The sequence below is a fragment of the Micromonospora mangrovicola genome (assembly GCF_047200535.1).
Classification (GTDB): domain Bacteria; phylum Actinomycetota; class Actinomycetes; order Mycobacteriales; family Micromonosporaceae; genus Micromonospora.
The window spans coordinates 1-83,523 of record NZ_JBJZOG010000018.1; the positions used below are offsets into that span (position 1 = coordinate 1).

General features: G+C 73.4%; 66 protein-coding genes, 2 pseudogenes and 1 riboswitch. Of the genes and pseudogenes, 36 read left to right on the forward strand and 32 right to left on the reverse strand.

The annotated features are described in order from the left end of the window. The first annotated feature begins 877 nt into the window (after positions 1-877). On the forward strand, positions 878-2,020 hold the full coding sequence (locus ACL02O_RS10190; protein ID WP_412817751.1) for an MBL fold metallo-hydrolase: 1,143 nt from the start codon (positions 878-880) through the stop codon (positions 2,018-2,020). A 21-nt stretch (positions 2,021-2,041) separates the two neighbouring features. Here ACL02O_RS10190 and ACL02O_RS10195 read toward each other — a convergent pair whose 3' ends face one another. Beyond that, positions 2,042-3,553 carry a deoxyguanosinetriphosphate triphosphohydrolase family protein gene (locus ACL02O_RS10195; protein WP_412817752.1) on the reverse strand — a complete coding sequence of 504 codons (1,512 nt, stop codon included), beginning with the start codon at positions 3,551-3,553 and terminating at the stop codon, positions 2,042-2,044. Positions 3,554-3,642: 89 nt separating this feature from the next. Between ACL02O_RS10195 and ACL02O_RS10200 the strand changes: the two genes are divergently transcribed. Together ACL02O_RS10200 and ACL02O_RS10205 are read left to right on the forward strand one after the other, a co-directional pair. Then, positions 3,643-6,147: a Tex family protein gene (locus ACL02O_RS10200; protein WP_412817753.1), complete on the forward strand. Its 2,505-nt coding sequence runs from the start codon at positions 3,643-3,645 to the stop codon at positions 6,145-6,147. A gap of 100 nt (positions 6,148-6,247) precedes the next feature. Beyond that, positions 6,248-6,679, forward strand: a complete 432-nt coding sequence (locus tag ACL02O_RS10205; protein WP_412817754.1) for a hypothetical protein — start codon at positions 6,248-6,250, stop codon at positions 6,677-6,679. On the opposite strand, the gene ACL02O_RS10210 is transcribed toward ACL02O_RS10205, so the two are convergent. Continuing rightward, on the reverse strand, positions 6,642-7,652 hold the full coding sequence (locus tag ACL02O_RS10210; RefSeq protein WP_412817755.1) for a DUF389 domain-containing protein: 1,011 nt from the start codon (positions 7,650-7,652) through the stop codon (positions 6,642-6,644). The two genes, ACL02O_RS10205 and ACL02O_RS10210, sit on opposite strands and share 38 nt — an antisense overlap. Positions 7,653-8,192: 540 nt before the next feature. Between ACL02O_RS10210 and ACL02O_RS10215 the strand changes: the two genes are divergently transcribed. After that, positions 8,193-8,885 (forward strand): HAD family hydrolase, encoded by a 693-nt coding sequence (locus tag ACL02O_RS10215; RefSeq protein ID WP_412817756.1) that lies wholly within the window; start codon positions 8,193-8,195, stop codon positions 8,883-8,885. A gap of 540 nt (positions 8,886-9,425) precedes the next feature. Here ACL02O_RS10215 and ACL02O_RS10220 read toward each other — a convergent pair. Beyond that, positions 9,426-9,728 (reverse strand): hypothetical protein, encoded by a 303-nt coding sequence (locus tag ACL02O_RS10220; protein WP_412817757.1) that lies wholly within the window; start codon positions 9,726-9,728, stop codon positions 9,426-9,428. A gap of 335 nt (positions 9,729-10,063) precedes the next feature. Here ACL02O_RS10220 and ACL02O_RS10225 point away from each other — a divergent pair, with 335 nt between their 5' ends. The 3 genes from ACL02O_RS10225 to ACL02O_RS10235 all read left to right on the forward strand — a co-directional run bounded on the left by ACL02O_RS10225 (position 10,064) and on the right by ACL02O_RS10235 (position 14,711). After that, positions 10,064-10,495, forward strand: coding sequence for a hypothetical protein (locus ACL02O_RS10225; protein ID WP_412817758.1), 432 nt, complete (start codon positions 10,064-10,066; stop codon positions 10,493-10,495). Positions 10,496-10,589: 94 nt separating this feature from the next. Continuing rightward, a complete protein-coding gene (locus tag ACL02O_RS10230; RefSeq protein WP_412817759.1) occupies positions 10,590-13,694 on the forward strand; it encodes a M14 family metallopeptidase in 3,105 nt (1,034 codons plus the stop codon). 87 nt (positions 13,695-13,781) lie between these two features. Then, the gene (locus tag ACL02O_RS10235; RefSeq protein ID WP_412817760.1) at positions 13,782-14,711 is read left to right on the forward strand and encodes an NAD(+)/NADH kinase; all 930 of its coding nucleotides are present in this window, start codon (positions 13,782-13,784) and stop codon (positions 14,709-14,711) included. A 383-nt stretch (positions 14,712-15,094) separates the two neighbouring features. Here the strand turns inward: ACL02O_RS10235 and pgm are convergent, their stop codons facing one another. Continuing rightward, positions 15,095-16,738, reverse strand: coding sequence for a phosphoglucomutase (alpha-D-glucose-1,6-bisphosphate-dependent) (gene pgm / locus ACL02O_RS10240; RefSeq protein WP_412817761.1), 1,644 nt, complete (start codon positions 16,736-16,738; stop codon positions 15,095-15,097). A gap of 31 nt (positions 16,739-16,769) precedes the next feature. Beyond that, on the reverse strand, positions 16,770-18,002 hold the full coding sequence (gene glgC / locus ACL02O_RS10245) for a glucose-1-phosphate adenylyltransferase (protein WP_412817762.1): 1,233 nt from the start codon (positions 18,000-18,002) through the stop codon (positions 16,770-16,772). Between the two features lie 95 nt (positions 18,003-18,097). On the opposite strand from glgC, the gene glgA reads away from it, so the two are divergent. Beyond that, a complete protein-coding gene (gene glgA, locus ACL02O_RS10250) occupies positions 18,098-19,306 on the forward strand; it encodes a glycogen synthase (protein ID WP_412817763.1) in 1,209 nt (402 codons plus the stop codon). A gap of 4 nt (positions 19,307-19,310) precedes the next feature. Here the strand turns inward: glgA and ACL02O_RS10255 are convergent, their stop codons facing one another. Then, positions 19,311-20,252: a LysR family transcriptional regulator gene (locus ACL02O_RS10255; protein ID WP_412817764.1), complete on the reverse strand. Its 942-nt coding sequence runs from the start codon at positions 20,250-20,252 to the stop codon at positions 19,311-19,313. Between the two features lie 71 nt (positions 20,253-20,323). Here ACL02O_RS10255 and ACL02O_RS10260 point away from each other — a divergent pair, with 71 nt between their 5' ends. The 5 genes from ACL02O_RS10260 to ACL02O_RS10280 all read left to right on the forward strand — a co-directional run bounded on the left by ACL02O_RS10260 (position 20,324) and on the right by ACL02O_RS10280 (position 27,234). After that, positions 20,324-21,268 carry an NAD-dependent epimerase/dehydratase family protein gene (locus ACL02O_RS10260; RefSeq protein WP_412817813.1) on the forward strand — a complete coding sequence of 315 codons (945 nt, stop codon included), beginning with the start codon at positions 20,324-20,326 and terminating at the stop codon, positions 21,266-21,268. Further along, positions 21,261-22,145 (forward strand): aldo/keto reductase, encoded by an 885-nt coding sequence (locus ACL02O_RS10265; RefSeq protein WP_412817765.1) that lies wholly within the window; start codon positions 21,261-21,263, stop codon positions 22,143-22,145. Before ACL02O_RS10260 ends, ACL02O_RS10265 begins: the two co-directional genes overlap by 8 nt. Positions 22,146-22,276: 131 nt before the next feature. Beyond that, entirely contained in the window at positions 22,277-24,367 is a 2,091-nt protein-coding gene (locus ACL02O_RS10270) for an alpha-1,4-glucan--maltose-1-phosphate maltosyltransferase (protein WP_412817766.1), read from the forward strand. After that, a complete protein-coding gene (gene glgB / locus ACL02O_RS10275) occupies positions 24,355-26,457 on the forward strand; it encodes a 1,4-alpha-glucan branching protein GlgB (protein WP_412817767.1) in 2,103 nt (700 codons plus the stop codon). The genes ACL02O_RS10270 and glgB overlap by 13 nt, the downstream gene beginning before the upstream one ends. Before the next feature lie 195 nt (positions 26,458-26,652). Further along, complete coding sequence (locus ACL02O_RS10280; RefSeq protein WP_412817768.1) at positions 26,653-27,234, forward strand: hypothetical protein; 582 nt, start codon at positions 26,653-26,655, stop codon at positions 27,232-27,234. A 30-nt stretch (positions 27,235-27,264) separates the two neighbouring features. Here the strand turns inward: ACL02O_RS10280 and ACL02O_RS10285 are convergent, their stop codons facing one another. Continuing rightward, positions 27,265-28,341, reverse strand: coding sequence for an App1 family protein (locus ACL02O_RS10285; protein ID WP_412817769.1), 1,077 nt, complete (start codon positions 28,339-28,341; stop codon positions 27,265-27,267). A gap of 82 nt (positions 28,342-28,423) precedes the next feature. Between ACL02O_RS10285 and ACL02O_RS10290 the strand changes: the two genes are divergently transcribed. From ACL02O_RS10290 to ACL02O_RS10305, 4 genes are all read left to right on the forward strand, one after another. Further along, positions 28,424-30,034: an ArnT family glycosyltransferase gene (locus ACL02O_RS10290; RefSeq protein ID WP_412817770.1), complete on the forward strand. Its 1,611-nt coding sequence runs from the start codon at positions 28,424-28,426 to the stop codon at positions 30,032-30,034. A 22-nt stretch (positions 30,035-30,056) separates the two neighbouring features. Then, entirely contained in the window at positions 30,057-30,854 is a 798-nt protein-coding gene (gene yaaA, locus ACL02O_RS10295) for a peroxide stress protein YaaA (RefSeq protein WP_412817771.1), read from the forward strand. A 103-nt stretch (positions 30,855-30,957) separates the two neighbouring features. Further along, positions 30,958-31,629: a hypothetical protein gene (locus tag ACL02O_RS10300; protein ID WP_412817772.1), complete on the forward strand. Its 672-nt coding sequence runs from the start codon at positions 30,958-30,960 to the stop codon at positions 31,627-31,629. A gap of 117 nt (positions 31,630-31,746) precedes the next feature. Beyond that, entirely contained in the window at positions 31,747-32,709 is a 963-nt protein-coding gene (locus ACL02O_RS10305) for a TAXI family TRAP transporter solute-binding subunit (protein ID WP_412817773.1), read from the forward strand. 18 nt (positions 32,710-32,727) lie between these two features. Here ACL02O_RS10305 and ACL02O_RS10310 read toward each other — a convergent pair whose 3' ends face one another. The 3 genes from ACL02O_RS10310 to ACL02O_RS10320 form a co-directional block, all read right to left on the reverse strand. Then, entirely contained in the window at positions 32,728-34,179 is a 1,452-nt protein-coding gene (locus ACL02O_RS10310) for a sensor histidine kinase (RefSeq protein ID WP_412817774.1), read from the reverse strand. Between the two features lie 10 nt (positions 34,180-34,189). Then, on the reverse strand, positions 34,190-34,858 hold the full coding sequence (locus tag ACL02O_RS10315) for a response regulator transcription factor (RefSeq protein WP_412817775.1): 669 nt from the start codon (positions 34,856-34,858) through the stop codon (positions 34,190-34,192). A 65-nt stretch (positions 34,859-34,923) separates the two neighbouring features. Next, positions 34,924-35,235: a hypothetical protein gene (locus ACL02O_RS10320; protein WP_412817776.1), complete on the reverse strand. Its 312-nt coding sequence runs from the start codon at positions 35,233-35,235 to the stop codon at positions 34,924-34,926. A 98-nt stretch (positions 35,236-35,333) separates the two neighbouring features. Between ACL02O_RS10320 and ACL02O_RS10325 the strand changes: the two genes are divergently transcribed. After that, positions 35,334-35,672, forward strand: coding sequence for a DUF952 domain-containing protein (locus ACL02O_RS10325; protein ID WP_412817777.1), 339 nt, complete (start codon positions 35,334-35,336; stop codon positions 35,670-35,672). A gap of 106 nt (positions 35,673-35,778) precedes the next feature. Here the strand turns inward: ACL02O_RS10325 and ACL02O_RS10330 are convergent, their stop codons facing one another. From ACL02O_RS10330 to ACL02O_RS10340, 3 genes are all read right to left on the reverse strand, one after another. Beyond that, positions 35,779-37,533 (reverse strand): CDP-glycerol glycerophosphotransferase family protein, encoded by a 1,755-nt coding sequence (locus ACL02O_RS10330; RefSeq protein WP_412817778.1) that lies wholly within the window; start codon positions 37,531-37,533, stop codon positions 35,779-35,781. A 214-nt stretch (positions 37,534-37,747) separates the two neighbouring features. Continuing rightward, a complete protein-coding gene (locus ACL02O_RS10335) occupies positions 37,748-39,829 on the reverse strand; it encodes a DUF6077 domain-containing protein (protein ID WP_412817779.1) in 2,082 nt (693 codons plus the stop codon). A gap of 155 nt (positions 39,830-39,984) precedes the next feature. Beyond that, complete coding sequence (locus ACL02O_RS10340; RefSeq protein ID WP_412817814.1) at positions 39,985-40,584, reverse strand: TetR/AcrR family transcriptional regulator; 600 nt, start codon at positions 40,582-40,584, stop codon at positions 39,985-39,987. A gap of 222 nt (positions 40,585-40,806) precedes the next feature. Here ACL02O_RS10340 and ACL02O_RS10345 point away from each other — a divergent pair, with 222 nt between their 5' ends. The 4 genes from ACL02O_RS10345 (at position 40,807) to ACL02O_RS10360 (ending at position 45,910) form a co-directional block, all read left to right on the forward strand. Beyond that, on the forward strand, positions 40,807-41,700 hold the full coding sequence (locus ACL02O_RS10345; RefSeq protein ID WP_412817780.1) for an ABC transporter permease: 894 nt from the start codon (positions 40,807-40,809) through the stop codon (positions 41,698-41,700). Continuing rightward, on the forward strand, positions 41,693-42,511 hold the full coding sequence (locus ACL02O_RS10350; protein ID WP_412817781.1) for an ABC transporter ATP-binding protein: 819 nt from the start codon (positions 41,693-41,695) through the stop codon (positions 42,509-42,511). The genes ACL02O_RS10345 and ACL02O_RS10350 overlap by 8 nt, the downstream gene beginning before the upstream one ends. A gap of 143 nt (positions 42,512-42,654) precedes the next feature. Next, the gene (locus ACL02O_RS10355; protein WP_412817782.1) at positions 42,655-44,169 is read left to right on the forward strand and encodes a D-ribitol-5-phosphate cytidylyltransferase; all 1,515 of its coding nucleotides are present in this window, start codon (positions 42,655-42,657) and stop codon (positions 44,167-44,169) included. Positions 44,170-44,194: 25 nt separating this feature from the next. Next, positions 44,195-45,910 (forward strand): CDP-glycerol glycerophosphotransferase family protein, encoded by a 1,716-nt coding sequence (locus tag ACL02O_RS10360; protein ID WP_412817783.1) that lies wholly within the window; start codon positions 44,195-44,197, stop codon positions 45,908-45,910. Positions 45,911-45,917: 7 nt separating this feature from the next. Here the strand turns inward: ACL02O_RS10360 and ACL02O_RS10365 are convergent, their stop codons facing one another. From ACL02O_RS10365 to ACL02O_RS10385, 5 genes are all read right to left on the reverse strand, one after another. After that, positions 45,918-46,670 (reverse strand): alpha/beta fold hydrolase, encoded by a 753-nt coding sequence (locus tag ACL02O_RS10365; RefSeq protein WP_412817784.1) that lies wholly within the window; start codon positions 46,668-46,670, stop codon positions 45,918-45,920. Positions 46,671-46,789: 119 nt separating this feature from the next. Then, positions 46,790-47,629, reverse strand: a complete 840-nt coding sequence (locus tag ACL02O_RS10370) for a C39 family peptidase (RefSeq protein ID WP_412817785.1) — start codon at positions 47,627-47,629, stop codon at positions 46,790-46,792. Between the two features lie 191 nt (positions 47,630-47,820). Continuing rightward, positions 47,821-47,963: riboswitch (cyclic di-AMP (ydaO/yuaA leader) on the reverse strand. Positions 47,964-48,251: 288 nt separating this feature from the next. After that, the gene (locus tag ACL02O_RS10375) at positions 48,252-49,028 is read right to left on the reverse strand and encodes a hypothetical protein (RefSeq protein ID WP_412817786.1); all 777 of its coding nucleotides are present in this window, start codon (positions 49,026-49,028) and stop codon (positions 48,252-48,254) included. 154 nt (positions 49,029-49,182) lie between these two features. Then, positions 49,183-49,701, reverse strand: a complete 519-nt coding sequence (locus ACL02O_RS10380) for a hypothetical protein (RefSeq protein WP_412817787.1) — start codon at positions 49,699-49,701, stop codon at positions 49,183-49,185. 303 nt (positions 49,702-50,004) lie between these two features. Continuing rightward, the gene (locus ACL02O_RS10385; RefSeq protein ID WP_412817788.1) at positions 50,005-51,189 is read right to left on the reverse strand and encodes an acyltransferase family protein; all 1,185 of its coding nucleotides are present in this window, start codon (positions 51,187-51,189) and stop codon (positions 50,005-50,007) included. Positions 51,190-51,367: 178 nt separating this feature from the next. Here ACL02O_RS10385 and ACL02O_RS10390 point away from each other — a divergent pair, with 178 nt between their 5' ends. From ACL02O_RS10390 to pseI, 4 genes are all read left to right on the forward strand, one after another. Further along, on the forward strand, positions 51,368-52,693 hold the full coding sequence (locus ACL02O_RS10390) for a polysaccharide pyruvyl transferase family protein (RefSeq protein WP_412817789.1): 1,326 nt from the start codon (positions 51,368-51,370) through the stop codon (positions 52,691-52,693). A gap of 89 nt (positions 52,694-52,782) precedes the next feature. Further along, positions 52,783-53,892, forward strand: a complete 1,110-nt coding sequence (locus ACL02O_RS10395; protein ID WP_412817790.1) for a glycosyltransferase family 2 protein — start codon at positions 52,783-52,785, stop codon at positions 53,890-53,892. After that, positions 53,889-54,392 carry a GNAT family N-acetyltransferase gene (locus ACL02O_RS10400; RefSeq protein WP_412817791.1) on the forward strand — a complete coding sequence of 168 codons (504 nt, stop codon included), beginning with the start codon at positions 53,889-53,891 and terminating at the stop codon, positions 54,390-54,392. Before ACL02O_RS10395 ends, ACL02O_RS10400 begins: the two co-directional genes overlap by 4 nt. Continuing rightward, positions 54,389-55,441 carry a pseudaminic acid synthase gene (pseI, locus tag ACL02O_RS10405; RefSeq protein ID WP_412817792.1) on the forward strand — a complete coding sequence of 351 codons (1,053 nt, stop codon included), beginning with the start codon at positions 54,389-54,391 and terminating at the stop codon, positions 55,439-55,441. The genes ACL02O_RS10400 and pseI overlap by 4 nt, the downstream gene beginning before the upstream one ends. A gap of 5 nt (positions 55,442-55,446) precedes the next feature. Here the strand turns inward: pseI and ACL02O_RS10410 are convergent, their stop codons facing one another. The 7 genes from ACL02O_RS10410 to ACL02O_RS10440 form a co-directional block, all read right to left on the reverse strand. Further along, a complete protein-coding gene (locus ACL02O_RS10410; RefSeq protein WP_412817793.1) occupies positions 55,447-56,667 on the reverse strand; it encodes an RNA polymerase sigma factor in 1,221 nt (406 codons plus the stop codon). Beyond that, positions 56,664-56,996 (reverse strand): YciI family protein, encoded by a 333-nt coding sequence (locus tag ACL02O_RS10415; protein ID WP_412817794.1) that lies wholly within the window; start codon positions 56,994-56,996, stop codon positions 56,664-56,666. The genes ACL02O_RS10410 and ACL02O_RS10415 overlap by 4 nt, the downstream gene beginning before the upstream one ends. A gap of 313 nt (positions 56,997-57,309) precedes the next feature. Continuing rightward, positions 57,310-58,533, reverse strand: coding sequence for an acyl-CoA reductase (locus tag ACL02O_RS10420; protein ID WP_412817795.1), 1,224 nt, complete (start codon positions 58,531-58,533; stop codon positions 57,310-57,312). Then, positions 58,530-59,579 carry a LuxE/PaaK family acyltransferase gene (locus ACL02O_RS10425; protein WP_412817796.1) on the reverse strand — a complete coding sequence of 350 codons (1,050 nt, stop codon included), beginning with the start codon at positions 59,577-59,579 and terminating at the stop codon, positions 58,530-58,532. The genes ACL02O_RS10420 and ACL02O_RS10425 overlap by 4 nt, the downstream gene beginning before the upstream one ends. After that, positions 59,573-60,970, reverse strand: a complete 1,398-nt coding sequence (locus tag ACL02O_RS10430; protein ID WP_412817797.1) for an AMP-binding protein — start codon at positions 60,968-60,970, stop codon at positions 59,573-59,575. Before ACL02O_RS10430 ends, ACL02O_RS10425 begins: the two co-directional genes overlap by 7 nt. After that, entirely contained in the window at positions 60,967-61,719 is a 753-nt protein-coding gene (locus ACL02O_RS10435) for an SDR family NAD(P)-dependent oxidoreductase (protein WP_412817798.1), read from the reverse strand. The genes ACL02O_RS10430 and ACL02O_RS10435 overlap by 4 nt, the downstream gene beginning before the upstream one ends. Continuing rightward, a complete protein-coding gene (locus ACL02O_RS10440; RefSeq protein WP_412817799.1) occupies positions 61,700-61,942 on the reverse strand; it encodes an acyl carrier protein in 243 nt (80 codons plus the stop codon). The genes ACL02O_RS10435 and ACL02O_RS10440 overlap by 20 nt, the downstream gene beginning before the upstream one ends. Before the next feature lie 246 nt (positions 61,943-62,188). On the opposite strand from ACL02O_RS10440, the gene pseB reads away from it, so the two are divergent. The 6 genes from pseB to ACL02O_RS10470 are packed head-to-tail and all read left to right on the forward strand — an operon-like array spanning position 62,189 to position 68,824. Next, positions 62,189-63,172: a UDP-N-acetylglucosamine 4,6-dehydratase (inverting) gene (pseB, locus tag ACL02O_RS10445; protein ID WP_412817800.1), complete on the forward strand. Its 984-nt coding sequence runs from the start codon at positions 62,189-62,191 to the stop codon at positions 63,170-63,172. Then, positions 63,169-64,326, forward strand: a complete 1,158-nt coding sequence (locus tag ACL02O_RS10450; protein ID WP_412817801.1) for a DegT/DnrJ/EryC1/StrS family aminotransferase — start codon at positions 63,169-63,171, stop codon at positions 64,324-64,326. The genes pseB and ACL02O_RS10450 overlap by 4 nt, the downstream gene beginning before the upstream one ends. Before the next feature lie 11 nt (positions 64,327-64,337). Further along, positions 64,338-65,228 carry a hypothetical protein gene (locus ACL02O_RS10455; protein ID WP_412817802.1) on the forward strand — a complete coding sequence of 297 codons (891 nt, stop codon included), beginning with the start codon at positions 64,338-64,340 and terminating at the stop codon, positions 65,226-65,228. Beyond that, positions 65,218-67,044, forward strand: coding sequence for a class I SAM-dependent methyltransferase (locus tag ACL02O_RS10460; RefSeq protein ID WP_412817803.1), 1,827 nt, complete (start codon positions 65,218-65,220; stop codon positions 67,042-67,044). The genes ACL02O_RS10455 and ACL02O_RS10460 overlap by 11 nt, the downstream gene beginning before the upstream one ends. Continuing rightward, positions 67,041-67,772 (forward strand): cytidylyltransferase domain-containing protein, encoded by a 732-nt coding sequence (locus tag ACL02O_RS10465; RefSeq protein WP_412817804.1) that lies wholly within the window; start codon positions 67,041-67,043, stop codon positions 67,770-67,772. Before ACL02O_RS10460 ends, ACL02O_RS10465 begins: the two co-directional genes overlap by 4 nt. After that, a complete protein-coding gene (locus tag ACL02O_RS10470) occupies positions 67,769-68,824 on the forward strand; it encodes a PseG/SpsG family protein (RefSeq protein WP_412817805.1) in 1,056 nt (351 codons plus the stop codon). Before ACL02O_RS10465 ends, ACL02O_RS10470 begins: the two co-directional genes overlap by 4 nt. A gap of 249 nt (positions 68,825-69,073) precedes the next feature. Here the strand turns inward: ACL02O_RS10470 and ACL02O_RS10475 are convergent, their stop codons facing one another. Beyond that, positions 69,074-71,047 (reverse strand): hypothetical protein, encoded by a 1,974-nt coding sequence (locus ACL02O_RS10475; RefSeq protein ID WP_412817806.1) that lies wholly within the window; start codon positions 71,045-71,047, stop codon positions 69,074-69,076. Between the two features lie 168 nt (positions 71,048-71,215). Here ACL02O_RS10475 and ACL02O_RS10480 point away from each other — a divergent pair, with 168 nt between their 5' ends. Both ACL02O_RS10480 and ACL02O_RS10485 read left to right on the forward strand, forming a co-directional pair. Beyond that, positions 71,216-71,848, forward strand: a complete 633-nt coding sequence (locus ACL02O_RS10480) for an alpha-ketoglutarate-dependent dioxygenase AlkB (protein ID WP_412817807.1) — start codon at positions 71,216-71,218, stop codon at positions 71,846-71,848. Positions 71,849-71,971: 123 nt separating this feature from the next. Next, positions 71,972-73,318: a uracil-xanthine permease family protein gene (locus ACL02O_RS10485; RefSeq protein ID WP_412817808.1), complete on the forward strand. Its 1,347-nt coding sequence runs from the start codon at positions 71,972-71,974 to the stop codon at positions 73,316-73,318. A 91-nt stretch (positions 73,319-73,409) separates the two neighbouring features. Here ACL02O_RS10485 and ACL02O_RS10490 read toward each other — a convergent pair whose 3' ends face one another. The 4 genes and pseudogenes from ACL02O_RS10490 to ACL02O_RS10505 all read right to left on the reverse strand — a co-directional run bounded on the left by ACL02O_RS10490 (position 73,410) and on the right by ACL02O_RS10505 (position 79,400). Then, on the reverse strand, positions 73,410-75,989 hold the full coding sequence (locus ACL02O_RS10490; RefSeq protein ID WP_412817815.1) for a DNA topoisomerase (ATP-hydrolyzing): 2,580 nt from the start codon (positions 75,987-75,989) through the stop codon (positions 73,410-73,412). A gap of 183 nt (positions 75,990-76,172) precedes the next feature. Further along, a pseudogene (locus ACL02O_RS10495) lies at positions 76,173-76,931 on the reverse strand (LAGLIDADG family homing endonuclease); the annotation flags it as partial. A gap of 3 nt (positions 76,932-76,934) precedes the next feature. Beyond that, positions 76,935-77,198, reverse strand: a pseudogene (locus ACL02O_RS10500) (DNA gyrase subunit A); the annotation flags it as partial. A 33-nt stretch (positions 77,199-77,231) separates the two neighbouring features. Further along, a complete protein-coding gene (locus tag ACL02O_RS10505) occupies positions 77,232-79,400 on the reverse strand; it encodes a DNA gyrase/topoisomerase IV subunit B (RefSeq protein ID WP_412817816.1) in 2,169 nt (722 codons plus the stop codon). 302 nt (positions 79,401-79,702) lie between these two features. On the opposite strand from ACL02O_RS10505, the gene ACL02O_RS10510 reads away from it, so the two are divergent. Further along, entirely contained in the window at positions 79,703-80,959 is a 1,257-nt protein-coding gene (locus ACL02O_RS10510; protein WP_412817809.1) for an SGNH/GDSL hydrolase family protein, read from the forward strand. Positions 80,960-81,032: 73 nt separating this feature from the next. Here ACL02O_RS10510 and ACL02O_RS10515 read toward each other — a convergent pair whose 3' ends face one another. Both ACL02O_RS10515 and ACL02O_RS10520 read right to left on the reverse strand, forming a co-directional pair. Next, positions 81,033-81,665, reverse strand: a complete 633-nt coding sequence (locus ACL02O_RS10515; protein WP_412817810.1) for a class I SAM-dependent methyltransferase — start codon at positions 81,663-81,665, stop codon at positions 81,033-81,035. Continuing rightward, positions 81,665-82,102, reverse strand: a complete 438-nt coding sequence (locus tag ACL02O_RS10520) for an RrF2 family transcriptional regulator (protein WP_412817811.1) — start codon at positions 82,100-82,102, stop codon at positions 81,665-81,667. The genes ACL02O_RS10515 and ACL02O_RS10520 overlap by 1 nt, the downstream gene beginning before the upstream one ends. Positions 82,103-82,265: 163 nt before the next feature. On the opposite strand from ACL02O_RS10520, the gene ACL02O_RS10525 reads away from it, so the two are divergent. Then, entirely contained in the window at positions 82,266-83,474 is a 1,209-nt protein-coding gene (locus ACL02O_RS10525; protein WP_412817812.1) for a globin domain-containing protein, read from the forward strand. Positions 83,475-83,523: the final 49 nt, after the last annotated feature.

Below are 83,523 nucleotides of genomic sequence, written 5' to 3' on the forward strand. Positions count from 1 at the left end.
GACTGACCAGGTGGTTCCGGATGGATCTGGACCACCTCCTGAAGCGTCGGGAGGCGCACGCCGACCGACCGCACGCCGACCGGCCGCGCCGGCGACCGACGGCCGAGGGGTCGGGCGGCGGCCGAGGGGTCGGGCGGCGGCCGAGGGGTCGGGCGGCGGCCCGGGCGGCGTTGAACGCATCGAGGCAGCCGTTCCCGGCGGTCCGACGGTGACCGGGGCAGTCGGGGGCGGCCCGGACGGCATTGAACGCATCGAGGCAGCCGATCACGACGATCCGACGGCGGCCGGGGCGGCTGCGGGCGGCCCAGGCAGCGATGAACACATCGAGGCCGCCGATCACCACGACCCGGCAGCGGCCGGGGCGGCCGGACGGCGTACAGGCGGTACGGCCGGTCCAGGTGCAGGGGTCGGCGGGGCGCGCGGGCCCTGGTGCTGAGTCGTTCGCGTCATCAAGTTCGTAGCGACACGAACAGCCACGCGCCAGTGCCCGCGCCAGCACCAGCACCAGCACCGGCCGGTTCGAGTCCTCTCACGCGGGTAGCAGCCCCCATGGCGGCACCGGTGAGGGGAACTCGGGCATGCGGGACCGACCTGGCGCGGCCGGCGTCAAGGTCGCGCGGCGCGCGGCCGGTGGTGTCGCCGGAGCTGTGGTCTTCGACACCATCGCGGCGCCGGCGCCCACGTGCGTCCGGTTCGCCCACGCGCGTGTCGCGCCGGACAACGTCGGACTTTCACCCCTGGTGGGGGCGGGGGTACGGGCGCGGCCAAGCGGCCCGGTACGGCGGGCACCGAGGTGCCGGGCGGAGCTCCCTTCGGTGGGGCGAGGCAGCGGCCGGGTGGATACCGTGTACTGCGGGACACGGCGGAGGGACGGATCATGCGGGCACCGGCGGATCGAGAACTGGACCGGGCACTCGGCAGGCGGATGTGGCGGATGACGGGACTGGCCGCGGTGGCCGGCCTGGCGTGGGCGGCCCGGGACGTGCCCGCCCAGCTCGGCGGCCGGCTCACCGGCGCCCGGGCGGAACGCGCCGCCCGCTCCCCGCAGTACCGCGACGGCACCTTCCACAACGCGGCGAGCACCCGCACCATGGTCGCCGACCCGGGCCGCAACCTGCTCAAGGAGCTGATCTTCGGCAAGCAGAAGCGGCGGCCCACCGCGGCCGTCCCGCTGCTGCGCCCGGCCGACCCGGCCCCGACCGACACCGAGCGGGAGCTGAGCGTGGTCTGGTACGGCCACGCCTCCACGCTGATCGAGATCGAGGGGCACCGGGTGCTGCTCGACCCGGTCTGGAGCGACCGCTGCTCCCCCTCGGTCGTGGTCGGTCCGCGCCGCATCCACCAGCCGCCGGTACGCCTCGACGAGCTGCCCCGCGTCGACGCCGTGCTCATCTCGCACGACCACTACGACCACCTCGACATGGCGACCGTGCGCGGGCTGCTCACCCACCAGTCCGCGCCGTTCCTGGTTCCGCTCGGCGTCGGCGCGCACCTGGAGCGGTGGGGCGTGCCGGAGGAGCGGATCGTCGAGCTGGACTGGTCGGAGCAGCACCGGATCGGCGGGCTGACCATCACCGCCACCGCCGCACAACACTTCTCCGGGCGCGGGCTGCGCCGCGACGGCACGTTGTGGAGCTCCTGGGTGGTCGCCGGGGCGCACCGGAAGGTCTTCTACACCGGCGACTCCGGCTACTTCGACGGCTACGCGGCGATCGGCGCCCAGCACGGTCCGTTCGATGTCACGCTGATGCAGATCGGCGCGTACGACCGGGCCTGGCCGAGCATCCACATGTTCCCCGAGGAGGCCGTCGCCGCCCACCTCGAGCTGCGCGGCGGGCTGTTCATCCCGGTGCACTGGGCCACCTTCAACCTCGCGCTGCACGACTGGTCCGAGCCGGTGGACCGGCTCTGGGCCGAGGCCAAGGCCCGCGACGTCCGGCTGGCGGTGCCCCGGCCCGGCGAGCGGGTGGCGGTGGACGACCCGCCGGCGGTGGACGGCTGGTGGCAGGCGGTCGCCTGACGCCTCGGCGGGACGGGCGGCTCAGAGCACGAAGGCGTCCGTCCAGAGCGCGCCGGAGCGGCCGGAGAGCGCGTCCAGCATCGCGACCGCCTGACCGTCGGTGAGCTGCGCGACGAAGTCGACGATGGCCCGGCCCCGGGCCCGGCCGATCCGGTCCGGCGTACGCGGATGCAGTTCGGCCTCGGCCAGCTCGACCAGGTCGTGCAGCCGGCGGGGCAGCCGGGACTCCTCCTCCGGGTCGAGCAGCCACTCCCAGAGCGCCTCCACCAGGGTGCCCAGCAGCCGGGCCTGCCCGCGCTGGTGCAGGGCCAGGTCGGGCCGGGCCAGCACGAACCGGTGGTGGACGAACTTGAGCACCTGCACCTCGTGCCACTGCGCCTCGGCCAGCAGCACGTACCCGGAGCGCACGCCCGGGTCGGCGGTCACCGTGATGGCGTCGACGAAGCGGGTGGACCAGCGGGCGGAGAACCGGGCCACATACTGCTCCGCCTCGATCGAGCCGTCGAAGGGCAGCGCCAGCAGCCCCTCCACCAGTTCCTCGCGGACGTGCTCCACGGCGGCGGCGAACGCCTCGTCGTCGGCGATCCAGGCGTCCTTGCGGTGCAACTGCCGGCGCAGCCGCTCGATCGCCGCGCCGGGCCGCCGGCCGGCCGCGACCAACGCCGGCTCGGTGATCGAGCGGAAGTGCCCGCACTCCCGCTGCCAGGCCATCAGCTCGGCGGCCACCGCGCCCTGCTGGAGCACCCCGACCCGGTAGAAGTCCTCCACGTCGTGGATGGCGTACGCGATGTCGTCGGCGGTGTCCATGACGGACGCCTCCAGGGTCTGCTGCCAGTCCGGGATCCGCCCGACGACGGGCTCCCGGGCCTGCCGCAGGTCGTCCAGCTCGGTCCGGTACGCGCCGAACTTCACCGATCCGCTCTCCGGGTCGTCCGGCGGGGCGGCGGCGCCGCGCGGCGCCGGGTTTAGGTGCCGCGGATGCGGGTCCGGATGGTCGAGCCGGGTCCACGGGTACTTGAGCATCGCCGCCCGCACCGCCGCCGTCAGGTCGAGGCCGGTGGTGGCCGCGCCGCGGATCTCGGTGCTGGTGACGATCCGGTACGACTGGGCGTTGCCCTCGAAGCCGTCGGGCAGCCCGAGGCGCTGCCGGGCCAGCCGATCGAGGACCCGCTCCCCCAGGTGACCGAAGGGCGGGTGGCCGAGGTCGTGGGCGAGGGCGGCGGCCTCCACCACGTCCGGGTCGCAGCCGCCCAGCTTCTCCAGCAGGTCCCGGTGCGCCGGGTCGGCGGTCAGCCGCTCGGCGATCGCCCGCGCCACCTGGGCGACCTTCAGGCTGTGGGTGAGCCGGTTGTGCACCAGCAGGCCCGACAGGCCCGGGCTGATCACCTGGGTGACCCCGCCCAGCCGGGCGAAGAACGGCGACGCCACGATCCGGTCCCGGTCGGCCCGGAACGGGCTGGCGGCCAGGTCGCCCAGCGCCCGGGCGCTGCCGCCGAAGAGCCGCCGGGCCCGCGGATCCGCAGGTACGTCCATGATCGCCACGCTAGCGCAGCCGACCGGCCGGCAGCGACGGGTCCGCTGCCCGGCGGGTGCGGCGTGCGGCGTCGGGGGCGGGCGGCACAATGCAGGGCGGAACCCACCCGAGAAGGCGGATCAAGATCGTGACCCAGTCTGTTCATCAGCGGATCGCCGGCGAGCTCGGCGTCGCCGAAGGTCAGGTGCGGGCGGCCGTGGAGCTGCTCGACGGCGGCGCCACCGTGCCGTTCATCGCCCGTTACCGCAAGGAGGCCACCGGCCTGCTCGACGACGCGCAACTGCGCACCCTCGAGGAGCGGCTGCGTTACCTGCGCGAGCTGGACGAGCGACGCGCCGCGGTGCTGGAGTCCATCCGCGGCCAGGGCAAGCTCGACGAGGCCCTGGAAGCGCAGATCATGGCCGCCGACTCGAAGTCCCGGCTGGAGGACATCTACCTGCCGTACAAGCCGAAGCGGCGCACCCGGGCGCAGATCGCCCGCGAGGCCGGGCTGGAGCCCCTCGCCGAGACGCTGCTCGCCGACCCCACCCAGGACCCGCGTGGCACTGCCGCCGGCTTCGTGGACGCCGACAAGGGGGTGGCCGACGCCGCCGCCGCCCTGGAGGGCGCCCGGGCCATCCTCATCGAGCGCTTCGCCGAGGACGCGGACCTCATCGGCACCCTGCGCGAGCAGATGTGGTCGCGGGGCCGGCTGGTCTCCCGGGTACGCGAGGGCCAGGAGAGCGCCGGCGCCAAGTTCGCCGACTACTTCGACTTCGCCGAGCCGTACCCGAAGCTGCCCTCGCACCGGATCCTCGCCATGTTCCGGGGCGAGAAGGAGGGCGCGCTGGAGTTGACCATGGACCCGGAGGCCGAAGGCGACTCCGACGCCGTGGTCACCGGCCCGACCCGCTACGAGGCCGCGATCGCCGGCCGGTTCGGTGTCCACGACCAGGGCCGCCCCGCCGACAAGTGGCTGACCGACACGGTGCGCTGGGCCTGGCGTACCCGGATCCTCATCCACCTCGGCGCCGACCTGCGGATGCGGCTGTGGCAGGCGGCCGAGGAGGAGGCCGTGCGGGTCTTCGCCACCAACCTGCGCGACCTGCTGCTCGCCGCGCCCGCCGGCGCGCGGCCCACCATGGGCCTTGACCCGGGCCTGCGCACCGGCGTGAAGGTGGCCGTGGTCGACGCCACCGGCAAGGTGGTTGCCACCGACACCATCTACCCGCACGAGCCGCGCCGGCAGTGGGACGCCTCCGTCGCCACGCTGGCCGGCCTGGCCGCGGCGCACGGCGTCGAGCTGGTCGCCATCGGCAACGGCACCGCCAGCCGGGAGACCGACAAGCTCGCCGGCGACCTGATCAAGCAGCACCCGGAGCTGAAGCTGACCAAGGTGGTGGTCTCCGAGGCCGGCGCGTCGGTCTACTCCGCCTCCGCGTACGCCTCCCAGGAGTTGCCCGGGCTGGACGTGTCGCTGCGCGGCGCGGTCTCCATCGCCCGCCGCCTCCAGGACCCCCTGGCCGAGCTGGTGAAGATCGACCCGCGCTCGATCGGGGTCGGCCAGTACCAGCACGACCTGTCCGAGGTGAAGCTGTCCCGCTCGCTCGACGCGGTCGTCGAGGACTGCGTGAACGCCGTCGGGGTCGACGTCAACACCGCCTCCGCGCCGCTGCTCACCCGGGTCTCCGGCATCGGCGCCGGGCTCGCGGAGAACATCGTGCTGCACCGGGACGCCAACGGGCCGTTCCGCACCCGGGCCGAGCTGAGGAAGGTGCCCCGGCTCGGGCCGAAGGCGTTCGAGCAGTGCGCCGGCTTCCTGCGGATCCCCGGTGGGGACGACCCGCTGGACTCCTCCAGCGTGCACCCCGAGGCGTACCCGGTGGTGCGCCGGATCCTCGCCCACACCGGGCAGGACCTGCGGGCCCTGATCGGGCGCTCGGCGATCCTGCGCGGCCTGCGGGCCACCGACTTCGTCGACGACACGTTCGGCCTGCCCACCGTCACCGACATCCTCGGCGAGCTGGAGAAGCCCGGCCGCGACCCGCGCCCCGAGTTCCGGACGGCCACCTTCGTGGAGGGGGTGGAGAAGATCAGCGACCTGGTTCCGGGGATGGTGCTGGAGGGCGTGGTCACCAACGTGGCGGCGTTCGGTGCGTTCGTCGACGTCGGCGTGCACCAGGACGGCCTGGTGCACGTCTCCGCGATGTCGCACACCTTCGTGAAGGACCCCCGCGACGTGGTGAAGTCCGGCGACGTGGTCCGGGTCCGGGTGCTCGACGTCGACGTGCCGCGCAAGCGGATCTCGCTGACCCTGCGGCTGGACGACGAGGCGCCGGCCGGCGGCGGGCGCCCGCAGGGCGGTGACGGGCGCCGGGAGCGCGGCGGCCCGGGCGGCGGCGGCCAGCGCGGCGACCAGCGCGGCGGCGGTCAGCGCGGCGGCGGTCAGCGCGGTGGCGGCGAGGGTGGCGGCCCGAGGGGCGGCGGTCAGCGCGACGGCCGGGGTGGCGACCGTGGTTCGCGGGGCGGGCCGCAGCAGCGGCAGGGACGCGGGGCACCGGCCCCGGCCAACAGCGCGATGGCGGACGCGCTGCGCCGCGCCGGCCTGGCCTGAGGACGGGCCGGCCCGCTCCGTCCGCCGCGGTCGGGTCGACCCGCCGGTCGAGGTCGAGGCGGGCCGGGACGGCCGGCGCGGCTCCGCGTACCGTGGCGGCGTGACGGACGACGGGGGGGAGTGGCGGGAGCGGCAGCGCCACGCGGTGCGGGCGCACGCCGAGGCCGACGCGCGGCAACGCGCGGCCGAGCAGGCCGAGGCGGCGGAGCTGGTGGCCCGGTTCGCCGCCGAGGCGACCCGGCGCGGGCTGCGCACCGACCGGCTCACCGCGGCGTCCTACGACGGGCGTGGCCGCTACCGCACCCCGCTCACCGGCTGGTACGTCGACCGGGCCCGGAGCCGGGCGGTGGACACCGAGGGCCGCTTCTATCTGTTGACCGTGCCGGCCAGTCTCCGCTCGCGCCTGCTCGGCGCCCGGCCCGAGCCGTCGGCGCCGCCCCTGGTCGTCGGGCGGGGCGGGCGCGACGGCGAGTCGCTGCCCCTGGCGACGCTGCTCAGCCTCCGGCTCGAGGCGGGCGACGACTGGCGTTGACCCGGGCCGGCTCCCGGTCGGCCCGCTGCCGTGGCACGCTGCCGCCGGCGCGCCGTTCGACCCGCCGCCACCAGTACCGCTGCACGATGAGGGTGAGCAGACCGGCCAGCACGATCGCGGTCAGGTTGATCACCAACTGGAGGGCTGAGCCGGCCGCCTCGTGCCAGACGCCGTACGCCGCCCCGACCGCGACGTTCGCCGCCGCCGGCACGGTGGTCACCGAGATCAGCACCCCGACCAGGGAGCCGGACTTCTTCGAGGTCAGCGAGAGCATCCCGGCGATCCCGGCCAGGATGCCCACCACCCAGGAGAGCGCGTCCGGCCGCCAGATGAAGTCGGTCAGCGGCCGGTCGGCCAGCAGCATGTCCCGGCTGACCAGCCCGGCGGCCGTCAACCCCCAGGTGCTCAGCGCGGTCACCGCCATGGCGATCAGAAACCCGACGGCCAGGGCCTTGACCGACCGGCCGATGACGTGCGGCTGCCGGCGCAGCAGGGCGATGCAGAGCGCGGCGAGCGGCCCGAACTCCGGGCCGACCACCATCGCACCGACGATCAGGATCGGCTGGTCCAGCAGCACCCCGACACCGGCGATCATGGTGGCCACCATGATCAGCACCAGGAAGGTGCCGGTGAGCACCGTCTGCTCGCCGGTCTTTGCGGCGATCTCGTCCCAGACCACGGCGTCCTCGCCGTAGCCGGGGGCGTCCTCGGCGGCCCGGTCGGCGGCCTTCGAGAGGGTGAGTTCGACGTCGTCGGCGGAGATGCCGCCGTGCGCCTCGACGCCGAGCTCCTGGAGAGCCTGCAGCACCTGGTCGGCGCTTTCCCGGACCACGTCGCAGGTGATGTAGTCACCGGCCGGCCGGCGGGCGGCACCGGGGATGACGGCGAGGTGGGTCACCCCGGGTGCGTCGGCGAGCAGGTCCGCCACCGCCGCCGAGCGGTCGGTCGGCGCGATGATCCGCAGGTGCAGCACGTGTCTCCCCTTGCCGGGCCGAGTGGCCGCCGGGCAACTCTACTGGCCCGGCTCCCGGCGGGGTCCGACTGCGGGGGACGCCCCGAATAACGCGAAATGCCGACCCTGTCCATTCGGTAGCTGATACACCACCTTGGGGGATTAATACCTGGCCGAACCGTAGGGGGAAGTTTGTGAGTATTGGTCAGTTCCGGCGGTCGGTCCGGCGGCTCGGGCTCAGCGTGTTCGTCCGGGTCAATCCCGGCGACATCACCAACCGACACCGCCACGCGGGCGTACCGGATGTTCACCCCGGCGGGCCGGCCGCTCGACCACCTGCCGGAGGGCACGGCGAACGTCCTCCTCCTGCCGGCCGGCCAGCCGGTCCCCGACGCGTGGTCGGCGTCGTGACCGGTTCGCCGGCCGGGTGGGCCGAGACCCGACGCCGCGCCGCGGGCCGGCCCTGCGCACGGGCGCGCAACAGTCTGGCTCCGCCACGCCAGCCGCGGATCGCCCATGGGCTCATGATGCTGCGCTGGGACGAGGAGGTGTTCGTCGACCATGTTCCACAGTGACCTGCCCACCATGGTGGTCTTCGACGTGGACGACACGCTCTACCTGGAGCGGGACTACGTCGCAAGCGGCTTCGAGCACGCCGGGCAGGTGGCCCGGCAGCGCTGGGGCGTCCGCGGGCTCACGGGGGCGGCGTGGGGGCTGTTCGAGAGCGGCTGCCGCGGGGACGTCTTCGACCGGGCGCTGACCGCGCTCGGCGTCACGCCGACACCCGAGCGGATCGCCGTGCTGGTACGGGCCTACCGGACGCACCGGCCACGGATCACGCTGCTGCCGGACGTCCGGCCCGTACTGGAGGAGCTGTGGGGGCGCGGCGTGGCCATCGGCGTGCTGACCGACGGCCCGCCCGAGAGCCAGGCCGCCAAGGTGCTGGCCCTGCGGCTGCGCCGGTACGCCCGGCACACCGTGCTGACCGACCGCTACGGCCCGGGATACGGCAAGCCGCACCCCCGCGGCTTCCAGGAGCTCGCCGACGGTTGCGGCACCGGCCGGATCGCGTACGTCGCCGACAACCCGCACAAGGACTTCATCGCGCCCCGGCAACTGGGCTGGGTCACGGTACGGGTGCGCCGGCCCGGCGGGCAGCACGTCGCGGTCCCGCACGGCGACGACGTCGACCACGTGCTCACCGACTTCAGCGGGCTCACCGAGGCGCTCGCCGACCGACGCGTGCCGGCCTGACCGCTCAGGAACGAGCCGCTCACGAGTGTGGAGGTGACATCGGTGTCGGCGTCAGCCCTGCTGAACGCGCCCGCGCCCGTCGGGCGGCACAACCGGCCGGACCCGCTCAAACCCAGGACGGGTGAATCCCGCCTTGCTATCACACGGCCAGGTATTCGGGACACACCGAGCCGTCGCCGTCAGGCCCACGACGGCCGTCCGGCCGCGCCTTCGAAAGGAACGCATCGTGGCGACTGCTAGCGCCAGCTTCACCCGTTCCGACGCGCCACCGGCCCCCGCCGTCCGCTTCCGGTCGGCGGAGTTCAACCCGCTGAAGCTGGCGGTCGCGTACCTCGGCGGGACCTACCTCGTGTTCCTGCTCCTCGGGCAGTCGGCCCAGGTGCCCGACCTGACCGTGCTGACCGCGTACGTGTGCGCGGGAGTGGGCGCGCTCGCCCTCGGCTACGGACTCAACGTCCGGTACGGAGCCCGCCTTCGAACGGGCCGCGCCCCGCGCCCACCGACCTACCCGCGGCGGCTGATCGCCGCCTGCGCCACCTACTACCTGGCGTTCGGCCTGTTCCTGCTCAGCGTGCGGGGGTTCTCGGACCTCGACTCGGTGCTGGACGCGATCACCCGGCCCGGTGACTCCTCCTTCGACCGGATCCGCTCCACCACGGACGCGATGCCGCCGGCCGTGCACCTGTTCACGCTCACCTCGCTCCTGTACACGATGCCGGTGCCGCTGGTGGTGCTGTGGTGGCGGAGCATGGGCAACGTCCTGCGCCTGTACGTCATCGTCGGGCTGGCGACGTACGGCGCGTTCCTCCTGTCCGTCGGCACCCTGAAGGGCCTCGGCGACATGCTCGTCTTCTGGGGCGCGAGCTACCTCACCGTGCGCAGCTACCGCCGGTCCGGGCGCCAGGCGTCCCGGCGGCGGCGCTCGGGAATCCTGATCGCCGTGCTGGTGGGCGTGCTGTTCGCCGGCTACATGTCGGTCAACCTCAGCGACCGGCTGCGGCACGCCGGGGCGGCCGACCTGCTTTCGCCGAATCCGGCGGTCGCCCGGGTGGTGGGGGACGACCTCGCCTCCGGCATCTCCGCCACCGTCCTCTACCCGACGCACGGCTACCTCGGACTCGCCTACAACCTGGAGACCCCGTTCGAGTGGACCTACGGCCTGGCCGGCGCCAAAGGCGGTGAGCGACACGTACGAGCGGCTCACCGGGAACGACACGCCTGCCCGCAACCGGTACACCGCCCGCACCGCGGCGCTGACCGGCTGGCCCGACGGCGGCTACTGGTCGACCATCTACCCATGGCTGGCCTCCGACCTGACGTATCCGGGAGCGCTCGTCTTCATGGCGGTGGTCGGCTGGTTCCTGGCCAAGTTCTGGCGCGAGGCACGGCAGGGCCGCACCCTGTCGCTGATGCTGCTGGCGCAACTGGCGCTGCTGCTGGCGTTCGTCCCGGCCAACAACCAGATCGGCCAGCAGAGCTTCTCGCTCGTCGGATTCCTGTCCCTGGCGCTGCTGTCCGTGCTCGACCGGCTGCGGCAGCGGTCCGACGACACCGACCAGGACGAGCGGCTCGGCGGCCCGTCACCCCGCGTGCCCCGGCAACTGGCCTGAGTTCTCCAGCTTTCTTCCGCGGATCGACGCATTGACATGGGTTCCACTCGGCCGGAAGGCTCGCCGTACAGGTCCTTCCACCGAAGGGGGCGCGATGAGACCGACACGGCTGGCGATCGCCGGCGTGTTCACCCTGGTCGGCGCGATGGCGCTGACCGCTCCGGCCAGTGCGCGGCCACCGTCCGATCCGGGCGGCCGGGACGGGCTGGAGGTGTACGTCGGCACGGTCAACGCCGCACAGCTCGACCGGCTGCGGGCGGCCGGGGTCGACCTGGACGAGGACCACCGGTCCGCCGACGCGGCAGGTGGCACCACGATCGAGACCGTCCTCACCCCGCGCGAGGCGGCCCGGCTCACCAGCCAGGGGGTCCCGCTGACCGTCAAGAAGGTACGCGGCCGGCCCGCCTCGCAGTTGCTGCGCGAACAGGCTGCGGCCGGCTGGAAGGCGTTCCGCTCGTACAGCGAGCCGGGCGGCATCCGGGACGAGCTGACCGCCACCGCGGCCCGGTTCCCCACCCTCACCAAGATCGAGACGATCGGCCGCACCGTGCAGGGCCAGCCCATCCTCGCCGTCAAGGTCACGAAGAACGCCCGGTCACTGCCGGACGGGAAGCGCCCGTCGGTGCTCTACGCCAGCGCCCAGCACGCCCGAGAGTGGATCACCCCCGAGATGACCCGCCGGCTGCTGCACCACGTGCTCGACAACTACGGCAGCGACCGGGAGATCACCCGGCTGCTGGACACCACCGAGCTGTGGTTCCTGCCGGTGGCCAACCCGGACGGCTACGACCACACCTTCACCCCCGGCAACCGGCTGTGGCGCAAGAACCTGCGGGACAACGACGGCGACGGGCAGATCACCGGCACGGACGGCGTCGACCTCAACCGCAACTTCGACTTCAAGTGGGGGTACGACGACGAGGGCTCCTCACCGGAGCCCGCCAGCGAGACCTACCGGGGCACCGGGCCGAGCTCGGAGCCGGAGACGAGGGCGCTGGACGCGCTGTTCAAGCGGGTCGGCTTCGAGTTCTTCGTCAACTACCACTCCGCCGCGCAACTCCTGCTCTACGGCGTGGGCTGGCAGGTCAGCACCCCCACCCCGGACGACGTGATCTACCAGGCGATGGCCGGCGACGACGCCCACCCGGCGGTGCCCGGCTACGACCCGGACATCTCCGCCGAGCTGTACACCACCAACGGCGACACCGACGCGCACGCCCACGTCCGGTACGGCACGCTCGGCTTCACCCCGGAGATGTCCACCTGCCAGACGGCCGCCGCCGCCGACCCGGACGACCAGTGGGACCCGGCGGACTGCGTCAGCGGCTTCGTCTTCCCCGACGACGAGAAGCTGATCTCGGCGGAGGTGACGAAGAACCTGCCGTTCGCCCTGACGGTGGCGAAGTCGGCCGGCGACCCGGACGACCCGGTGTCGGTGGTCGGCCGGAGCACCCCCGACTTTGTGGTCGACTCGTTCGACACCTCGTACGGCCGCACCCAGCAGGTCGCCTCGGTCACCCGGCGGGCCCTGAAGGACGTGCGGATGCACTACGTCGTCAACGGCGGCCGGCCGCGGACCGCCCCGGTCCGCGAGTGGCGCGGCGGCGAGCGGTACGGCGACACCAACGACGACTACTACGCCGAACTGCGGGGCACCGTCACCGGCACGAAGCCGGGGGACCGGGTCGAGGTCTGGTTCACCGGGGTGAAGCCACGACGGGGTCCGGTGGCCAGCGAGCACTTCACCTACCGGGTGCACGACGACATCGGCGGGGACGTACTGGTCCTCGCGGTGGAGGACGTGACGGGGCTGAGCCCGGCGCAGAACGCCACCACGGCGAAGTACGCCGCCGGCATCGCCGCCGCCGTCGAACAGGCCGGCCACCACGCCGACGTGTACGACTTCGACGCGATGGGGCGCACCGCACCCCACCCGCTGGGCGTGCTGTCCCACTACCGGGCGGTGATCTGGGAGACCGGGGACGACGTGATCCTCCGCTCCCCCGGCCAGGTCCCCGGCACCACCGCCGAGGCGGCGCTCAGCACCGAACTGGCGGTCCGGGACTACCTGAACGAGGGCGGCAAGGTCCTGGTCAGCGGCAAGTACGCGCTGTTCGCCCAGGGCGTCAACGGCGGGTACGTCTACCGGCCCGGCGCGCCGCCGGAGTGCACCGACCCGGACGACGTCGCCTGCCTGCCGTTGCTCAACGACTTCCAGCAGTACTGGCTGGGCGCGTACACGTACGTCGGTGGTGGCGGCGACGACCCGGACGGGGCGCCGTACCCGGTGCGCGGGTCGGCCGGGGCGTTCACCGGCTTCGCCGGCCAGCTCAACGCTGCCGGGTCGGCGGGGAACCAGGACCACACGGCGGCGTTCCTCAGCACGTCGAGCTTCCTGCCACCGGAGCGGTTCCCCCAGTTCGCCAGCTCGGCGGCGGTGGACTGGGCGCGACCGGGCGCGGCGCCGTTCGACCCGCGAACCGGCGACTGGTACCTGTACAGCGGCCGGGCCGACGAGTCGTACAAGCGGCTGACCAGGACCGTCGACCTGACCGCGGCGAGCAGCGGCGAGCTGCGCTTCTTCACCTCGTACGACATCGAGCAGGATTGGGACTACCTGATCGTCGAGGCGCACGAGGTGGGCAGCGACCAGTGGACCACCCTGCCCGACCGGAACGGGCACACCGGGACCGGCACCGGTGACAGCTGCGCCTCCGGCTGGGTCGACGAGCTGCACCCCTTCCTCGCCCACTACCAGGGCGCCGACTGCTCCCCGGCGGGCAGCACCGGCACCTGGAACGCGGCGACCGGCCCCTCCGGCGGGTGGCAGGAATTCGCCGTCGACCTGTCCGGGTACGCCGGGAAGAAGGTGGAGGTCGCCATCTCGTACGTCTCCGACTGGGGCACTCAGGGACTCGGCGTGTTCCTCGACGACGCGCGGGTGATCGCCGACGGCGCGGTCGTCTCGGAGACCTCGTTCGAGACGCCCGACCTGGGCGGCTGGACGGTGGCCGGTCCGCCGGCCGGGTCCGGCGTCGGGGCGAACGACTGGGCGCGCAGCCAGCAGGCGTTCGAGGAGGGCGCGGCGGTGGTCACCGCCGACAGCGTCTACCTCGGCTTCGGTCTGGAAGGGCTGGCCCCGGCGGCCCGCGACGACCTGGTCGCCCGGTCGCTGACCCACCTGTTGCAGCGGCGGTGAGCGGCGCGGCGGCGGGAGGTCCGCCTCCCGCCGCCGCACCTTCCGGTACGCCCGCCAGGGTCCCCGCTCATGTGGTGAGCTGTACCGGTGGCGGGCTTTGTATTCGGGCTGGTCCTGCATCCCACCCGGGACGTCTCCGAGGTGGTGGGGATCATCGAAAGGTGGGCGGCCCAGCACGGCAAGACCCTGGCCGTGCGTACCGAGGACGGGCACCGGGTGCCGCCGTCGGTGCGGCTCCTCCCCGCCGCGGAGCTCACCGACCGGTCCGACGCGTTGATCAGCATCGGCGGCGACGGCACGATGCTGGGCGCGCTGCGCTCCGCGGTGCGGGACCCGAAGCCGGTGCTCGGGGTGCACCTGGGGCGGCTGGGCTTCCTCGTCGAGGTGGAACCGCCGGAGCTGCCGCGGGCGCTGGAGCGGCTGGTCGCACACGACTTCACCGTCGAGTCCCACGCCTGCCTGGCCTGTGACGTCTGCGGGGACGACGTGGTCGCGTTCAACGACATCGCCCTGGTCCGCCAGCCCGGCGCCGGCTTCGTCACCGCCACGCTGGCCGTCGACGGCCAGCGGTACGGCTACTACCGCTGCGACGCCCTGGTGGTGAGCACGCCGACGGGCTCCACGGCGTACAGCTACGCGGCGGGCGGCCCGTTGATCTCGCCGGCGGCGCAGGCCGTGGTGGTGACCCCGTCCGCCCCGATGGCCGGGATCTCCCGCTCGGTGGTGCTCTCCCCCGACGAGGCCGTCCACCTGGAGCTGCGCCCCGACTCGGCGCCGGTGGCGGTGGAGATGGACGGGCTGGTCATCCGGGAGGCCGCCACCGAGGGCGCGGTGCACGTCCGGTACGTCCGGGACGCCGGCCAGGTGGTCCGGCTCGACCCGCGCCGCCACCAGGAGCGCAATCAGCTCAAGCTGAGCCTGCTCGACCTGCCGCTGCTGCCCGACCAGCTCCGGGAACTGCTGCCGGAGGGGCTGCGCGACCAGCTCAGCCGGCGGGAACTGCCCCCGTCACGCTGACCCGGCCGCCGGCCCGTGCCGGCTCCCCACCTCACACCCGGGCCGGCACGCCGTCTCAGGCCGGCGGCGCGACGACCGCGCGCTGCCCGCGCAGCGCGGCGGTAGCCGTACAGCGCCGCCGGCAGCACGGTCAGCGCGTAGCACCCGACCGCGATGAAGGGCACGCCGGGCGCCACCGGGGGCGCGGGCGGCGCGGCCCAACTCATCAGCCGCCCTCCTCCCGACGCCTCCCCCACCCGGTCGGTCCCGGCGAGGGCGGAACGACGGGTCAGGCACGCTTGCACCGACCTGCCTGATCAACGACGGGACCGGGGCCGGGTTGCGGCGACCGTTCCGGGGGGCGGCAAGCCGCGGAAGCGCCGGACGGCGGCGGAAGAACCCCGTCACGCCTTGGCGAGCACGTCCGAGACCAGCGCCTTCGCCTCCTCCTGGATCCGGGTCAGATGCTCGGGTCCCTGGAACGACTCGGCGTAGATCTTGTAGACGTCCTCCGTGCCGGACGGCCGGGCGGCGAACCAGCCCGAGCCGGTGGTCACCTTGAGGCCGCCGATGGCGGCGCCGTTGCCCGGCGCGGTGGTGAGGATGGCGGTGATCGGCTCGCCGGCCAGTTCGGTCGCGGTCACCTGGTCGGGGGAGAGCTTGCCGAGCACCGCCTTCTCCTCCCGGCTGGCCGGGGCGTCGATCCGGGCGTACGCCGGGGCGCCGAAGCGCTCGGCCAGCGCGGCCCAGTGCTGGCTGGGCGTCTTCCCGGTGCTGGCGATGATCTCCGAGGCGAGCAGGCAGAGCAGGATGCCGTCCTTGTCGGTGGTCCAGGTGCTCCCGTCCCGGCGCAGGAAGGAGGCGCCGGCGCTCTCCTCGCCGCCGAAGCCGACCGCGCCGTCGAGCAGGCCGGGCACGAACCACTTGAAGCCGACCGGCACCTCCAGCAGCGGGCGGCCCAGGTCGGCGGCGACCCGGTCGATCATGGAGGAGGAGACCAGGGTCTTGCCGACGGCCGCCGCCGGGCCCCACTGGTCGCGGGTCCGGAACAGGTGGCCGATCGCCACCGCCAGGTAGTGGTTGGGGTTCATCAGGCCGCCGTCGGGGGTGACGATGCCGTGCCGATCGGCGTCGGCGTCGTTGCCGGTGGAGACCTGGTAGTCGGAGCGGGCGGCGATCAGCGAGGCCATCGCGTTCGGCGAGGAGCAGTCCATCCGGATCTTGCCGTCGCCGTCGAGGGTCATGAACCGCCACGTCGGGTCCACGGTGGGATTGATCACCGTGAGGTCGAGGCGGTGCCGCTCGGCGATCTCGCCCCAGTACGCCACGCTCGCCCCGCCCATCGGGTCGGCGCCGATGCGCACCCCGGCGTCGCGGATGGCGTCGACGTCCAGCACGGCGGGCAGGTCGTCGACGTACCGGGCGAGGAAGTCGTAGCTCCCGGTGGTGTCGGCGGCGCGGGCCCGCGCGTACGGGATCCGCTTCACCTCCTTGAGCCCGGCGGCGAGGATGGCGTTCGCGCGGTCCTGGATCCACTTCGTGACGTCGGTGTCGGCCGGCCCGCCGTTGGTCGGGTTGTACTTGAACCCGCCGTCGTCCGGAGGATTGTGCGAAGGAGTGATCACGATGCCGTCGGCGAGCCCGCTGGTCCGACCCCGGTTGTGGGTGAGGATGGCGTGCGACAGCGCCGGGGTGGGGGTGTAGCCGTCCCGGCTGTCGCGCAGCACCGCGACGCCGTTGGCGGCGAGCACCTCCAGCGCACTGGCCTCGGCGGGTGCGGAGAGCGCGTGGGTGTCCCGGGCGAGGAAGAGCGGACCGTCCAGGCCCCGCTCGCGGCGGTATTCGCAGAGCGCCTGGGTGACGGCGAGGATGTGGTCCTCGTTGAAGGCGTTCCGGAGGCTGGACCCGCGGTGCCCGGAGGTGCCGAAGGAGACCTGCTGCGCCGGGTCGGCCGGGTCCGGGTGCTCGGCGTAGTAGGCGGTCACCAGCCGGGGCACGTCGACCAGGTCGGCGGGCTCGGCGGGCTGTCCGGCGCGCGGGTGGGCCACTGCGGGATCCTCCTTGCGGTTGTACGGGCGGTCAGAGCTCGACGCGCTGACCCTTGCCGATCACGACGATGCCGTTGTCGGAGACGGTGTAACGCTGCCGGTCCCGCTCCAGGTCGACGCCGATCTCGGCGCCCTCCGGAACGTAGACGTTCTTGTCCAGGATGGCCCGCCGGATGACCGCGTGCCGCCCGACCTCGACACCCTCCATGAGCACCGCGCCGTCCACGTGCGCCCAGGAGTGCACCTTCACCTTCGGAGAGACGACCGAGTTCTCCACCAGCGATCCGGAGATCACCGACCCGGGCGAGACCATCGACCCGACCGCCCGGCCGACCCGCTCGCCCCAGTCGTGCACGAACTTCGCCGGCGGCCACGGCGGCTGTTCGGTGTAGATCGGCCAATCGAAGTTGTAGAGATTGAACACCGGATGGACGTTGATCAGGTCCATGTGGGCGTCGTAGAAGGAGTCGAGCGTCCCCACGTCCCGCCAGTAGCCGCGGTCCCGGTCGGTGCTACCGGGGACCTCGTTGTCCTTGAAGTCGTAGACGTTGGCCTCACCCTGCTCGACCAGCATCGGGATGATGCTGCCACCCATGTCGTGCTTGCTGGTCTTGTCCTCCGCGTCGCGCTCGACGGCGTCAACCAGCGCCTTGGCATTGAAGACGTAGTTGCCCATCGAGGCGTAGATCTGGTCGGGCGCGTCGGGCAGCCCGACCGCGTCGGTGGGCTTCTCGCGGAACGCCCGGATCCGCCGGCCGTCCTCGCCGACCTCGATCACGCCGAACTGGTCGGCCATCGACAGCGGCTGGCGGATGCCCGCCACGGTCACCGCGGCGCCGGAGGCGATGTGGTCCTCCACCATCTGCCGGGGGTCCATCCGGTAGATGTGGTCGGCACCGAAGACGATCACGTGTTCGGGCTGTTCGTCGTAGATCAGGTTGAAGCTCTGGTAGATCGCGTCGGCCGAGCCGGCGAACCACCAGGGGCCGCGGCGCTGCTGCGCCGGCACCGGGGTGACGTAGTTGCCGAGCAGGGTCGACATCCGCCAGGTCTTGGTGATGTGGCGGTCCAGCGAGTGGGACTTGTACTGGGTCAGCACGACGATCTTGAGATAACCGGCATTCGCCAGGTTGGAGAGGACGAAGTCGACCATGCGGTACATCCCGCCGAAGGGGACGGCCGGCTTCGCCCGGTCGGTGGTGAGGGGCATCAGGCGCTTGCCCTCCCCGCCGGCCAGGACGATCGCGAGCACCTTGGCAGCCATGCTCCGACGCTATCCATCCCGCCCCGACTTCACCACTCGTACGAGCACAGTTCCGCACCCGGTGCGGGCCGCGTTTCTGCACTAGGGTGCCGGGCATGAGCGATTCCGGCCGCCTGCGTGTCGACCTGCTCACCCGCGAGTACCCGCCGGAGGTCTACGGCGGGGCCGGGGTGCACGTCGAGTACCTGGCGCGCGAGCTGCGCCGCCTCGCCGACGTCCGGGTGCACTGCTTCGGCGCGGCCCGCACCGAGCCGGGGGTCACCGCGTACGTTGAGCCGGCCGGGCTGGCCGGCGCGAACGCCGCGCTGCGGACCATGGGCGTGGACCTGGAGATGGCGGCGGGCTGCGCCGGCACCGACGTGGTGCACAGCCACACCTGGTACGCCAACCTGGCCGGGCACACCGCGAAGCTGCTGCACGGGGTGCCACACGTGGTGACCGCGCACAGCCTGGAGCCGCTGCGCCCGTGGAAGGCCGAGCAGCTCGGCGGCGGGTACGCGCTCTCGTCCTGGTGCGAGCGGACCGCGTTCGAGGCCGCCGACGCGATCATCGCGGTGAGCGCGGGGATGCGGCGGGACGTGCTGACCGCGTACCCGGACGTGGACCCGGACCGGGTACGGGTGGTCTACAACGGCATCGACACCGGGCAGTACGCCCCGGATCCGGGCACCGACGTGGTGGACCGGCTCGGCATCGACCCGGGCCGCCCCAGCGTGGTCTACGTCGGGCGGATCACCCGGCAGAAGGGCCTGCCCTACCTGCTGCGCGCGGCCCGGGAGCTGCCCGCCGACACCCAGCTCGTGCTGCTGGCCGGCGCACCGGACACACCGGAGCTCGCCGCCGAGGTGGAGGAGCTGGTGGCCGAGCTGCGGGCCACCCGCTCCGGGGTGGTGTGGATCGCCGCGATGCTGCCCAAGCACGAGGTGATCCAGGTGCTCACCCACGCCACGATCTTCGTCTGCCCGTCCGTCTACGAACCGATGGGAATCGTCAACCTGGAGGCGATGGCCTGCGAGACGGCGGTGGTGGCCACCGCCACCGGCGGTATCCCCGAGGTGGTCGCCGACGGCGAGACCGGCCTGCTGGTGCCGATCGAGCAGGCCACCGACGGCAGCGGACGGCCGCTGGCCCCGGAGCGGTTCGTGGCCGACCTGGCGGACCGGATCAACGAGGTCCTCGCGGACCCGGCGCGGGCCGCCGAGCTGGGCCGGGCCGGCCGCCGCCGGGCCGTCGAGCACTTCTCCTGGGACACCATCGCGCAGCGGACGCTGGAGGTGTACCGGTCGGTGGGCGCCGCCGGCTGACCCACTATCCGATCGGGTGATCACCGACCACGACCGACGGCAGCCCGGGATCCGCACCAGCGCGCAGGGCATCGACCAGCGCGTCGACGTACCGCTGCGACCGGTCGTTCCGCCGCCGGGCGACCACCCCGATGTGCCGGGCCGGCCGGGGTGGTTCCAGGGGCACTACGGCCACCCCCTCGGGAGGGCGGTCGAGGGCGATCTGCGGGATGAGCGAGACACCCAGGCCGGCGCCGACGAGCGCCATCGCGAAGAAGTAGTCGGTGGCGCTGCAGGAGATCCGGGGCTGGAAGCCAGCGATCACGGCGTACCGCTGCAGCAGGTCCACGGTCTTCAGGCAGCCCAGCACCCACCGCTCGGGGGCGAGTTCCGTCAGTCGCAAACTCCGTGCGCCTGCGCGCTGATGGTGCGCGGGGAGGACGACCCAGAGCGGATCCTCCGTCAGCGGACTCCAGATCAGCCCGGACCGGTCGCCCTGCCCCACCGGCTGCGGCCCGTCGAAGTGGTACGCGATCGCGAGATCAGCCCGCCCGTCGCGGACCATGGGCAGGCTGTCCTCCGGTTCACGTTCGAGGATGGTCAGCTCGACTTCGGGGTGCTCGGCCGCGAACCGGGTGAGCACGGGCGGGAGCAGGCGGCGGCCACCGCTGGAGAACGTGGCGATCGCCAGCGTCGCGCGCCCCGCCGCCAAGCGGTCGATCTGCTCCTGGGCATACCGTAGTTCGGCCGAGATGACGTCCGCGGCGTCGACCAGCAGCCGACCCGGCTCGGTGAGCACGACGCCGCGGGTACTGCGCTCGACCACCGGCGTGCCGAGGGTCCGCTCCAGCGCGGCGATCTGCTGCGACACGGCCGACGGGGTGCAGCGAAGCGCCCCCGCGGCCTGGTTGAAGCTCCCGTACCGGGCCACCTCGCGGAGGATCCGGAGCCGCTGTGTGTCGATCATCAGTTCTCCTACATACCCGGTTAGCAGATCACCACTTCTGCTGACGACCGTACCGCCGCATGCTGGGGATCATGATCGAGGCATGTGTCATCGGCGGCAGCCGCTACTTCGGGCGGCTGCTGATCGCGAAGCTGCTCGCGTCCGAGGTTCGGGTCACCGTGCTCAACCGGGGCTCCACGCCGGCCCCGCCGGAGGTGACCCACCTGCGCGCCGACCGGGATGACGAAGACTCGCTGCGCGCGGCGTTGGGATCCCGCACGTTCGACGTCGTCGTCGACCAGGTCTGCTACACCCCCCGGCAGGCGGCTGTCGCGCGGCGGGTCTTCGCCGGCCGGATCCGCCGGTACGTGATGACCTCGACCATCGAGGTTTACGACCCGGCGGGCTCCGCGGCGGTACCGCCCGCGTCACCGGGCACGCCGGTCAGCGAGAGCACCATCGACCTGAGCAGTTGGTCAATCCGGCCGGACCTGCCGTGGCATGATCCCGACTTCCTCGACGCCAACTACGGGGAGGGCAAGCGGCAGGCCGAGGCCGAGTTCAGCCGAGAGACCGGGTTCACGTTCGCGAGCGTACGCAGCGGGCACGTGCTCGGCGGCGGGGCGAACGATTTCACCGGCCGCCTCGACCACTACATTCAGCGCGTCCGGTCCGGCCGGCCCGTCGCGGTGCACCGCACCAACCACCGTTCGTCGTTCATCAGCCGGGACGAGATTGCCGACGTGCTGTGTTGGGCCGCGCAGGCGGACTTCGCGGGCGCGGTGAACGCCCGCTCGCATGTCGAACTGAGTGTCACCGACATCTGCCAGGCCATCGCCGCGGCGGGGTTGGGTCACCCTGTCTTCGCCGCTGTCGAACCCGGCGCCGAAGCTTCCCCGTACGCCTTCGACCGCTACTACGGCATGGACAACGCGCGCGCCGAACGGCTGGGATTCAGGTTTTCCTGCACCACGGACTGGCTGCCACGAGTCGTCGCGGAAGCGGTCGCGGACGGGAGAGGACCACGGGATGCATGACCGGTTGATCGGCGAAGTCCCGGTCGGCGCGGTCGGCCTCGGCGCCATGCCGCTTTCCATCGAGGGCCGGCCCGACGAACGGCAGGCCGTCGCCACCGTCCACGCCGCGCTCGACGCCGGAGTCACGCTGATCGACACGGCGGACTCCTACCACTGGTACGCCGACGAGGTCGGCCACAACGAGCGGCTCGTGGCCAGGGCGCTGGCCACCTACGGTGGCGACACGAGCAGGGTCCTCGTCGCCACCAAGGGTGGTCGGGGCCGCCCCGGTGACGGATCATGGACCGTGAACGGGGACCCGCGACACCTGAGGCGGGCGTGCGAGAAGTCGCTGAAGCGGCTCGGAATCGACGCCGTTGGGCTGTACCAGTTGCACAAGCCGGACCCGGCCGTGCCGTACGCCGAGTCGGTCGGCGCCCTGAGGGAGCTGCTCGACTCCGGCATGATCCAAACGGCTGGTATCTCAAACGTGAACTCTGGCCAGATCCTCGAGGCGCGGCGGATCCTCGGCGACCGGCTGGTCTCCGTGCAGAACCAGTTCTCCCCAGGCCGCCGAGACAGCGAGGCCGAGCTGCGTCTCTGCGCCGAGCTGGGCATCGCGTTCCTGCCGTGGAGTCCCCTCGGTGGCATCTCCCGCAGCTCGCTCGACGGCCCGAGCGCCGCCCCGACCGACCAGGCGTATCCAGCTTTTCACGAGGTCGCCCGGGCCCACCGGGTGAGCCCGCAGCAGGTCTGTCTGGCCTGGCATCTCGCCAAGGCGCCCACGGTGATCGTCATCCCGGGCGCCAGGCGGCCCGAGACCATTCGTAGCTCGGCAGCGGCCGCCGACCTGGTCCTCAGCCGCGACGAGTGGGGTCTCCTGGATGGCGCGAGCTGAGCCGCATCAGGAACGGGGCTGGATCGTCACTCGGCAGGGCAAAGGGTTCGTTCGTGGCACCGGAACCGCCCGCCTGGCAGCGAAGGGAACTTGGCCGAGCGCGACGCGATCTCGCGCAGTAGGTTGAGGCGGTGACTGGACGGTTCCCGATCGAAGACGTCTCCCCCGTCGTCGCCTGCGGTCGCTACCCGGCCAAGGCGGTGGTCGGTGAGGTCGTGCCGGTGTCGGCCCGCGCGTACCGCGAGGGGCACGACGTGCTCGGCTGCAACGTGGTCTGGCTCGGCCCGGACGGCGCGGCCCGCCCGTTCACCCGGATGCGCCCCGGGGAACCCGGCCAGGACCGCTGGCACGCGACCATCCGACCAGACGCGGTCGGCGAGTGGCGGTTCACCGTCGAGGCGTTCCAGGACCCGTACCTCACCTGGCAGAACGCCGTCACCAAGAAGGTCGCCGCCGGTCAGGGCCCGGCCGAGCTGGCCAACGACCTGGCCGAGGGCGCCCGGGTGCTGGAGGCGGCCCTCGAACTGGTCCCGGCGGCCGACCGCGAGCGGGTCCGGGCGGCCGCCGGGACGCTGCGCGACGAGGACCTCGACCTGCCCCGCCGGGTCGGTCCCGCGCTGGAGCTGGCCCCGCTGCTCTGGGACCATCCGGTCCGCGAGCTGGTCACCACCGGCGACGAGTACCGGCTCTGGGCGGACCGCCCGCGGGCGCTCTTCTCCGCCTGGTACGAGTTCTTTCCCCGTTCCGAGGGCGCGGTCCCGGCCACCGTCGAGGCGCCGGCCCGCTCGGGCACCTTCGTCACCGCCGCGGACCGGCTGCCCGGCGTCGCGGCGATGGGCTTCGACGTGCTCTATTTGCCGCCCATCCACCCGATCGGGCGGGTCAACCGCAAGGGCCCCGACAACTCGCTCACCGCCGGCCCCGACGACGTCGGCTCGCCGTGGGCCATCGGCGCCGCCGAGGGCGGCCACGACGCCATCCACCCCGACCTGGGTACGCCGGCGGACTTCCGCGAGTTCATCGCCGCCGCCGCCGAGCAGGGCCTGGAGGTGGCGATGGACCTGGCGTTGCAGTGCGCCCCGGACCACCCGTGGGTGACCGAGCACCCGGAGTGGTTCACCACCCGGGCCGACGGCAGCATCGCCTACGCGGAGAACCCGCCGAAGAAGTACCAGGACATCTACCCGCTCAACTTCGACAACGATCCGGACGGTATCCGGGCCGAGATCCTGCGGGTGGTGCTGCACTGGGTCGGCGAGGGCATCCGGATCTTCCGGGTCGACAACCCGCACACCAAGCCGGTCGACTTCTGGCACTGGCTGATCGGGGAGGTGAAGAAGGTCGACCCGGACGTGCTCTTCCTCGCCGAGGCGTTCACCCGCCCGGCGATGATGCACGGGCTCGGCAAGATCGGTTTCACCCAGTCGTACACGTACTTCACCTGGCGGACGACGGCGGCCGAGATGCGGGCGTACTGCGCGGAGCTGGTCGCCGCGGCCGACTACATGCGGCCGAACTTCTGGCCCAACACCCCCGACATCCTGCACGAGTCGTTGCAGCACGGCGGCCCGCCGATGTTCAAGATCCGGGCGGTGCTGGCCGCGCTGCTCTCCCCCTCCTGGGGCATGTACGCCGGCTACGAACTCTTCGAGCACGTGGCCCGCCCCGGCGCCGAGGAGTACCTGGACAACGAGAAGTACGAGCTGCGCCCCCGGGACTGGGCCGGCGCGCAGCAGCAGGGCCGCTCGCTCGCCCCGTTCATCGCCACCCTGAACCGGGTCCGCCGGGACAACCCGGCCCTGCACCGGCTGCGCAACCTGCACTTCCACGACATCGACAACCCGGCACTGCTCTGCTGGTCCAAGCACGACCCGGACACCGGCAACACGGTGCTCGTGGTCTGCTCCTTCGACTCGCACTCGGTGCAGTGGGGAAACACCACCCTGGACATGCCGGCGCTCGGCCTCAACTGGCACGAGCGGTTCACCGTGCACGACGAGCTGACCGGGACCAGCTACGACTGGGGGCAGCGCAACGCGGTACGGCTCGACCCGTACCTGCAACCCGCGCACGTCTTCACCGTGCGCCGGCCCGCCCCGCCGGCCGAGCCCGAGCGTCCGGCGGTGCCCGACCTGACCGTCGAAGACGTACCCGCCGACCTCTCCGGCGGCACCGCCCCGACCGTACCGGCCGCGAAGGACGACCCACGATGGACCAGTTGATCGCCGGCGAGGCGTACGACCCGCACGCCGTCCTCGGCGCGCACCCCGCCGACGGGCGCACCACCGTCCGCACCCTGCGCCGGGGCGCGGACGACGTGGCCCTGCTCGTCGGCGACGAGCGGCACCCGATGAAGCGGGTGCACGACGTGGGCGTCTTCGAGGCCGTGCTGCCCGGCGAGGTGCTCGACTACCGGGTCGAGGTGGACGGCACCGTGCACGACGATCCGTACCGCTACCCGCCCACCCTCGGCGAGCTGGACCTGCACCTGATCGCCGAGGGGCGGCACGAGCGGCTCTGGGAGGCGCTCGGCGCCCGGGTCCTCGACGAGGGCGTGGCGTTCACCGTGTGGGCGCCCAGCGCGCGCGGCGTCCGGGTGATCGGCGACTTCACCGGCTGGGGGCCGGACGACGGCTGGCCGATGCGCTCGCTGGGCTCCAGCGGGGTGTGGGAGATCTTCGTGCCGGGCGCACCGGTCGGCGCCCGCTACAAGTACCGCCTCCTCGGCGCCGACGGGCACTGGCGGGACAAGGCCGACCCGCTCGCCACCCGCACCGAGGTGCCGCCGGCCACCGCGTCGGTGGTGCACGCCTCGACGTACGAGTGGGGGGACGCCGACTGGCTCGCGCGGCGGGCGACGCGGTGGCCGCACCAGGAGCCGATGAGCGTGTACGAGGTGCATCTGGGCTCCTGGCGACCCGGCCTCGGCTACCGGGAGCTCGCCGAGCAGCTCACCGCGTACGTGACCGAGCTGGGCTTCACCCACGTGGAGTTCCTGCCGGTGATGGAGCACCCGTTCGGCGGCTCCTGGGGCTACCAGGTCACCGGCTACTACTCCCCCACCGCCCGGTTCGGTGACCCGGACGAGTTCCGTCACCTGGTGGACCGGCTGCACTCCGCCGGCATCGGGGTGATCCTCGACTGGGTGCCGGCGCACTTCCCGAAGGACGAGTGGGCCCTGGCCCGCTTCGACGGCACCCCGCTCTACGAGCACCCCGACCCGCGCCGCGGCGAGCACCCCGACTGGGGCACGTACGTCTTCGACTTCGGCCGCCGCGAGGTGCGCAACTTCCTGGTCGCCAACGCGCTCTACTGGCTGGACCAGTTCCACGTCGACGGGCTGCGGGTCGACGCGGTCGCCTCGATGCTCTACCTGGACTACTCCCGGCAGGAGGGGCAGTGGGTGCCGAACGTGCACGGCGGCCGGGAGAACCTGGAGGCGATCGCCTTCCTTCAGGAGGTCAACGCCACCGTCTACAAGCACCACGCCGGGGTGGTGATGGTCGCCGAGGAGTCCACCGCGTGGCCCGGCGTCACCCGGCCCACCAACGAGGGCGGGCTGGGCTTCGGGTTCAAGTGGAACATGGGCTGGATGCACGACACCCTGCTCTACACCTCGAAGGACCCGGTCTACCGGCAGCACCACCACCATCAGCTGACCTTCTCCCTGGCGTACGCCTGGAGCGAGAACTACGTGTTGCCGATCAGCCACGACGAGGTGGTGCACGGCAAGGGCTCCCTGGTCGGCAAGATGCCCGGCGACACCTGGCAGCGGCTGGCCAACGTCCGGGCGCTGCTCGCCTACATGTGGGCGCACCCCGGCAAGCAGCTGCTCTTCATGGGCTGCGAGCTGGCCGACGACCGGGAGTGGAGCGAGGAACGCGGCCTCGACTGGTACCTCACCCACGACCCGGCCCGGGCCGGCGTGCAGCGCCTGGTCGGTGACCTGAACCGGGTCTACCGGGCCACCCCGGCGCTCTGGGCGCAGGACACCGAACCGGCCGGCTTCCGCTGGATCGCGGGCGACGACGTCGCCAACAACACCGTCTCGTTCATCCGGATCGCGCCGGACGGCGCGACGCTGGTCTGCGTGGCCAACTTCTCCGCCCTGCCGCTGGAGGGGTACCGGATCGGGCTGCCGGCCGGCGGGACCTGGACCGAAGTGATCAACACCGACGCGCACCACTACGGCGGGTCGGGGGTGGGGAACCTGGGCGCGGTGCACGCCGAGGACGTGCCGTGGCACGGGATGGTGGCGTCCGTGGCACTGCGAGTACCGCCGCTCGGCGTGCTCTGGCTCCGCCGGGACTGATGCCGCTCCGCCGCCCGGCACCCGGCGCCTGAGGACGCCCCACCACTACACGGACAGTAATTGCCGATGGCCGAATTGCCCTCTTGTGCGATGGTGTCTGGTGCGCGTCGTCGACCGCCGTGAACGAACCCGCACGCCCTTCCGTACCGCTGAACGGATGCCGGACACCGTGACGGACGAGGCGGAGGAGCTTCGATGGCGTGGAGCAGAGGCAGTAGGGACAGGCGGGGCGCGGTGGGCTCGTCCCGGAATCGGAAGATCGCCGGCGGGGTCGCGCTCGCGGTGACCGCGGGCGTGGCCTTCGCGGTGGCCACCGGGACCGGCCAGGCGGCGGAGAACTGTCAGGGTCTGGACACGGCCCTACGCAACAACCTGACCTTCATCGCGAACCAGCGGCAGAACCCGGACGCCAACTCGGCCGCCCGCATCGCCAACCGGCAGGCCGTGGTCGACCTCATCCAGCAACGCCGCGCCGCAGCCGGCTGCACCGCCGAGGTCCAGGCAGGGCAGCCTGGCCAGCCCGGCAACGCCGGTCAGAACGGTGCCGGCGGGCAGAACGGCAACGGTGGCCAGGGCAACGCCGGGGCGAAGGAGAACTGCCAGGGGCTCGACACCGCTCTACGCAACAACCTGACCTTCATCGCGAACCAGCGGCAGAACCCGGACGCCAACTCGGCCGCCCGCATCGCCAACCGGCAGGCCGTGGTCGACCTCATCCAGCAACGCCGCGCCGCAGCCGGCTGCACCGCCGACATCCAGGTGGCCGGTACCAACTGACGACGGGCGCGGGGCGGGCCGGGTCGTTCGTCAGACCAGGCCCGCTTCGCGGAGCAGCTTCCACAGGCCGGCGCCGTCCGGGGCGGAGAGCCACTTCTGCCCCACCGGGCCGGCGGACGGGCGGTCCGCCGGGGCGGGCAGGGTGCCGGCGAGCACCGCCTGGGTGGGCGACAGCCGGCGGATCGCCACCCCGGCGACGTTGTCCGGGTGCGCGGCGGTGAACTCGCGATAGATCTCCTGGTCGTGCTGCCCGTCGTCACCGATCAGCAGCCACCGCACGTCCGGGAACTCGCGGGCCAGCCGGGCCAGGGTGGCCCGCTTGTGCTCCCGGCCGCTGCGGAACCAGCGGTCGGCCGTCGGCCCCCAGTCGGTGAGCAGCAGCGGCCCGGCCGGGTAGAGGTGCCGGGAGAGGAAGCGGGTGAGCGTGGGCGCGACGTTCCAGGCGCCGGTGGAGAGGTAGAACACGGGTGCGCCCGGGTGGGCGGTGACCAGCCGCTCGTACAGCACGGCCATGCCGGGGACGGCGGCGCGGGCGTGCTCGTCGAGGACGAAGGTGTTCCAGGCGGCGAGCAGCGGCCGGGGCAGCGCGGTCACCATCACCGTGTCGTCGATGTCGGAGAGGATGCCGAACCGGACATCCGGGTCGAGGATCCGGACCAGCGCCTCGACCGGCTCGGCGTCGGGCACGCTGAGCCGTACGCAGCCCCAGCCCGGGGTGAAGTCGGCCTCGATGACGGTGTCGACGAATCCGCTGCGGTCCGCGGTCGCCTCCTGGCGCACCCCGTCGGCCTCGATGGTCACTGTGGCGTACTTGGCGGGCAGGGTGGCGAAGCTGCGCCAGCCACGGACCTTCTCCAGCCGCCCCCGCTGCCGGGTGTCGGGGCGGCCGAGCAGCACCCGGCAGAGCACCCGCGCCCATCCGGGGGCGCCGTACCCGGCGTACGCGATGATGTTGATCCGCCACCCGGTGCGCCGCAGTCGGCGTTCCACCAGGCCGTGCACGGCGTCCTCGATACGTGCGGCCCGGTGCAGCTGCGGTACGGCCAGTTGATCCGGTGGTGTGGGTGGCACGCTGCCACCCTGCCACAACGGGACGGGGCCGGCCACGCGAGTCGGCTGCGCCGATCCACCCCGCGGCCGGGCGCCACCGTGACAGACTGCGGTCGCAGGCGACGACGGGGGCGTGGTCGTGTCGACACCGGTAGGGGACCCGGGGCGCCGGCGTCCGGCGCTGGACCGGCCGGCGCTGGTCGCGCTGCTGCTGGGGGCGGCCGGGGTCGGCTACCGGCTGGTCCTGACCCTGTTCACGCTGCCCACCTCGAACAGCGACGAGGCGACCTTCGGGCTCGCCGCGCTGCACATCGCCACCGGCCACGAGCGGCCGGTCTTCCTGTACGGCCAGCGCTACATGGGCATGCTGGAGTCGTACCTGGCCGCCCCGTTGGTCGGGCTGGCCGGGCCGAGCTGGCCGGTGCTGCGGCTGCCCCTGCTGGCGCTCTACGCGGTCTTCCTGTGGTTGGCGTACCGGCTGACCCGCCGGCTCTTCTCCCCGTGGTTGGCCGCGTTCGTGGTCGGCCTGCTGGCGCTCGGCTCGGAGCGGGTGGTGCGGGACCAGCTCACCGTGGTCGGCGGCCGGCCGGAGGTGAAGCCGGCGGTGCTGGCGATGCTGCTGATCGCGGTGGCCCTCGGCGAGCGTCGGGTGCGGCACCGCTGGCTGGCCACGGGCGTGTTCGGGCTGCTCACCGGGGTGGCGCTCTGGTCCGACTGGCTGATCGTGCCGTACCTGGCGGTGGCCGGTCTGCTGCTGCTCTGGGCAGCGCCCAGGGATTTGGTGGGCTGGCCGGGGGTGCTGCTGGTGGTCGGGTTCCTGGTCGGCGTGACCCCGATGATCAAGGACAACGTCGTCGCCCCGGACGGGCAGGACTCGCTGTCGGTGTTTCGCGAGATCAGCACCAAGGACGGGGTGGCCCCGCCCTGGTCGGACCGACTGCACGGCGGGCTGCTGGAGGGGGTGCCGCTGGCGTCCGGGCTCTGCCCGATGGACGGCTGCGCCCGATGGCAGCAGTGGTTCGGCCTGCTCTACCCGCTGCTGCTGGTGGCCGCCGCCGGGCTCGCGCTGGTCGCGTACCGGCGGGCCGCGGAGGCCGCCGGGCGGGTCCGGGCGGTCGCGCAGCTCGCCCTGGTCGCCGGGGCGGCGCTGACCCTGATCGGGTACGCGCGCAGTCCGCTCGCCGCGACCGATCCGCTGGGCAACGCCCGGTACCTGTCGGTGCTGCAGATCTCGCTGCCGGCGGTGCTCTGGCCGCTCTGGCTGGCCGCCGCGCACGCGCTCCGGGCCGCGGCCGGGGCAGTGGCCCGGCTGGGCGGCGCGCTCGCGGGGCTGGTGCTGGCGGCGCTGACCGCCGGTGCGCTGGCCGCCACCGTGGCGTTCGTCGCGGACGCGCCGGCGCTGCGCGCCGAGGAACGGGGGGCCCGCGAGCTGGCCGACGCGGTCCGCCGGGTCGGGCTGCACGAGGTGTACGGGGACTACTGGACCTGCAACCGGCTGATCTTCAACACCGGCGAGGCGGTGGTCTGCGGGGTGCTGGACGGCACTCTGACGCCGGGGCAGAACCGCTATCCGGCGTACTGGAAGCGGGTGGGGCGGGCGGCCCGCCCGGGGTACGTGCTGGCGGTCGGCTCCCCGGCGGAGCGGGGGCTGCGCCGGCTGCTCGGCGACCGGGCGGACGCGGCCGTGGTGGCCGAGGTGGGCGGCTATCGCGTGTACCACCCGGAGAGCGCCGTGCGGCCGTGGCGCTGAGCCCGGGCCGTACGCTGATCCGATGCTCATCCTGCTGCCCCCGTCCGAGGGAAAGGCCGAGGCCGGCACGGGCCGGCGGCTGGACCTGTCCCGGCTCTCCCTGCCGGAGCTGACCCCGGCCCGCGAGGAGGTGCTGACCGCCCTGGTGGCGCTCTGCGCCGGCCCGGACGAGGCGGCGGCCCGGGCCGCGCTGGGCCTGAGCGAGGGGCAGCGCGGCGAGCTGCGCCGCAACGCGCGACTGCGGGCGGCGGCCACCGCGCCGGCCGGGCGGATCTACACCGGGGTGCTCTACGAGGCGCTCGACCTGGCCACGCTGCCGCCGGCGGCGGAACGGCTGGCCCGCCGCTCGGTGCTGATCAGCTCCGGGCTCTGGGGGGCGGTCCGCCTCACCGACCGGATCCCGCCCTACCGCTGCCCGGTCGGGGCGAAGCTGCCCGGCGTCGGCGCGCTGTCCGGGTACTGGCGGGCGGCGCTCGGGCCGGCGCTGGCGGCGGCGGCCGGCAGCGGGCCGGTGCTGGACCTGCGGTCCGGGGCGTACGCCGCCACCTGGGCGCCGCGCGGGGCGGTCGCGGAACGCACCGTCACGGTCCGGGTGCTGCACGAGCGCGAGGTCGACGGGGCGCCCACCCGCTCGGTGGTGAGCCACTTCAACAAGGCCACCAAGGGCCGGCTGGTCCGCGACCTGCTCACCGCCGGCGCCCGGCCGCGCACCGCCGCCGCCCTGATCGGGGCGCTGCGGGAGCTCAAGTACACGGTCGAGGAGCAGCCCGCCGCGGCCGGCCGGCCGCGCCAGGTCGACGTCGTGGTCACCGAGCTTTAGGGCCGCGCCAGCCGCAAATTTTGCTCAAGGCTCGGGCGGAGCGGTTTCGCCGCGCCCGCGCCGGGGGTCACGGTAGGGATCCCCGAGGCAAGGAGCACCCCCGATGGCCCCCGACTCCATCAGTCTGCTCGGCCGGCCCCGCCCGTCGCCCGCACGACCGCCGCTGGACTGGCTGACCCTCGCCGACGCGTTCGAGGTGGCCTGTCTGGTGCGCTGCACCCCGCCGCCGGCCAGCGACGCCCGCCGGCCCGAGATCGGGACCTACCGGGGCGGCGTCGCCGAGTTCAACCGGGAGGACGCGGCGCGCCGGATGCGGCAGCTGCTCGGCCGCCTGGACCTGCCGGTCGAGCACGAGCTGGCCACCGGCGGGCTGCGCCGGCGCTACGAGCTGCACCGGCTGTCCGTGCCCCGGGAGCACCGGTCGACGTACGCCGCCCTGCTGGAGACCGGCTGGCGGCAGGGCCGACGGGAGCTGCTGGGCGGCCCCGTCCCCGGCGCCTCCATGGCCCGGCGGGCGTGGCGACCCCGGCTGGCCGCCGCCGCGTGGCGGGCGGCGCTGCTGGCCGGTGGCCGCCACGTACGCCGGCACAGCCTCGGCATCCGGCTGGCCGACCGGGACCTGGCCGCGATGCTGGTGCGCGGCGCGGCGCTGCTGGAGGTCCCGGCGATGCTCCGGCCCGGTGCCGGATGCTTCCTGGTGAGCGTGCCCAACGGTCCGCACCGCGCGCGGATCGTGGAGAGCGCGACCCTGGTCCCCACGGCGACGGCCTGCTGAGCCGTACGCTCGGCGGCGTCCGCGGCCGCACCGGGCGGGGGCCGCGTCGCCCGGGTTCGCGCGTCGGGAACCTGTCGGGGTTGCGCGGCGGCCGGTGCACGGCGCACAGTGCTGCCCGTGAGCCGACACTGGTCTGTGCCCGGCCGGCGTCGGGTCGCCGCGCCGGTGGCGCTGCTGATGCTGCTGTTCCCGACCCTGGTCGGGGTGGCCGCCTGCCGGGACGAGCCGCGTGAGCCGGTGCGGATCCGGATCGCCACCGGCAGTCCGACCGCCGTCTACCACGCATTCGGCAAGTCCCTGGCGACAATCCTCAACCGCGAGCTGCCCGGGGTGCAGGCCAGGGTGGTGGTCACCGCCGCCTCGGCGCAGAACGTCCGGCTGGTCGGCTCCGGGCAGGCGGAGCTGGGCTTCACCCAGGCCGACGTGCTGCCGCCACGCTCCCCCGAGCACCCCACGGTGCTCGCCGTGGCCCGGGTCTACGACGATCTGCTGCACCTGGTCACCACGGCCGGTGGCCCGGTACGGACCCTCACGGACCTGCGCGGCCGGCGGGTGTCGGTGGGCGCCGACGGCTCCGGTACGGAGATCACCGCGACGCGGCTGCTCCAGGTGGCCCACCTCGACGGCGACCAGGTCCACCAGGAACACCTGGGCCTGGACGATTCGGTCGCGGCGCTGCGGGACGGCCGGATCGACGCGTTCTTCTTCTCCGGCGGCCTGCCGGTACGCGGCGTGGCGGAGCTGGCCGGGAGCACCGCCGTCCGGATGGTGGACCTGGCCGAGTGGGCGGAGCCGCTGCGCCGCCGGTACGGGCAGGTCTACGTGACCCGGGAAATTCCCCGCTCGGTGTACGGGACGGACCCGGTGAGCACGGTGGCGAACCCGAACTATCTGATCGTCCGCGCCGACCTCCCGGAGCCGCTGGTCCGGGCGGTGACCCAGCTGCTGATGGAACGCCGGGCGGAGCTGGCCGCCGCGCACCCGGCGGCCGGCCGGATGAGTCCCCGCTCGGCGATCGTCACCACCCCGCTGCCGCTGCACCCCGGGGCGGCGGACTGGTACCGCTCCAGCAAGCCCTGACGCCGGGCGTGGGCCGGGTCAGGCCGGAGCCGCCGCGGGGTCGACCGGGCCGGCGACGCCCACCGCGTCGTCCGGGACGTCCCCGCGGGCGGCGGGTTCGTCCGGGGCGGGGAACCACAGCTCGGCGACCAGTCCCCGCGGTTCGCCCCGGCGCATGGTGAGCCGGCCGTCGGACGAGTCGACCAGCACCGCCACGATGGTCAACCCCAGCCCGGCCCCGTCCACGTTCTGCACGTCGGGCGCCCGCCAGAACCGCTCGGTTGCCTGGTCGAGCTGGCTGACGGTCATGCCGGGGCCGGTGTCGCGCACCTGCAGCACGATCCCGCCGCCGTCGGCCGGGCGGACGGTCACCGTGACCTCTCCCCCGGCACCGCTGAACTTCACCGCGTTGTCGATCAGCGCGTCGAGGGCCTGGTCGATCGCGGTCGGCACGGTCCGGGCGTAGGCGGGGACCTCGGGGGCGTCCAGCCGGAGGCTGACCGACCGGTGCCGGGCCAGCGGCAGCCAGGCCGCCACCCGGGAGGCTGCGGTCCCGGCCGCGTCCACGGTGACCCGCTGGTTCTCCTCGCGTTCGGCCCGGGCCAGCGTGAGCAGCGCGTCGAGCACCGTGGCCAGCCGGTCGGTCTCCTCCAGCGCCAGCTGGTGCTCGGCGCGGCCGTCGGCGTCGGCGAGGCTCGGTCCCAGCTCCTCCACCCGCAGCCGCAGCGCGGTCAGTGGGTTGCGCAGCTGGTGGCTGGCGTGCGCCACGAAGGCCCGCTGCCGGTCCATCACGTCGGAGACCGCGTCGGCCATGTTGTTGAAGCTGGCCGCCAGCCGGCGCAGCTCCGGCGGGCCGAGCCGGGGGCGGACCCGGGCGGTCCGGTGTCCCTCGGCGATCTCGTGGGTGACCGCGTCCAGCTCGGTGACCGGCCGCAGCACCCAGCCGGCCAGCCCGAAGGCGGTGGAGACGCAGGCCAGCACGGCCAGCAGGCCGATCCCGGCGAGCAGCAGCCACCACACGGTGACGGTGCGCCGCACCTTCCCGGCCGAGGTGGTGGTGACCACCGCGCCGAGCACCTCGCCGCCGTCGTTGATCGGGACGGCCACCACCAGCGGGCCGTCGACCCAGGGCCACACCGAGTCCGGGCCGCTGGATTGCTGGCCGGCCAGCGCGGTGTCCAGGGCCGCGTCGGCGCGCGTGCCGGACGTCCACCGCGCCGAGGCGGCCACGGTGTGCCGGTCCCGGTCGACCACCGCCGCGCCGATGCCGTAAAGGTCGTCGTAGGCGGCCAGCTCGGCGTCGAGCGGATCGGGGCCGCCGCCGCGCAGCGCCGGGCCGGCCAGCGAGGCGAACCGGGTGGCGTCGGCGAGCCGGTCGGCGCGCACCCGGTCGGTCTCCCGGGTGGCGAGCGTGGCGGCCAGCGGGGTCTCCAGCGCCAGCAGCACGAGCACCATCAGGAGCAGGTAGCTGATCACGAGCCGGCGACGCACCCCGGCCTCCTCACTCGCCGCGGAGCCGGTAGCCGACCCCGCGTACGGTCTCCACCAGCGTCGGGTCGCCGAGCTTGCCGCGCAGCGAGCCGACGTGCACCTCGACTGTGTGCCGATCGGCCCAGACCGTGCCCCAGACGTCGAGCAGGATCCGCTCCCGGGGCACCGCCACGCCCGGCTGCCGCGCCAGCGAGAGCAGGATGTCGAACTCCTTGCGGGTGAGCGTGACGGCCCGGCCGGCGACGCTGACGGTGCGGCCACCCACGTCGATCTTGACGACGCCCGCCTCGATCAGGCTGCGCTCCGGCACGGTCTGCGCGGCCCGGCGCAGCACCGCCTCGATCCGCGCCTGGAGCTCCACCATGGAGAACGGTTTCACGACGTAGTCGTCGGCGCCCAGCCGCAGGCCGAGCACACGGTCCCGCTCCTCACCCCGGGCGGTCACCGCGATGATGCCGAGTTGGCTGCTGCGCCGGCGCAGCTCCCGGCAGAGATCGGTGCCGTCCCCGTCGGGCAGGGTCAGGTCGAGCAGCACCAGGTCGCAGGGGGCGGCGGAGAGCGCCGCCTCGACGGTGGCCGCGTGCTCCACCTGGTAGCCGCGCCGGGTCAGGGCGGACGAGAGGGCGGCCGCCACCCGCCGGTCGTCCTCGACCAGGAGGATTCGCACCCGTGTCTCCATCCGCTCGACGTGCTGCCCTGCGAATGGTGGCAGACGCGGCGGCGGGACGGGAGGGCGGCTGCCGGTCAGAGTCCGAAGACCTCGTCGGCGGTGGCGTCCCGCACCCCGTCCACGAACCCGCGGAAGCCGGGGTCGTCGTGGCTGGCCGGCACGCTGGTGATGTTCTCCCCGGTGGCCTGGGTGACGGCGTCGACCAGCGGCTGGTAGTCGGTCTCCGCGTCGGTGAAGCTGTCGTCGTCCGCCTGCCCGAGGTTGATCACGTGCTGGACGTCCTCGGTGGGGGTGTCCGGGTCGCCGGCCCACTCGGTGCCGTACCGGTAGCACTCGTCGTAGACGGCCCGTTCGCCGTCGGTCCAGTCGTCGTCGTAGCTCTGCATCGCCATCCCTCCGCGCGGCCTCCGTCCGAGCATGCCGGCTGACGGCGACCGAGCGCGGTAGTACGCGCGAACCGGGTCCGGCGATCTAGGCTGCGCTGGTGATCTACAAGATTCTCTCCAGCACCGAGTGGGAACAGGCGCAGGCGACCGGCGAGTTTTCCGGCACCGAGATGGACCGGCAGTCCGGGTTCATCCACCTCTCCGGCGCCGACCAGGTGGTGGAGACCGCCCGCCGGTTCTTCGCCGGGGTGACCGGCCTCACCGTGCTGGCCGTGGACCCGGACCGGCTCGGTGCCGCGCTGCGCTGGGAGGCGTCCCGGGGCGGTGCGCTCTTCCCGCACCTGTACGCCGCGCTGCCGGTCGGGGCGGTGGTGACGGCGCACCCGCTGCCGGCGGACCGGCCCGCCGCCGACGCGATCGCCGACCTGCTGCGCTGAGCCGTCCGCCGGGATCGGGCCGACGGGCGCCGGTCGAGCCGTGGGCGCCGACGGATACGGGCGGCGGGACGAGGTCGTCCCGCCGCCCGTGCGGCTCGCGTGCCGGTCAGGCGCAGAGTCGGGCGATCTCCGTCCGGAAGCGCTCCATCGAGTTCGGCTCGTCCGGTCCGAGCAGGTACGTCTTCAGCTCGCGCCGCGCCTCGGTCATCGGGTCGTCGCCGGCCCGGGTCAGCGCGACGATCTTCTCCAGCTCGCCGCAGTCGGCGGAGAGCAGGTACGCCGCCCGCGCGGTCGGGAAGTTGCGTCGGAACTCGTCCTCCGGCAGCCCGCTCGGGTTGGCCACGACGTACGGCCGCTGGCTCTGCACGAAGTCGGAGACCACACTGGACACGTCGCTGATCAGCAGGTCGGTCTGGTTGAAGCAGTCGAACAGCCCCGGCGTCCGGCCAGTGACCACCCGGTGCCCCGCACCGTCCAGCGAGGACGCGTCGGGGTCGCCGCCGGCCGCCCGGATCAGCCCCACCACGCGCTCGTGCACGGCCTTGGCCTCCTTCGAGCGGGAGCCGGTCAGCGGGTGCGGCTTGTAGATCAGCCGGACCTTGCTGCTCTCCAGCAGGCCCTTGACGATCCGCTCCCCCATCAGCACCAGCGAGGTGTGGTACGGGTCGTCGTCCAGCCAGCCCTCCCAGGTGGGGGCGTAGAGCACGGTGAACGGCCGGTCGACCGACTCCGCGCCGAAGGTGTGCACCCCGGCGAGCTGCGGCCGTCCGATCTCGACGATGTCCTCGTCGCGGACCCCGACTCCGGCCCGCGCGTAGCGCTCCCGCCCGGCCAGACCGGCCACCCAGACCTCGTCGTAGACCTTGCTGTACGGGTTGACGCTGGCCTGCTTGTCGCTGTCGCCGTGCCCGACGAAGACGTGCTTCATGCCGGGCTCGCGCAGCATGTGGATGTTCGCGCCGACGTTGGCGGCGTAGAGGGCGGCACGGATGCTGCCGAACTCCAGGTTCATGAAGTCCACCCCGGCCGGGGCGCAGATCACCGGCAGCCGGGTGTCGGCCATCTCCTGGAACGCCTCCCGACTGCGCATCAGCACCACCGCCGGGCGTTCCAGCGCCTCGACCGGGGCGAGCCACATGTTGGCCTGGTAGACGTCCTTCGCCGGGCCGGCGAAGTAGAGCGCCACCTCTGGCCGGTAGCTGTCCAGCCAGCGCTGCACGGCGGGCAGCAGGGGGCTCTGGCCCGTGCCGCGGCCACGCAGCCAGGTCAGCGCGACCACCAGGCCGACGATCGCGCTCAGCAGCGCGGCGACGGCCCCGGCGACCAGCACGGGGGCGGCGTCGTCGACCACCGCGGTGGCGACCGCACCGGGGATCAGCAACGCGTTCAGGAAGGGCAGCCGCTCACCGGCGACACCGGCCGCCCACCAGGGTGGCTGGGGCGCGGAGCGGATCGGCCCGAGGTCGATGTTGCGGACCAGCGCGGAGGTCGGGTTCCGCCGGTCGATCATGGTGTTCAGGGCGCCGGCGAAGATGGCGATCACCCAGACCGCGGCCACCAGCACGGTCAGGGCCAGGGCCTGCGGCGCGCCCGGGCGGACCGCGGCGAGCACCAGCAGCACCGCCCCGAGGTCCCGGGTGAGCTGCCGGTAGGCCCGGCCGAGACCCACCTTCTCCAGCAGCTTCAGCGAGGGCTCCGACCACCGGGTCACCGCGAACTCGCCGAGCACCGCCGCGATGCCGGCGACTGCGAACAACCAGACGACGCCGAACCCGCCCGCGACCAGCGCGACCAGGTAGCAGAGCACCAACAGGGCGCCGCGGGGGGCGGTGCCGATACGTCCTGTCAACGTGCCGAACAACGAGTACGCTCCCTCAGATCGATGACGGGCACGGCCCGACGGTCGTCGACGTCACGCCTGCGACACCGGGACCGGGCCGAGCGGTCCGGCGGTGACTGCGACCTTAACGCGAGTGGACATCCCGGCGTCGCCCGGGTATGCCAGACCATAACGGTCACGCCGTGCGAAGCCACCCGTACGGCGCTACATCGCCACACCGCTTGCTCGGGGTGGTTCAGCCGACCTTTCCGTAACAGGTCATGGCACCCGGGCCCTTGCGCGACGCGAGCTTGTGGAAGCCCAGCTCGACGGCTGTGTCGCGGGCGTAGTGGTTGCCGTTGTAGACGCAGATCGTGCCGACGCCGACCCGCTGCGCGGCGGCGGCCACCTCGGCCCGCGGCGGCTGCAGCTTTCCCTCGGCGAAGCGGGCCAACAGGAGCCGGTCCTTGGCGAAGTCCGAGTTGAGGTCGTACTCGACCAGGTACATGTCGCGGGGCAGGACCACCCGCACCTCGCTGGTGACGATCAGGGAGGTGCGCATGATCACCGGCGGGGCGAGCAGCAGCCCGTCCGGCCGGTCCTGCTTCTTGATCCAGAAGGCGATCCGCTGCCGCTGCTCGGGCAGCTTCCAGGTCGGCCGGTCGCTCATGGTGACCCAGCTCTTCGGCGACCACATCGGGGTGCCCCAGACCGCGAAGACGGCCACCATCGCCGCCGCCACCGCCCCGCCGACCGCGCCGCGCAGCAACCGTGACGGCGACCGCACCTCGACCGTGCACAGCAGACCGATCAGCGTCGGCAGCGCCAGCACCCAGGGCACCCGCCAGAGCACCACGGAGATCCCGGTGAGCGCGCCGAGGGTCTCCAGCACACCAGGGACCAGCAGGACGCTCAAGGTCAACGCCGCGCCCGCCGCGAGCACAGCCGGGGTGCGGCGCCGGGCCAGCAGCGGGCCGCACCACAGGGCGATCCCGCCGATCACCCCGATGATCCCGATCATGAGGGTCCGCCGGTAGGTGTACTGGGCGTCGAAGAAGGCACTGTCGGCGCCGACGGCGTTCATCCCGCCGAGCAGCAGCCGGGACGCCACGATCGCCCCGACCGGGTAGACGACCGCGGCCAGCCCTCCGATCACCGCGTCCTTCCAGCGGCCGACCAGCAGCATGGCCAGCCCGGCGGCGCCGGCCAGGATCGGCAGGATGATGGCCGAGGTGGTGGTGAGACCGGTGGCGGTGACCGAGAGCGCGAAGACCATCAGCAGCGCGCGGCGGCTGCGGGTGTCGAACCACTCGGTGAGGTAGAGCCACATCAGCGGGATGACCGCCGAGACGAACATGCCCTTGCCCTCGTAAAGCCGGGGCAGGTGGTAGGTGCCGAGCGCGGCGTCGCCACCGGCCACCAGGTAGAGAAAGGCGACGGCCACGCTGAACGCGAGCACCGGCCGGCGCGGGGCCCACCGGTGGGTCAGCCGCCACAGGGCCAGGACGGCCAGCACCGCCATCACCGGCAGCGCGACGTACCAGGTGGCCGAGGCGCCGTGGATGCCGAGGACGTGCCCGAGCGCGCCGTCGAAGACCTCGATGGAGGGCGTCGGCGGCTGCGAGCCCATCGCCCGGGCCACGTTCTCGGTGAAGAGGAAGTCGTTGAGCGGCACGGTGTCCCGCTCGGCGACCCAGACCGACCTGCCGACGTAGTAGACGTCGTCCGGGGTGTTCCGGGCGATGTAGAACGAGGAGATCGCCACCCCGATGGAGACGACCAGCGCGTACGCCGACTGGCCGGCGGTCGGGGCGGGGGTGGCCGGGGCCGGGCCGGCACGCCAGTCGCGCCGGGTGAACAGCATCACCCCGACCGCGGCCAGGGCCCCGGTGACGGCCGGGATCCACCACGACACCCCGGCGCCGGCCGGGGTGTTCGCCAGGCCGGCGGTGACCGCCGCGACCACCCCGGCCGCCAGCACCGGGAGCAGCCAGCGGCGTGGGTGCCGGGCGACGGCGGGGGCCTCGACCGCGCCGACGTCCGCCGCCGGCACCGCCGACCCGCGACGCCGGGACCGCGCCAGCGTCCAGCCGACGAGCACTAGGCAGCCGGCCACCCAGATCAGGAACGTGACCGACGGGCGGAGGTCGACGAAGAGGGCCGCATGGTAGAGCACCGTCCACAGGGCGAAGCCCAGCACGCCCGCGTCGGTGACGACGGCGGGCGCCGCCGCGACGGCTGCGCCGAGGCGGCTGCCGCGCGGGGACTGCGGGAGTTCGGGGGCGGCGTCCGCGATGGCGGGGCGCGGCGCCACGGCGACGTGGTCGGCGTTCGACACGGGTCGTCCTTGTCGTCGTACTGGTGGGTGGATCCCGTACGGTGGGCGGCGCCACCCGGCGGTCCCCCGGTCCGGTCTCGCAAGAGACTAGCCGGGCCCGCGCGATCACGTGGTCCGGCGTCGCGGTGGGTGACCGGGGCGGTGCGTGTGTCCGGTCATCCCGAGACGGGCGCCTCGCGCTGCCGGGGCACGGCGGTGACCGCGGCCAGCCCCGCGACGACGGACTCCACCAGGGTCTCCAGGTAAGGATCGGCGAGCGGGGTGCGGGCGATGGCGAGCCGCCAGTAGAGCGGCCCCACGATCAGGTCCACCGCGACGTCCGGATCGACGTCCGCCGGCAGCTCGCCCCGCTGCACCGCCCGCAGGATCAGCTGGCCGGCGATCTCCTGCTGCTTGCTGCGCAGCACCTGCTGCAGCGTCTGGTCGATGGTCGGGTTCCGAGCCGCCTCGGCGAGCAGGTCGGGGATGATCTGCGAGGCCAGCGGGTGGCGCAGCGCGTGGGTGACGACCTGGAACAGCAGATTGAGATCGCCACGCAGGCTGCCGGTGTCCAGCGACGGCAGCTTGCTGCCCGCGGCCGCCACGACCGTCTCCAGCACCAGCTCGAGCTTCGAACTCCAGCGGCGGTAGACCGCGGTCTTGCTCACCCCGGCCCGGCGGGCGACCGCCTCGATGGAGAGCCGGCCGTAGCCCACGGCGGCGAGTTCCTGCATCAGGGCCTTGCGGATGGCCGTGGTGATCTCGCCCCGCAGCACCGCCGCACCGGCGGGCGCGCGCCTCTTCCCGGTCGTCACGGGAGACTCTTCTCGGCTGTCACGTGGGACAATGTACCGCAACGACGGTACGGTTGCGTCCCGACGTGTTTTGGACTACCGTCCACCCCGCGACGAGCCCCCCTCCGGCCCGCGCGCGGACGCACCGGACCAGCTCATCGTCACACCCCGTCCCGTTGTACGAAAGATCGGAGCGCCCAGCTCATGGCCAACACCGCCCTGGCCGGCCCCGACGCGGGCCTGACCCAGGCGCAACTGGCCGCTCGGCACGGCCTGCGGGTCGCCGGCGAGCGCCCGTCGCTGGTCGAGTACAGCCGTCGACTCTGGGCCTACCGGCACTTCGTTGCCGCGTACGCCAACGCCAAGCTCCTCGCCTCGTACAGCAACGCGAAACTGGGCCAGGTCTGGCAGGTGCTGACCCCGCTGACCAATGCCGCGGTCTACTACCTGATCTTCGGCCTGGTGCTCGCCCAGAACTCCATCCCGAACTTCATCGCGTACCTGACCACCGGCCTGTTCATCTTCAACTTCACGCAGAGCGCGATCCTGGCCGGGACGCAGTCGATCAGCGGCAACCTCGGGCTGATCCGGGCCCTGCACTTCCCCCGGGCGAGCCTGCCGCTGGCCGCCACGCTCACCCAGTTCCAGCAGTTGCTGGCCTCGATGGTCGTGCTGATCGGCATCGTGCTGTTCACCGGCGAGCCGCTCACCCTCCAGTGGCTGCTGCTGCCGCCGGCACTGGTGCTCCAGGCGATCTTCAACGCCGGCGTGGTGCTGATGGTGGCTCGGATGGGTGCCAAGGCCAGCGACCTGAAGCAGGTCATGCCGTTCATCATGCGCACGTGGATGTACGGCTCCGGCGTGCTCTACAGCGTGCGCCTGTTCAGCCGGCTGCCGGAGTGGGCCAGCACCCTGATCGAGTTCAACCCCATGCTGGTCTACATCGAGCTGGCCCGGTACGCCCTGCTCGAGCAGGCGCCGATGCTCAACCAGTCGCTGACCCAGCTCTGGCTGGTCGCGGCCGGCTGGGCCGTGGTGGCCGGCATCGGCGGGTTCATCTACTTCTGGCGAGGCGAACAGGAGTACGGCCGTGGTTGAGCACTTCAACGGGTCCGACGAGGCCACCCTGACGCTGCCCGCCCTGCAGGCGCGGATCCCCACGGTGGTGGTGGACGAGGCACACATCGTCTACCGGGTGCACAAGGGCGCCAGCGGCGGCACCACCCCGGTCGCCGCGCTGCGCCGCCTGGTCAAGCGCACCTCCGCCCCCAACGTGCGGGAGGTACACGCGGTCAAGGGGGTCAGCTTCACCGCGTACCGGGGCGAGGCGATCGGCCTGATCGGCAGCAACGGCTCCGGCAAGTCCACCCTGCTGCGGGCGATCGCCGGGCTGCTCCCGGTCGACCGCGGCGCGATCTACACCCAGGGCCAGCCGTCCCTGCTCGGCGTCAACGCCGCGCTGCTCAACGACCTCTCCGGTGAGCGGAACGTCACCCTGGGCTGTCTGGCCATGGGGATGCCGCCCGAGGAGGTCGCCCGGCTCACCCCGGAGATCATCGACTTCTCCGGCATCAACCAGCGCGGCGACTTCGCCTCGCTGCCGATGCGCACCTACTCCTCCGGCATGGCCGCCCGGCTGCGTTTCTCCATCGCCGCCGCCAAGAAGCACGACGTGCTGCTCATCGACGAGGCGCTCGCCACCGGCGACAAGGGCTTCCGCAAGCGCAGCGAGCAGCGGGTCCGGGAGCTGCGGGAGAGCGCCGGCACGGTGTTCCTGGTCAGCCACCAGCTCTCCTCGATCCGGGACACCTGCGAACGGACGATCTGGCTGGAATCGGGCGACCTGCGCATGGACGGCCCCACCGACGAGGTCATCCGGGCGTACGAGGACTTCTCGAACGGCAGGTAACGTCGGGGGGTCCCCACGGTGACCAGCGGAGATCGACATGTCCCGTCACCGGTGTGAGTCACCCGAACGGACACGTTAGGGTTCATCCGGTCGCCCGGCGGCTGTAACCCATCGTTGGGAATCGTTGAGAGTGAGGATCGGCAATGACGCAGGACCACACCACCAGCCCGGACGCCGCAGCGCCGGCGGCGACACCGTGGCGGCCCTCGCGGACGGTGGCGGTGGTGCTGGCCGGTGGCACCGGGACCCGGCTTGGGCTGGGCATCCCCAAGCAGCTGCTGAAGATCGCCGGTAAGCCGATCATCGAACACACCCTGGCCGTCTTCGAGGCCGCCCCCGAGATCGACGAGATCATCGTGCTGATGGCCGTCGGCCACGTGGCCGACGCCCAGCAGATCGTCGACAAGGCCGGCTTCCGCAAGGTCAGCAAGGTGATCGAGGGTGGCGACACCCGCAACGCCACGACCCGCATCGCGCTGGACGCGGTCGGCGAGGGCGACGTCAACATCCTCTTCCACGACGCGGTCCGCCCGCTGGTCAGCGCCCGGATCGTCCGCGAGTGCGTCAACGCGCTCTGGACCTACTCGGCGGTCGACGTGGCGATCCCCTCGGCCGACACGATCATCCAGGTCGACCAGGAGGACTGCATCGTCGACATCCCGGTGCGGTCGACCCTGCGGCGCGGTCAGACCCCGCAGGCGTTCCGCTCCGGCACCATCCGCGAGGCGTACCGCCACGCCGAGGGCGACCCGAACTTCGCCGCCACCGACGACTGCGGCGTGGTGCTGCGCTACCTGCCCGGCACGCCGATCAAGGTGATCGACGGCTCGGACGAGAACATCAAAGTCACCCACCCGGTCGACGTGCACCTGGCGGACAAGCTCTTCCAGCTCGCCGCCGCCCAGGCACCGCGGCTGAGCGACCACCGCAGCTACAGCGAGGAGCTGACCGGCCGCACCGTGGTCATCTTCGGCGGCAGCTACGGCATCGGCCACGACCTGGCCGAACTGGCCCGCCGCTACGGCGCGCAGGTCTTTCCGTTCAGCCGGTCCAGCACCGGCACCCACGTCGAGCGGGCCCAGGACGTCGAGGCCGCGCTCAAGACGGCCTTCGAGGCGACCGGCCGGATCGACTACGTGGTGGTCACCGCCGGCATCCTGGAGAAGGGCGAGCTGGCCGAGATGGACCAGGACACCATGGACCGGGTCCTCCAGGTCAACTTCGTCGGCCCGGTCATCGCCGCCCGGCAGTCCCTGCCGTACCTCCAGCAGACCAAGGGGCAGCTGCTGCTCTACACCTCCAGCTCCTACACCCGGGGCCGGGCCCAGTACGCGCTCTACTCGGCCACCAAGGCCGCCCTGGTCAACCTGACCCAGGCCCTCGCCGACGAGTGGGCCGAGTTCGGCGTGCGGGTCAACTGCATCAACCCCGAGCGCACCGCCACCCCGATGCGCACCAAGGCGTTCGGCGAGGAGCCGGAGCACACCCTGCTGTCGGCCGAGGCCGTCGCCCAGGCCTCGCTGGACGTGCTGATCTCCGAGCTCACCGGCCAGGTGATCGACGTACGCCGGGCGCCGGGCGAGCCGGTGGTGGCGGTGCCGGCCCAGCCGATCGGCGGCGCGGACGACGAACTCCCCAGCGGCGTCGACGCCGGCTGACGGCGCAACGGAGGCGACCGGCGACATGCGTGGTGACCTGGTCCGTAAGCTGCTCGCCCGGGTGCTGACCGCCGGGCTGGCGGTACTGGCGTTCCTCGTCGTGGCGCTGACCGGGGCGACCGGCTGGGGCCTGGCGATCGCCGTCGCCGCCCTGGCCGCCGCCGCGGTCGAGCGCCGTGTCCGGCCGGGTGCCGACGCCGTCGCCGAGGCGGTCCTGGTGGCCGCCGGCATCCTGGTCGGGTACGCCCGCCGGGTCGACCACACCTTCGACCCGGCGCTGGCACTCGCCGCGCCCGTCCTGCTCGGCCTGGTGCTGCTGGCGAGGCCGCTGCGCGACGCCGGGGCGCTGGAGATCCGGGCGGCCAACCTCCCGGTCCGCTCCTGGTCCCCGCGGCTCGCCGCCCGGCTCGACGACGCGCTGCTCGGGTTGCTCGCCGTGGTGGCGGCGGCCGCCGCCCTCGACCTGCCGACCTGGGTGGCGCTGGTCGCCGTCCTGCTGGTCGCGGGCGGCTGCGGTGCGATCGGGCTGGACCTGGCGCGGCGCCGGTTCCGGCCGCCGGCCGGGGGCGGCCCGGTGGGCCGGGCGCTGCGCCGGCACCAGCCCGAGTTCCTGCTCTACTTCTCCGCCCCGCCCGGGTCGGAGTACCAGGTCACCATGTGGCTGCCGTACCTGGAGCGGATCGGCCGGCCGTTCATGGTGCTGGTGCGGGAGCCCGACCACCTGTCCACCATCGCGGCGGCGACCCGCGCGCCGGTGGTCTTCTGCCCGACGCTCAAGGCGATGGACGAGGCGCTGGTGTCGAGCCTGCGGGTGGCGTTCTACGTCAACCACGGGGCGAAGAACAGCCACTGCATCCGCTTCTCCCAGCTCACCCACGTGCAGCTGCACCACGGCGACAGCGACAAGGCGCCCAGCGCCAACCCGGTCTCCGGCATCTTCGACCGGATCTTCGTGGCCGGTCCGGCGGCGATCGAGCGGTACGCCCGGGCCGGCGTGGAGATCCCCGCCGAGAAGTTCGTCGTGGTCGGCCGGCCCCAGGTCGAGGCGATCGAGGTGCGCCGGGAACCGGCGCGCGGCCTGGCCGCCCCGACGGTCCTCTACACCCCGACCTGGACGGGGCACCACGCCGACGCCAACTACTGCTCACTGCCGGTGGCCGAGACGATGCTCCGCCGGCTGCTCGACCGGGGTGCCACGGTGATCCTGCGGGCCCACCCGTACACCGCGCAGAACCCCACCTCGGCGCGGCAGCTCGCCCGGCTCACCGAGCTGCTCGCCGCCGACCTGGCGAGGACCGGCCGGGCCCACCTGTGGGGCGCGGCGGCCGGCCGCGAGCTGACCCTCGCCGAGTGCGTGAACCGGTCCGACGCGCTGATCTCGGACGTCTCCGGGGTCATCTCCGACTGGCTGTACTCGGGCAAGCCGTACGCGGTGACCGACATGGGGGCCGAGGGCGCGGATTTCGTGGCGCGCTTCCCGCTCGCCGCCTCCGGCTACCTGCTGCGCCGGGACATGTCCAACGTGGACCAGGTGCTGACCGAGCTGCTCGACACCGACCCGAAGGCGGCGGACCGTTGGGCCACCCGGGCCCGTTACCTCGGCGACTTCCCCGACGACTCGTACGCGGAGGCGTTCCTCGACGCCGCCCGCCGGGAACTCGAACCGCGCTGGAATCCGCCTGCGCCCCGGGCCGCCGATCCGGTCGCCCCGGACGGCTCGCCGCTGTCCCCCACCGCCTGACCGGCGGTCACAGGTACGGGTCGAGCAGGGCGAGCACCGCCTCGGGGTCCTCGACGTGTGCGTTGTGGCCGAGCCCGGGCAGTGTGGCAACCGGCACGCCCAGCTCCTTGAGCTGCGCGTCGGACACCATCGGGTCCTGCTCACCCCGGGCCAGCAGCACCGGCACGTCGGTCGCGGCGAGCAGGGCGGGCAGCCGCGGCTCCCCCACCGCGAAGGCGGCCGGGTCCATGGCCAGCCGCCAGCGGCCGTCCTCCCGGCGCAGGCCGGCGTCCACCACGGGGTGGTCCGGGGCGAACAGTCCGGCCAGTCCGGAGACCCGCAGGTAACGGCGGGCGGCCTCGTCCCGGCTGGCGAACCAGGTCACCGGGCGGGCGGCCAGCTCGCCGGCCTTCGCCAGCTCGGTCGGGGACCACACCGCCTTGATGCCGAGCCCCACCACCGCGTCCACCGGCAGGCGCCGCGCCCGCGCGGCCAGGGCCAGGGCCACCACACCGCCGAGCGAGTGGCCCAGCATCACCAGGCGGTCCCGGGGGCCGAGCCGCTCGGCGACCGGGCCGAGCCCCTCCACCACCTGACGCGCGAGGGCCTCGAAGGAGTACCCGGGCAGCAGCGGCGACCAGCCGTGCCCGGCCAGGTCGGGGGCGAGCCAGCGGCCCGCCCAGCGGCGCTCGAGCAGCGGCGCCCAGGGCAGCCACACCTCGCCGGTGGCGCCCATGCCGTGCAACAGCAGCAGATGGCGGGTAGCGGTCGCGTCGCCCATAGGCCGCAGTGTGCCACCGGACGGACAGGACGCGCGAGAGCGGACGGCGGGCGGAAGGCCCGACGGACGACGCCGGGCCCCGGCTCAGCAAGCCGGGGCCCGGGCGGGGAAGGGTGCGATCAGGCGGAGTAGCCGCGGGTGGCCATCCAGTTCGCCAGGTCGATGGTGCTGATCCAGTACGCCGGCAGCGACGGGTCGGCCGAGTCGGCGATCCGGACCGTGCGGCCGTCGTTCTTGTAGCCGACCACCGCGATGTAGTGGCCGCCCGGGAAGGAGTGCCAGCCGCCGTCGGCGTCGGTCGCGGAGCCGACGATGTTGGCGACCACGCCCCGGCCGTCGGTGACGGCCTTGACCACGTCGGCCTGGAGCTGGTCCATCTGCGCCGGGGTGGCGGGGCCGGGGATCATGTGGGTCCGCCAGGGGCTCCCCTTGACCATCTGGTTGAGCCCGCGGGTGGTGTCCTCGGCCGAGTTGGTGCCGTTCTCGCCGGCGTTCAGCGGGGCGACCATCGCGTCCTGGGTGGTCTCGACGCCGCTCGCGCTGAGCGCGTTGCGCACCGCGGCCGGGCCGCAGTTCCAGTAGGCGGTCTGCGCCTGGTAGGTGTAGCGGAGGATCTTGGTCGACGGGGGCTTCGGCTTCGGCTTCGCCTTCTTCGTGACGTCCGGGTCCGCCTTGGCGGTGCTGGCCTTCGCCGACGGCGACGCGCTCGGCGAGGCGGACGGCGACGCCGGGGCGGCGAGCTTGGCCTCGGCGGCGGCGTCACCGAGCCGGGGGGCCAGCTCGGCGACGGAGGCGGTGTGCTGCTGACGGACCGGCGAGTCGTCGGTGGTGGTCAGTGCGGCGCCGGTGCCGCCGGCCAGCACGAGCGCGGCGGCCGAGCCGGCGATGATCTGGTACGGGCGCTCGGTCGCGAGGCGCCGCAGCTGACGCTTGAGGTGGTGCTTCACGTGTTCCTCCACGGGGGCCGGAGCGGCGCACGCCGGCCCGACGCGCGGAGGAGCTCACGCGCGTTCGCGAGGGGCGGGTGGCCGCGGGAAAGGGAGCGCCCGGGTGTGCCGGGCTGAGGGGTGCCGGACGCGTCAGGCGAGCGCCGGCGCCGGTGCGCCGTGGAGGCGGGGGGAGGATCGGGGGGAGGTCGGCACGAGGATGGAACTCCTTCCTTCACCGCCTACCGGGTTAGCTGACGGATTCGGGCGGGAAGTACGCCCTACCGCGGCCCGTAGGCTCGCGGATTCACCCCGGTGTTGCACTGGGTCCCCGGTTCGTGAGATCACGATTGAGCGGGTCGGCACGGCGTCGCCACTTGCGATCGAAAACCGCACCGGACGCGCCGACACTACCGGTGGGTACGCCTCATGCCAAGCGCCCCCACCTGCGTAAACCTTGAACTTCATTACTCTGACCGGAACAGCCGGTCACTGACGTCACTCAATGGGACACGCAGTTGAGTCGGAACCCTAGGGCGACAATCGGGCATCGGGTGGGCGACCGGCCCGCAATCGCGGGGTTCAATCACCCGACCTGATCCGGATGACCGTTTCCGGCGCACCGTGACGGGGCTCACCGAATTCGGGTAACGATTCAGCCGACCCGGGCCGGACGCCATTGCGCGCTCGCTACGGCGGCACCGGCCGGCGCCGGGCGCCGGCCGGCCGGCTCGGCCGGGCGCGGCGCGGCGTGTCCCGGGCGTACCGCCGTCGCGGCCGCGTACGCCTCGACGGCCAGGGCGCGGGCCGCGTCGGCGGCCAGTTCGGCGTCCCGCCACGCCTGCCGCTCCCGCTCGGCGGCGACCCGCCAGCCGCGCCGGCGGTGCTCACGTACCGCCCGGGCCAGGACGATCTCCTGCTCGGCCGGGTGCCGGCGGGGATCCCAGCCGTTGCGGTGGGCCAACACGTCGGCGAGCTGCCGGGCGGTCAGGTCACCCCGCCAGTGCGCCGCCATCGCGGCGTGGTGCAGCCACCGCTCCCGGGCCGCGTACTCGGCCGGGGTACGGGGCGTGTGTGGCTCGGGCAGCGCGGCGACGCCGGCGAGGCGACGGGCGGCCGCCTCTGCCTCGTCGTACGCCCGCCAGGCCCGGTCGGCCTCGCCCTGGGCGGCGAGCCACTGCTCCCGCCGGCGGCGAGCGTTCTGCGCGGCCCCGGCGGCGGCCACCGCGACCTCGTCGGCGTACCGGCCGAGGTCGGCGAGGCGGGCGGCCTCCTCGGCGGCCGGATCGGGGGTCGCGTCGGGCGGGCTGTCCCGCTCCGGACGGGCGACCAGCGCGGCGAGGAGGCCGAGGGCGAGCAGAAGCAGGGCGGACCAGATGGCGGCGGCCTCGGGAACAGCGGTGAGGAAGTGGTAGAGAACGGTCTTTTCCATGGTCGACACCTCACGGGGAGCGTCGTCGTGACGGAGGAGTCCGCAAAGCCCGGGCGCGGGGCGCCACCGTCGGGGGCGCCGCCGGGCCGCCGTCGGGCGGGTGCGGGGGTGAGGTTCTGTGGTGCGGTGCGGGCGGAGCGGCCGCCGCAGGAGGTCAGCGCGCGGGCGGGGCCCGGGAGCCGGCGGTTGCCGGGGGCGCCCCGGCCGGCGGGCGCTGCCGGCCGACCGGGACCACCCCGGTCGGCCGCGGTGGCGCCGCGGCCGGCACGACGCCCGGGAGGGCGCCCGCCGCGTCCCGATCCCACGCCCCCGACCGCGGGGCGGAGCGCGCCGCGGAGCCGGCGCGGGTGCCGGAGCCCGCGGGCGAGGTCGCCGTCCCCGCCGGGAGGCCGAGGGCACCGGACCGGGCCCGGCCGGCGGCGTCGGCCCGGTCGGACCAGCGGATCAGCAGCCGGGCGTGGGCGGAGTCGGACGCGGCGACGGATTTGCCCACCCGGGACGACCCCTCGACCGGGCCGGCGAGGCGGGCCGCCGCGGGTGCGCTCGCGGCCGTACCCACCGGCAGCGTGGTGGCGCCGAGCGAGCAGGCGACGACCACGGCCAGGCTGGCCAGCATGCGGGCCGTCCAGCGCGCCACCCACCACACGGGACAGGTGAGCGCGATCGGGAGCACGGTCCCAACCTACCGCCGTCACCGCCGGTCCGCACCGTCGCCGGGCGTGTCGCGGCGGCCCCGCGCACGGGCACCGACCAGCATGGACGATTTCCTCGTCCAGCCCGTTTCGTCACGCCGGCCATCGCCGATCATGATGAGTTGCCCGGTCGGCACGAACGGCGGGCTCTCCAAGGGCGCGGTCGAGCGGGCGGCCGGGCCGGGCCGGTGATCGGGACCGGTCAACGGCCGGCGCGGAGCGACGCACCTCGGCCTCGGAAGGGCCGGCGACGTCGGCGGCGGGCGGAGGGGCGGTCGCGCCGCTCAGGCCGGGTCGCGTGGCCCGGCGTACTCGACGGATCGCGGCAGGGTGGCGCGGGCTTCGACCGGCCCGGCGGGCGCCGGGACGGACGGCGCGGGGGTGGCCCGCGCGCCGGCTCGGCGGGGCGGTCCCAGCCGGCGCGTCATCGGCAGCTCCACCCAGCGGTGCAGGGCGGCGGCGAGCAGCAGGTTGACCAGCAGGAAACCGATCGCGGAGAGCGGTCCCCACCAGCCGTCCAGTCCCTTCCCCCAGTCGCCGGTGAGCCGCAGCACGGTCGTCATCACCAGGACGTGCACCAGGTAGAAGGCGAACGAGACCTCACCGAGCCAGACCATCGTGCGGGACCGCCACGGCGTCCGCCGGCCCCGCACGTCCGCGTCCGCCGCGGCGGTGATGACCAGGAGGTACGCCACCGCGAGCAGGGCCGCCCAGAACTCGGCGCGGATCCACTGGGCGGCGACCACCCAGGTGGCGACGAAGAGCAGGCTGGCCAGGGTCAGGCCCGGCCCCCGCCAGCGGCCCCGGCGCATCAGCTCGGCCGCGGCCACGCCCATCCAGAACTCCAGCGACCGGGCCACCGGGAAGATCTGGGTGAACCACCACCGGCTCTCCTCCGGCACCAGCAGCTGGCCGGGCCAGAGAGCCAGCACGAGCAGGGGTGCGGCGACCACCGCGGCCCACAGCAGGCCGGTCCGGGCCCGGCGCAGGTGGGGCAGCACGAACGGCAGGCACAGATAGAAGGCCAGTTCGCAGGAGAGCGACCAGCTCACGTTGTTGACGCTGTAGAAGTAGCCGTCGAGGGGGATCCAGGCCTGTACCAGGAGGAGGTTGCCGACGGCGGCCCACGGCGCGACCGGGTCGGCGAACCAGGACGCGACGGCGAGCGCGGCCACGAACGTCACCAGGTGGTTCGGGTAGATCTTGGCCAGCCGGCGGCGCAGGAAGGTCCGCCGCGGCTCGCCGTCCCGGTACGACCAGACCAGCACGAACCCGCTGAGGATGAAGAAGAACTCCACGCCCGAGAGGCCGAGGGAGAACAGCTTGTCCACCACCGCCTTGTAGTCGGGCTCGGCGACGATCCGCATGGTGCCGACGTGGAAGCCGAAGACCAGCAGGGCGGCGATCCAGCGCAGCCCGGTCAGCGAGGGCAGGCGGGCGGGGCGTGCCGGGATCGGGGCGGCGGTCATTTCGGCGACCCTACCGGGGTGTCCATCATCCCGGAAAACGTCGCCCGCGTGGGGGATCCGCCACGGCCGGTTGATGCACTACGATCCCTGTTTCTTGCGTTCTTCTTGCGTTCCAGCACGACACGAGGGCGGTCCGCCGGCCGCTCGCACGGTGCCCAGGATGAGAGGTGGACACCGCATGCACCAGCGGATCCTGCTGCGCGCCCGAAAGGGCCCGTTCGACGTGGTCAGCCCCGAGGAGACCTTCGAACGGAACTGGCTCGGCGACAACAACGGCAACCTGGTCTTCGGCCACGCGGCCCACAAGCTGCTCGCCACCTCGACCGCGGAGATCACCCCGACCGAGTTCCGGGCCGGCTCGTACGACCCGCGGGAGATCAACGAGCGGTACGACGTCTTCGTGGTGCCGTTGGCCAACGCGTTCCGGCGCAGCTACGTCGACCGGCTCCAGTCGATGACCCGGATGATCGAGAAGCTGAAGATCCCGGTGGTGGTGCTGGGCGTCGGCGCGCAGACCAACGTGCACGGCGACCGGGAGTACCTGCGCCCGATCGACGACGCGGTCAGCGCCTTCTGCCGGGCGGTGCTCGACCGCTCGCACACCATCGGGGTACGCGGCGAGGTCACCGAGGACTACCTGCGCACGCTCGGCTTCTCGGCGGTCGAGCAGATCGGCTGCCCGTCGATGTTCCTGCACGGCGACAGCCTGCGCATCGAGAAGGGCAAGGCGGCGCTGGGCCGGGAGGACCGGGTCGCCCTGACCATCTCGCCGTACGTCAAGTCGATGGCCAAGATCGTCAGCAGCCACCACGAGCGCTACCCCAACCTGCGCTACCTTCCGCAGGACCTGCGGACCCTGGGCACCCTGCTCTACGGGGACGCCGCGGAGCACCGGGGCAAGAGCAGCGCCATGCCGGTGCACAGCACCCATCCGCTCTTCGTCGAGGACAAGGTGCGGATGTTCGTCGACCCGTGGACCTGGATGGAGTACCTGTCCGGCTTCGACTTCGCGTTCGGCACCCGGATCCACGGCACCATCACCGCGCTGCTCGCCGGCACCCCCGGTTACCTCTTCGCCCACGACTCGCGCACCCTGGAGCTGGCCCGGTACTTCGACATCCCGCACCGGATCATGGGCGAGGTCCCGGCCGACGTCGACGCGGCCGAGCTCTACCAGGAGGCCGACTACTCCGCGCTCAACGAGGGACACAAGGCCCGTTTCGCGACGATGATCCGCTTCCTGGACCGGCACGACCTGGGCAACGCCTTCGCCGACGGGGACAGCGCGGCCCGCTTCGACCAGCAGGTCCGGGAGGTCTCGTTCCCGCCGGCGGTCCGGCCGCTGCACACGCTCGGTTGGGACGAGCTGGCGACCCGGATGCAGTGGCTGCGTGACCAGCACACCGAGCTTCAGCAGGAGCTGACGGAGGCCCGCGCGATCCGCCTGAGCGCCCGGGTCAAGGACGCGGTGAACGGCCGGGTGCGCCGGTTGCTTCACCGTTAACCCGCTGCTGGGACGCTGTTCAGCGAGCGCACCTCCGGGGGCAACGTCAGGTTTCGGGCCTGTCCACCCGAACCCTCGATCGTGTGCGGGTGGTCACCGAGACTCGACACCCGCTGCTGAGCGTCGTCGTGCCCGTGCACGGCGTGGAGGCCCACCTGCACCAGTGCCTCGACTCGATCCTCGGCGGCCTCGACACCGCCGACGCGGCCGACGTGGAACTGGTCGCGGTCGACGACGCCTCGCCGGACCGCTGCGGGGAGATGCTGCGGGCGTACAGCGCCCGCCGGCCGGCGGTGCGCATCGTGACCCTGCCGAGCAACGTGGGTCTCGGCCTGGCCCGCAACGCCGGGCTGGACGAGGCGACCGGCCGGTACGTCTGGTTCGTGGACAGCGACGACTGGCTCCCGCCCGGCTCGGTGGCCGCCGTGCTGGCGCGGCTACGCGCGGACCGGCCGGACGTGCTGCTGCTGGACCACCTCCGGGTGCACCACGACGGCCGGCTGGAGGAGGACGCGAGCAGCCCGCTGCTGCGCGGGGTCGACGGCTGCGTGGGCCTGGCCGAGCACCCTCCGCTGCTCCGGGTCCAGCACACCGCCTGGAACAAGGTGATCCGCCGCGCCTACCTGACCGAGCTGGGGCTGCGCTTCTTCCCCGGCTGGTACGAGGACATCCCGTTCAGCCACCCGCTGCTCATCGCGGCGGAGCGGATCGCCGTGCTCGACCGGATCTGCTACCGCTACCGGCAGGGCCGCCCCGGCGCGATCACCTCGACCCGCAGTGACCGGCACTTCGACGCGTTCGACCAGTACGACCGGCTCTTCGGCTGGCTCGCCGCCACCCGCCCGGACGACAACCGGCTGCGGGCCGAACTGTTCGGGCTGATGATCAGCCACCTGCTGGTCGTGGTCGGCAACGACCACCGGATGCCGGCGGAGCTGCGCCGCCCCTTCTTCCGGCGGGTGGCCGGGCACTACCGCCGCTACCGGCCGGCCGGCGGCTACCCGCGCCCGGGCGGAGTGGGCGGCCTCAAGCACCGCCTCGTCGCCGCGAACAGCTACCTGGCGTACTCGGCACTGCGTGCGGCGCACCGGATCGCCGGCCGGCTGCGCGCCGCCCGGCCGGCACCTGCCACGACCGTGTCCACCGAGCCGGAGGCGGCGGCCACCGGGCACTACGGCACGCTGGCGGCGCGGCGGTGAGCGCGACGCTGCGCCCGGCCGGAGCCGGGGACCTCGACCGGATGCGCCGCTGGCGCAACCACCCGCAGGTACGCGGGGTGAGCCTGACCCAGCACGAGATCGGCCCCGAGGAGCACCTCGCCTGGTGGGAGGGGGTCCGCACAGACCCGGACCGGCGGGTGCTCATCCACCTGCACCACGGGCGCCCGGCCGGCGTGGTGACCTTCGCCGGCGTGACGTCGCCGGAGAAGGCACTCGCGTGGGGCTTCTACCTCGACATCGACGGTCTTGAGGAGCGCGGCGAGCTGCTGCCCGCCTGGATGGGGCTGCAGCGGGCGGCGATCGCGCACGCCTTCGACATGCTCGGCGCCCGGACCCTCGGCGGGGAGACCCTCGCCGACAACAAGCCGGTGCTGGCGCTGCACCGGCGCTTCGGTTTCCGGATCGTCCGCCGTTACGAGCGGGAGATCGACGGTACGCCGCACCAGGTGGTGTGGACGGAATTGAGCAGGGGAACATGACCAGCACAGTGAAGATCGGGCCGCACCTGGTGGGTTCCGGCGAGCCGCCGCTCGTGGTCGCCGAGATGTCCGGCAACCACAACGGCAGCCTGGACCGGGCGCTGCGGATCGTGGACGCGGTGGCGGAGAGCGGCGCGCAGGCGCTCAAGCTGCAGACGTACACCCCGGACACGATCACCATCGACCACGACGGCCCGGCCTTCCGCATCTCTGACGGCCACGACCTGTGGGGCGGGGAGAACCTCTACCAGCTCTTCCAGCGCGCCCACACCCCGTACGAATGGCACGAGCCGATCTTCGAGCGGGCCCGCCGGCACGGGCTGACGGTCTTCTCCTCGCCGTTCGACCACACGGCCGTGGAGCTGCTGGAGGGGCTGGACGCGCCCGCGTACAAGATCGCCTCGTCGGAGCTGGTGGACCTGCCGCTGATCCGGCTGGTGGCGAGCACCGGCAAGCCGATGGTCATCTCCACCGGCATGGCCACGATGGCCGAGATCGACGCCGCCGTCCGGGCGGCCCGCGAGGGCGGCGCCGACGGCGTGGTGCTGCTCGCCTGCACCGCCGCCTACCCGGCCCCGCCGCAGGACAGCAACCTGCGCCGGGTGCCGGTGCTGGCCGACGTCTTCGACCTGCCGGTCGGGCTCTCCGACCACACGCCGGGCATCGGGGTGCCGGTGGCCTCGGTGGCGCTCGGCGCCTGCCTGATCGAGAAGCACGTCACCCTCGCCCGGGCCGACGGCGGCGTGGACTCGGACTTCTCCCTGGAGCCGGCGGAGCTGGCCGCGCTGCGGGTGGAGACCGAGCGCGCCTGGGCGGCGCTGGGCAGCGCGGTGGTCGGCCCCACCCCCACCGAGCGGGAGGGCCTGCGCTTCCGCCGCTCACTGCACGTGGCCGCCGACGTCCGCGCCGGTGAGCAGGTGACCAGCGCGAACGTCCGGTCCATCCGGCCGGCCGGGGGGCTGCACCCGGACGAGCTGGACCGGGTGCTGGGGCGGACCTTCACCCGCGACGTACCCCGCGGCACCCCGCTGGCCTGGGACCAGATCTGACCCGTTCACGGGCTGGCCAGCTGGTCGCGGCGGCGGATGAGGTAGGCCGTCTCGGCGGTGTTGCCGGCCAGCCCGACGGCCCGGTCGTACGCCGCCCGCGACTCCCCGCTGCGGCCCAGCCGGCGCAGCAGGTCGGCGCGGGTGGCGTGGAAGGCGTGGTAGCCCTCCAGCGGCAGATCGTCCACCTCGGCCAGGGCGACCTGAGGGCCGTCGAGTTCGGCGACCGCGATCGCCCGGTTGAGTCGCACGATCGGCGAGGGGTCGAGGCGGACCAGCTGGTCATAGAGCGCGACGACCTGCGACCAGTCGGTGTCACGGACGTCGCGGGCGTCGGTGTGGACGGCGTTGATCGCGGCGAGGATCTGATAGCGGCCCGGCGCCTGGCCGGAGGCGAGGCGCGCGCGGACCAGGGCGTGGCCCTCGGCGATCAGCTCACGGTCCCAGGCACCGCGGTCCTGCTCGTCGAGGGTGACGAGCTCGCCGCTCACCGACACCCGCGCGGCCCGGCGGGCCTCCGTCAGGAGCATCAGCGCCAGCAGCCCGGCGACCTCGCCGTCCGCCGGCATCAGGGCACGGACCAGCCGGGTCAGCCGGATCGCCTCGGCGGTCAGGTCGCCGCGGACCGCCTCCTTCCCCGGGTCCGAGGCCAGGTACCCCTCGTTGAAGATCAGGTAGAGGACGGCGAGCACCCCGGTGACCCGGGCCGGAAGGTCCTCACGCAGCGGCACGCCATAGGGGATCTTCGCCGCCTTGATCTTCGCCTTCGCGCGGGTGATCCGCCGGCCCATGGCGGTCTCCGGCACCAGGAACGCGTGGGCGATCTCGGGCACGGTGAGCCCGCCGACCATCCGCAGGGTCAACGCGACCCGCGCCTCCATGGCGAGAGCGGGATGGCAGCAGGTGAAGACGAGGCGGAGCCGGTCGTCGTCGATGGCGCCGAGCGGCTCAGGGACGTCGGACAGCATCAGCGCCTCCTTGTGCTTCTCCTCGCGCCTGGCCTCGCGCCGGATCCGGTCGATGCCCTTGCGGTGAGCGGCGGTGGTGAGCCACGCGCCGGGACTCGGCGGGACGCCGTCGACCGGCCAGCGCTCGACGGCGGTCGCGAACGCCTCGGCGGCCATCTCCTCGGCGATGTCGAGATCCCCGAAGCGCCTGGCCAGCGTCGCGACCACCCGGGCCCACTCCGCGCGGTGGACCCGGGTGATCACCTCGTCGACGTCGGTCACTCGCCCAGGAACGGCCGGAGCTCGACCCTCCGGTTACAGTGCTTCGACCCCAGGGCAGCGAGCCGGAGCGCCACATCGAGGTGCGGGGCCTCGATGATCCAGAAGCCGGCCAGGTACTCCTTCGACTCCAGGTAGGGCCCGTCGGTGAACACCGGCTCCCCGTCCCGGCCGTCAACGACGGTGGCCGTGCTGGGCGACCCGAGGCCGCCGGCGAAGACCCAGTGGCCCTCGGCCCTGAGCTGCTCGTTGAAGACGTCGATCGCGGCCATCTCCGCCGCCGTGGCGGAGCCGGCCGTTTCGTCGAGCACGGACATCAGGTACTGCGCCATCGGGATCATCTCCTGTCGTCGGGTGACCGCCCCCTCGGGCCGCCTTCCACCCCTGCTACGAACGCCGCCGCCCCGATCCGACACGCTCCGCTGAGATTCCTCCGAGAATTTTCGTACGCCGCGCGGCGCGGCGGCGATGAGCTGGACCGGGTGCCGGGGCGGACCTCCACCCGCGACGTGCCCCACTCGCCCCGGGGCCGGATCTGACCGACGTGACCCGAGGGCCCGAGGAGGTGGACGCCTCCCCGGGCCCTCGTCGTCCGTGCCGCGGCACCGGCCGGCACACCGCCCCGGCCGGGACCGCCGGGCCCGGTCAGCCGCTGACCGTCACCAGCCGGACGAACTCCCGCAGCAGGTCGTGACCGTCCCAGACCGGGGCGAAGGTCAGCGCGGCGCCGAACGGCACGATCCGGTCGACGCCCCGGCCGCCGAGGCAACGGGCCAGCTCGACCAGGTCCTCCCGGGCGAAGCCGAAGTGGGTGAGGGTCTGGTCGCGCCGCCGGACGAAGGGCACCAGCTCCGCCAGGTCGGGCACGGTGACGAAAGGGAAGGTGCCGGCGCCCAACCAGTGCCGGGGGGTGGCCGAGACCTCGGTCAGCTCCAGCGTGGCCAGGGCGTTGCGGTGGAACACCATCCGCCGCACTCCCCCGTCGGCGGCCAGCCCGTACGCGCCGACCCGCTTCTCCACCGCCATCGCCGCGTCCACGTCCCAGCCGCGTTCCCGGACCACCTCGTCGAGCAGCGCGACGAACTCGGCACGGACCTCCCCGGCCGGCTCGGCCCCGCCGACCAGGAACACCGTCCGCGGCGAGGCGCAGGCCGCCTGGTCGAACCAGTACGCGTCGTTGGCGAACGCCGTGGCCGCGTCGCGGCGCCGCTGCGGCGAGGCGGCCGCCCAACCGGGCACCGACAGCACGGCGAAGGAGGACCGGTCCGGAAAGGTGAGGTCCCGGGCCGCCGGCGCGAGCGGATGCCGCCGGAGGGTCTCCACCGCCCGGTCGCCGCCCCAGATGACGCGCAGGTCGCATCCGGCGCTGAGCCGGGCGGTCACCGCGTCGTCGTGGCCGTAGGTGACCATGAGCTGGGTCCGGGCGACCACCGGGTCGGCCTCGGCGAGGCCGGCGTTGAGCACCTCCAGCACCGCGTCGGCGGCGGCCGCCGAGCGCGGCGACACCCGGACCACGTTGGTGTTGCCGGCCAGCGCCGAGAGGGCCCACGAGTAGACGAAGATGGTGTCCACGTTGGCCGGTGGGACGTGGAACACCCGACCCCGCGGGAACGCCAGGGTGTCCGGCCCGAGCGTGCCGCGCAGCCGTTCGACCGCGCGCAGCAACTCCCGGCGGCGCAGGAAGAAGCCGAGCGACCCCAGCTCCGGGTGGCGCCGGGCCAGCGCCGGGGCGAGCAGCCGCCCGGAGACCGCGGCGAGGAAGTCCACCATCCGCGGGTCGCCGACGGTCAGCGGCTCCGGGTCGCCCGACGCCAGCAGGTCCGCCACCGGCACCGACCCGCCGGCGGGGAAACGCATCCGGACCGTCACGCCGCACCTCCCTGATAGGTGTCACTGCATCCGCGCGCCTCGGCCCGGGGCAGCCGGCCGAGCACGCTGAACCGCTTGCCGGGCCAGTGCCCGTCGTCGACGCCGTGCACCACGCCGAGGTCCTCGGTGAGCAGCACGTGCCCCGGGTACGAGGTGGGCAGCGTGCTCAGCACCTCGATGACGCCCGGCGTACCGACCGGCGCCTCCCGCCACGTCACCGGATCGCGAATGATCACGTCGGCGAAGTCCGGGCAGTAGAGCGAGCCGCCCTCCGGGCCCTCCAGGAAGACCGTGCCGATCTGCTCGACCATCCCGTAGAAGTTGTGAATCCGGGTCAGGCCGGTGTCCGCGCCGAGCCGGCGACGGAACTCGGCGTTGTCGACCGCCCGGTCGACGAGCTTCTTCCAGCCACCGGAGTGCACCAGGATGCCCTGGGACAGGTCGAGGCCGTGCTCGCGCGCCACCTCGTAGAGGTACGTCCAGACCATGAAAGTGAACCCGAAGATCAGGAAGGGCTCGCGACCGTGCCGGTCCAGGAACGCCCGCAGGGCGTCGACGTCCGGCCGGTCGTCGGCGTCGAGCAGCCAGAGGTGGTCCCGGCCGAAGTTCACCATGCCCAACGCGCCCGCGCCCCGGGCCGAGTAGGAGCGACGGTCACCCACCACCCCGGAGCGGTCCACCACCAGCATCGGCAGCCGGCGCGGGCCGAGCACGGTCGCGAGGGTCCGGGCGAGCATCCGCGACTGGGTGGCCGCGGCCTCCCGGTCCAGGTGGATCCGGCTCACCTCGCCGGTGGTGCCGCTGGAGGTGAGCACCCGGATCACCTGGTCCTCGGGGACGCTGACCAGCTTGCGGGTCTTGAACAGCCGGACCGGCAGCCACGGCAGGTCGGCCACCGTCGCCGCATCATCGGTCGCGGCGAGGGCATCCAGGATCCGGGCGTACGGCGGGCAGGCCTGCCGATGGTGTGCCACCAGCGCACTCAGCTCGTCGCGCAGCCGCTTCTCCTTCTCCGGCTGGGTCAGCGTGAACACGTCGGTCAGCACTGGTCCTCCAGGGCTCGATAGTCGGGCTTGCCGGCGGCGGTCAGCGGCAGCGCGTCGACGCTGCGGACCAGCACGCCGGAGGAGTGCGTGCCCAGGCCCCCGGCGACCTCGGCGCGGATCCGGGCCAGCCGCGCGTCGTCGGCGCGCTCGGCGACCACCACGAGGCGGTCGGCGCCGGCCACCGCCGCGACCGGGCCGTGGTGCCCCAGGGACCGCTCGACGTCGTCGAGGTTGACCCGGACACCGAACACCTTGGCGATCCGCTTGGTTCGGCCCGTGACGTGCAGGAAGCCCTCGTCGTCCAGCCGGCCCAGGTCGCCGGTGCGCAGCACCCCGCCGAGGTCGTCGCCCCGGGCGAGATCGGCGGCGCTCTCCGCGTACCCCATCATCACGTTGGGCCCCCGGTAGACGATCTCGCCGGTGCGCCCCGGTTCCGTCGTCTCGGGGCCGTCGCCGGGGTCGACGGCGATCGCACCGCCGGGCACCGGCAGGCCGACCGAGCCGAGCTTCTCGGGCAACCGCTGCGCGGGCAGCACGGTCATCCGGGCGGTCGCCTCGGTCTGCCCGTACATGACGAAGAGCCGGCCGCCCACCGCCGCCATCCGGCGGTGGAAGTCCTCGACCAGGTCGGGATGCAGCCGCCCGCCGGCCTGGGTGAGCGTCCGCAGCCGCGGATACCGGGCCGGGTCGAAACGGAGGCGGCGCAGCATCTCGTACTGGTACGGCACCGCGGCCAGCGAGGTCACTCCGTGGCGCTCCACGTCGGACCAGAATTCCCGCGCGGTGAGTGGACTCTCCTCCACCAGGACCGTGGCCCCGGCGTGCAGGTGGCTGGTGAGCACCGACAGCCCGAAGGTGTAGTGCAGCGGGAGGCTGGTCGGGGCCACCTCGTCGCCGTCGAGGTCGAGCGCTGCGGCGATCGCCGCCGCGTTGGCCAGCACCGCCGCGCGGGAGAGCCGGACCAGCTTGGGGTTGCCGGTGGAGCCGGAGGTGGTCAGCAGCAGGGCCAGGTCGGGGTGCGGCGCCGGTCCGGCCGCGCCGGCACGGCGCTGGTAGTCACCGAGCCTGGGGTCCGGCCCGGGGCGGTGCCCGGGCACCGGCTCGCCGCCGGTGAGCAGCACCGCCGGGCGGAACCGGTCGGCCAGCTCGGCCAGCCGGTCCGCGCCGGCGCGCGGGTCGACCAGCGCGACCGGCCGGCCGGCGTGCAGCGCGGCGAGGAAACGCAGGATCGCGTCGACCGTGGTGGGCATGGCGGACAGCACCACGCCGGGCGGCTCCCGATCCAGTGCGGCGGCGAGGTCGGCGACCCGGTCGCGCAGCGCGGCGCCACCGAGCGTGGCGCCGCCGGCCGCGTCGACCAGGCGGGCGTCGGGGTGCAGCAGGCCGGTCACGGGGTGAGCCCGCCGTCCACCCCGAGCACCTGCCCGGTCACGAAGCTCGCCGCCGGGGAGAGCAGGAAGGCCACCGCCTCGGCGACCTCCTCCGGCTCCCCGAGCCGTCCCAGCGGGGTGGCCGCGGCCCGGGCCTTGCGCCCGTCCTCGTTCAGGTCGACGAGCAGGTCGGTACGGATGAAGCCGGGCGCCACCGCGTTGACCCGGATCCCGGCCGGGCCGAGCTCCTTGGCGGCGGCCCGGGTCAGCCCCTCCACGGCGGCCTTGCTGGCCGCGTAGACGGTCTGGCCGGCGGCGCCGGCCGTGCCGACCAGGGAGGCGGTGAGCACAGCCGCCGGGCTTTGCCCGCGACGCAGCAGCCGCGCGCCCTGCTGAAGGGTGTGTGCGGCACCGGCCGCGTTGACCGCGAAGAGCCGCTCGATCGTCGCGTCGGCGACCGAGCCGAGCAGCCCGGCCTCGTGCACGCCGGCGTTGACGACCAGCGCGTCCAGCCGCCGCCACCGATCGAAGACGGTCCTGATCAGCGCGCGCACCTGCTCGGGATCGGCGACGTCGCCGTGCACCGCCAAATGCGGGCCGCCGGGGAGCGCGGCGGCCACCTCTTCGGCGGGGCCGGGGGCGCGGCCGTGAACGGCGACCGCGTACCCGTCGGTGGCGAGGCGCGCGGCGACGGCCCGGCCGATCCCCCGGGTCGACCCGGTCACCAGCGCGTACCGCGCGGCGGGCGGTTCAGTCGGTGAGGACGACACCGTGCTTCTCCAGGATCTGCCGGGCGCGGTCGAAGGAACTGAGGTCGATCACCTCGTCGGTGTCGAGCATGACCCCGAACTCGTCCTCGATCGCGGCGACCAGTGACATGTGCGCGAGCGAGTCCCACTTCTCGTTGCCGCGATATTCCAGATCGTCCACCTGAAATTCACCTGGCAATTCCAGGGCGTCACGGAAGACGCTCCTGAGCCGTTCAAGTTCCACTACGGTTCTCCTCGCTCACCGGCTCGTACGGCCGGGTCGACGGCCGAGTGTAGCCGAGGGAAAGTCGCGTCTATCAGGACGATGAGCTGCGAAAAACTGTTCTCCCGCAGGGCGACCGTCATTCATTCGACCAGCTACGGGAGTTCATCATCGGGCGTCGAGATGTTTACCGGACGCACCTAGCGTGCCATCCCATCCACGAGACTCACCCGGCGTGGAGCCGCGCAATCAGGAACGGAGCACCAATTGAGTGCGTTGAATGGTTCGTCCATTCTGATCACCGGGGGGACGGGCTCCTTCGGGAAGACCTTCCTCCGACACGTCCTCGCCGAGGCCGCACCGGCCCGGGTGGTGGTGTTCTCCCGCGACGAGCTCAAGCAGTACGAGCTGCGTCAGGAACTGGGCGACGACCCGCGGCTGCGCTGGTTCATCGGTGACATCCGGGACCGGCACCGGCTGACCCGGGCGATGCACGGTGTCGACTACGTGGTGCACGCCGCCGCCCTCAAGCAGGTCGACACCGCCGAGTACAACCCGTCGGAGTTCATCGCCACCAACATCACCGGGTCGCAGCACGTCGTCGACGCGGCGATCGAGGCCGGGGTGCAGAAGGTCATCGCCCTCTCCACCGACAAGGCGTCCAGCCCGATCAACCTGTACGGTGCGACCAAGCTGGTCGGCGACAAGCTCTTCATCTCGGCCAACCACTACGCCGCGCACCACCCGACCCGCTTCGCCGTGGTCCGCTACGGCAACGTGATGGGCAGCCGCGGTTCGGTGGTGCCGCTGTTCCGCCGGCTCGCCGCCGAGGGCAAGAGCCTACCGATCACGGACAAGCGGATGACCCGGTTCTGGATCACCCTGAACCAGGCTGTGCAGTTCGTCATGGACTCGTTCGACCAGATGCAGGGCGGCGAGCTGTTCGTGCCGCGCATCCCCAGCATGCGCATCCTCGACCTGGTCGAGGCGGTCGCCCCGGAGGCGACCACCCACGAGGTGGGCATCCGGCCGGGCGAGAAGCTGCACGAGGAGATGATCGCGCCCGACGACAGCCGCCGGACGTTGCGCGCGGCCGACCGGTTCATCGTGCAGCCGACCATCGCCACCTGGGGCTACCAGCCGCCCGCCGGCTGCGAGCCGGTGCCGGACGGCTTCGCGTACCGGTCGGACGGCAACGACCAGTGGCTCAGCCCCGAGCAGCTGCGGGAGATGCTGGGGATCACCGCGTGACGGCGATGCTCCCGTACGGCCGCCAGTCCATCGTCGAGCAGGACGTCGCCGCGGTCGCCGAGGTGCTGCGCGGCGACTGGCTCACCACCGGCCCGCAGGTCCGGGGGTTCGAGGAGGACCTCGCCGGTTGGACCGGCGGCGTCGGCTGTGCGGTGGTCTCCAACGGCACCGCCGCGCTGCACACCGCGTACGCGGCGGCCGGCGTCGGCCCCGGCGACGAGGTGGTCGTCCCGCCGATGACGTTCGTGGCGACCGCGAGCACCGCGGTGGCACTCGGCGCGAAGGTGGTCTTCGCCGACGTCGAGGAGGAGACCTTCTGCCTGGACCCGGCGGCGGCCGCCGCCGCGGTCACCCCACGCACGAAGGTCGTCTCCGCGGTCGACTACGCCGGCCACCCGGCCGACTACGACGCGCTGCGCAGGTCGGTCGAGGGCAGCGACGCGCTGCTGCTGGCCGACGCCGCGCACTCGATCGGCGCCAGCTACCACGGCCGGCCGGTCGGTTCGCTGGCCGACCTGACCACCTTCTCGTTCTTCCCGACGAAGAACCTCACCACCGCCGAGGGCGGGGCGGTCGCCGCCACCGACCCCGCGGTGCTGGAGCGGGCCCGCCGGTTCCGCAACATCGGCCTGGTCCGGGACCGGGCGGAGCAGCGCTGGCCGGACGAGGGCGGCTGGCACCAGGAGGTGCACGAGTTTGGGCTCAACTACCGGCTGCCGGACGTGCTGTGCGCCCTGGGCCGCAGCCAGCTGCGCCGGCTCGGCGAGTTCCTCACCCGCCGGGCGGTCCTGGTGGCGCGCTACAACGAGGCGCTGGCCGACCTGGACGGCATCCGGCTGCCCGCCCGGAAGTCGTGGGCCGAGCCGGCCTGGCATCTCTACCCGATCCGGGTGCTCGACGGGCGGCGGCGCGAGGTCTACGACCGGATGCGGGCCGCCGGCATCGGCGTGCAGGTCAACTACATTCCGGTGCACTGGCATCCCGCCTTCGCCGACCTCGGCTACCGGCGCGGGTCCTGCCCGGTCGCCGAATCGTTCTACCAGCAGCAGCTCTCGCTGCCGCTGTACCCGGGGCTCAGCGACGCCGACCAGGAGCGGGTCGTCGACGCCCTCGCCGCCGCGCTGCGGGGCGCGCCGGCAGCACGTGCCGCCTGAGACGGAAACCGATGCATCACGCCAACCACTTCTACGGCCACGCCCACGTGCTGGCCCGCTACTGCGGGCTCGGCGACCGCCACCCGCCCCGGATCAACGGCTACGTCCAGCACGGCTGGAACATCGGCGACGGGCTGGCGCCCGGCCACCCCTACGCCGAACGGACGCCGAGCCTGCTCTGGTCGGAGCAGACCCGGCGCCGCGCCTGGGCGGTGGGGCGGCGCAACGTGGTGGTCATCGGCGCGCCGTTCACCTACCTGCTCGCGCTGGGCCCGGAGGACCCGCCGCAGCCGGCGGAGGCCGAGCCGGTGGAGGCCGAGCCGGTGGAGGCTGAGCCGGTGGAGCGGGAAGGGACCATCTGGTACCCGTTCCACGGGTGGGAGGGACAGCACGTCAAGGGTGACCACAAGGAGCTGATCGCGCGGATCCGGGACACCGAGCCCGGCCCGGTCACCGTCTGCCTCTACTGGCACGAGTACGGCATGCGCCGGGTGCGACGGCTCTACGAGCGCGCCGGTTTTCGGGTCATCTGCCACGGCTACCGCGGGCACTGGTGGCGGGACACCGACCCGCTCTTCCTCGACAAGCAGCTCACCGAGCTGCGCCGGCACCAGCGGGTCGCCTCCAATCGGCTGACCAGCGCCATCTTCTACGGCATCGCCGCCGGTTGCGAGCCGGCCGTCTACGGCGACCCGATGGTGCTCGCCGACGAGGACCCCACGTTCGGTGGCACCGCCCGCATCCGCCGCCAGTGGCCGGAGCTGCACGGCGAGTCGGTGGACCTGTCCACCGCCGTCGAGATCGCCCGCGCCGAACTGGGCACCGACCACCGCTGCGCCCCGGCCGAGCTGCGCGAGCTGCTCGGCTGGGCGCACCTCCAGGAGAACGACGTTGACGACTGACACTGCCCAGGCCCGGCGGATCACCCTGCCGGGCGGCGAGATGCTGGCCTGGTCCGATCTGCGTGCCGACGGGGTGGCCGGTGGCGGGCCGCTCGCCGCGCTCGCGGCCCGCGTGGTGCCGGCCGGCGCCCGGGTGCTGCTGGCCGGGCCGCACGAGCCGGCGTTCCTCGACCGGCTGGCCCACGCCGAGGTCACCTGTCTGCTCCGCAGCCACCTGGACGGGGCGGCGCTGGCCGAGCTCGCCGGCGACCGGGCGGTGCGGGTGATCGTCGGCGGGCCCACCGGCCTGCCGGCGGGCGAGACGTACGACGTGGTCATCGCCGCGTCGGGGCTGGACCCGGTGGAGTCGGTCGAGGGGGCCCGGCTCGGCTGGGACGGGGTGCTGGCCACCCTTGCCGGCGCGCTGCGCCCGGGCGGCACCCTGCTGCTGCGCCTGGACAACCCGGTGGGCCTGCACCGGATGGTCGACGTCTCCCCCTGGTACGCCGACCGCGACGACGCGGCGTGGACCATCGACGGCGTGCTGGACGCCGGTCATCCGGCCAACCTCGACCAGCTGCACGGCCGGCTCACCGGCGCCGGTCTCACCCCGGACGCCTGCTTCGCCGGGTACCCGCACCCGGCCGCCGTGACGGCGCTGGTGGCCACCGAGGCGCTCGACCGCGAGACCTCCGCCGGGCTGCTCGACGCCGTGCTGCACGGCGCCTGCGCCGGTGGGTACGCCAGCCGGTCGGTGCTCCAGGACCCGGCCCGGCTCGCGGTCGACGCCCTGCACGCCGGGCTGGGCAGCCAACTCGCCCCGGCCTGGGTGGTCCTCGCCCGGCGGGACGGCGTTCCCGGGGCGGAGCGGGCCGACCTGCCGATGGCGCTGACCCGGACCGGGCCGCCCGGCGTCGGGGTGGTCGAGGTAGTGGCCGCCGCGCACGGCTGGCACTGGCGGGTCACCGACCCACCGGCACGGACCGAGCCGGCCACCGGGCCGTACGCCAGCCGCACCGCCGCGTACCGCGACGCGGGCGCGCTGGCCGGGCCGGCGCCGACGGGCCGGCTGCTGCGCACCCTGCTGCTGGACGCCTGCCTGCGCCGGGACCTGGACACGCTACGCACCCTGCTCTCCGGCTACGCCCGCTGGCTCGACTCGTCCGCGGTCGACGGCCGGCTCTCCGGTGCCCCGGCCCTGGCCGGGGTGGACAACGTGGTGGTGGCCGGCGACGACTTCGCCGTGCTCGACCCGAGCTGGCAGGCCGCGGCGCCGCTCACCGTGGAGGTGGCGCTGGCGCGCGGGCTGTGGCGGTTCGCCACCGTCCTGCTGACCGGCGGGTACGCCCACCCCTGGCCGTCCACCCTGGACCTGGCCGGGCTCACCGTCGTCCTCGGCGGAATGGCCGGCAGGGAGCTGGGTCGTGCCACGGTGGCCGCGGCGGTGGAGACCGAGGCGGCGGTCGTGGCCGCCCTCCACGGCCTGGACGCGAAGGGCCGGCTGAAGCTCGCCGACGAGCTGGGGGCGCTGGAGCCGACGTCACCGCCCCCCGGCCCGGAGAGCTACCAGCAGCTGCGGGAGGCGTGGCTGCGCCAGCGCGAGGAACTGGGCCGGGTACGCGCGGTGCTGGGCTGGACCGAGGATCTGCTCACCAGCCGGGAACGCGCCTTGCGCCGGGCCGACGCCATGATCAACCTGCTGAGCGGGTCGGTCAGCTTCCGGGTGGGACGGCTCGTCATCACCCCGGCCCGGTGGGCCAGGCGGGCCGCCCGGGCGGCGAAACGACGGCTGCGCGCGGCGCTGCGCCGCCGGATCGTCCGGGAGGAGCAGCAGTGACCCGCATCGTCGGCATCGTCCAGGCCCGGATGGGCTCGTCCCGGCTGCCCGGCAAGGTACTGCGCCCCCTAACCGGTCGTACCGTCCTCGGCCGGGTGGTCCGCGCCGCCCGGGAGAGCGGCGTCCTCGCCGACCTCGTGGTGGCCACCAGCACCGAGCCGGTCGACGACGCGGTCGTCGCCGAAAGCGCCCGCCTCGACGTGCCCTGCCACCGGGGGCCGGTCGACGACGTGCTCGACCGCTTCGTCGGCGCCCTCGACGCCCACCCCGGCGACGCGGTGGCCCGGTTCACCGCCGACTGCCCGCTGCTCGACCCGGAGATCATCCGCCTGGTCGCCGACGTCTACCGGGCGGTCCCGGGGCTCGACTACGTCAGCACGTCGATCGCCCGTACCCTACCCCGCGGCACGGACGTGGAGATCATCGACGCGGCGGCGTTGCGCACCCTGCAACGGCTCGCCACCGACCACCACCGGGTGCACGTCACCTCGTACGCGTACACCCACCCCGAGCTCTTCCGGGTACTCGGGGTGACCCTCGCCCCGGACCGCTCCGACCTGCGGCTCACCCTGGACACCGAGCAGGACTGGGCGCTGGTGCGGGCGGTGGTCGACCACTTCGGCGACGTCAGCGTGCCGCTGGCGAAGCTCGCCGACTGGCTGGACGGCCAGCCGGCGCTGCGCGCGCTGAACGCCGGGGTCCGGCAGAAGCGGCTGGAGGAGTCGTGACCGGGGTCCGCGTCGGACTGCGCTGCGACGCGGGACCGCGCCGCGGCGTCGGCCACCTGGTCCGCTGCCTCGCCCTCGGTGAGGAGTTCCTCGCCCGGGGCGCCCAGGTGCAGTTGCTCGGCAGCGTGGCGGGCGTGGACTGGGCGGCCCGGCAGCTCGCCGCCCGGGGCATCCCGCACCGGGCCGGCCCGGACACCCCGGCGGGGCTGGTCGCGGCGGCCCGCGAGCACGCGCTGGACGTGCTGGTCCTCGACTCGTACGAGCTGGATCCGGCGTGCGCGGGCGCGCTGCGCGCGGCCGGGATCCGCACCCTCGCCGTGGTGGACGGCGACACCCGCGGCCAGGACGCGGACCTGTACCTGGACCAGAACCTCGGTGCCGACACCGTCGCGCCGGCCGAGCGGCTGCTCGCCGGCACCGGGTACGCCCTGCTCCGCCGGGAGGTGCTCAGCCGGCGGCCGGCCGCGCCACGACCGCCGACGCCGGTCGCCCGGCCCCGGGTGCTCGCCTTCTTCGGCGGCACCGACGCATTCGGCGCCGCCCCGCCGCTGACCCGCCTGCTGCTCGCCACCGGGCAGCCGATGGAGCTGACCGTGGTGGTCGCCCGGGAGCCGCTGGAGGCGGACCTGACGGCGCTGCGCCCCGCCCGCGGCCAGACCCTCCGGCTGGTGCCGCCGACCGACACGCTGCCCGAGCTGATCGCCGGGGCGGACCTGGTGGTCTCCGCCGCCGGCACGTCCACCTGGGAACTCTGCTGCCTCGGCGCGCCGTCGGCGCTGGTCTGCGTGGTGGACAACCAGCGCGAGTCGTATCACCGGGTGATCCGGGAAGGGGTCGCCGCCGGGCTCGGCGAGCTGCCCACGCTGGTCGCCGCCGGTCCGGACGGCCACGCCGCCCGCGCCGGAGCGGTCCGGACGCTGCGCGAGCTGCTCACGTCCGCGGAGCGGCGGGCCGACCTCTCCGCCCGGGGCTGGTCCACGGTGGACGGCGCGGGCCGGGCCCGGGTGGTCGACGCGGTCCTCGCCCTGCTCGCCAACCCCGCCCCCCACTGACCCCCGAGCCGCAGAGGGCCGAGGCCGGGCCGGGCCGCGCCGGACCGGGGCCGGCTGGGGCGGGCCGGGGCCGGGCCGGAGCGGAGACCCGCCGCCCGCCGAACCCCAAGATCCACACGCCCTGCGGCAGACCGCACCCTCGGCGGCACCGGAGACCCCGGCCTGCCGCAACCCGTGCGGGCACCTCCAAGCCCGCGCGCGACACCCCGGCCCGCGCGCCCCGGCGGCTCCCAAGGGCGGGCGGGGCAGTCAGCGCAGGCGGTCCAGGCGGACCCGGGTCCGCAGGTCGGGGTGGTCGGCGAGCAACTGGCGCACCACGGCCTCGGCGTCGTCGTCGACGGCGACGAAGCGGATCGGGCCCGGCACCGCCGCCACCACCGCCGCCGACCGGGCCGGCTCGGCCAGCGGCAGGGCGTAGTACCCCGGCGCGGACGCCCCGGCGGTGCCCTGGAGGGTGGCCAGGAAGAGGCTGCACAGGTAGCCCTCCCGTCGGGTGCCGCTGGCCAGCACGGTCACCGTGCCGGGCTCGACCGGGGCCTGGGCCAGCGCCCGGACGGTCAGGTCCGCCGCGTGGGGCCGGGCCAGCCGCCCCGACCACCAGGCTGCCGCCCAGGTGGTGCTGGGCCCGCCGAAGGGCTGGGCGAAGACGCCGGTGCCGCGGGGCAGCCCGGCCACCCCGGCCGCGGCGATCACCACCGCCGCCGCCACCGCGAACCGGGCGACCACGCCCGGCCGACGGGCGGCCCGGGTTCCCGGCGGGGGCAGCAGCAGGGTCAGCGCGCCGACCCCGACCAGGAGCAGCATCAGCAGCAGGTGCAGGGTCTTGCCGTAGTAGTAGCGCGGGGCGGTGCCGAGCAGGTGGAACCAGATCCGGACGCCGAGCACGAAGACCAGGCCGGTGCCGAGCGCGCCGGCGTACCGCCGCCACACCGGCAGGCGCAGGCCACCGGCGAGCAGGCCGGCGGCGACCAGCGCGGTGAGCGCCAGGAACGCGTCGTAGCGGGGCTCCACCGTCGCGCCGACGGCCACGTTGTCCAGCTGCTTCGTGTGGAGCAGGCCGGCGATGCTGGTCAGCGGGGTCAGCGGCACCGCGACCAGGGCCACCCCGGCCAGCACCAGCGGACGGCGGAGCAGCGCCCGGCGCTGCCGCACCAGCCAGGCCGCCACCAGCACCGCCACCACCGGCAGGAACATCAGGTACGCGAAGCCCACCCCGACGCAGAGCGCGCCGACCAGGCAGAGCTGGGTGCCAATGCCGGCGACCGGACGGCAGAGCACCGCCACCAGCAGCGCGCAGAGCGCCAGCCCGAGCGTCTCTCCCGGGTAGCCGTAAACCACGAACCGGGCCAGCTCGGAGCCGAGGCAGAGCACGGTGGCCACGCCGGCCACCGCCCAGGTCCGGGCCGGATCGAGCTGCCGCCCGGCGATCCGAGTCGCGGCCCAGACCAGGGCGAGCACCAGCAGCGCGTACGCGCAGAGCGCCCAGCCGAGGTAGTGGCCGAGCGCGTCGACCGGGTCGCCCGCGGTGGTGGTGGAGCGCAGGAAGGTGTCCAGCAGCGCGGCGGTGAGGTGGAAGCCCTGCGGGTACCAGACCATTCCCTCGGGCGCCACGCGGGCGGCGGCCTGCGGATCGGTGAAGAGGTAGCCGCCGACCAGCCGGATCCCCTCCACCGTGACCAGGTGCCGGCTGTTGTCCTCGCCGATCATCGCGTACGCCAGCCGCCCGGCCAGGTCACCGGCGCGCAGGTACGGCCAGCCCAGTGCCACCGCGCCGGCCAGCGCGGCCAGGACCGGCGGCAGGTCCGCCGGGGCGGGCCGGAGCCAGCGTGGTCGCCGTCGGGTGGCCAGTGCGACGCCGAGCAGCACGGTGAGCGCGGTTCCGGCCACCGGCACCGGATGCAGGCCCCACGGCCAACTGGAGAAGAGCAGCCCGGCGGCGCTGACCGCGCCGAGCAGCAGCGCCGTGGCCAGCACCAGACGGTCGAGCAGCGTACGGCCGGCGCGCAGCAGCCCGGCGGTCAGCGCCAGCACCAGCGGCGGCAGCACGGCGGCCGCATCCAGTGCGTACGCCAGGACGGGCAGCAGCCAGGCGGCGGCGAGCCAGAGCGCGACGGCGGTGACCCGGCGGGCCCGCGGGTGTGGCGACGTCGGAGGCGGTGCGGGCCGGTCCGGCGGCGCCACCGGTCGCTGTGCCGCCGGCACGTCGGTCGAGCTGCTCTGCACGTGTCGTCTCTCCTCGGCTGCCAGCCGTCCCTGGTCCGGACGGCGGGGGCCCACGGTAGGTGGGCCGTGGCGACGGGCGGCGACGGCGACATGTGCGGCAGGTGAGCATCGGGCGACGGAACGCCGCCGGTCGTACACCTGTATCAAGCCGGCGGGTAGGGTGGGTGGATGACCGGCACCGCCTACCAGCCGTCGATGCTCGACCTCGCCGGCTCCCCGTCGCTGGGTCCGCTGGCGGGTCGGTTGCGCCGGCACCCGCTGGGCCGGGGTGCCTGGGTCGACCACCTGCCCGGCTGGGTCACCAGCTCCGACGAGGTGTTCGAGACGCTGCTGCGGGAGGTCCCGTGGCGGGCGGAGCGCCGCACCATGTACGACGCCGAGGTGGACGTGCCCCGGCTGCTCTGCTGGTACGGCCCGCGCCGGCCGCTGCCGCACCCGCTCCTCGACGCGGCCCGGACCGCACTGACCCGGCACTACGCGCCCGAGCTGGGCGAGCCCTTCGTGACGGCCGGGATGTGCCTGTACCGCTCGGGCCGGGACAGCGTCGCCTGGCACGGGGACACGCTGGGCCGCTCCGCCCACTCCGACACCCTGGTCGCCATCGTCTCGTTCGGCTCCCCGCGTTCCCTGCTGCTGCGCCCGCGCGGCGGCGGCGAGAGTCTGCGGTTCCCCCTCGGGCACGGCGACCTGATCGTGATGGGCGGCTCCTGCCAGCGCACCTGGGAGCACGCCGTGCCGAAGACCACCCGCCCGGTCGGGCCCCGGGTCAGCGTGCAGTTCCGTCCGGCCGGCGTGGCCTGACCGCGCCGCCCGCCCGGCGGGTGGTACGCCGCCAGGGCTGGCCGCAGGTCAGCCCGACGCCGTGCTACAAACGACTCTCAGGGTGATCACGCCCCCGTCACCTGTCGACGCGAAGGGCGTAGCATGACCCGGTCCCCCACCGAACCACGATCCCGCTGGTCCCCGTGGAGCCTGCACGGCGACGGCCGGTCGGTGCGCCCCGGCGACGTGGTGCACCCGGACGAGCGGCTCTCCTGGCCGCGTACGGTCGGCATCGGCGTGCAGCACGTGGTGGCGATGTTCGGCGCCACCTTCACCGTGCCGCTGATCACCGGCTTCCCGCCGGCCACCACGCTCTTCTTCTCCGGGTTGGGCACGCTGCTCTTTTTGCTGATCACCGGTAACCGGCTGCCCTCGTACCTGGGCTCGTCGTTCGCGTTCATCGCCCCGGTGCTGGCCGCGAAGACCGACGGCGGCATCGGTGCCGCGCTGGGCGGCATCGTGGTGGCCGGCGCCGCGCTGGCCCTGGTCGGCGTGGTGGTGCAGCTGGCCGGGTCGCGCTGGATCGACGCGCTGATGCCGCCCGTGGTGACCGGCGCGATCGTGGCGCTGATCGGGCTCAACCTCGCCCCGGTGGCCTGGGACGGCGGCGGCAGCGGCACGGGCGTCAGGGCGCAGCCGCTGATCGCGGTGGTCACCCTGGTCGCGATCCTGGTCGCCACGGTGGCCTTCCGGGGATTCCTGGCCCGACTGTCCATCCTGCTCGGCGTGGTGGTCGGCTGGGCGCTGGCCGCGCTGCTCGGCGAGCTCGACCCGAAGGCGGTCACCGGGTTGAGGGAGGCCGCCTGGGTGGGCCTGCCGCAGTTCCACGCCCCCGGGTTCAGCCTGCGTGCGGTGGTGCTGGTGGTCCCGGTGATCCTGGTGCTGATCGCGGAGAACGCGGGCCACGTCAAGGCGGTGGCCACGATGACCGGCCGCAACCTCGACAAGGACATGGGGCGGGCGTTCCTCGGTGACGGTCTGGCCACCGTGCTCGCCGGTGCCGGCGGCGGCTCCGGCACCACCACCTACGCGGAGAACATCGGCGTGATGGCGGCGACCCGGGTCTACTCCACCGCCGCGTACTGGGTGGCGGGGGTGGCGGCGGTACTGCTCGGGCTCTGCCCGAAGTTCGGCGCGCTGATCCTCACCGTGCCGGCCGGCGTGCTGGGCGGCGCGACGACCGCGTTGTACGGCCTGATCGCCATCCTGGGCGCCCGGATCTGGATCGAGAACCGGGTCGACTTCCACGACCCGGTCAACCTGATGACCGCGGCGGTCGCGCTGATCATCGGCGCGGCCAACTACACCCTCACCGCCGGCGACCTGTCCTTCAACGGCATCGCCCTGGGCACCGCCGCCGCCCTGCTCATCTATCACGGCATGCGGCTGATCGCCCGCCTCCGCGGCACCACTGCCGAGTCCCGCCGCGGGCCCGAACCCGAACTCTGACGGGCCGGATCGGCAAACGAGATGCGGCATGTCGCGCCATTCCCCTGCTGGGAAGGCGCGACATGCCGCAGTCGAGGACCGCTGGTGGCGGTCAGTCCCGTTCGATCTGGTGGCCGACGACGGCGGGGCCGAGCATCACCGCGAAGCCGGAACCGTCGCGGCGCGGGTCCGCCGGGGGCAGCTCCACCGGGTCGCCGTTGGCGGTTGCGCCCACCGGGCGCGGGCCGACCCAGGCGACGGCCAGGTCCACCTCGCCCTTGAGGAACCGCTGCGCGCGCACCCCGCCGGTCGCCCGCCCCTTCGCCGGGTACGCCTTGAACGGCGTCACCTTGACGGTCGCACCGGTGGAGGTGACCACCATCGGCTCCCCGTGCCCCGGGTCGTCGGTGCGGACCGCGCCGAAGAAGACCGCCCGCGCCCCGGCCGGCAGGTTGATACCGGCCATGCCGCCGCCCTTGATGCCCTGCGGGCGGACCAGGGACGCCGGGAAGCGCAGCAGCGACGCCTCGGAGGAGACGAACGCGAGAGTCTCCTTGCCGTCGGTGAGCCAGGTCGCCCCGATCACCTCGTCGCCGTCGCGCAGTGAGATCACCTCGAACTCGTCGGAGCGGACCGGCCACTCGGGCGCGCAGACCTTCACCACGCCGTGCCGGGTGCCCAGCGCCAGGCCGGGCGAGCCCTCGGCGGGCGGGCCGAGCGGCGCCAGCCCGACCACCGTCTCCCCGGGCTCCAGCGGCACCAGCTCGGCGGCGGACATGCCGCCGCGCAACGACACCGTGCCCGACTGCTCGGGCAGCACCGGCAGCGGCAGCACGTCGATCTTGAAGGCGCGGCCAGCGCTGGTGACCAGGAGCACCCGGCCCCGGGCGGTGGAGTGCACCACGGCGCGTACCGCGTCGTGCTTGACCCGCCCGCTGCGTCGCCGCGCCTCGGCGGCCTCCTCCGACTCGGCCGCGGTCCGGGCGACCAGCCCGGTGGCCGAGAGGATGACCTGGCACGGGTCGTCGGCCACCTCCAGGGGACCGGCCGGGACGGAGGCCGCGAGCACCTCCTTGAGGTCGCCGTCGACCAGGGTGGTGCGGCGCGGGGCGGCGAACTGCTTGACCACGGTGGCCAGCTCGTCGGAGACCAGCTTCCGCAGCACCTTCTCATCGTCGAGGATCTTCGACAGCTCGGCGATCTCGCCGCGCAGCTTCTCCTGCTCGGCCTCCAGCTCCAGCCGGTCGTACTTCGTCAACCGGCGCAGCGGGGTGTCCAGGATGTACGTGGCCTGGATCTCGGAGAGCTTGAACTTCTGCATCAGGCCGTCCTTGGCGGCCTGGGCGTCCTCGCTGGCCCGGATCAGCTTGACCACCTTGTCGATGTCGAGCAGGGCGATCAGCAGACCGTCGACCAGGTGCAGCCGCTCCTCCCGCTTGCGCTTGCGGTAGGCGCTGCGCCGGGTGACCACCTCGTACCGGTGGGCGAGGAAGACCTCCAGCAGCTCCTTGAGCCCCAGGGTCTGCGGCTGCCCGTCCACCAGGACCAGGTTGTTCACGCCGAAGGACTGCTCCAGCGGGGTGAGCCGGTAGAGGTCGGCCAGCAGCGCCTGCGGGTTGACCCCGACCTTGCACTCGATGACCAGCCGGGTGCCGTTCTCCCGGTCCGTGAGGTCCTTGACGTCGGCGATGCCGGTGAGCCGCTTGGTCTTGTTCACCTCGTTGGTGATGGCCGCGATGACCTTCTCCGCGCCCACGCCGTACGGCAGCTCGGTGACCGTGATGGCCTGCCGGCCCCGGCTGCCCTCCAGCGGGCCGATCTCCACCCGGGCCCGCATCCGCACCACACCACGCCCGGTCTCGTACGCCCGGCGCACCTCGTCCAGGCCGAGCAGCAGTCCACCGGTGGGCAGGTCGGGGCCGGGAACGAACTCCATGAGCTTGTCCAGCGTGGCGTCCGGGTGGTTGATCAGCCAGCGGGCCGCCTGGACGACCTCGCCCAGGTTGTGCGGGATCATGTTGGTGGCCATGCCGACCGCGATCCCGGACGCGCCGTTGACCAGCAGGTTGGGGAAGGCCGCCGGCAGCACGGTGGGCTGGGTGAGCGAGCCGTCGTAGTTGGGCTCGACATCGATGGTGTCCTCGCCCAGCTCGCCGACGAGCAGCATCGCCTCCCGGGACATCCGGGCCTCGGTGTAACGCGGAGCAGCGGGTCCATCGTCTGGGCTTCCAAAATTTCCATGCCCATCAATAAGTGGAATGTTCAGGGAAAAGTCCTGCGCCATTCGCACCATTGCGTCATAGATGGCAGCGTCGCCGTGCGGGTGGTACTTACCCATACAGTTGTGCACCACGTAGCCCTCGGCGACGAAGGCATGCTCATCGGAGCCGACCTGGATGTCGTACGTGGTGGCGGGAGCCACCGCCTCGACCGAGATCACTCGAAGGAACGAGCGGCCCGTGAGGTGTTCAAGGCGGTCGGCAAGAGGCGAGCCGATCCGGCGAAGCTTACGGACCCAGCCGTCTCGCTCGGCACGCCAGAGAGGAAACGACCGCTCAGCCAGCGGCACGCCGTTGCGGTCCTTTCCGTAGCGCACTGCGCCCCCAGCCCCCGACAATGAGGCTCGGAAAGCGTTACCCGCCTCGTCTCGGAACCAACCGCCCCCGTGGTGGGCGGCGGCGAACTCCTGCATCACCGGTCCGCAGGGCAGCCGATCGTTACCCTGCTTGCCGCCGTACTGGTATCCGAGTTCGATCACCCGCCGGAGGCCGTCGCCCTTGTACCCGATCCGCACCCAAGGCAGGAGCAGCTCAGCAAGGACGGCGGCGTCCCGTCCGGTCACGGACAAGCCGAGCAGCGTTTGGTGGTTGCTCCGTCCGCTGGTCCAGTGGTGGCCGTGCAGCCCAAGGTCGGACAGCATGGCGTAGATCTGACGCACCAGCACCTCGCTGGTGCTTACGAAAACGAGTTCCCGGAACCGCTTGCGGACGTAGCCGTCGCCGTCGAAGAAGCCGGCGAGAAACGGCGCCCACGCGGAGCGGTCCGCAAGGATGTCGGCCGGGACGCGCTTGCCGGGACTGAGCGGCGTGGCGACCTCGAGCAGGCCCTCGTGACGGGCAAAGGTCAGGATGTGTTGGTCACGATGACCGGGTTTCTGTGCTTCACGCTTGCCACGTGAGGCGTTCAAGCCGTTCGCGATGGCCCACGCGTGCGCGACGTCGAGTGGTTCGACGTCGCACATGTGCAGCCGTACACGACCATCCGCCGCACGCGACCGGTCGGCGGCGAAGCCTTCTGCAACCACCAGTCCGCGAACATAGCCGTAGACGTCACCGCGCAACGGCGCAGCCGTCGAACGACCCCTGCCGTACGCCACCGTGAGGCGGCCCGTGAGGTCCCCAGCCTCGGCCCAACGGACACTCAGGTCTTCGCCCACGACCCGGAACCGCTGCCCTGGAGTCACGGTCATGGTATGACCGTTGCTCCAGGTGACTCGGACCAACTCCGAGTCCGGATTTTCGTAGACGGCCGTCACCGGGACAGCTTTCCCGTCACCGTCCAAGACCAAGTCACCGATCTCGACATCCTCAATCGGTCGCAGACCCGCGGGTGTCGAGACCAGCGTGCCTGCCACGAAGCAGTCCCCGACGATCCGGGCCGACTTGACGTGCCCCCGGTCGGGGCGGTGGCCCTGCTCGTACATCGACCAGAGGATGCGCCGGTGCACCGGCTTCAGGCCGTCCCGCGCGTCGGGCAGGGCGCGGGAGTGGATGACCGAGAAGGCGTACTCCAGGTAGGAGTCGGAGACCTCGGTGACCAGCGGGTTGTCGAAGACCCGCGCCCCGGCCTGGTCGAACGCGGACAGGTCGGCGCGGGCGCGGTCGTCCCTACGGCGTGCCATGGTTCAGCTTTCCTTCCCCAACGATCCCGGTGGTCAGGCGTCGATGGCTTCGCGGTCGACCCGGTCGGCCGACTCGATGAGCCAGTTGCGGCGGGGTTCGACCTTCTCCCCCATGAGCAGCTCGAGGATCCGCTCGGCGGCCTCGACGTCGTCGAGGGTGATCCGGCGGACCGCCCGGGTGGCCGGGTTCATGGTGGTCTCCCAGAGCTCGTCGGCGTCCATCTCGCCGAGTCCCTTGAAGCGCGGGATCGGGGTGACGATCTGCTTGCCGGCCTTCTCCAGCTTGCGGACCGTCGCCTCCATCTCGGCCTGGGTGTAGGTGTAGATCGTCTGCGGGTTGCGCCCCTTCGTGGTGATCTTGTGCAGGGGCGGCATCGCCGCGTAGAGCCGGCCGGCCTCGATCAGCGGCCGCATGTAGCGGGCGAAGAGCGTGATCAGCAGGGTACGGATGTGCGCGCCGTCGACGTCCGCGTCGGCCATGATGAGCACCCGGCCGTAGCGCATCGCGGAGAGGTCGAAGGTGCGCCCCGAGCCCGCCCCGAGCACCTGCACGATCGCCGCGCACTCGGCGTTGTCCAGCACCTGCTGGAGGTTCGCCTTCTGCACGTTGAGGATCTTGCCGCGGATCGGCAGCAGGGCCTGGTACTCCGAGGAGCGGGCCATCCGGCTGGTGCCGAGGGCGCTGTCACCCTCCACGATGAACAGCTCGCTGCGGTCCACCCCGGTGGCCCGGCAGTCGACCAGCTTGGCCGGCATCGACGCGCCCTCCAGGGCGGTCTTGCGCCGGGCGGCGTCCTTCTGCTGCTTCTGGGTGAGCCGGACCCGGGCCGCGTCGACGATCTTCTGCAGCACCGTACGGGCCTCGGCCTTGGTCTTCCGGTCCTCCAGCCAGGCCTTGAGGTGCTGCTCGACCAGGCCCTGCAGCACCTTGGTGATGCCGGCGGTAGAGAGTTCGTCCTTGGTCTGCGAGGTGAACTGCGGCTCCGGGATCCGCACGTGCACGACCGCGGTCATGCCCTCCAGGACGTCGTCCAGGGTGGGCGCGTCCTCCTTGGGCTTGAGCAGGCCACGGGTGTTGCGGGCGGCTTCGGCCAGCGTGCGCGCCAGGGCCCGCTCGAAGCCCTTGCGGTGGGTGCCGCCGTGCGCGTTGCGGATGGTGTTGGTGAAGCACTCGACGGTGCGCTCGTAGCCGGTGCCCCAGCGGAACGCCACCTCGACCTCGGCCCGGCGCTGCACGTTGGACTGCATCACGCCGTTGGCGTCGGCGGCGTTCTCCCGGTAGGTCCCCTCGCCGGTGACGAGCAGGGTCCCGGAGACCGGCCGGTCGCCGGCCGGGGCCAGGTATTCCACCATGTCGGTGAGGCCGTTCGGGAAGTGGAAGCTCTCCCGCACGGCCTCGTCGCCGGTCTCGTCGCGCAGCAGGTACGCCACGCCGGGGACGAGGAAGGCGGTGTTGCGGAGCTTGAGCCGGACCGCCTCGGTGTCGAGCTTCGCCCCGGTCTCGAAGTAGCGCGGGTCGTGCCACCAGCGGATCGAGGTGCCGGTGCGCTGACCGCGCTTCATCGCGCCGACGGTCTGCAGGCCCGGGCCGGGGGTGAACGGCGCGTCCGGGCCGTCGCCGTCGAACACCCCCGGTACGCCGTGCCGGAACGACATCGAGTGGATCTTGCCGCCCCGGCGGACGGTGACGTCGAACCGCCGGGAGAGGGCATTGACCGCGGAGGCGCCCACACCGTGCAGGCCGCCGGAGGTCTTGTAGCCCGAGCCGCCGAACTTGCCGCCCGCGTGCAGCCGGGTGAGCACCAGCTCGACCCCGGAGATGCCGGACTTGGCGTGCACGTCGGTAGGGATTCCCCGGCCGTCGTCGTCGACCTGCACCGAGCCGTCGGCGTGCAGGATCACCTCGACTTTGCTGGCGTGGCCCGCCACACCCTCGTCGGTGGAGTTGTCGAGGATCTCGTTGACGAGGTGACCCACGCCACGGCTGTCGGTCGAGCCGATGTACATGCCAGGGCGCTTGCGGACGGCATCGAGGCCCTCCAGGTGCGTCAGGTCGTCGGCCCCGTACAGGGTCTCAGGCTGTGCGGTCAACTGGTCGTACTCCCAGGTCTCGGCGGTGTGGTGCCGCTCACCGTGTCGAGCTCCCCAACTCGATCGCCGGACGCGGCGCGCCGGAGCGAGCCTAGCCCGGCGCTCCGACAGAGCTGTGGCACCCGGTGCGGTGCGTTGTCCGATTACGCTCCGCCCGCGGTCCGGATCACCCTCCGTCACCGGGGCGCCGGAGCGAGGAGGCGTCCGTCCACGACAACGATCCGACCCTCCGGCTGTCTTCCCGGGCCCGCGCACCGGGTGACCCGGCGGCCGGGTCGGGCAGCGCTCGGCGCACCCGCCGGAGGTCCGCGCCGGGAGGTCCAGCCATTGACGCATGTCACACGCCTGTGATCTGATCGCCTCCTCGGAGGATCTTTCACATTTCGATGGATGAATGAGGGGGAGGTCGCGGGATGTCCGTGTTCCGTCGTACCGCGCTCGCGGCGGCCCTGGCCGTCGCCACGGTGGCCCTGCCGGCCGCCGTGGCACCCGCCGGGCCCGCGGCGGCCGCCCTGCCCACCGCCGCCGTCGCGCTGGGCGACAGCTTCATCAGCGGCGAGGGCGCCGGGGCGTACGCCCCGGTGATCGACGTCAACGGGGTCGCCCAGGGCTTCCCCGGCTGGTCGGCGCCGAACAGCAACGCCTACTTCTGCCACCGGTCGCCGAACGCCTCACTGTTCCAGGCCGACCTGCCCGCCATCGCCTCCCGGTACAACCTGGCCTGCTCCGGCGGGCAGCCGTACGACATCGCCAACGCCTCGGCCACCCGGACCGAGGGACGGCAGGTCGCCGCCCAGCTCGACCAGCTCCGCGCGGTGGCGCAGACCCACGACATCGACCTCGTGCTGGTCGGCCTCGGCTCGAACAACAGCTCGTTCACCTTCGGCAGTGTCGCGGAGAAGTGCGCCAACCGGTTCATCGCCGACGCCTGGACCGGCTGGTGGGAGTTCTGGGCTTACCTCGGCGGGCCGGTGGAGCAGGAGCCCTGCACGGACGCCGACCTGGCCACCGCCGCGCAGTTCAGCGCCGCGACCGCGGAGACCACCGCGGCCGTCCGGCAACTCCTCACCACCCTCGACCAGGTCGACGCCGACGGCCAGCACCGGGTCGTGTTCCAGGACTACACCAACCCGCTGCCGTACGAGCTGGACCAGACCTACTGGACCGAGGACGGCCGGGACGACACCCGGGACAAGTTCCGCGCGCTGGGCGCCGAGCGGTACGCGGCCGGCTGCCCGATCCACCGGGCCAGCCTGGCGCCCGGCCAGCGCTTCTCCCAGGGCCTCGGCACCCTGGTGAGCTCGGTCCGCTCCACCCTCGCCGCCGAGTTCCCGAACGCCGACCTGGTCTACCTGAACGTGCAGCGCGCCTTCGACGGGTCCCGGCTGTGCGAGTCGGCGGGCAGCCCGGGCAACGCCCTGGCCACCCCGATCCGCCTGATGGACGGGCCGACCGGGGTCTTCGTCACCAGCCTCTCCGGCTACGACAAGCTCGACATCCAGCGGATCGCCAACACCTGCGGGACGTACTTCCAGACCTGCCAGGAGTCCTGGCACCCGAGCGCGGCCGGGCACCAGGTGCTGGGCCGCTGCCTGAGCGGCGCGGCGGCGACGAGCGCCCGGGCGGTCTCCTGCGTCCGGGCCCCGGACGGCACGATCTCGGTGAGCTGAGCCCGCGTCCCCGTGGGGCCCACCGGTCCGGCGGACCCCACGGGCTCGCGTGCGGCGTCCGCGCCGGCGACGGTCAGGACCGGACGGCGCTCCCGAGAACGTGCGGGGCGGCCGGCATCGGGAGCCGCGACGGCGGGAACCGGAACCGGTCCAGCTCGACGACGGTGAAGCCGGCGGCCCGGATCGCCGCCACGGTGTCCCGCCCGGTGTGGCAGCCGGCACAGCACCGCGGCCACAGGGTGGCGTCCGCCCAGCGCTGGGCCCGGCGCAGCCCCGGCGTCCGCGCCGCGACATGCTCGTAGAAGCGGAGCTGGCCGCCGGGGCGCAGCACCCGGTGCGCCTCCCGGAGGGCCGCCGCCTGGTCGGGCACCGAGCAGAGCACCAGGGAGAACACCACCGCGTCGGCGGAGGCGTCGGCGACCGGCAGCGCCTCGCCGAGGCCGGCGGCCACGGTCACCGGGACCGGGGCGTCGGCGGCCGCGGCCACGCCGGTGGCGCGCAGCCGGGGCTCCGGCTCGACCGCCAGGACGCCGGCCACGCCCGCCGGGTAGTGCGGGAAGTTCCGTCCGTTGCCGGCGCCCACCTCGACCACCCGTCCGCGCAGCCCGGCGACCAGGCGCCGCCGGTGCGCGGCCGCGCCAGCCTGGTCCATCGCCACGCTGGCCCGGGTGAAGACCCGGGCGAACACCGGGTGCGAGACGGCCATCAGGCGCCTCTGCCCGGGGCGCCGAGGCTGAGCAGCAGCGGACCGGCCGCGCCGTCGACCAGGTCGCCGAGGCGTACGCCGTCGAGCACGGCGAGGAAGGCGGCCTGGGCCCGGCGCAGCTCGCCGCGGAGCCGGCATCCGCCGAGCAGCGGGCAGGTCGGCTGTTCGCAGTTGACCACCTCGTCGTTGCCCTCGAAGGCGCGGACCACCTCCCCGACGGTCAGCTCGCCGGCACGCTCGGCGAAGGCCACCCCGCCGGACCGGCCCCGGATGGTCACCAGCACACCGAGCCGCTGCAACCGCTGCACCACCTTGGCCACGTGGCTGCGGGGCAGCGAGAGCTGGGTGGCGAGCTCGTCCACCGTCGTCCGGGTCTCCGACGCCGCGGTGAACATGGCGATCCGAAGTGCCATGTCCGTCGAGCGGTTGAGCTTCACACCATCGACCCTAACGAGCCGCGTCAGCTCGCGGAACAGACGCACGGTCCGGTTGTGCGATGTGATCGGGACTACGTCCGCCCCGGGACCTTCGACCCTGAAGGGGAATCTCAAATTCCTGTTCAGTGGGGCTCGACCCGTTCCACGCCCCGAAGGAGTAGTTGTGCTCTCGGAATCCTCCGCAGCCGTGGTGACCGCCACCCTGCCCGCCGTGCAGGCCCACGGTGAGGCGATCACCGGCCGGTTCTACCAGCGGATGTTCGACGCCCACCCGGAGCTGCTGGACATCTTCAACCGGGGCAACCAGGCCACCGGGCAGCAGAAGGCGGCGCTCGCCGCCGCCGTGGTCGCGTACGCCGAGCACCTCACCGGCGGCAGCACGGTGCCGTGGGGGCCGATCCTGGACCGGATCGCGCACAAGCACGCCTCGCTGGGCATCACGGCGACCCAGTACCCGATCGTCGGCCGGCACCTGCTCGCCGCGGTGGCCGAGGTGCTCGGCGAGGCCGTCACGCCGGCCGTCGCGGCCGCCTGGGACGAGGTCTACTGGCTGCTGGCCTGCGAGCTGATCGCCCGGGAGGCGCGCCTCTACACCGTCGCCGGCGTGCCGGAGAACGGCGCGGTGTGGCAGGAGTGGCGGGTGGTGGAGAAGACCCCGGAGACCGCCGACGTCACCTCGTTCACCCTGGTCCCGGCCGACGGCGGCCCGGTGCCCGGCTTCACCCCGGGGCAGTACGTCTCGGTCGCGGTCGACCTGGCCGGCGGCCGGGGGCAGCAGATCCGGCAGTACAGCCTCTCCGGCCGGCCCGGCGCCGACCACTGGCGGATCACCGTCAAGCGGGTGCGCGGCGTCGACGGCGCACCCGACGGCCTGGTCTCCGGCTTCCTGCACGACCGGGTGGCGGCCGGCGACACGCTCCGGCTCAGCCCGCCGTTCGGCGAGGTCAGCGCGGTCGGCGACGCCGGGCCGCTGCTGCTGGTCAGTGCGGGCATCGGCCTCACCCCGGCGATGGCGGCGCTGGCGCACCTGGCGGCCACCGAGCCCGAGCGCCCGGTGACGATGGTGCACGCCGACCGGACCGGCGCCGCGCACGCCCTGCGGCACGAGCTGCCCGGGCTGCAGGAGCGGCTGCCCAACCTGTCGGTCCGGCTCTGGTACGAGGACACCGCCGACGGGGAACTGACCGGGCTGAAGGCCGAGATCGCCGACGGGCTGGTCGAGCCGGCGCTGATCCCGCTCGCCCCGGCGGCACACGTCCACCTGTGCGGGCCGGTGCCGTTCATGGCCCGGGTCCGGGGCGGCCTGCTGCGCCGGGGCGTACCGGACGAGCGGATCGCGTACGAGGTGTTCGGCCCCGGCATGCTGCGCTGAGCGCCGTCGGCCGCGGTCACCGGGCGGGGGGGGGGGGGGGGGGGAAGCC

Coding starts and splice junctions, on each gene's coding strand:
- ACL02O_RS10190 (WP_412817751.1), top strand. CDS start 878: ATGCGGGCACCGGCGGATCGAGAACTGGACCGGGCACTCGGCAGGCGG.
- ACL02O_RS10195 (WP_412817752.1), bottom strand. CDS start 3,553: ATGGACGTACCTGCGGATCCGCGGGCCCGGCGGCTCTTCGGCGGCAGC.
- ACL02O_RS10200 (WP_412817753.1), top strand. CDS start 3,643: ATGCAGGGCGGAACCCACCCGAGAAGGCGGATCAAGATCGTGACCCAG.
- ACL02O_RS10215 (WP_412817756.1), top strand. CDS start 8,193: ATGTTCCACAGTGACCTGCCCACCATGGTGGTCTTCGACGTGGACGAC.
- ACL02O_RS10220 (WP_412817757.1), bottom strand. CDS start 9,728: ATGTCGCCGAGGCCCTTCAGGGTGCCGACGGACAGGAGGAACGCGCCG.
- ACL02O_RS10230 (WP_412817759.1), top strand. CDS start 10,590: ATGAGACCGACACGGCTGGCGATCGCCGGCGTGTTCACCCTGGTCGGC.
- glgC (WP_412817762.1), bottom strand. CDS start 18,002: ATGGCTGCCAAGGTGCTCGCGATCGTCCTGGCCGGCGGGGAGGGCAAG.
- glgA (WP_412817763.1), top strand. CDS start 18,098: ATGAGCGATTCCGGCCGCCTGCGTGTCGACCTGCTCACCCGCGAGTAC.
- ACL02O_RS10255 (WP_412817764.1), bottom strand. CDS start 20,252: ATGATCGACACACAGCGGCTCCGGATCCTCCGCGAGGTGGCCCGGTAC.
- ACL02O_RS10260 (WP_412817813.1), top strand. CDS start 20,324: ATGATCGAGGCATGTGTCATCGGCGGCAGCCGCTACTTCGGGCGGCTG.
- ACL02O_RS10265 (WP_412817765.1), top strand. CDS start 21,261: ATGCATGACCGGTTGATCGGCGAAGTCCCGGTCGGCGCGGTCGGCCTC.
- glgB (WP_412817767.1), top strand. CDS start 24,355: ATGGACCAGTTGATCGCCGGCGAGGCGTACGACCCGCACGCCGTCCTC.
- ACL02O_RS10280 (WP_412817768.1), top strand. CDS start 26,653: ATGGCGTGGAGCAGAGGCAGTAGGGACAGGCGGGGCGCGGTGGGCTCG.
- yaaA (WP_412817771.1), top strand. CDS start 30,057: ATGCTCATCCTGCTGCCCCCGTCCGAGGGAAAGGCCGAGGCCGGCACG.
- ACL02O_RS10300 (WP_412817772.1), top strand. CDS start 30,958: ATGGCCCCCGACTCCATCAGTCTGCTCGGCCGGCCCCGCCCGTCGCCC.
- ACL02O_RS10315 (WP_412817775.1), bottom strand. CDS start 34,858: ATGGAGACACGGGTGCGAATCCTCCTGGTCGAGGACGACCGGCGGGTG.
- ACL02O_RS10320 (WP_412817776.1), bottom strand. CDS start 35,235: ATGCAGAGCTACGACGACGACTGGACCGACGGCGAACGGGCCGTCTAC.
- ACL02O_RS10345 (WP_412817780.1), top strand. CDS start 40,807: ATGGCCAACACCGCCCTGGCCGGCCCCGACGCGGGCCTGACCCAGGCG.
- ACL02O_RS10355 (WP_412817782.1), top strand. CDS start 42,655: ATGACGCAGGACCACACCACCAGCCCGGACGCCGCAGCGCCGGCGGCG.
- ACL02O_RS10360 (WP_412817783.1), top strand. CDS start 44,195: ATGCGTGGTGACCTGGTCCGTAAGCTGCTCGCCCGGGTGCTGACCGCC.
- ACL02O_RS10365 (WP_412817784.1), bottom strand. CDS start 46,670: ATGGGCGACGCGACCGCTACCCGCCATCTGCTGCTGTTGCACGGCATG.
- ACL02O_RS10375 (WP_412817786.1), bottom strand. CDS start 49,028: ATGGAAAAGACCGTTCTCTACCACTTCCTCACCGCTGTTCCCGAGGCC.
- ACL02O_RS10385 (WP_412817788.1), bottom strand. CDS start 51,189: ATGACCGCCGCCCCGATCCCGGCACGCCCCGCCCGCCTGCCCTCGCTG.
- ACL02O_RS10390 (WP_412817789.1), top strand. CDS start 51,368: ATGCACCAGCGGATCCTGCTGCGCGCCCGAAAGGGCCCGTTCGACGTG.
- pseI (WP_412817792.1), top strand. CDS start 54,389: ATGACCAGCACAGTGAAGATCGGGCCGCACCTGGTGGGTTCCGGCGAG.
- ACL02O_RS10415 (WP_412817794.1), bottom strand. CDS start 56,996: ATGGCGCAGTACCTGATGTCCGTGCTCGACGAAACGGCCGGCTCCGCC.
- ACL02O_RS10455 (WP_412817802.1), top strand. CDS start 64,338: ATGCATCACGCCAACCACTTCTACGGCCACGCCCACGTGCTGGCCCGC.
- ACL02O_RS10480 (WP_412817807.1), top strand. CDS start 71,216: ATGACCGGCACCGCCTACCAGCCGTCGATGCTCGACCTCGCCGGCTCC.
- ACL02O_RS10485 (WP_412817808.1), top strand. CDS start 71,972: ATGACCCGGTCCCCCACCGAACCACGATCCCGCTGGTCCCCGTGGAGC.
- ACL02O_RS10490 (WP_412817815.1), bottom strand. CDS start 75,989: ATGCAGGAGTTCGCCGCCGCCCACCACGGGGGCGGTTGGTTCCGAGAC.
- ACL02O_RS10510 (WP_412817809.1), top strand. CDS start 79,703: ATGTCCGTGTTCCGTCGTACCGCGCTCGCGGCGGCCCTGGCCGTCGCC.
- ACL02O_RS10515 (WP_412817810.1), bottom strand. CDS start 81,665: ATGGCCGTCTCGCACCCGGTGTTCGCCCGGGTCTTCACCCGGGCCAGC.